The 114719-nt window shown below is 62.1% G+C and carries 107 protein-coding genes, 2 pseudogenes and 1 riboswitch (2 of these 110 cut by a window edge); of the genes and pseudogenes, 43 read left to right on the top strand and 66 right to left on the bottom strand.

Annotated features, from left to right (window positions below; genetic code table 11):
* Nucleotides 1-801 carry the 3' portion of a phosphatase PAP2 family protein gene (locus ABH924_RS05275; protein WP_404497476.1) on the top strand. It extends 117 nt beyond the left edge of the window, so 801 of the gene's 918 nt are visible here — the last part of the coding sequence; its start codon lies beyond the left edge, outside the window; the stop codon is at nt 799-801.
* A 30-nt stretch (nt 802-831) separates the two neighbouring features.
* Here ABH924_RS05275 and ABH924_RS05280 read toward each other — a convergent pair whose 3' ends face one another.
* Nucleotides 832-1035 carry a hypothetical protein gene (locus tag ABH924_RS05280; RefSeq protein ID WP_404497478.1) on the bottom strand — a complete coding sequence of 68 codons (204 nt, stop codon included), beginning with the start codon at nt 1033-1035 and terminating at the stop codon, nt 832-834.
* 213 nt (nt 1036-1248) lie between these two features.
* On the opposite strand from ABH924_RS05280, the gene ABH924_RS05285 reads away from it, so the two are divergent.
* Entirely contained in the window at nt 1249-1722 is a 474-nt protein-coding gene (locus ABH924_RS05285; protein WP_404497480.1) for a hypothetical protein, read from the top strand.
* Between the two features lie 155 nt (nt 1723-1877).
* Nucleotides 1878-2672, top strand: coding sequence for an alpha/beta fold hydrolase (locus ABH924_RS05290; protein ID WP_404497482.1), 795 nt, complete (start codon nt 1878-1880; stop codon nt 2670-2672).
* A 3-nt stretch (nt 2673-2675) separates the two neighbouring features.
* On the opposite strand, the gene ABH924_RS05295 is transcribed toward ABH924_RS05290, so the two are convergent.
* From ABH924_RS05295 to ABH924_RS05335, 9 genes are all read right to left on the bottom strand, one after another.
* Complete coding sequence (locus ABH924_RS05295; protein ID WP_404497484.1) at nt 2676-3989, bottom strand: acyltransferase family protein; 1314 nt, start codon at nt 3987-3989, stop codon at nt 2676-2678.
* An 85-nt stretch (nt 3990-4074) separates the two neighbouring features.
* Nucleotides 4075-5295, bottom strand: a complete 1221-nt coding sequence (locus tag ABH924_RS05300) for an MFS transporter (RefSeq protein WP_234748919.1) — start codon at nt 5293-5295, stop codon at nt 4075-4077.
* 106 nt (nt 5296-5401) lie between these two features.
* On the bottom strand, nt 5402-6355 hold the full coding sequence (locus tag ABH924_RS05305; RefSeq protein WP_404497486.1) for a hypothetical protein: 954 nt from the start codon (nt 6353-6355) through the stop codon (nt 5402-5404).
* A 159-nt stretch (nt 6356-6514) separates the two neighbouring features.
* Nucleotides 6515-7369 carry a hypothetical protein gene (locus ABH924_RS05310; protein ID WP_404497488.1) on the bottom strand — a complete coding sequence of 285 codons (855 nt, stop codon included), beginning with the start codon at nt 7367-7369 and terminating at the stop codon, nt 6515-6517.
* A gap of 370 nt (nt 7370-7739) precedes the next feature.
* On the bottom strand, nt 7740-9053 hold the full coding sequence (locus ABH924_RS05315; RefSeq protein WP_404497490.1) for a MinD/ParA family protein: 1314 nt from the start codon (nt 9051-9053) through the stop codon (nt 7740-7742).
* A 191-nt stretch (nt 9054-9244) separates the two neighbouring features.
* Nucleotides 9245-9667 (bottom strand): arsenate reductase ArsC, encoded by a 423-nt coding sequence (locus ABH924_RS05320; protein WP_404497492.1) that lies wholly within the window; start codon nt 9665-9667, stop codon nt 9245-9247.
* Entirely contained in the window at nt 9664-10377 is a 714-nt protein-coding gene (locus tag ABH924_RS05325) for an aquaporin (RefSeq protein WP_404497494.1), read from the bottom strand. Before ABH924_RS05325 ends, ABH924_RS05320 begins: the two co-directional genes overlap by 4 nt.
* Nucleotides 10374-10724: a helix-turn-helix transcriptional regulator gene (locus tag ABH924_RS05330; RefSeq protein WP_234749197.1), complete on the bottom strand. Its 351-nt coding sequence runs from the start codon at nt 10722-10724 to the stop codon at nt 10374-10376. Before ABH924_RS05330 ends, ABH924_RS05325 begins: the two co-directional genes overlap by 4 nt.
* 155 nt (nt 10725-10879) lie before the next feature.
* Nucleotides 10880-13225 (bottom strand): glycosyltransferase family 2 protein, encoded by a 2346-nt coding sequence (locus ABH924_RS05335; RefSeq protein ID WP_404497496.1) that lies wholly within the window; start codon nt 13223-13225, stop codon nt 10880-10882.
* A gap of 219 nt (nt 13226-13444) precedes the next feature.
* Between ABH924_RS05335 and ABH924_RS05340 the strand changes: the two genes are divergently transcribed.
* Nucleotides 13445-15001, top strand: a complete 1557-nt coding sequence (locus ABH924_RS05340; protein WP_404497498.1) for a chitinase — start codon at nt 13445-13447, stop codon at nt 14999-15001.
* 536 nt (nt 15002-15537) lie between these two features.
* On the opposite strand, the gene ABH924_RS05345 is transcribed toward ABH924_RS05340, so the two are convergent.
* The gene (locus tag ABH924_RS05345; protein ID WP_404497500.1) at nt 15538-15681 is read right to left on the bottom strand and encodes a hypothetical protein; all 144 of its coding nucleotides are present in this window, start codon (nt 15679-15681) and stop codon (nt 15538-15540) included.
* A gap of 125 nt (nt 15682-15806) precedes the next feature.
* On the opposite strand from ABH924_RS05345, the gene ABH924_RS05350 reads away from it, so the two are divergent.
* Genes ABH924_RS05350 through ABH924_RS05365 form a run of 4 tightly spaced genes read left to right on the top strand, consistent with a single transcriptional unit; the run spans nt 15807 to nt 18444 of the window.
* The gene (locus ABH924_RS05350; protein ID WP_404497502.1) at nt 15807-16256 is read left to right on the top strand and encodes an ArsR/SmtB family transcription factor; all 450 of its coding nucleotides are present in this window, start codon (nt 15807-15809) and stop codon (nt 16254-16256) included.
* On the top strand, nt 16253-17200 hold the full coding sequence (locus ABH924_RS05355) for a cation diffusion facilitator family transporter (RefSeq protein WP_404497504.1): 948 nt from the start codon (nt 16253-16255) through the stop codon (nt 17198-17200). Before ABH924_RS05350 ends, ABH924_RS05355 begins: the two co-directional genes overlap by 4 nt.
* The gene (locus ABH924_RS05360; RefSeq protein WP_404497506.1) at nt 17200-17814 is read left to right on the top strand and encodes a cation transporter; all 615 of its coding nucleotides are present in this window, start codon (nt 17200-17202) and stop codon (nt 17812-17814) included. The genes ABH924_RS05355 and ABH924_RS05360 overlap by 1 nt, the downstream gene beginning before the upstream one ends.
* Before the next feature lie 24 nt (nt 17815-17838).
* The gene (locus ABH924_RS05365) at nt 17839-18444 is read left to right on the top strand and encodes a cation transporter (RefSeq protein ID WP_404497508.1); all 606 of its coding nucleotides are present in this window, start codon (nt 17839-17841) and stop codon (nt 18442-18444) included.
* Here ABH924_RS05365 and ABH924_RS05370 read toward each other — a convergent pair.
* On the bottom strand, nt 18441-19256 hold the full coding sequence (locus ABH924_RS05370; RefSeq protein WP_404497510.1) for an MBL fold metallo-hydrolase: 816 nt from the start codon (nt 19254-19256) through the stop codon (nt 18441-18443). The two genes, ABH924_RS05365 and ABH924_RS05370, sit on opposite strands and share 4 nt — an antisense overlap.
* 204 nt (nt 19257-19460) lie before the next feature.
* Between ABH924_RS05370 and ABH924_RS05375 the strand changes: the two genes are divergently transcribed.
* From ABH924_RS05375 to ABH924_RS05390, 4 genes are all read left to right on the top strand, one after another.
* Nucleotides 19461-19835, top strand: coding sequence for an STAS/SEC14 domain-containing protein (locus tag ABH924_RS05375; RefSeq protein ID WP_404497673.1), 375 nt, complete (start codon nt 19461-19463; stop codon nt 19833-19835).
* Nucleotides 19836-19871: 36 nt separating this feature from the next.
* Nucleotides 19872-21410, top strand: a complete 1539-nt coding sequence (locus ABH924_RS05380; protein ID WP_404497512.1) for a putative bifunctional diguanylate cyclase/phosphodiesterase — start codon at nt 19872-19874, stop codon at nt 21408-21410.
* Nucleotides 21411-21419: 9 nt separating this feature from the next.
* Complete coding sequence (locus ABH924_RS05385) at nt 21420-22238, top strand: class I SAM-dependent methyltransferase (RefSeq protein WP_404497514.1); 819 nt, start codon at nt 21420-21422, stop codon at nt 22236-22238.
* 139 nt (nt 22239-22377) lie between these two features.
* The gene (locus ABH924_RS05390; RefSeq protein WP_404497516.1) at nt 22378-23475 is read left to right on the top strand and encodes an EAL domain-containing protein; all 1098 of its coding nucleotides are present in this window, start codon (nt 22378-22380) and stop codon (nt 23473-23475) included.
* 22 nt (nt 23476-23497) lie between these two features.
* On the opposite strand, the gene ABH924_RS05395 is transcribed toward ABH924_RS05390, so the two are convergent.
* Nucleotides 23498-24100, bottom strand: coding sequence for a TetR/AcrR family transcriptional regulator (locus ABH924_RS05395; protein ID WP_404497674.1), 603 nt, complete (start codon nt 24098-24100; stop codon nt 23498-23500).
* A gap of 244 nt (nt 24101-24344) precedes the next feature.
* Between ABH924_RS05395 and ABH924_RS05400 the strand changes: the two genes are divergently transcribed.
* The 5 genes from ABH924_RS05400 to ABH924_RS05420 all read left to right on the top strand — a co-directional run bounded on the left by ABH924_RS05400 (nt 24345) and on the right by ABH924_RS05420 (nt 28752).
* A complete protein-coding gene (locus tag ABH924_RS05400; RefSeq protein WP_404497518.1) occupies nt 24345-25850 on the top strand; it encodes an FAD-dependent oxidoreductase in 1506 nt (501 codons plus the stop codon).
* Between the two features lie 858 nt (nt 25851-26708).
* Nucleotides 26709-26879 (top strand): hypothetical protein, encoded by a 171-nt coding sequence (locus ABH924_RS05405; RefSeq protein ID WP_404497520.1) that lies wholly within the window; start codon nt 26709-26711, stop codon nt 26877-26879.
* A gap of 208 nt (nt 26880-27087) precedes the next feature.
* Nucleotides 27088-27330, top strand: a complete 243-nt coding sequence (locus ABH924_RS05410; protein WP_404497522.1) for a hypothetical protein — start codon at nt 27088-27090, stop codon at nt 27328-27330.
* A 418-nt stretch (nt 27331-27748) separates the two neighbouring features.
* Nucleotides 27749-28057 (top strand): hypothetical protein, encoded by a 309-nt coding sequence (locus tag ABH924_RS05415; RefSeq protein WP_404497524.1) that lies wholly within the window; start codon nt 27749-27751, stop codon nt 28055-28057.
* 89 nt (nt 28058-28146) lie between these two features.
* A complete protein-coding gene (locus tag ABH924_RS05420) occupies nt 28147-28752 on the top strand; it encodes a YdcF family protein (RefSeq protein ID WP_404497526.1) in 606 nt (201 codons plus the stop codon).
* 20 nt (nt 28753-28772) lie between these two features.
* On the opposite strand, the gene ABH924_RS05425 is transcribed toward ABH924_RS05420, so the two are convergent.
* From ABH924_RS05425 to ABH924_RS05435, 3 genes are read right to left on the bottom strand one after another with little or no spacing between them, the layout of a single operon-like run.
* Nucleotides 28773-30203, bottom strand: a complete 1431-nt coding sequence (locus ABH924_RS05425; RefSeq protein ID WP_404497528.1) for a dihydrolipoamide acetyltransferase family protein — start codon at nt 30201-30203, stop codon at nt 28773-28775.
* 2 nt (nt 30204-30205) lie between these two features.
* Entirely contained in the window at nt 30206-31333 is a 1128-nt protein-coding gene (locus tag ABH924_RS05430; RefSeq protein WP_404497530.1) for an alpha-ketoacid dehydrogenase subunit beta, read from the bottom strand.
* Nucleotides 31330-32562, bottom strand: a complete 1233-nt coding sequence (locus tag ABH924_RS05435) for a thiamine pyrophosphate-dependent dehydrogenase E1 component subunit alpha (RefSeq protein ID WP_404497532.1) — start codon at nt 32560-32562, stop codon at nt 31330-31332. The genes ABH924_RS05430 and ABH924_RS05435 overlap by 4 nt, the downstream gene beginning before the upstream one ends.
* 171 nt (nt 32563-32733) lie before the next feature.
* Between ABH924_RS05435 and ABH924_RS05440 the strand changes: the two genes are divergently transcribed.
* Nucleotides 32734-33198, top strand: a complete 465-nt coding sequence (locus ABH924_RS05440) for an Lrp/AsnC family transcriptional regulator (protein ID WP_234748882.1) — start codon at nt 32734-32736, stop codon at nt 33196-33198.
* A gap of 810 nt (nt 33199-34008) precedes the next feature.
* Nucleotides 34009-35508: a polysaccharide biosynthesis tyrosine autokinase gene (locus ABH924_RS05445; protein ID WP_404497675.1), complete on the top strand. Its 1500-nt coding sequence runs from the start codon at nt 34009-34011 to the stop codon at nt 35506-35508.
* Between the two features lie 346 nt (nt 35509-35854).
* Here the strand turns inward: ABH924_RS05445 and ABH924_RS05450 are convergent.
* Nucleotides 35855-36427, bottom strand: a pseudogene (locus ABH924_RS05450) (ATP-binding protein); the annotation flags it as partial.
* Nucleotides 36424-38098: pseudogene (istA, locus tag ABH924_RS05455) on the bottom strand (IS21 family transposase). The pseudogenes ABH924_RS05450 and istA, both read right to left, overlap by 4 nt.
* A gap of 177 nt (nt 38099-38275) precedes the next feature.
* Between istA and ABH924_RS05460 the strand changes: the two are divergent.
* Nucleotides 38276-38452 carry a hypothetical protein gene (locus ABH924_RS05460; RefSeq protein WP_404497534.1) on the top strand — a complete coding sequence of 59 codons (177 nt, stop codon included), beginning with the start codon at nt 38276-38278 and terminating at the stop codon, nt 38450-38452.
* Nucleotides 38453-38674: 222 nt separating this feature from the next.
* Here ABH924_RS05460 and wecB read toward each other — a convergent pair whose 3' ends face one another.
* The 6 genes from wecB to ABH924_RS05490 all read right to left on the bottom strand — a co-directional run bounded on the left by wecB (nt 38675) and on the right by ABH924_RS05490 (nt 45641).
* Entirely contained in the window at nt 38675-39817 is a 1143-nt protein-coding gene (gene wecB, locus ABH924_RS05465; protein ID WP_404497536.1) for a non-hydrolyzing UDP-N-acetylglucosamine 2-epimerase, read from the bottom strand.
* 63 nt (nt 39818-39880) lie between these two features.
* The gene (locus ABH924_RS05470) at nt 39881-40810 is read right to left on the bottom strand and encodes a glycosyltransferase family 2 protein (protein WP_404497538.1); all 930 of its coding nucleotides are present in this window, start codon (nt 40808-40810) and stop codon (nt 39881-39883) included.
* Nucleotides 40807-41499: a hypothetical protein gene (locus ABH924_RS05475; protein WP_404497539.1), complete on the bottom strand. Its 693-nt coding sequence runs from the start codon at nt 41497-41499 to the stop codon at nt 40807-40809. The genes ABH924_RS05470 and ABH924_RS05475 overlap by 4 nt, the downstream gene beginning before the upstream one ends.
* A 350-nt stretch (nt 41500-41849) precedes the next feature.
* Nucleotides 41850-43040, bottom strand: coding sequence for a glycosyltransferase family 4 protein (locus ABH924_RS05480; RefSeq protein ID WP_404497541.1), 1191 nt, complete (start codon nt 43038-43040; stop codon nt 41850-41852).
* A gap of 11 nt (nt 43041-43051) precedes the next feature.
* Nucleotides 43052-44395, bottom strand: coding sequence for a lipopolysaccharide biosynthesis protein (locus ABH924_RS05485; protein WP_404497543.1), 1344 nt, complete (start codon nt 44393-44395; stop codon nt 43052-43054).
* Entirely contained in the window at nt 44388-45641 is a 1254-nt protein-coding gene (locus tag ABH924_RS05490) for a hypothetical protein (protein WP_404497545.1), read from the bottom strand. The genes ABH924_RS05485 and ABH924_RS05490 overlap by 8 nt, the downstream gene beginning before the upstream one ends.
* Before the next feature lie 551 nt (nt 45642-46192).
* Here ABH924_RS05490 and ABH924_RS05495 point away from each other — a divergent pair.
* From ABH924_RS05495 to ABH924_RS05510, 4 genes are all read left to right on the top strand, one after another.
* Nucleotides 46193-47668 carry a sugar transferase gene (locus tag ABH924_RS05495; RefSeq protein ID WP_404497546.1) on the top strand — a complete coding sequence of 492 codons (1476 nt, stop codon included), beginning with the start codon at nt 46193-46195 and terminating at the stop codon, nt 47666-47668.
* Between the two features lie 190 nt (nt 47669-47858).
* On the top strand, nt 47859-49619 hold the full coding sequence (locus ABH924_RS05500) for a DUF4012 domain-containing protein (protein WP_404497548.1): 1761 nt from the start codon (nt 47859-47861) through the stop codon (nt 49617-49619).
* Between the two features lie 183 nt (nt 49620-49802).
* Nucleotides 49803-50411 (top strand): LPXTG cell wall anchor domain-containing protein, encoded by a 609-nt coding sequence (locus ABH924_RS05505; RefSeq protein ID WP_404497550.1) that lies wholly within the window; start codon nt 49803-49805, stop codon nt 50409-50411.
* 319 nt (nt 50412-50730) lie between these two features.
* Nucleotides 50731-51333 (top strand): low molecular weight phosphatase family protein, encoded by a 603-nt coding sequence (locus ABH924_RS05510; RefSeq protein WP_404497552.1) that lies wholly within the window; start codon nt 50731-50733, stop codon nt 51331-51333.
* On the opposite strand, the gene galU is transcribed toward ABH924_RS05510, so the two are convergent.
* Entirely contained in the window at nt 51330-52220 is an 891-nt protein-coding gene (gene galU, locus ABH924_RS05515; protein WP_404497554.1) for a UTP--glucose-1-phosphate uridylyltransferase GalU, read from the bottom strand. The two genes, ABH924_RS05510 and galU, sit on opposite strands and share 4 nt — an antisense overlap.
* A 902-nt stretch (nt 52221-53122) precedes the next feature.
* On the opposite strand from galU, the gene ABH924_RS05520 reads away from it, so the two are divergent.
* The 3 genes from ABH924_RS05520 to ABH924_RS05530 all read left to right on the top strand — a co-directional run bounded on the left by ABH924_RS05520 (nt 53123) and on the right by ABH924_RS05530 (nt 55773).
* On the top strand, nt 53123-53275 hold the full coding sequence (locus ABH924_RS05520; RefSeq protein WP_404497556.1) for a hypothetical protein: 153 nt from the start codon (nt 53123-53125) through the stop codon (nt 53273-53275).
* Nucleotides 53276-53597: 322 nt separating this feature from the next.
* A complete protein-coding gene (locus ABH924_RS05525; protein WP_404497557.1) occupies nt 53598-54527 on the top strand; it encodes a TadE/TadG family type IV pilus assembly protein in 930 nt (309 codons plus the stop codon).
* A 535-nt stretch (nt 54528-55062) separates the two neighbouring features.
* Complete coding sequence (locus tag ABH924_RS05530) at nt 55063-55773, top strand: hypothetical protein (protein WP_404497559.1); 711 nt, start codon at nt 55063-55065, stop codon at nt 55771-55773.
* 79 nt (nt 55774-55852) lie between these two features.
* Here ABH924_RS05530 and ABH924_RS05535 read toward each other — a convergent pair whose 3' ends face one another.
* The 5 genes from ABH924_RS05535 to ABH924_RS05555 all read right to left on the bottom strand — a co-directional run bounded on the left by ABH924_RS05535 (nt 55853) and on the right by ABH924_RS05555 (nt 62319).
* Nucleotides 55853-56344: a carboxymuconolactone decarboxylase family protein gene (locus ABH924_RS05535; RefSeq protein ID WP_404497561.1), complete on the bottom strand. Its 492-nt coding sequence runs from the start codon at nt 56342-56344 to the stop codon at nt 55853-55855.
* 61 nt (nt 56345-56405) lie between these two features.
* The gene (locus ABH924_RS05540; protein ID WP_404497563.1) at nt 56406-57818 is read right to left on the bottom strand and encodes an LCP family protein; all 1413 of its coding nucleotides are present in this window, start codon (nt 57816-57818) and stop codon (nt 56406-56408) included.
* 129 nt (nt 57819-57947) lie between these two features.
* Nucleotides 57948-59279 carry an LCP family protein gene (locus tag ABH924_RS05545; protein ID WP_404497565.1) on the bottom strand — a complete coding sequence of 444 codons (1332 nt, stop codon included), beginning with the start codon at nt 59277-59279 and terminating at the stop codon, nt 57948-57950.
* 15 nt (nt 59280-59294) lie between these two features.
* The gene (locus tag ABH924_RS05550) at nt 59295-60593 is read right to left on the bottom strand and encodes a magnesium transporter MgtE N-terminal domain-containing protein (protein ID WP_404497566.1); all 1299 of its coding nucleotides are present in this window, start codon (nt 60591-60593) and stop codon (nt 59295-59297) included.
* A gap of 64 nt (nt 60594-60657) precedes the next feature.
* Nucleotides 60658-62319, bottom strand: a complete 1662-nt coding sequence (locus ABH924_RS05555; protein WP_404497568.1) for an NRAMP family divalent metal transporter — start codon at nt 62317-62319, stop codon at nt 60658-60660.
* Between the two features lie 249 nt (nt 62320-62568).
* Nucleotides 62569-62740, bottom strand: a riboswitch (M-box (ykoK) riboswitch).
* A gap of 47 nt (nt 62741-62787) precedes the next feature.
* Between ABH924_RS05555 and ABH924_RS05560 the strand changes: the two genes are divergently transcribed.
* Together ABH924_RS05560 and ABH924_RS05565 are read left to right on the top strand one after the other, a co-directional pair.
* Nucleotides 62788-63153: an ArsR/SmtB family transcription factor gene (locus ABH924_RS05560; protein ID WP_404497570.1), complete on the top strand. Its 366-nt coding sequence runs from the start codon at nt 62788-62790 to the stop codon at nt 63151-63153.
* Nucleotides 63150-63614 (top strand): peptidase, encoded by a 465-nt coding sequence (locus tag ABH924_RS05565; protein ID WP_404497572.1) that lies wholly within the window; start codon nt 63150-63152, stop codon nt 63612-63614. Before ABH924_RS05560 ends, ABH924_RS05565 begins: the two co-directional genes overlap by 4 nt.
* A gap of 87 nt (nt 63615-63701) precedes the next feature.
* On the opposite strand, the gene ABH924_RS05570 is transcribed toward ABH924_RS05565, so the two are convergent.
* Genes ABH924_RS05570 through ABH924_RS05585 form a run of 4 tightly spaced genes read right to left on the bottom strand, consistent with a single transcriptional unit; the run spans nt 63702 to nt 65735 of the window.
* Complete coding sequence (locus ABH924_RS05570) at nt 63702-63911, bottom strand: hypothetical protein (RefSeq protein ID WP_404497574.1); 210 nt, start codon at nt 63909-63911, stop codon at nt 63702-63704.
* Nucleotides 63912-63916: 5 nt separating this feature from the next.
* A complete protein-coding gene (locus ABH924_RS05575; protein WP_404497575.1) occupies nt 63917-64099 on the bottom strand; it encodes a hypothetical protein in 183 nt (60 codons plus the stop codon).
* Entirely contained in the window at nt 64096-64905 is an 810-nt protein-coding gene (locus tag ABH924_RS05580) for an ABC transporter permease (RefSeq protein WP_404497577.1), read from the bottom strand. The genes ABH924_RS05575 and ABH924_RS05580 overlap by 4 nt, the downstream gene beginning before the upstream one ends.
* The gene (locus ABH924_RS05585) at nt 64902-65735 is read right to left on the bottom strand and encodes an ABC transporter ATP-binding protein (protein WP_404497579.1); all 834 of its coding nucleotides are present in this window, start codon (nt 65733-65735) and stop codon (nt 64902-64904) included. Before ABH924_RS05585 ends, ABH924_RS05580 begins: the two co-directional genes overlap by 4 nt.
* A gap of 217 nt (nt 65736-65952) precedes the next feature.
* Between ABH924_RS05585 and ABH924_RS05590 the strand changes: the two genes are divergently transcribed.
* Nucleotides 65953-66468, top strand: a complete 516-nt coding sequence (locus ABH924_RS05590) for a DUF2127 domain-containing protein (RefSeq protein WP_234748859.1) — start codon at nt 65953-65955, stop codon at nt 66466-66468.
* A gap of 112 nt (nt 66469-66580) precedes the next feature.
* A complete protein-coding gene (locus ABH924_RS05595) occupies nt 66581-68020 on the top strand; it encodes an HNH endonuclease (RefSeq protein ID WP_404497581.1) in 1440 nt (479 codons plus the stop codon).
* Between the two features lie 122 nt (nt 68021-68142).
* Here ABH924_RS05595 and ABH924_RS05600 read toward each other — a convergent pair whose 3' ends face one another.
* The 8 genes from ABH924_RS05600 to ABH924_RS05635 form a co-directional block, all read right to left on the bottom strand.
* On the bottom strand, nt 68143-68784 hold the full coding sequence (locus tag ABH924_RS05600; protein WP_404497583.1) for a cation diffusion facilitator family transporter: 642 nt from the start codon (nt 68782-68784) through the stop codon (nt 68143-68145).
* Between the two features lie 28 nt (nt 68785-68812).
* Nucleotides 68813-69592: an enoyl-CoA hydratase/isomerase family protein gene (locus tag ABH924_RS05605; RefSeq protein ID WP_404497585.1), complete on the bottom strand. Its 780-nt coding sequence runs from the start codon at nt 69590-69592 to the stop codon at nt 68813-68815.
* 11 nt (nt 69593-69603) lie between these two features.
* The gene (gene paaE / locus ABH924_RS05610) at nt 69604-70839 is read right to left on the bottom strand and encodes a 1,2-phenylacetyl-CoA epoxidase subunit PaaE (RefSeq protein WP_404497586.1); all 1236 of its coding nucleotides are present in this window, start codon (nt 70837-70839) and stop codon (nt 69604-69606) included.
* Between the two features lie 10 nt (nt 70840-70849).
* Nucleotides 70850-71389: a 1,2-phenylacetyl-CoA epoxidase subunit PaaD gene (gene paaD / locus ABH924_RS05615; protein ID WP_404497587.1), complete on the bottom strand. Its 540-nt coding sequence runs from the start codon at nt 71387-71389 to the stop codon at nt 70850-70852.
* Between the two features lie 11 nt (nt 71390-71400).
* Nucleotides 71401-72339 carry a 1,2-phenylacetyl-CoA epoxidase subunit PaaC gene (paaC, locus tag ABH924_RS05620; RefSeq protein WP_404497589.1) on the bottom strand — a complete coding sequence of 313 codons (939 nt, stop codon included), beginning with the start codon at nt 72337-72339 and terminating at the stop codon, nt 71401-71403.
* Nucleotides 72336-72644 carry a 1,2-phenylacetyl-CoA epoxidase subunit PaaB gene (paaB, locus tag ABH924_RS05625; protein ID WP_404497591.1) on the bottom strand — a complete coding sequence of 103 codons (309 nt, stop codon included), beginning with the start codon at nt 72642-72644 and terminating at the stop codon, nt 72336-72338. The genes paaC and paaB overlap by 4 nt, the downstream gene beginning before the upstream one ends.
* A complete protein-coding gene (paaA, locus tag ABH924_RS05630; protein ID WP_404497592.1) occupies nt 72641-73636 on the bottom strand; it encodes a 1,2-phenylacetyl-CoA epoxidase subunit PaaA in 996 nt (331 codons plus the stop codon). The genes paaB and paaA overlap by 4 nt, the downstream gene beginning before the upstream one ends.
* Nucleotides 73637-74054: 418 nt before the next feature.
* Nucleotides 74055-74447: a hypothetical protein gene (locus ABH924_RS05635; protein WP_234748847.1), complete on the bottom strand. Its 393-nt coding sequence runs from the start codon at nt 74445-74447 to the stop codon at nt 74055-74057.
* A 309-nt stretch (nt 74448-74756) separates the two neighbouring features.
* Between ABH924_RS05635 and ABH924_RS05640 the strand changes: the two genes are divergently transcribed.
* Both ABH924_RS05640 and ABH924_RS05645 read left to right on the top strand, forming a co-directional pair.
* Nucleotides 74757-74936, top strand: coding sequence for a hypothetical protein (locus tag ABH924_RS05640; RefSeq protein WP_404497594.1), 180 nt, complete (start codon nt 74757-74759; stop codon nt 74934-74936).
* 59 nt (nt 74937-74995) lie between these two features.
* Entirely contained in the window at nt 74996-75913 is a 918-nt protein-coding gene (locus ABH924_RS05645) for a hypothetical protein (RefSeq protein WP_404497595.1), read from the top strand.
* On the opposite strand, the gene ABH924_RS05650 is transcribed toward ABH924_RS05645, so the two are convergent.
* Nucleotides 75885-76136, bottom strand: a complete 252-nt coding sequence (locus tag ABH924_RS05650; protein ID WP_404497596.1) for a hypothetical protein — start codon at nt 76134-76136, stop codon at nt 75885-75887. The genes ABH924_RS05645 and ABH924_RS05650 overlap by 29 nt on opposite strands.
* Between ABH924_RS05650 and ABH924_RS05655 the strand changes: the two genes are divergently transcribed.
* Both ABH924_RS05655 and ABH924_RS05660 read left to right on the top strand, forming a co-directional pair.
* Complete coding sequence (locus ABH924_RS05655) at nt 76123-76491, top strand: hypothetical protein (protein ID WP_404497597.1); 369 nt, start codon at nt 76123-76125, stop codon at nt 76489-76491. The two genes, ABH924_RS05650 and ABH924_RS05655, sit on opposite strands and share 14 nt — an antisense overlap.
* A 445-nt stretch (nt 76492-76936) precedes the next feature.
* Complete coding sequence (locus ABH924_RS05660) at nt 76937-79870, top strand: hypothetical protein (RefSeq protein ID WP_404497598.1); 2934 nt, start codon at nt 76937-76939, stop codon at nt 79868-79870.
* A gap of 324 nt (nt 79871-80194) precedes the next feature.
* Here ABH924_RS05660 and ABH924_RS05665 read toward each other — a convergent pair whose 3' ends face one another.
* Nucleotides 80195-81739 carry a sensor histidine kinase gene (locus ABH924_RS05665; RefSeq protein WP_404497599.1) on the bottom strand — a complete coding sequence of 515 codons (1545 nt, stop codon included), beginning with the start codon at nt 81737-81739 and terminating at the stop codon, nt 80195-80197.
* 409 nt (nt 81740-82148) lie between these two features.
* Here ABH924_RS05665 and ABH924_RS05670 point away from each other — a divergent pair, with 409 nt between their 5' ends.
* Nucleotides 82149-82988: a response regulator transcription factor gene (locus ABH924_RS05670; RefSeq protein ID WP_404497600.1), complete on the top strand. Its 840-nt coding sequence runs from the start codon at nt 82149-82151 to the stop codon at nt 82986-82988.
* A gap of 10 nt (nt 82989-82998) precedes the next feature.
* Here ABH924_RS05670 and ABH924_RS05675 read toward each other — a convergent pair whose 3' ends face one another.
* The 13 genes from ABH924_RS05675 to ABH924_RS05735 all read right to left on the bottom strand — a co-directional run bounded on the left by ABH924_RS05675 (nt 82999) and on the right by ABH924_RS05735 (nt 95980).
* A complete protein-coding gene (locus tag ABH924_RS05675; RefSeq protein WP_404497601.1) occupies nt 82999-83454 on the bottom strand; it encodes an Hpt domain-containing protein in 456 nt (151 codons plus the stop codon).
* Between the two features lie 125 nt (nt 83455-83579).
* The gene (locus ABH924_RS05680; protein ID WP_404497602.1) at nt 83580-84464 is read right to left on the bottom strand and encodes a type II secretion system F family protein; all 885 of its coding nucleotides are present in this window, start codon (nt 84462-84464) and stop codon (nt 83580-83582) included.
* A gap of 8 nt (nt 84465-84472) precedes the next feature.
* Nucleotides 84473-85405, bottom strand: a complete 933-nt coding sequence (locus tag ABH924_RS05685; RefSeq protein WP_404497603.1) for a type II secretion system F family protein — start codon at nt 85403-85405, stop codon at nt 84473-84475.
* 7 nt (nt 85406-85412) lie between these two features.
* The gene (locus ABH924_RS05690) at nt 85413-86933 is read right to left on the bottom strand and encodes a CpaF family protein (RefSeq protein ID WP_404497604.1); all 1521 of its coding nucleotides are present in this window, start codon (nt 86931-86933) and stop codon (nt 85413-85415) included.
* Entirely contained in the window at nt 86934-88127 is a 1194-nt protein-coding gene (locus tag ABH924_RS05695) for a CpaE family protein (protein ID WP_404497605.1), read from the bottom strand.
* Entirely contained in the window at nt 88124-88894 is a 771-nt protein-coding gene (locus tag ABH924_RS05700) for a Flp pilus assembly protein CpaB (protein ID WP_404497606.1), read from the bottom strand. The genes ABH924_RS05695 and ABH924_RS05700 overlap by 4 nt, the downstream gene beginning before the upstream one ends.
* 33 nt (nt 88895-88927) lie before the next feature.
* Nucleotides 88928-89869, bottom strand: a complete 942-nt coding sequence (locus tag ABH924_RS05705; RefSeq protein WP_404497607.1) for a pilus assembly protein TadG — start codon at nt 89867-89869, stop codon at nt 88928-88930.
* Entirely contained in the window at nt 89857-90231 is a 375-nt protein-coding gene (locus ABH924_RS05710; RefSeq protein ID WP_404497608.1) for a TadE/TadG family type IV pilus assembly protein, read from the bottom strand. Before ABH924_RS05710 ends, ABH924_RS05705 begins: the two co-directional genes overlap by 13 nt.
* Before the next feature lie 125 nt (nt 90232-90356).
* Nucleotides 90357-90581, bottom strand: coding sequence for a Flp family type IVb pilin (locus ABH924_RS05715; RefSeq protein WP_404497609.1), 225 nt, complete (start codon nt 90579-90581; stop codon nt 90357-90359).
* Between the two features lie 52 nt (nt 90582-90633).
* Nucleotides 90634-90855: a Flp family type IVb pilin gene (locus ABH924_RS05720; RefSeq protein ID WP_404497610.1), complete on the bottom strand. Its 222-nt coding sequence runs from the start codon at nt 90853-90855 to the stop codon at nt 90634-90636.
* Nucleotides 90856-91237: 382 nt separating this feature from the next.
* Nucleotides 91238-94027 carry a PEP/pyruvate-binding domain-containing protein gene (locus ABH924_RS05725; RefSeq protein ID WP_404497611.1) on the bottom strand — a complete coding sequence of 930 codons (2790 nt, stop codon included), beginning with the start codon at nt 94025-94027 and terminating at the stop codon, nt 91238-91240.
* Nucleotides 94028-94126: 99 nt separating this feature from the next.
* Nucleotides 94127-94807: a PAS and ANTAR domain-containing protein gene (locus ABH924_RS05730; protein ID WP_404497612.1), complete on the bottom strand. Its 681-nt coding sequence runs from the start codon at nt 94805-94807 to the stop codon at nt 94127-94129.
* 210 nt (nt 94808-95017) lie between these two features.
* Entirely contained in the window at nt 95018-95980 is a 963-nt protein-coding gene (locus tag ABH924_RS05735; RefSeq protein ID WP_404497613.1) for a plastocyanin/azurin family copper-binding protein, read from the bottom strand.
* 417 nt (nt 95981-96397) lie between these two features.
* Here ABH924_RS05735 and ABH924_RS05740 point away from each other — a divergent pair, with 417 nt between their 5' ends.
* Together ABH924_RS05740 and ABH924_RS05745 are read left to right on the top strand one after the other, a co-directional pair.
* Nucleotides 96398-97453 carry an LCP family protein gene (locus ABH924_RS05740; RefSeq protein ID WP_404497614.1) on the top strand — a complete coding sequence of 352 codons (1056 nt, stop codon included), beginning with the start codon at nt 96398-96400 and terminating at the stop codon, nt 97451-97453.
* 160 nt (nt 97454-97613) lie between these two features.
* Nucleotides 97614-98234, top strand: coding sequence for a TasA family protein (locus tag ABH924_RS05745; protein WP_404497615.1), 621 nt, complete (start codon nt 97614-97616; stop codon nt 98232-98234).
* A gap of 98 nt (nt 98235-98332) precedes the next feature.
* Here the strand turns inward: ABH924_RS05745 and ABH924_RS05750 are convergent, their stop codons facing one another.
* Nucleotides 98333-98419, bottom strand: a complete 87-nt coding sequence (locus ABH924_RS05750; RefSeq protein WP_372460897.1) for a hypothetical protein — start codon at nt 98417-98419, stop codon at nt 98333-98335.
* Between the two features lie 27 nt (nt 98420-98446).
* Between ABH924_RS05750 and ABH924_RS05755 the strand changes: the two genes are divergently transcribed.
* The 4 genes from ABH924_RS05755 to ABH924_RS05770 all read left to right on the top strand — a co-directional run bounded on the left by ABH924_RS05755 (nt 98447) and on the right by ABH924_RS05770 (nt 103856).
* Complete coding sequence (locus tag ABH924_RS05755) at nt 98447-99346, top strand: signal peptidase I (protein ID WP_404497676.1); 900 nt, start codon at nt 98447-98449, stop codon at nt 99344-99346.
* 58 nt (nt 99347-99404) lie between these two features.
* A complete protein-coding gene (locus ABH924_RS05760) occupies nt 99405-99902 on the top strand; it encodes a hypothetical protein (protein ID WP_404497616.1) in 498 nt (165 codons plus the stop codon).
* A gap of 63 nt (nt 99903-99965) precedes the next feature.
* A complete protein-coding gene (locus ABH924_RS05765) occupies nt 99966-102161 on the top strand; it encodes a S9 family peptidase (RefSeq protein WP_404497617.1) in 2196 nt (731 codons plus the stop codon).
* A 54-nt stretch (nt 102162-102215) separates the two neighbouring features.
* Nucleotides 102216-103856: a sensor histidine kinase gene (locus ABH924_RS05770; RefSeq protein ID WP_404497618.1), complete on the top strand. Its 1641-nt coding sequence runs from the start codon at nt 102216-102218 to the stop codon at nt 103854-103856.
* Nucleotides 103857-104491: 635 nt separating this feature from the next.
* Here ABH924_RS05770 and ABH924_RS05775 read toward each other — a convergent pair.
* The 8 genes from ABH924_RS05775 to ABH924_RS05810 form a co-directional block, all read right to left on the bottom strand.
* Nucleotides 104492-104677, bottom strand: coding sequence for a hypothetical protein (locus ABH924_RS05775; RefSeq protein ID WP_404497619.1), 186 nt, complete (start codon nt 104675-104677; stop codon nt 104492-104494).
* Between the two features lie 83 nt (nt 104678-104760).
* Nucleotides 104761-105576, bottom strand: coding sequence for a response regulator transcription factor (locus tag ABH924_RS05780; protein WP_404497620.1), 816 nt, complete (start codon nt 105574-105576; stop codon nt 104761-104763).
* A gap of 155 nt (nt 105577-105731) precedes the next feature.
* Nucleotides 105732-106382 (bottom strand): TetR/AcrR family transcriptional regulator, encoded by a 651-nt coding sequence (locus ABH924_RS05785; RefSeq protein ID WP_404497621.1) that lies wholly within the window; start codon nt 106380-106382, stop codon nt 105732-105734.
* Between the two features lie 24 nt (nt 106383-106406).
* Nucleotides 106407-108434: a CocE/NonD family hydrolase gene (locus ABH924_RS05790; protein ID WP_404497622.1), complete on the bottom strand. Its 2028-nt coding sequence runs from the start codon at nt 108432-108434 to the stop codon at nt 106407-106409.
* A 39-nt stretch (nt 108435-108473) separates the two neighbouring features.
* Nucleotides 108474-110402 (bottom strand): ABC transporter ATP-binding protein, encoded by a 1929-nt coding sequence (locus tag ABH924_RS05795; RefSeq protein ID WP_404497623.1) that lies wholly within the window; start codon nt 110400-110402, stop codon nt 108474-108476.
* A complete protein-coding gene (locus tag ABH924_RS05800) occupies nt 110402-111307 on the bottom strand; it encodes an ABC transporter permease (RefSeq protein ID WP_234748820.1) in 906 nt (301 codons plus the stop codon). Before ABH924_RS05800 ends, ABH924_RS05795 begins: the two co-directional genes overlap by 1 nt.
* 30 nt (nt 111308-111337) lie before the next feature.
* Nucleotides 111338-112294 carry an ABC transporter permease gene (locus ABH924_RS05805; RefSeq protein ID WP_404497624.1) on the bottom strand — a complete coding sequence of 319 codons (957 nt, stop codon included), beginning with the start codon at nt 112292-112294 and terminating at the stop codon, nt 111338-111340.
* Nucleotides 112294-113871, bottom strand: a complete 1578-nt coding sequence (locus ABH924_RS05810; protein WP_404497625.1) for an ABC transporter substrate-binding protein — start codon at nt 113869-113871, stop codon at nt 112294-112296. Before ABH924_RS05810 ends, ABH924_RS05805 begins: the two co-directional genes overlap by 1 nt.
* Nucleotides 113872-114046: 175 nt before the next feature.
* Here ABH924_RS05810 and ABH924_RS05815 point away from each other — a divergent pair, with 175 nt between their 5' ends.
* On the top strand, nt 114047-114719 hold the 5' portion of the coding sequence (locus ABH924_RS05815) for a DMT family transporter (RefSeq protein WP_404497626.1). The gene runs 188 nt beyond the window's last position; 673 of the gene's 861 nt are visible here — the first part of the coding sequence; it begins with the start codon at nt 114047-114049; the stop codon falls past the right edge of the window.

Below are 114719 nucleotides of genomic sequence, written 5' to 3' on the forward strand. Positions count from 1 at the left end.
TTCATCGCCACCTACTATTTTTTCGTGCGCACCACGACGGGACAGTACATCGACGAATCCGCCCTGGTGGAAGCCGCGACGATCAACGGTCCCACCGAACGGGCGACCACCCAGTTCCTCGATTGGCTGCCGGTCATCTCGGTGGCGATCGCCGCCGTCGTCGTTCTTTTCGTCACGATAATGCGCCGCCGTTGGAAGTCAGCCGGGATCGCGGTGGTCGCTTGTGTCGCGGCAAACCTGGCCACTCAGCTCCTCAAGGACTGGTTTCCGAACAGGCCGTTCCGCGGCGTCCAGACCATTGAACTGAACTCGCTGCCCTCCGGTCACACCACGTTGGCGGCCTCAGCGGCGGCCGCGGTGTTCCTGGTGGTGTCGCCGCGCTGGCGGCCCCTGGCGGGGTTCCTCGGTGGCACTTTCGCGGTGGCGGCCGGGGTTTCCACGCTCATCAACCAGTGGCACCGGCCCGCCGACGTCGTCGCCGCGTTCCTCGTGGTGGGAGCGGTCATGCTGCCGGCTGGCTGGTTGGTACTGCGCACTGGGAAGCGCTGGAACGTCCAGGACGGCCGCGGTGACCACTGGGCGTCGTCGCGTTTGTGGCTTTCGCTGTCGACTCTGGCAGGCGTCGCCGCCGCGGCCGTTGCGGTGTACTCGCTGATTGGAATTGCGAGCGGTTTCGGGCAGGAAAGCACCACCAACTACTTCTGGGCCGGAGTCTCCTTGATTGTCATCACCGGTTATCTGGCAACGGTCGCTGCCACCTGGCTATTCGGCGTGAGTGCCCGACGGCGGCAGTCGCCTTAGTGCCGCGCGCAGCTTCCTGGACGGTCGGGTCTAGAGGCTCGGTCCGCTGAGCGCTTCTGCCCGATAGAGGTTTTCGATGATGATGTCGGCCTGCGTTGGGCCGATTTTGGGGTACATCGTGCGGAGTTCCTTCACGGCTGCCTCGTGTCCGCGGCTGACATGGATGACGCGTAGCCAGTTGATCTGCAGGCCGGAAAGGCGCACCGCGACCTTGGAAAATTGTTGATGCGCCAAACGCTCACGGTCGCTTGAACGAGTGCGAGCACAATGATCAATGGCGTGAGGGCATCAAGCCGCCGTGAATCAAGAAAGTACGTCGCGGTAAAGAAACCCGAAACCCACAGCGAGCCGGCACCGAAATTCTGCCATCTGAGCCAATCAAGGAAGTGTCCCGGGCGTAGTGGCGGGATATCCAAGAGCGCGGCCTTCTCCGCAGGCACTACTGAAATGGCAACCGATGCCAGCAGCAGGCCACCCATCCACAGGGACGGGTTGGCGGGATCGGAGAATCCGGGCGCCGACAGCAAGGGCGACGAAACCACGGCCAGGGGCAAGATCACGGGAATGGCATCTGCCGCCTGCGCCCGCACCAGGACCATCGGCTTGGACCAGAAGCGCCATGACAGGATGACGACTCCCCAGACCAGGGCAACGACGGCGAAGAAGAAGGAAAGTAGAACAATCCTGCCATTTTCCGGTCCAGCCGGCGCTGTGGCGGCCAGCCACATCCCGACACAGCCCTCAAGTACCAGGGTGCTGCCCGCCACGATGGATACAGGTTTCGCATTCCGGATTACCCGCATGAACTGTTCACTCCCCGCCGAGACAGCTCCCCCTGCGATCATCGAACGCCAATGCCTCCCAGGTGTCAACGATTCCGTCTCGGGATCGCCGGGTGGCTCAACATTCGACCACCTTTGAACAACTTTCCAGTCCGGAATCCCCCTACGTCCGCGGAATCCTAGGAGGCGGCCCGGCCAAAGGTGGTCGGCTCTGGAGGCCCGGCCCGCTTTCGGCGTGAATGCCCGACGGCGGCGCTCACCTTAGTGCCGCGCGGCGAGGCGTACCCTGATGCTATGGGCGCCGAAGTCCTGGATCTCAGGCTCACCACGGGCATACGGGTTCCGTGCCTCGTCCACGGCGATGCCGACGCGAAGCCGTTGTTGCTTTTGCACGCCTGGGGTGAATCCCGGCGCAGCTTTGACCGCCTTGTACCTCTGCTGACGGACTTCAGGGTCTACGCGCCCGACCTCCGCGGGCAGGGCGACGCGGAGAAACCGGAGCTCGGCTATTCGCTGGTAGAACAGGCCGGGGACGCCGCAGCCATCCTGGATGCGCTCGACGTGCCCAGGGCGTTCGTCCTTGGTTCCTCCAGCGGCGGCTATGTGGCCCAGCAGTTAGCCATCGGGCACCCTGATCGTGTCGCGGCGCTCGTGCTGGTGGGTTCTCCCCTGAGCCTTCGGGCTCGGCCCGCTTTCGCCAACGAAGTCGACCGCCTCCAGGATCCCATCGACGAGAACTGGGTACGGACTTCCCTGGCTTGGTTCCCACTGCTGCATGCGATTCCTGCTTGGTTTATCGAGGACCGGGTACGCGACGGAGTCAGGATGCCCGCGCACGCGTGGAAGCGCATCCTCGATGGTTTGCGTACGGCAACTCCGCCCACCGAGTCCGGAACCATTCTCGCGCCCACCCTGATCCTGTGGGGCGCACATGACTCCGTGCTGCCTCGAAGGCACCAGGAAGCCCTCGCAGCTCGAATACCCGGCGCCGTGTTGAAGGTTTATCCCGGAGTAGGGCACCTGGTCTTATGGGAGTGTCCGGACCAGGTGGCAGCGGACACGACCGCGTTCCTCAGTTCCCTCGGCTGACGTTCACTGATGGGCGCTGCCCCGGCTTGAGTGCCCGACGGCGGTACCCACCCTCGCGGCACCCGCCTTCGGCACCAATGCGCGCAGCCGGAGCCGGGCCGGTTCCTCGACGTACTTGAACAGCAGATGGGTGGCCAAGGCAATCCCGAGCAGGCATGCCGCAGCGAGCAGGTTCTCCGCCAGCGGTCCGGCGCCGTGCGGCCAGTCCCTGATAAGCCAGTAGAAGAGGTAGATGAAGAACATGTGCACCAAGTACAGGCTGTAGGAACTGTGCCCGCCATACTGCAGCCACCGCGCCGACAACGCCGAACGGAGCCAGCCGCGGGTCAGGCTAAGCAGGGCAATGAGCAGCGGGAAGGCAAGCACAGCCAGCCGTCCGGGGCCAGGTTTTCCGGCTGTGGCGAGGAAGACGACGACGGCGGTTCCGGTCAGCAGGGCGCCGGGACCGGCCAAGGCAGGGTTGAACTTCATACGGTCTGAGTTCCGTGCGGCGATGCAAGCGAAAGCGCCGGAAATGAAGCAGCATGCGATCCGCAGCAACCATTCGTACGGCTGATGCTCAACCGTCGCGATTGGCAGGTCCGGACCCCAGATGGCCGTCGGCAGGAGGACGAGCACGGAGGCCGCCAGTGCCGCCAGCGGATGCAGCTGGCGCAGCCGGAACAGGACCAGCGCCAGCAGGGGAAATGCCAAGTAGGCCAGCCACTCGGCGCTGACCGTCCAGCCAGGGCCGAACCAGCTGGCGCCGTCGGTACCCGGTTGGAACCAGAGATGCATCATCAGCAGCTGCTTGGCCAGACCCCACGGCGACAGGTCCGGAGCCTGGGTCTGGAGGGACCACTCCCGCACGGATTCCTGCGCGGTCCCGTACACGAACCAGAGTCCAACCACGCCTACCACCAACGCGAACGCGGGCCACATCCGGGCGAACCTGGCCCAGACAAAGTCTCCTGCAGCTCGCCAACGGAACCGTGGGCCCAACCGGTCCAGGTAGGTGTAGGTGATGATGAAGCCGCTGAGCACAAAGAACACGTCCACGCCCAGGTCGCCGTTGGCAATGAAGGGACGGAACAGCTCATAGACGGGCGCGAGGAAGGTGTGCTGCATGGCTTGAAGATGGAAGAACACCACCCACAGCGCGGCAACGAAACGCAGCGCGGTCAGTGTCGCGAGATCAGGCCGGGATTGCTTTGCTTCGCTCTTCGGCGGGCGATTCTCCGCCCCGGGACCAAGCGGCGGGCCGCTGTCCGTGAGGGGTTTCCCGGCGGTCGGATTCGCAGTGGGAGCACGATGCGGAGGCGCGATGACTGAGAACATCCAATTCACCATACCGGGGGCACCTGACCGGAGTCTGGGAGCGAATGACGGGCGCCCCGGCCGTCAGTGAGGCCTCGTCAGAGGCTCAGTAGTTCCTGCGGTGCTTGAGTTTCGGGAGTGCGACGGCGAACACCGCCGCGGCGGCCAGGCCCAGGAAGCCCGTGGCCCAGACGCCCGCCGCGAGCGATACGGCGGCGGTGAGGGCCGAGAGCAGCACGGGTCCGCCTGTGGCACCGGCGTCCGAGATGAACCTCCACAAACCGAGGAATTGCCCGCGGCCTTTGTCCGGGGAAAAGTCGGCTCCGAGGGTCATGATGAGTCCCGAACCGATGCCGTTGCCGAAGCCGATCAGGAGCGAGGCCAGCAGCAGCCCCACAAAATCCGCGGACGACGGCATGAGGAACAACGCCGCGCCCATGATGAGGGTGGACGGCACCGCGACCCACATGCGCCCCTTGCGGTCCATGAGCTTGCCGGCTGGATAGAACACCAGCATGTCGATCGCGCCGGACAAGCCGTAGATGAGTGACGCGTGTGTGGCGTCCAATCCCAAGTGGTCTGCCCACAAAGGGATGACCACTTGGCGTGAGGCCCGCAGCGCGCTGAGGAGCAGGATCCCGGTCCCGACCGTCAGGAACACGCCCGCGTGGGAAACCGCGACGCCGCGGAGGGTGGGCTCGGGACCCTTGCGTCCGCCGTCGACGTCGTCCGGCAACACAAGGTCCGGGATGGTGAGGGACAGCACCGCGGCGGCCGCCATACCCGCCACGCCAACCCAATACGCGCCGCTGATGCCGGCGAACTGCATCACGGCCGCGCCGACGAACGGACCAATGAACACGCCGATCCGGGTGACGCCGCCCAACGTCGAGAGTGCGCGCGCCCGGTAGATGACCGGGACGGCTTCCGTGAGGTACTTCTGGCGCGCGAGGTTGAAGACGCTGGTGGACATCCCGACCACGGTCATCGCCGCGGCGAGCAGCCAGATGCCGTTGTGCGCAAGGAGCGGCGCGAATCCGGCAGCCAACAGGGCCAATGCTCCGGCTGCGCCCGCGGCCACGATGGCCCATCGTTCGCCGAACTTGATGGTGATGAGCGAAGCGGGCAGGTTGAAGAACCAAGACCCCAGCCCGATCAGGGTGACCACGAGCGCGGAAACCGCCACGGAAGCACCAAGGTCGCGGGCGGACAATGCCACCACCGGAAGCACCGCGCCCTCGCCGATACAGAACAGCAAAGCGGGCCCAAAGGCGGGCAACGCAATACTGCGGAGATTGAAGGGCTGAAGGGTGCTGGTGGTGGTCATCCCTTTCATCCTAGGACGCCGCCTCCTTTGCGACGCGCCAAATACCTGCCGCACAGGGAATTCCGGCTGCGTTAGGCATTCAGCGCAGCGCCAGGCATTCCGCGCCTCATTGGGCTCCGCGCGGACGACGCCGGGGCACGCCTGCCGCTGCCAGCTTCCGTTCGAGCACGCCGGGAGCCATGAGTTCTGCCCACACCCAACGGACGACGCCGGACCCGGTGGCACGGATCCGGTCCTCACGCAGCTTCTCCTCGACGACGGCTTGAGCGGCAGTCCGTCCCTTGAGGTATTCCGGTTTCAGGTACTTATCGATGCCGTCGAACTCCCCGGCCACCCGCACACCCTTCCAATAGAAATCCGAATAGCCCACGAGGCCCGCTTCGTCGCGGAATTCACGTTGAAGAACCGGGGCCTCGAATCCGGCGACATGCATCAAGGCGCGGCTGTAGGATTCCCCCGCAGATCCGGACAGGGGATCTGCGAAATCGACTGCCGCTTGGATTCTCCGGATGGCCGCCGCCGTGTAAATTCCATCCGCTCCTGCCAGAAGCGTCTTTTTCGTGATGGCGGGCAATCCCCGTTTCCGGTCGGCTTTGAGCACGTGATCCAAGGGAGCGATGGATTCGACGAACGGGGTGAAGGCGGCCAGGTCCAGCACCGTGCGCACCCGGTCAGTCACCAGCAGTCCCTCGCAGCGATACACCTTGAGGCTAGCGGGGTCCGCGTAGTGGCGGGATATCCCGGCACGCGAGCGGCCGCCGTCGTTCTGGAGAGTCAGGGCCTGCACCGGATGATGCACGCCTATGGTGGGGATCCCCCACACAGACGCTGCCGAGTGCCTGGCGAATATGGTCCGTGCGCTAGAGGTTTCGGCCGCAGCGCTGACCCGGACACGGTATTGTTCCCACGGTTTCAGTGCGGCCCATGCGGCGCCGTCAACGTACACTCCTTGGCGGACGCGATGCAAGGCACCCGTTTTGGCGCTCCGGGCGAGTTCCTTGAGGGTCATTCCGAGAGAAAGGTGATCTCGGCTGAGGATCAGGCGGGGTAAGTGGGTCATGCATAAGAAGCTGCCATGTGGACTGCGGCACGTGGCAGCACCAATTTCCTCCATGTGGACAACTCCGGGGAAATAGTCCCGATGCGTCCCGTGCCGTCCGACACTGCATTATCCCTGCGACCACGGAATTCCCTCTGCGTCAGGAATTAAGCGCCGCGCCTACTTCAGGAAGCCCGCGTCGAACGAGTTCAAGTCCACGTTGATGCCGTTCAGGGTGTGTTCGAACTTCTGCTGGATCCCGACACGCATGGTGCCGGCCGAGTTCCAGCCGCCGTACTGCATAGGGGCCGGCGCCAGGTAGTTCGCGGTCCAGCTGGCGTAGTTGAGGGTGCTCGTGTCCGTATCCCAGAGGGGCACATCCGAGAATGCGGTGCTGTTGCCCATCAACCCTGGCCACATGCCGCTGCCGCTGTAGATCACGGGCCGCACGCCAAGGCTCCGCACGCCATCCACCATGGCCCGCGTCACCAGGGATCCACCGGGCTCGATGTCCAGGGCGAAGAACTGCAGTTGGGACATGTACGGGCCTGCGGCGTTGATCCCGTTCTCCCAGCACGAAGCGTCACGGGTGTAGACCGCGATCTTGAGGCCGGCGTCGAGCGCCATCTTCAATTGGGCTTGGGTCTGTTGCCATGGGGTGCACGTGCCCCAGACGGTGGAGTGCATGACGTAGAGACGGAAGCCCTCTGCGTAGGCCTGGCGGAACCAGTTGGGGTCGGTGATGGCCGCGGTGGTGTCGAGCACCTTCACGGAGCCGCTCGGGGCAGCTTGGGGCACGACGACGGCGGGCGCGGGTGCGGCGGCAGGCTGCGGAACGGCGGGCGGTGCGGGAGTCGGGGTAGCGGACGGTGCTGGCGTTGCGAGCGGGGCCACCTCAGCGACAGGTGCGGCGTTCGCGATTGGCGTGGGGCCGGCGTCGGGCGCTGTGTTGGCGGAGGGGCGAGCGCCAGTGGCACCCGTCAGTCCGAGGAGAAGCACGGCAGCGAACATCAAGGCAAGTTTTTTGGGAATCAAAAGGAGGCTCCTGGGTGCTGGCCTCGGGTTCAGAAACGGGCGCAGCAGGGTGTCATGAAGGCACGGAATTGGGTGCACCATGCCCGGGCCCAGTTCCCGGTCATGGCGAGGGCGCCCCGCAAAGCGAATGACGTCCAGGTGCAACTCTAGGGAAATCCCGGCGGAAGCGACAATTTGCAATCCGCGTAGTAGTCGAGTAATAACCCGCTCATGCCCGGGTAAAACCAAGTAATGAATAGAGTGTCGCCAGCGTCACTCTAAGCAATAACTAAGTAGCCCCACCCAACTAGCTCGCACTTAATGTCGTTTAGAGCGCTCTAAACGACATGTACTGCGAGTCAGTTGGGCGGGGCACCGAAAAGAAGAAGCGCTACACGTACCCGTCCACGATCGCGGCCGCGATCTCTTTGTACGCACGGCGGGTGTCGGGGCGCAGGACGTCAAGGGTGACCAGGTCGCCGTCGGCCACTCCCCTGTCGTGCGGCACGGCAATCAACTGGCGGCAGATCCCGGAGAGGTGATCCTCGATGGCATCCTTGTCCACGCGGGACGATACCTCGTCCTTGTCCGTGATGACCACGATCGCGTTGCGGGCGAGTTCCTCGTAGCCGTGGCTCGCAAGCCACTGAAGGGTGCTGCGGGCACGCTTGGCACCGCTCACGGCATAGCCGGCGGCGATGATGAGGTTGTCGGCCGATTGAAGGATGCCGCTCATCGCATTGTGCGTGACTCCGGTGCCGCAGTCGGTCAGCGCGATGGAGTAGTATCCCGAGATCAACTGGCGGATCCGCAGGTATTCCTGGGCGGTCAGTGAATCCGAAACTTCCGGGTCTTGTTCGCCGGCGATCAGGTGCAGTCGGCCTGCATGGTGCATGTACCGGGCCAGCGCCGTGAGCGAATCGACGTTGTCGACGTTCTTGAGCAGGTCCGTGATGGTGCGCGGCGTGGCCTTCTGGTAGATGCCCTCACCCAGGGCGCGCTCCACGAGGTCGCCGGAATCGGGGTTGGCGTCGATGGCGCAGGGCGGGTCGCCCCGGAATTCCGCCAAGGTGAGGCCCACGCCGACCGTGGTGGAGGTCTTGCCGATTCCACCCTTGAGGCTTAGGACGGCCGTGTTGTAGCTGCCTTGAAGCTGGCGGGAAATGCGCCGCGCCAGCTCGTCCTCTTCGCGCTGCTTGGCGCTGGGTCCGAGGTTCCAGGCACCGCCGGTCAGCCTGTAGAGCATGCCGCGGAAGCCACCGATGGGACGCGGCTTCTGTTCCCTCACGAAGGAACCCGGGGAGGAGATGAAGTCGGAGATCGGAGCGCTGGCGGCTGCGGCGCGTCCGGCTCGTACGGCAGCCGGGGGAACAGCGCCCGACGCCGGTGCTGCCGCCGTCGGAATCTCAAGGCGTGGTTCCTCACGGCTCGCGTCACCGATGGTCGAGTCTTCGCGGCCTGTTTCCGCAAGGTCCGCTACCGCCCCGGCGGACGCGTCGGCGGCGGCTGCCGCTTCAGCCCAGGATCTGCTTTGGAGCGGGGCAGGAGTGGATGCGGGCGCGTCGGAATCGTTCGGCGTAATGATCGGCATGGTTCCTGTCCAGGCGTCACCCTCTTCGCGGCGGCGATCGCGGCGTCGACGAAGCTCGGGCTGCCCTTCGTTAGATGCAGCGGCGCTGGCTTCGTTGTCCACAGAATCCGGCATGGTCTTGTCCCCTAGGACTCGCAGCGTTGTGCGCCGCGGCTCTCGTTTAGATTGCTTCAACCAGCAATTCTAGATGGCGACGGCCTCAAACCTGACATGTGGGCCGTGCCGGGCAGTTTGGCCAGCGGTTTTGGGCCTTCGTTTGGGCCCGGTTTTGTGGCTGGAGGCGACGGCAGGCGGCTGAGGTGGCGCTACCCGGCGGCGGGCGGGAGGGACTCGATCAGGCCTTCGATGCGGCTCTTGATCTCGTCCCGGATGGGGCGGACGGCGTCCAGGCCCTGGCCGGCCGGATCTTCGAGGACCCAGTCCTCGTAGCGCTTGCCAGGGAAGTACGGGCATTCGTCGCCGCAGCCCATAGTGATGACGACGTCGGATTCCTTCACGGCCTCGGTGGTGAGGATCTTGGGAATTTCGGCGGACATGTCGATTCCAAGTTCGGCCATGGCTTCGACGGCGGCCGGGTTGACCTTGTCTGCGGGCTCGGAACCCGCGGAGCGGACCTCGATCCGGCCCTCACCGAGGGTCGTGAGGAAGGCGGCAGCCATCTGGGAACGGCCGGCGTTGTGGACACACACGAAGAGAACGGAGGGTTTCTTGACGGTTTCAGTGCTCATAAGAGGACCTTTCGATCGGGTGCGGGAGCTGGCAAAGGCGCAGGCAGCGCGGGAACGCTCGGGTAGAGGGCTCGGATCAGGAAGAACCCGACAACACCGCCGAGCAACTGGGCGAGGATGAACGCCGGGGCCGACGCCGGGGCGATGCCGGCGAAGGTGTCCGTGATGGTCCGGGCCACGGTCACCGCGGGGTTCGCGAAGCTGGTGGAGCTGGTGAACCAGTAGGCTGCCGCGATGTACCCGCCGACGGCAAAGGCAACCCTGTCAGGCCGCCCGGAGCGGATGGTGCCGAAGATGACCAGGAGCAGCCCGATGGTAGCGATGACTTCGCCGAGCCACAGCCCTCCCCCGGCACGTTCATGCGTGGAGAGCGTCACGGCGTCGAGGCCGAACATCAGGTTGGCGAGCACGGTCCCGGCCAGGCCGCCGGCGAACTGGGCGGCGACCAGTGCCAGGGCCGTGGGCGTGTCCAGGATCCCCAGGGCGCGCTCCACCAAAGTGACAACGGGGTTGAAGGATGCCGAAACCGGTTGTAGTGCCAGGATCAATGCGACGAGCGCGGCCCCGGTGGCGATGCTGTTCTGCAGGAGCTGCAGCCCGACGTCGTTCGGGGACAGACGCGAGGCCATGACGCCGGACCCCACCACGGCCATGACCAGGAAGGCGGTGCCGGCGAACTCCGCCACGGCCCGCCGTGTCAGAACGCTCACTGGCCCTGTCCCCCGATCAAGGCCGCCAGGCCAGCCAGGGCATCGGTACGGGCACGGTAGTAGACCCAGACGCCGCGCTTTTCGCGTTCCAGGAGACCCGCTTCGTGCAGGACCTTCAGGTGGTGGCTGATGGTCGGCTGTGACAGCTCGAAGGCGTCGTTCAGATCGCATACGCAGGCTTCGCCGCCCTCATGGGACGCCACCAGGGACATCAGCCGCAACCGTACCGGATCGCCCAGCGCTTTCAGTAGCGGAACGATTCCTTCGGCTTCGGATTCCGACAAGGGCTCCCTGGACAGCGGCGAACAACACGCCACCGTTTGGACAGGCGTTAACTCCAATGACATAGACACACGTAAATATTTACACTTGTCGATGTTTAAGGCAAGGCCGGATCGTCGTCCGCCATCGGCCCGCATTTCCAGCCATGCGCGCGGGTACTTTCATTTCCGCACCGGACGCGCAGCAAGGAACCGCGGCGGATCTGTTCCACGCGCCGGCCCTACACCGATCCGGCCCGTTTCCGGCGGTCGTTCTTGCCGCGGAGGTCGCGGTTCAGGCGACGGTCCCCGTGGTAGAGCAGCGACTCCCAGTCGACCTGTTCGGGGGTTTTGGGAATGATGGCCGGCGGTAGCGCTTTCGGCTTCTTTGGCTCGACGTACAGCCAGTTCAACACACCCAGGTACATGTCCACTCCGGAGTTGGCCAGTCCGATGTAGGCCCGGATCGCGCCGGCGGCCATTATGGCGTTGAAGGCGGCGAATGCGGCGTTGCCCCAGTTTCCAAGTTCCCAGTTGCGCCAGACCGTCAACAAAGAGAACGCGACGATCAGGTACGGAGCGAGGACGAAGAGGGCCGGGGCTGCGGTACGGTCCTTGACCTTCGGGGTGCGGACGAACGGGATCTTGTCTCCCGTGAGCGCTTGCTGGAGGGACTTCAGGACGCCTGCCAGATTGACGGGAAGGAGAACGAGGTTGAAGCCGTAGATCCGGAAGATGTCGCTGAACCGGTGGCCGCAGTCGCGCAGGTCGCTGCCCATGGCCAGGAAGTAGGGCAGGGCGGCAAGGAAGACCAAGGGGCTGAGGAGACGGCTGTCGTAGGGGTATGCGAGGAGGAACAGCAGCCCGAAGCTGGCCCAGGTGATGGAGGCCATGTAGTTGACCCGAAGCAGGATCTCGCGGAAGACGACTGGCCTGGCTTGGCCCCGGCGGTTGCGGATCTGTTCCCAGAGTTTGGGCAGGATCAGCAGGCCGCCGTTGGCCCACCGCCGTCTCTGTACCACGAGCGATCCAAAGTCCGGCGGGGTGGCGCTGTAGCTGAGCCTCTCGGGATAGTTGGCCAGGGTCCAGCCGTGCTTGCCGAGGTCCACGCTGGACTCAGTGTCTTCGATGACGGTGCGGTCCTGGATGTAGGTTCTGACCTCGAAGCCGCCCATAGTTGAGATCTCGACGATGTCTTCCAGGGCGCGTTTGCGGATCACAGCGTTCGCCCCCACCCAGAACGTGGCGCCGTATTGGGTCATCCCTTGGTGCTGGATGTGCTGGATATCCGTGGTGGCACCGGCGATGCGTTCGATCCGGGTCGGGGCGCCTCGGAAGGAGGAATACGGGGTCTGGGTGACGGCTACCTGCTCATTGCCCGGGGATTCGAGGAGTTGAACCAGGCGGAGGCAGTAATCGCGCAGCAGCAGCGAATCCGCGTCCAGGGTCAGGACATAGGTGGTGTCGGGGATCGACAGCGTGTCGCCGTCGACCACCCCTGCCGGCCGCAAGACAGTCCCGTCCGCTGTTTGTTCGGGGTGCCAGGTACCGCCCATGAGCGAGAGGTAGGCGTTCAGGTTCATGGCTTTGTTGGCCTCGTGGGAGAGGCTGGCGAACCGCTTCCGCTCGAACGTGGACACCCGAGCGTTGAAGATCCAAGTAAGCCGCGCGTACAGCTCAGCGATGCGTTCCGGGCCGGGCGAGGCCTGCTGTGCGTTGGCGGCCGAAAGGGCCAGAATCACGAGGCGTAGTTCCCGGGCCAGGCCCATGAGGACCAGGTCGACGAAAAACTCATCCACGTGGTCCTCGACGCTCTCGGTCTCGGCCATTGCTTCGAGCCACTCCGCAGCGTATTCGTATTCGGCGATGAGCAGCTCCACTTCGGTGCCGGCGTTAGGCCCCGGATCCAGGCCGGGTTCTTGATCACGACGACGGCGGTACTTCGCGTAGGCGGCGTTGACCCTCGCCGCTGGTTCCTTGAGGGTTTCCGTGATCTGACCGGCGAGCGCGCGGGTGGCTTCCAGGCGCCGGAGCACGTCGGGGTCTTCCGGGAAGGGTGGGTCATCGAGAAGGAGCACTACGCTGAGGTCCGGGAATTCCTGCAGGACCGCGGACCACATGGTGCCGCGGACTACTTCCGGTTCTTCTGCGTAGGAAGGAACCAGCACCGTGATGCCCTCCGAGTAGTCGAAGAAATGCCGGTCCAGCTCCCCTCGGGGAACCCGTCGGTGGGCCCGAAAACGAGTCAGGGCGCCCTGACGGGCGGTGAGGTACATCAACGCCGAGAACGTCAGGAAGGACACCACCACCAAGTAGGAGAGGCTTTCGGCGCCGAAGCGGAATCCAGCGCCGGGGTTATCCACCAGCTGCTTGAGTACCGTCGTGACCACATAGCCGACCCAGGCGAGCACGGTGGTGAGGACGCCGATGCGGCCGAGGACTATTTTCCGCCGCGATGGTGCCGGATGGACGATCGAGAGCGGTTCAGAGCGTTTTTCTGCGCCCCACTGACGCTTTCGGGCTTTTGAAGACTGCCCGGCCGTCGTTCCCTCTTCATCGGGGCGAAGCAGCACGATCTGATCCGACATGAATCCCCATTCGCTGTCCGTGCGCCCCCAGCGGGCGCACGGCACAATGCGGGCGTAATGTGACGGCCCGCACTACAGTGCGCCCCTATGATAGGCGAACAACGCGGAGTTGGGACAAGACTCGTGGAAATGCTACGCCAAGCTGCGGCACTTCCCGGGGAGTGAGATCTTTCCCAGGCATCCGTGAAGTCCTATTCACAAAGTTCTAGGGGTATCTCTGTGTCGAAGCGCTTTCCCGGCCGCCGGCTGTCCGTCCCGCGTTTGGGCATCCTTTGCGTCATCGTGGTCGCAGCGGTCACGGCGGGCTACTTCGGCCTCCGCAACGTCCAGGACGTCAGTGCCGCAGCATCCATGCCTTCGGTGTTCTCAGGCTATGTGGACATCACGGCGACGCCGCGGTTCGCCTTCGAAGATCCGGCCGTGCCCAGCGCGAAAGCCGTGGTGCTGTCCTTCGTCGTCGCCGATCCGAAGAAGGACTGCGCCCCGTCCTGGGGTGCGGCGTACAGCCCTGACCAGGCAGCTACCGACCTCGATCTGGACAGGAGGATCGCCCGGCTCCGCCAGCTTGGAGGGGCAACAGCGGTTTCCTTCGGCGGGCTGAACAACAACGAACTCGCAGTTTCCTGCAAAGACACGAAGGCCCTGACTGACGCCTACCGGCAGATCGTGGATCGCTACGACGTCGCGACGGTAGATCTCGACGTCGAAGGCGTCGCCTTGGGCGACACGGCCGCTGCCGACCGACGGGCGGAAGCCATTGCAGCCCTTCAGAAGGAACGCAAAGCCAGCGGCAAGTCCCTCGCCGTCTGGCTGACCCTTGCGGCCGACCCGAACGGCCTCACGAGCCAAGGCCAAGGCATCGTGGCGCACACCCTCGCTGGTGGGGTCGAACTGGAGGGCGTGAACATCATGACGATGGATTTCGGCGCCAGTAAGCCTGCAGCTTGGAGCATGTCCCGGGCGTCAGAGTCAGCTGCGGATGCCGCCCACGGACAGCTTGCCGCCCTCTACCGCAACGCCGGAACTGACTTTGGCAGCGAAACCCTCTGGCGCAAGCTTGGCCTGACCGTCATGGTCGGCCAGAACGATATCGCCGGCGAAATATTCACCCTCGATGACGCCGCCACCATGAACAGCTTCGTCAAGGGCAAGGGCCTCGGCAGGTTGTCAATGTGGTCCATGAACAGGGATAGGACGTGCAGCCCTAACTACCCCGATTTGAGCAAGGTCTCGGACAGCTGCAGTGGGGTCGTCCAGGGTTCCCAACTGTTCTCCGCCACCCTTGCCAATGATGTGGCGCTGCCTACGCCGACAGTAGTTCCATCGCCGACAGCCACTGCCTCAAGCAGTGCAGCCGCCACCACCACCGATGACCCGGCAACGAGCCCCTATCCGATCTGGAATACTAACGCCGCCTACACCGCGGCGGACAGGGTGGTCTGGCACGGCAGCGTCTACGAGGCAAAATGGTGGACCCGCGCTGACGTCCCGGACAACCCGGTCCTGCAGGGCGGTGCCACCCCGTGGAAACTCGTGGGTCCGGTGCTACCCGGAGACAGGCCAAGTCCCAAAGCAACGGTTCCCGCGGGAACCTTCCCGGCATGGGCGCCGGAGACTATCTATCACATGGGCGACCGCATCCTCTTCGAAGGGTCCGCGTTCGAAGCCAAGTGGTGGACCCAAGGCGACAGCCCGGAAGCCGCAGTCCAAGGGGCCCCGGACTCCCCTTGGGCAAGGTTGACCCCGGCCCAAATCCAATCTGCGCCGGCCTCCTGAAGTTAAGCGCGAACTGGCAGGAGATGCCCGCAAAATCGTTTCCAGAGGGCATCTGCTGCCAGTTCGCGCGACGTCGATGAACCAGCGTGAGTGTTCGTGATGAGTTACCGGCGGTCCGGAGGATGGGGCGTCCGATGCGCGCTGAATACCGCCAAGAGGATTCCTCCCATTAAGGCAAAAAGCGAGCCGACGACGGAGAGGGAAACGACCGCGAATGGCCAGGTTGGGCCCTGTTCGGGATCGAGCCGCGAAGTGTTAAGGCCAAATACCGCCGAACCGATCCAGATATAGCCAACAACCAGAACGGCGATAGCTCCAAGCACTACGGCGACTATGAAGAGTAGTTTCTCCGCTTTGGACATGTTCGTGCCCCCAATTTTTGTGTTTGCTCCGAAGGAGTGCACACAAAAATATCAGCCCCGATGACATCCGAGTACCTCCAAATGGAGAAGATTGAGTCCACCATCGGCGAAACTTTGGTGCGCCACGTTCCGCGTGGCTCGGATCAGTCAAGGCCGCTAACGCAACCCAATCCCCTAGCGTCGTAGCGCTATGACGACGACGACCACGGTCGCCACGGCGAGGATGGCCAGCCCCACGTACGTAAGCATCTGCAGGCGCTGCTTCAGAATTTCCCGCTTCGATTCGCGAGCCGAGAGCCCAATCATCTTGTTCCCCATACGGGGAGCGTACGCCGCGATTGTTTCCCTCAGGCAACAAGAAGGAGTTCCCAGCTGGCAACCCCCGGCTAGAACCATGTCCCCTATACTGACATCTGAATACTTGTTCATATGTTGGAGGTCCTGTGGCTGCTCGAGAAGCCGTCGATGAATGCGGCGTGAAACTTGTCGACCCCGACAAGGTCGAACTCGTCCGCGCGGCTCTGCCCTCGGATCATGACATTGCCGAGTTGGCGGATGTGTTCTCGCTGCTGGGCGATCCGGGGCGTTTGCGGCTGTTGACGTCCTTGCTGGAAGGCGGGGAACTGTGCGTGTGCGACCTCGCCGCGACGACGGCGATGAGCGAGAGTGCGGTCAGCCATGCGTTGCGGCTGCTGCGCGCCCACCGGGTGGTTTCTGTTTCGAGGCGCGGCCGGATGGCTTACTACCGGCTGGATGATGCGCACGTGCGGATGCTGTTGGACCTGGGCTTGACCCACACCGGACATACGGTCGCCGTCCATCCCGAGCGCACGAGTCCCGCCAGCACGAGTCCGGCCCGCACCGCCCCCGCCAAGAAGGACAACGGCCAATGAACACCCACCACCACGACGCTGCAGGAAACACAACCAAACACCATGGCCACAGTCACGCGATAGCAGTGAACGCGGACCGGCGCTATCTGCTTGTGGCGTTGGCGCTGATCGTCGGGTTCATGATCGTCGAGGTGATTGTCGCCGTCGTTTCCGGCTCGCTGGCCCTGCTCTCGGACGCCGGGCACATGCTTACCGACGCCGGGGCGATCGCTGCCTCGCTGTGGGCGATCAACCTCGCGGCCCGTCCGGCGCGGGGAATCTGGACGTTCGGATTCAAACGCGCGGAAATCCTCTCCGCGGCCGCCAACGGAATCACGTTGCTGGTCATCAGCGCCCTCGTGGCTGTGGAGGCCGTCCACCGCCTCCTTGATCCGCCACCGGTCGACGGCGGCCCTGTCCTGGTCGTCGCGATCCTCGGGGTCATCGTGAACCTCGTGGCGGTGTGGGTGCTGGCCAAAGCCAACCGGTCCAGCCTGAACGTGGAAGGATCCTTCCAGCACATCCTGACCGACCTCTACGGATTCATTGCGACGGCGGTCGCCGGGCTCGTCGTCCTGACCACCGGTTTTACCCGTGCGGACGCGATTGCCTCCCTCATCGTGGTGGCCCTGATGCTGCACGCCGCGTGGGGGCTGCTGCGGGACTCCGGGAGGATCCTCCTGGAAGGCGCACCGGAAGGTGTTGACCTGGACCAGGTCAGGGAACACCTCCTCGAGACCGGGCACGTGCATGACGTCCACGACCTGCACGTCTGGACCGTCACCTCCGACCTTCCGGCCCTCTCCGCGCACGTCGTCCTGGACGAGAGCTGCTTCCACGACGGACACGCCCCGCTCATCCTTGACCAACTGCAAAACTGCCTGACCGGGCATTTCGACGTCGAACACTCCACCTTCCAGCTCGAACCCGCCGGCCACGCCGTCCACGAAACCGGAACCCACTGATGACCACTGCCCCGCCCCGGTCCTGGATCAAGGACGCCCGTACCGTCCGGCTGCTCTCCTGGTTCAGCCTGATCTGGATGGTCCTCGAGGGAGCCCTCGGCCTTGTTGCCGGCGGGACGGCGGGCTCCGTTTCCCTGATTGGCTGGGCGCTCAGCTCCGCCGTCGAGGGCCTGGCGAGCATCATTGTCATCTGGCGGTTCACCGGGTCCCGCACACTGTCGGAAACCGCCGAAGGGCGCGCGCAAAAGGCCGTCGCCGTTAGTTTCTGGCTCCTGGCCCCCTACATCGGAATCCAGTCGCTCATCGACCTGGCCACGGGACACCGGGCCGAGAACAGCGTCCTGGGCATCGTGCTCACGGCGGCGAGCCTGGTCATCATGCCTGTCATCGGTGTCGCCAAGCAGCGCCTCGGTGCCAGGCTGAACTCAGGAGCCACCGCCGGGGAAGGAACCCAGAATCTTCTCTGCGCCGCCACTGCTGCCGCCGTCCTGATCGGCCTGGCCGGCAATGCGCTCTTCGGCGCGTGGTGGCTTGACCCCGTCATCGGCCTCATCATCGCCGCGGTCGCCGTCAAGGAAGGCCGCGAAGCGTGGAAGGGTGAAGACTGCTGCTAGCGCACTCAAAGAAACGGATAACCCATGGCCAGCATTAGCAACAAAAGCAAAGACCACAGGCTCTTGTTGCGTCGCGGGCTGCGGCTGGAATACGCGACACTGGGCTGGAACGTAGTGGGCCTCGGCGTCCTGGCAGCCGCCGCCATTCAGGCCGGCTCCCCGGCCCTGGCCGGTTTCGGCCTGGATTCCCTGATCGAGATCTTCGCTTCGATCGTGGTGGTGTGGCAGCTCAAAGGTGCCCACAAGGAGCGCGAAGCCCCCGCGATGCGCCTGATAGGGACGGCCTTCGCCGTTCTTGGCGCTTACCTGCTCATCCAGGTGGCCGTTGTGTTTGCCACCGGCGTCCGCCCTGCCACCTCAGGTCCGGGCATCGTCTGGACGGCCCTGACCTTCGTAGTCATGCTCGCCCTCGCGTGGGGCAAGATCGGCACCGGGCACCGCTTGGGCAATCCCGTGCTCCGCGCCGAAGGAAAAGTGACCCTCGTCGATGCCTACCTGGCCGGCGCGGTCCTAGCAGGCCTTGTCCTTAATGCCCTTTTCGGCTGGTGGTGGGCCGATCCCCTGGCTGGAGTCGTGATCATCTACTACGCGGTCCGCGAGGCCCGTCAAGCCTTCAAACACACCCTTTAGTGGTGCGCTTGCGTCTCCTGGAGCCGCTTGATGAACCAGCGTGATTGCTCGGGTCCGTAGGGAAGCACCGGGATCGCTTTGGTAGCGTCCGACGGCGTGTCCCGGATCGACTGCCTAGCCTGCCGTACCGCTGTGGACATGGTGTCGGCCATGGTCTTCACGAATTGGTCGCTGCAGGGCTTGCCGTGGCCGGGGATGAGGAACTCGTAGCGGTGCCGCAGGGCGGAGATGTGCCGCAGGACGTCGGCCCAATCTTCCGGGTAGGAGTCCTCGAACGACGGGTGCGCGCCTTGTTCCACGAGGTCACCGGCGAAAAGGGTGCTGGGCGTGCCTACCAGGAGGTCGCCGTCGGTGTGGCCGCGGCCCAAGTAGAACAGGGTGGCTGTGAGGCCGCCGAGATCGACCAGGACGGGCTGGTCCTTGACGATCGCGTTGGGAATGACGAGTTCGACGTCGTCGCCCTTGCCCGCGGCCATCTCCGGCTCGGTGGCGGAGACGAAGCGGCGCTGGTGGTCGCCGTCGTCGTCGATTGTCGCCGCACAGTTGACGTGCCCCCAAAACTCGGTGACGCCGTCGTCGGCAAAAACGGCGTTGCCGAAGTAGTGGTCGTAGTGGGCGTGGGTGTTCACGACGACGAGCGGCAGCTGGGTTTTTTCGCGGACTGCGGCGAGGATTTGCCGGCCTTGCCGGGGGCCGCAACCGGTGTCGATCGCCATGGCTCGTTCCGTGCCTACAACGAGGCCCGTGTTGAGCAGGCACCCTTCGGTCTCCAACACGTAGTTGTTAGGGCCGACTTCGAGCCATGCTGACATTGTTTCTCCGTCTGATGCGTTCCGGCAGTGTTCAGGCCTCGATTCTACCCACGTGGAGCCGGAAGGATCGGGAGGAAAGGCGCAGTTGAGACCCGGGCCCTTCGAAATGCGTAGGAGAGGGCTTGAGGACCAATCCTCGGGAAGCTACGCTATCGGGGTTGGCGATTGCTACTTGTTAACTAGGGACAGCTTTAGGACGTGATCGTGGTACCGGATACTGCGGACGGTGGAAAGGCCAGTGTCGATTTGGGCGTCGACGGTCTTCTCCATCTGCGCTGGCTGCCCGGGGTCGACATTCAGGTTGAGGATGCCCGGGCGGCCATGGCGAAAGTCAACGAGCTATGCCAGCAGGAGCAGTATCCAATGCTTGTAGACATGGCCGCAGTCAATTCCGTTAGCCGAGAGGCCAGGGGTGTGTGGTCTATTCCCTGCGGCGCTTCGCGCATCGCCTTGTTAGGTACGTCGCCTGTAGACCGGGTCCTGGCGAACTTCTTCCTCGGAGTGCACGTCCCGCCTTGCCCGACTCGTTTTTTTACATCGCGCAGCGAGGCCTTGGACTGGCTTAATGCGGGTGTGTGAGCCCCGGATGTACTTGCTGTTGCCCGCAGGGATTAAGTGACCTCGAGGGAGAGCGTTGAGGACCCGCGCCTGCAGCTTTTGGTTGACGGCGTTGTCCGATTGGCTGCCGGCGATCTGGACGCACGCATTGAACCTTCGGAGCATCGGGATGACATTGATGCTGTCATCACGGGAGTCAACCTGCTCGCAGAGGAACTGGGCCACATTCATGCGGATCTGGAACAGCGGGTGGCCGCCCGCACGGCTATGTTGCGGCGAACACAGGTTGAGCTGGAACAGATGGCCAAGACGGATGCCCTAACGGGCCTTGCAAACAGGACGCTGCTTACCGAGCGGATCCAGGAAGCGATCCTGTCCAGCACGGACGGCGGAAAAGCCCCGGCTGTGTTGCTCCTGGACCTGGACTCATTCAAGGCCATCAATGACATCCTGGGCCATAGCGCCGGTGACGCCGTGCTGGTGGAAGTTGCCAAACGTCTCCGTTCCGCCGTCAGGGAACAGGATACTGTGGCGCGCCTGGGCGGGGATGAGTTTGCCATCCTCATAACCGCGGCCACGGAAGAGGAAATCCTTCGAATTGCGCACCGTGCGTCGGAGTATCTGCAGGACAGCATGTGTATCGGAATAGAAACGGTTTGGGCGATGGCGAGCATCGGCGTTTGCATCGGTAAGCCGGGGTACCGGGCAGAGGCGCTGATGCGCGATGCCGACATTGCCATGTACCGGGCAAAGGCGCGGGGCCGCAACAATGTCCAGCTCTTCCACCCGGATATGCTTGACGCCGTCCAGGAACGGTCGCGAATAACCGCCGAACTACGCACCGCCGTTGCCGGAAGGGAACTGGCGCTGCTGTATCAGCCGGTGGTCGAATTGGCTTCCGGCCGCGTTATCGGCATCGAAGCCCTCCTCCGATGGCATCACCCTGTCCGCGGAATCATCATGCCGGGCAGCTTCATTGGCATCGCAGAAGAAACCGGCCTGATCTTTGAGCTGGGAAGGTGGGTGCTGCATGAAGGTCTCGCCCAGATGAGGCGCTGGAGCCAAACCGACCCGGACCTGACAGACTTTTGTCTGCACATCAATCTTTCTGCCGCCGAACTCCTTCGAACCGACTTGCTGGAGGACATCAGGGACACCCTGGCCAGGTATGGCGTGGATCCGCGGCGTTTGATCTTGGAGATCACCGAGACCGTATTGATGTCCCGGGAAACCGGACAGGAACAGGTCCTCAGCAGGCTCCGGGAGCTCGGCGTGGGGTTGCAAATTGACGACTTCGGTACCGGCTATTCGTCCATCAGCTACCTTAGGTCGCTTCCGGCAGACACAGTGAAGGTCGATCAGTCCCTCATTAAGGACATTGAGTCGGACCCCCGGCAGCAAAAGTTCGTTTCAGCCATTCTCCAGCTGATTTTCGCTGCGGGGCTCAACGCGACCGTTGAAGGCATTGAAACCGCCGAGCAGGCGGCCCAGCTGGAAGCCATGGGTTGCCTCTACGGGCAAGGCTACTTTTACGGATATCCGGGACCAGCCGCGGAAGTACCGGATCAACTCCGCCGGCCCGCACGGCGTCTGTAGAGTTAGCCCATGTCGAAGCTTTGGGACCAGATGCTGCTTGTCCCCACAGTAGTACGCCTCGCTTCCCGTGCACCGAGAAATCCGGACACCGCGTGGGAAGGATATTGGCGCGGAATCCGCACTACTGGCCGTTCCGGAGACGTGCTGTGGGACTCCGACTCCCCGGCCGAGCGTGCGCAGTACTCCGACGCGATTGCGGCTCACTTTGATCCAGCTCTTCCGGTAGTTGACGTCGGGTGTGGCAACGGTACCCACACCCGCTGGCTTGCCGGCCTATTTCCACGAGTTCTCGGAATCGACGTGTCCAAGGGGGCGATCGAGATGGCGAGCAGGGAAGCCGCAGGGGTCCAAAATGCCGACTTCATGGTTCTGGATGCTGCGGGGGCAGGTGCTGGAGAGCTCCTGCTGAAGCGGCTGGGGCCCGCCAATGTCTTTGTCCGCGGAGTCTTCCACGTCCTGAAACCCGGCAAGCAGGCTGCCATGGCTGCCAACCTGCGAACCGTCGTCGGGAACAGAGGCCGGGTATTACTGGCCGAAACCAACTTCCGCGGAAATAGCCTCGGTTACCTGACCGAGCTCGGCGCCACCCGGCAAAGCATGCCCCTGCAGCTGCGGCGCGCCTTGGAGAACCTTCCCCGGCCCGGGCATTTCGGTGCCAGGGAACGGCACGGCGTATTTTCGGATTCGGACTGGCAGTTGATTGCGGACGGCCCGGTTAACATCGAAGTGGTCCCGATGAACGCCAGCGGCCTTCCGCAGTGGGTTCCCGGATATTACGCACTCCTGTCGGGCGCGGAAGATTCCGGAACAGAGCACGGACGGGTGTGACTGCACAAGTTGCGCACCGCGCGTTACATCCAAATGAAAATTTCATTTCAATCCGGGCCGACCGGTTTGTTCGGCTGTAGTATTCCCTTAGTTTGCAGGTCCCGGGCTCAGCCGGAGCTAAAGGCAAAGGAATAATTTCATGTCAACGCGGAAACCGTCTTTGACCAACGCCGAGATGCGGGCCAGTCCGGAGACTGTGGAGCCGCCCCTCGAGCAATTGCGTGGGCTGCGCCTCCAGGTCCTGGAAATCATCGATGAAGTCTTGTCGGACTCTTCGCAGGCAACGGATGCTGTGCGCGAACAACTTCGCCAGCACATTGCCGCCCACCCTGGGCGTCCGGAAGAGGCGCTGCTGGAGCACTTGTCTTCGCTCAGGTCGGAACAGCCAGCCCCGCAGGGTGAACCGAACGGCCCGGCCCCGCAGGGCGACCCGGACCTACAGCACCCAAGCAGCCAGCACCCAAGCAGCCCGCGGCTCGAGGCGGTCCTCAGGGACCGGATGCTGATGACCGCCTTCCAGCCCGTTTTCGACCTAGCCACGGCCACCGTCGTCGGCGCCGAGGCTTTGACCCGCTTCGTTAGCGATAGCGGGGACCCTGCCGATTATTGGTTCGCGGAAGCCGAGGACTCGGGGCTCCGAACGGACCTTGAATTCGCGGCGTTGGAGTCGGGGCTCGAGGCCGCGCTAAAGCTGCCGCCCCACCTTTTCGTGGCGTTGAAGCTTTCCCCCGAGGTCTGCCTGGATCCGCGCCTTCCTGTGCTTTTCGAGCAAACTGCGGTGGCGCCCGACCGGGTGATCCTTGAAATCTCCGGGACGTTCCCGCAGGAGCAGGCCGCCTCGCTCGACGCCGCAGTGGCTCCGCTGCGCAGCGCCGGCGTGCGCTTGTCCATCGAAAACACGGGTTCCTTCTTCGCCGGGGCCAGCCATATTCTTCGGCTCAAGCCGGAGATGATCAAGCTGGATCGGAATCTGACTGCAGCTCTCAACATGGACCCCCTCCGGCAGGAACTCGTCGAGGCGGAGGTCGGGTTCGCACGGGAGATCGGGGCGGCCTTGACCGCCCAACGCATCGAAACCAAGGACGAGCTCGCCACTCTTGCTGGCCTGGGAGTATCCCTCGGACAGGGGTATCACCTTGGGCGGCCCTCGGTCCAGCCCAGCGAATGGGCCAAGTGGCGCGGGCGTGCCCGGCATCTCGCCTCCCCGGGCGGTCGCGGCAGGACCACGCGGACCTGACAGACCCTGCGCTTCAGAAAACTCAGGCAGTTACTGGGCGTTCCGAGCCTCGATGGTGTTCTATCAGCCAAGCCGCCATCTGCTGGGCGCGTTTGGACGCCAGGACGTCTCCTTCTGTGGCCGAGATGATCGAGCCCTTCATCAGGATGTGCCAGGAGCGAGCGAACTCGTCGGTGTGCTCCAGCCCGGCTTCCTCTGCCAACTCCTGGATGTGTCCCCTGATCCTGGCGAGGTAGCCGATGCTGGCTTTCCCCAGCGGATGTTCACGCCCCATTTCGAGCAGGACGTTGATGAACGAGCACGCCTCAAAATCCTCCCGCTCGAACCAGTCCCCGAATACGTCAAAAATGGCGAGCAACTGCTCCTCGGCGGTGTCTGCCCGGCTCCGGGCGTCGGAGATGATCAAGTCCACGGTCCAGATCTGGTCGCGAAGCGCGAGGAAGGCAAGAACCAGGTCGTCCTTGGACGGAAAGTGGCGGTAGAAGGTGGCCTTCGCAACTCCTGAACGCTCGATGAGCTGATCGACCCCGACCGCGCGGATCCCGCGCCGGGAGAACAGTTCGTAGGCGGCGTCCAGGATTCGATCCACCGCGTCGTCACGGGTGGTCGTTTGTCCGGCTGGCATGGAGGACGAACCGGGTGCATCCGAGGCATCTGGGGTACTCATCGCGATAGCAATCCTACTCCCACACCCACAAGTCAGACCGGTCTGTCATGACCCTTCTTGCGTGAACTCGGCACAGGCAACCCGCGACGTCGGCGCTCCCCTATTGCTTCTACTGCGGCCTTCTGCTTCTCTGGCACTACCGGGCCGCCACCGCGCTAATTCCGGTGTGGACCGCGCCCGGCTGAAGGGACGTGGGACCGCTATGACTTCTTTGTGGCTAGACGCGCGCAAGGCTTCGGCAGCCGCGAGCCCCGATGAATTCACGCCCGGGAACAGCTACGACGTCGTCGTGGTCGGCGCCGGAATCACGGGCCTGGCTACGGCCCTCATGCTGGCACGGACCGGGAGCAACGTGCTGGTCCTCGAGGCCCGACATATCGGGGCGGTCAACACCGGAAACACCACGGCCAAGTTGAGCCTTTTGCAGGGCACCACGTTGTCCAGGCTACGGAACCAGTATTCGGTGAACGTGGTCCGTGCCTACGTTGACGCGAACCGGGCAGGACAGAGATGGCTGCTCGAGTACCTCGAGGGCCGGGGCGTGCCTTTCCAGTACCGGGACGCTTACACCTTCGCCACCACGCCCACCGGCGCGGAACACCTCGTCACCGAAGCCAATGTTTGTCGGGCTGCCGGGCTCAACGTCAAGTCCACCCGGGAGACGGGGCTGCCGTTCGACGTCGACGCCGCCTTGCGGCTTCCGAAGCAGGCCCAATTCAACCCCATGGACGTCTTGGATGCGCTGGCTGCGGATGTTCGGGCCGCCGGCGGCAGCATCGTTGAGGGCATCCGCGTCATGAATGTCCGCAACGGCGATCCCCTGACGGTGGTCACCAGGAAGGGCGAGGTCCGCGCCCGCTACGTGGTGCTCGCCACCGGGACACCCATCCTTAACCGCGGGCTTTACTTCGCGAAGCTGAGGCCGAATCGCTCGTACGCCGCTGCGCTGCGGCTGCCGGACGGCATGAGCCCGCCGCCGGGGATGTACCTTTCCGCGGAGCCGCCTACCCGCTCGCTGAGGGACTATCCACTGCCCGACGGCGGGGCGTTGCTTTTGGTGGGCGGGTTCGGGCACGCGGGTGGCCGGGCGCCGTCGACGCAAGTCCATGTGAATGAGCTGCTCGGCTGGGCCCAACAGCACTATCCGGGTGCCGAGGTCACGCACACGTGGGCTGCCCAGGACTACCAGGCCGGTAATCTCATGCCGTTCTTTGGCAGGTTTCCCCGGGGGCACGGGAAGATCTTCTTCGGCACCGGCTACAACAAGTGGGGCATGACAAATGGTGTTGCGGCGGCCCTGGATGTCACCGCCGATATCCGTGGTGAAAAGCTGGATTGGGCCCATACCATCCACCGCCGCGTTACGGGTCCCCGTGGTGCAGCGTCGACGATTTCGTTGAACGTAGAGACACAGCAGCAGAATTTCCGGGACAAGGCAGCCCTGAAGGAGAAGCCGGCCATCACGGAGGAAACCAACCCCGCCGAGGGCACGGGCGTCACGGGACTTTTCCACGGGAAGCCTGCGGCTATCTGCAAGGTTGATGGCGTGGTGTGCAGGGTGTCCGCAGAATGCGCGCACTTGGGTGGGATCCTGCACTGGAACGACGCCGAGAAGTCCTGGGACTGCCCTCTACACGGCTCGCGCTACACTGCCGCGGGAAAGCTGCTGGAGGGGCCGGCGACGCACAATTTGTTCAAGCTGCAGTAGGGGTTGGGTGTTCAGCTTGGGTTGAGGCGGTGTTGAAGGCCTTTGCCATGAGCCCGCCGATAATCGCTTTGACCTGCTGGGCGATCGAATCGTAGCCCGGCGGCCGATCGCCGAAGTATTGCTGGCGTCGATTGTCACCTGACCGTCAGGGCCGTCAATCTTGGCCAAGCCGACGGCGATCGAGTCTCCCGGAATGGCGACGACCACGACGTCGGCGCCGGTGGCATCACCGCCGTCCCGGCCAAGCGCAGTCACATCGTGGCTGCAGCCGTCCAGCGTCGCGCCAAGGCGCCGTCGACGTGACCTCGCCCAATCACGGTAATCCGCATGGATTCCACCTATTCATTTCGAGGCAAGTACCGACGAAGGACACCTCTCGGACGCTCCACGCCCGATTATTCGCTGGGGCTCACTGGCTCATGGCCACCGGATTCACCACTCGGATTTCGGTCAGCATCCTGACACTCTTTGCAGCGACCGACGAATTGATGCGGGCAATCGGGCCGGCCATCGCCCTCCCCACGGAGCAACGTAACTTTCATTCCGGCATCCTAGTCCCCCGCGCGGGGCGTCGGAAGGCTTCGCAGCCCGTGTCCCTCCGGGGAACTGCGAGTGACCGTCAAACGGACGCTAGAAAATCCCTTCTAACAAAGTCGATAATGTCGTAAAATTTCTTGCAAGCTGTGGGTCGCGGGGGCACCTATATGAATAGGAGTTTCCCTTGCTGCGTCTACATATTATTGCCTCAGCTACTGCGCGCCTTTCTTTCGGGATTGCGGCTGCTGATAGAAGGCAATCGTGAAATGGTACAGTTACGCGCATCCGCCGATGTTTGGAGCATCCTTGGCGCCCCTTTTTATGACCAATTGGGACCTGTGGCTTCAAATCCTCTTGCCATCTGTGGTCCTGGTTTCCTACGTGATCAATGAAGTAGTTCTTCACCGGAGGAAGAAGGCCGCACGCGCACGCGCAGCCGAGCTCGATCGCACCGACACGATGATGCACGCCTACCGGGAGCCGCCTTCCTAGTCCCTCGATCGACGACGCGCAATCATGGCGCGGTCCAATCTGGCTTTAAGCGATAGGACAGCCAATTTTGTACATCTGGTTTTAAGGGGATTGTCTCGCCTGAGGGTGGGGTGCTCCTACGCCCGTCGGGGCCAAATATGAATAGGAGCTTCAATTGCAAACACCACATATTTTTGTCCAAGTAAGAAACCGGCTACTCATTATTGGCGTGATGGTTTGCGCGGGCGGGGTTATCTTCGAAATGTTGGCCACGAACTTACTTTCGCTGCTTTTCTCTCTCCAAGGAGGGGCCGGCGCGGGTGTCGGCATGTGGCTCACAGGCTTCATCGTCTCAGTCGTACGCTTCGGGCTTGCCCCGCTCGGCGCATCACTCGTAGCTCTCGGCATCGCAGCACACATCCTCCGAAACCAGATCCCAGACCTTCTCAACAACCTTGGGAAGGGCGAGTAGGCGGCAGCGAACCCGGTCGCAATACCCGAACCCCGGCACCCCAACGGAAATTCAGCGACGATATCGTCCCGGCGTGGGGAACTTCAGAACGGGATATCTTGCCAGGGATGAACGACGCGAGCGTCGAAGAAGGATTCAGCGGCAGCTGTCCTACGTTGGATTAGGAGTGTTGGCTGCCGCCACGATTTTCGTTGTCACGATTGCGCTCCGCCACTGAAGCGATGCCACCGGCAGCCGGCGCCGCGAAGGGTACCGCCGGCGCACCGCCGTCGTAATCGATCCTGAGCCGTAACCAACAGGCGCCGCTGGTGAATCAAAGGGCGGGCCCGGGCAGGCAGGGAGCGCAGCATCGAGTATCCAGGACCTGCTGAGTACTTGGGGGCGCGTCCTGAAGCTGGCATGCGACATTGAGCCCGGAGTGTGTTCGTTGTGCGACGAGGACCCCGCCAGGGCCGAGGCAGTCATCGAAGTGCTCTCAGACGGATTCACCAACGCCATCCGCCACGGTGAACGAAGCCATGTCCGCGTGACAATGTCGGCCCAAGAGCCGCACCCGGCACGAGCGGCAACGGACGCCGGAGCCATCCACCTAAGCATCAGTTCTCCTGGCCGGCTCCGACGTCAGATCCGTCCCAGCCTCGGGATGACGACGCTTCAGACCCTGTCCAAGGACGTAACACTCAGCGAAGATGGCGACAACGCCGTCCTTCAGGTGAGCCTTCCATGAGCCCGCCGATGGGCCCCTGTGTCAGCAGATAGTAGTCTTGGATCCAGTGCAGCGCTGCCGCCCACATCCCGCACTGGTTAGAGGACGGTATGACCCTTCTCCGCGATCACGAAACTCAGGCCACACCGCCTACCCGAAAGAAGCGTCTGTTCCTTCGGTCGTTCGCTGTCATTGCAGCCTTGGCGATCTTCTGGGCCATTGCTGGCATCTTTCTGTACGTGGCCCCGCCCGCTGACGAGCCGCAACACGCGGATGTGCTGTTCGTGCTCGGGCCGCCTGACCAACGGATCGGCTACGCAGAACAGCTGATGCAGCAGGGGTATTCACCGACGGTGGCGGTGTCAAGCCCAATAGGCAAAGACGGAAAATTCGAAGCGAGCATATGTACCGCCCAGCGCCCTTACCGGATCATCTGCTTCAACCCCGACCCGTTCACCACACAGGGCGAAGCCCGGGCTCTGAAGAACCTTTCGGAGCAATATGGTTGGAAGAGCGCAAACGTCCTTACGGCCCAATTCCATGTGACCAGGGCCCGGGTGATCATCAGCCGCTGTTACGGAGGAGACTTGCACATGGTCGCCCAGCACAGGAGCTTGCCGCTGGTCTCCCTGAGCAGACCCACCTCCTCTTGGGCGTACCAGTACCTCTACCAAACCGCCGCTTTCGTCAAGGTTGCGATCCACCCGGACTGCTGAAAAGCCGGTTTAGCTCGCACTCACAAATCCGCCAGCACCGTCCCCGGGCTCTCGATCGCATCCGCAACGTACCTCAGGAACCCGGCAGCCGTTTCGCCGTCACAAACCCGGTGATCGAAAGCCAACGTCAGCTCGGTGACCTTGCGGACAGCCAGCTGGCCGTCCACCACCCAAGGCTTGTCGATGATGCGACCTACGCCAAGCATCGCTACCTCGGGGTAGTTGATGATCGCGGCGGAACCGTCCACGCCGAACACTCCGTAGTTGTTCAGAGTGAAGCTGCCGCTGGCCAACTCTGTCGGTGTTGCCTTGCCGTCACGCGCAACGGCGGTTAGCCGGCGGATTTCAGCATCGAGTTCGCGGGCGCTCAACAGGTGGGCGTTGCGGACAGAGGGAACCACGAGTCCGCGGTCCGTCTGTGCGGCGAAGCCGAGATTGATGCCGTCGAAAGCGATGATCTCTTGCATCTCACCGCCCGCTGCGTCCTCTGCTGTGACGATCCGGGTGTTCAGCTCGGGGAATTTTTTTAGCCCAGCTGTGACAAAACGAGCGATGAACGCGAGCAGGCCGGGAGCGCCGTGCGGATCGCGCTTTTTGAGTTCTCCACGCATCTCAAGGAGCGCGGTGGCGTCAACGTCCACCCAGACAGTTGCCTCTGGGATCTCGGAACGGCTGCGGGTCATGTTGGCCGCAACAGCCTTCCGTATCCCGCGAACCGGAGTGCGCGAAGCCACGGTCAAGCCGGTTCGGGCATCCTGGACTCCGCTGGAAGGCTGGACAACGGCGGGCACCTCAACGGGGGCGGTCTCGCGCGTGGCCCCTCCGATGGCGGCCTCAATGTCGCGACGCAGGATGAGCCCGCTCTCCCCCGAGCCAGGCACGGCATCCAACGAGACGCCATGGTCCCGGGCCATCTTCCGCACCAAGGGTGAAATTACGGCAGAGAGCTTCCCTGGAATCCGCGTACGGGACAAGGAGAGTTCGGCAAAGTCGGGCTCCGAGGTCACAGCAACGGCAGAACCAGCAGACACCTTCCGCGGCCGGGTGCGGCGAGCCTCGCCACCCCCGGAGGTGCCGTAGCCAATGAGCACGTTCCCGGATCCGGCCTTCTCCTCGGTCCGATAGGTCTCGGCAGCTGCGGCGACCGCAGCTGCCTCGGAGACCTCTTCTTCCACAGGCTCAGGCTCAGCAGCAAGCGAAGCACCAACTGGAGCCACCGAGATCAGCGGCTTCCCGACGTCAAGTGTCTGGCCGGCCTCGCCGTGGAGCACGGCGACGATGCCAGCGTAGGGCGAGGGCACCTCCACCATGGACTTGGCGGTTTCAACCTCGGCGATCGGCTGGTCCACGCGGATCTCGTCGCCGACGGCAACAAGCCAGTTGACGAGTTCAGCCTCGGTGAGGCCCTCGCCCAAGTCCGGAAGCAGGAACACCTGCATTTCTGCGCTCATGGTCAGTTCTCCCATTGAAGGTCGTCAACGGCATCGAGGATGCGGTCGACGCTTGGCAAGTAGTAGTGCTCCAGCTTCGGAGCCGGGTACGGGACGTCGAAGCCGGTCACGCGGCGGATCGGCGCAGCCAGGTAGTGGAAGCAGCGCTCCTGCACCCGGGCCACGATTTCGGAGGACACGGAGGCGAATCCGTGAGCCTCAGCGATAACAACCGCTCGGCCGGTCTTGCGCACGGAAGCGCAGACAGTTTCGTCATCGAACGGCACGATCGAGCGGACATCAATCACTTCAAGGCTTCGGCCCTCTTCAGCGGCCGCAGCCGCGGCGGCAAGCGCGGTCGGGACCGAGGGGCCGTAGGCGATGAGGGTTGCATCAGTGCCGGGACGCGCGACGGCGGCGCGCCCCTCGCTGTTGGATCCTGTCGCAGCGTTCGTGGCGTGTTCGGCGCGCAGGGCGCCCAGGTCCACCTGGTCCTTTGACCAATAGAGCTTCTTGGGTTCCATGAACATGACTGGATCGTCGGAATCGATGGCTTCACGGAGCATGCGGTAGCCGTCCGCTACGGTCGCCGGCGTGAAGACCTTCAGGCCGGCGGTGTGGGCGTAGTAGGACTCGGACGAGTCGCAGTGGTGCTCTACGCCGCCGATCCCGCCGGCATACGGGACACGGATGACCATGGGGAGTTTGACGGCGCCCTTGGTTCGGTTGTGCATCTTGGCGACGTGGCTGACGATCTGTTCGAAGGCCGGGTAGGCGAAGGCGTCGAACTGCATCTCAATCACGGGACGCATTCCGTTCATGGCCATACCCACGGCCATGCCCACGATGCCGGATTCAGCAAGCGGGGTATCGAAGCATCGTTGCTCTCCGAAGGTGGCCATGAGGCCATCGGTGATCCGGAAGACGCCACCCAAGCGGCCAACGTCTTCACCGAATACCAGAACGGAAGAATCGGCCTCCATGGCGTCCGCCATCGCGGTGTTGAGCGCCTTGGCCATGGTGATGGTCTGCGGACCGGAAGCTTCAGCGACTGCTGCTGCACTGGCTGCCGCACTGGCGGTGGCGGAGCTGACGTCACCGGTTGCGGCGTGCTCGGTGGCCTCAGAGGATGTCGTGACGGCGGGGCTCATTTGCCTGCCTCCTTCTGGCTGGATGCCTCACGGGCGAGTTCGTCGGCGAGCAGGGCGGACTGCTCCTTCAGTTGCGGAGTGGGTGTGGAGAAGACGTAACGGAAGAGATTCTGCGGATCTACCGGGACGTCCTCACCCAGGCCTTCGCGAAGCTGCGACGCAATGGCTTCGGCCTTTGCTGCGATCCGGGTGGAACCGTCGTTGTCGAGGAGTCCACGATCGGTGAGGTACGCCGTCATGCGGCTGATGGGGTCCTTGGCGGTCCACTCGGCCACTTCGCTGTCCTCGCGGTAGCGGGTGGCGTCGTCGGCGTTGGTGTGGGCCTGCATGCGGTACGTGTGGGCCTCGATCAGGAGCGGCCCCGAGCCTTCGCGGGCCAATTTGACGGCGCGGTCCAGCACTGCGAGCAACGCGACCAGGTCATTGCCGTCAACGCGCTCACCGGCCATGCCGTAGCCAACGGCCTTGTGCGCCAGCGACGGTGCCACGGACTGTTGGCTCAGAGGCACCGAAATCGCGTACTTGTTGTTCTGTACGAAGAAGATGACAGGCAGGTGGAAGACCGCTGCGAAGTTCAGGGCTTCGTGGAAGTCCCCTTCGCTGGTGGCACCGTCGCCGCACATTGCCAACACCACGGTGTCCTCGCCGCGCAGTTTGGCGGCATGGGCAACTCCGACGGCGTGCAGCAGCTGGGTGGTCAGCGGCGTGCACTGGATACCCACCTTGTGCTTGGTGGGGTCGTAGCCGCTGTGCCAGTCACCGCGGAAGATGGTCATGGTCTCCACCGGGTCGACTCCCCGGGACATAACCGCTACGGCGTCACGGTAGGTGGGGAACAGCCAGTCGCCTTCGCTGAGGCACAGAGCCGCGGCCACCTGGCACGCCTCCTGGCCGTGGCTGGACGGGTAAACAGCCATGCGGCCCTGCCGGACCAGGGCGGAGTTCTGGTCATTGACGCGGCGCCCGACGACGAGTTGTTCGTAAGCCGCCATGAGTTCGGCGTCGCCGGGGATCGGATATTCGTGGCCGGGCTCCGTGCCCTGCTCGGCTTCAGGCTTGAGCACGCCAGAGGGATCCACCATCTGGATCTGGTGGCGGGCGGGCAGCATGTAGTCCTCGACGCTGATGCCGAACTTGCGCCGCACTTCGGAAGCTTGGTCGTTTGCCTCTGTGTCGTCCGGCCGAGCGTCAGCCAGACCCTGGGCCTCATGGTCCGCGGAGATCGTCATTGGTCCGTCCTTCTGTATCCACTATTTGTCACCAGTATGTTCCCTCGAGAAGTTTCGTATCCAGCTCTGGCCAGAATCATGGAAAAGCTTGCTAGAAACCATTAGCCTGGAAGACAGATTGCAAATGTGAGCTGGATAACGGACCCACACTGTGGACGAATTGGAGATGCAATGGCCGAGGTCGAAGCGGATCAGGCAGAGGTTCCTCTTGACCAAGTGGACAGGGACATCATTGCCGAGCTGACGCGCGACGGAAGGATGTCTGTCACCCAGGTGGCAGAGAATGTCCACATCAGCCGGGCACACGCGTACTCAAGAATTTCCCGACTGACGGGCGAGGGAGTGCTCACCAAGTTCACTGCGCTGGTGGACCCCATCAAGGCCGGCTTGAAGTCATCCGCCTACGTCACGCTCAAGGTGCAACAGCATTCCTGGCGTGAGCTACGTGAAGAGCTTCGGCTCATTCCGGAGGTGCAGCATATTGCGCTGGTGGGCGGCGATTTCGACGTCATTCTGTTGGTCCGCGCCACCGACAACATTCACCTGCGGAGGGTCATTTTCGACCAGCTGCAGTCGATGCCGGGGGTGCAGGATACGCAGACGTTTCTGGTGTTTGAGGATCTGGATACGCGTTGAGGCTAGCGCGTGATGACTTCATGCCGGGACCAACTCATTTGAAGGCCAACAAAACCGCTCTCTCAACCTTCCCGGCTCTGCTGCGAGGTCAGAAAACCCAGGCTCCGCCGGCATAGATGTGACGCCCAGGCGCCCCACTAGAGTGATCGAAACCTACCCTCTCAACGCAAGGTAGACCACAGCACCTGTCGCGCACGCCAGGAGAATGAGCCCCATTGCTTTGAGGATCCTGCCAATCTCCTTTTTTCGGTAAGGATTAATATCGATATAGTCGGGCAATATGTTCTCCATCTCGACCAAACTGAGCTTGTCTTCTCCAACAAGTATCGGCAATACGTCAAGTCAAGTTAGAGAGCTGCCTAGATCGGAGTGCACAGGCTTACCTCTGCGTCGCTAGACACGACGGAAGTACGGGATCCCTCGGGACCGTGGTTCTCTAGGTTCAGGCCCTGCGCTCAACAGCCGCGGCAGGGAGCTAGCTTGGCAAGCCCCTGAGACTCAATCTTCCGCGGAAAAACAAACCTGGGAGGGTGCCACGCACAGGATTTCACTGATCCACCGAGCCTCCTACTCCAAGCGTCGCTTACATGTGCGAAATTGCGGCCCTTGCGGACCGTTAGCACAACAAGGGTGGTCTCACAACCCGTTCTGAGCAGGCCTCGAAAGAACCGTGCAGCCGAACGTGGATTTGCTGGCCAGGAACGCAGGTAGAATATCGCTAAACACACTTGAACTGCTATTCCGGATGCATGGCACTTGCCTGCAAATGGCGATCAACAGGGGGATCCCGGTTTGGACTTCAGCGATTACATGCGAGCGCTTCGCCGCAATTGGGTTTTGATTATCGCGGCGACCCTGAGCGGCCTCCTGGTCGGTGGTGGCATTGCGGCTCTCACTACACCAACCTATACGGCCGAGACACAACTTTTCGTGGCTATACAAAATTCGGGTTCAGTTCAAGAACTTCAGCAGGGCAACTCCTTCGGTCAAGCACGCGTGCAGTCTTACGTCAAAACCGTAGGCTCGCCAGCAGTCCTCCAGCCAGTCATCGACACACTTGGCTTGCCCGTGACCGCAGAAGAGTTAGCCGTCCAGGTCAAAGCGAGCACCGATCTGAACACCGTGCTTATCAACATCGCTGTATCCGACCAATCTCCGGCACAAGCTTCGGCGATAGCTCAAGCTGTCGCCGACAGCCTGATAAAGGTCGTTGACAAGTTGGAGCGACCAAAGACCGGTGGAACGTCGCCCGTCAGCCTGTCCATAATAAAGCCGGCTGCCGCACCGACGGCCCCGTCTGCGCCAAACAGTCGGCTGAGCTTGCTGCTGGGTCTCGTAATCGGGCTGGCGCTTGGGGTGTCCGGGGCAGTGCTGCGGACCAGGCTGGATAGCCGAATCCGTGGAGAAGCGGATCTCCGACTTGTCACCAACCATCCGCTACTTGGCGGAATTACCTTCGACCAAGACGCGTCGAAAAGCCCTCTTCTAACTCAGGTCGCCCCTCAAAGCCCCCGTGCAGAGTCGTTCCGCCAACTTCGGACAAATCTACAGTTTGCAAATGTATCCGGCAAAGCCAGGAGCGTGTTGGTGACTTCGTCCTTGCCGGGCGAAGGCAAGAGCACAACAGCCACAAATCTGGCCATCGCGCTGGCACAGGCTGGTCAAACAGTGTGTCTGGTCGACGCCGACCTTCGCCGTCCGATGGTCGACGATTATCTGGGCCTCGATCGCAACGCGGGTCTCACCACTGCACTTATTGGCTCCGCAGACATAAACGACCTGCTGCAACCTTGGGGTGAAGACCCGTTCTACGTCCTAACCTCGGGCCAGATTCCCCCCAACCCGAGTGAGTTACTCGGTTCCCAAGAAATGAAAAACCTCATTGAACGCCTTGAACAAGCTTTCGATACGGTCGTGATAGATGCTCCCCCGCTGCTCCCGGTCACCGACGCAGCCGTGCTCTCGCAGCATGTTGGTGGCGTGGTGGTCGTAGTGGGCACGCAGAAACTAAAGCGACAGGACTTGGAGAAGGCCATGAAGGCCCTCGAGCTCGTGGAGTCAAAAGTGCTGGGCGTCGTCCTCAACCGCCTACCTTCAAAGGGTCCTGATGCCTATTCCTACAGTTACTACGGCAAAGAAGACCTACCCAAGGCTGCCTCCACAAAAACTCGGGTGCGCGCTAAGAAGACAAAGCCGGCGAAGTCTTCTGCTGTAGTGGGCGGCAATCCAACGCCATTTGATGAAATAGCCTACGTGCCAGGTTCTCGGACGCCTACGGTTTTCTCCGGAAAAACAGTCGACAATTCGTAACCATTACTGTAGCGCCGTTGAAAGTAAACAGGTTCCTTCACAGACGAACCAGACTAGGACCGTTTAAGTCGCGATCGGCCCCTAGTGCGGACCACCAACGAGATCCCGTTGCTTCCCGCCTGAACGACAGACTGGTGATCTGCGCCGTCACAGGTCTGTCCGCAGAGCTTCGTGCGGTTTCCAGGGTCGCCGGAGCCTATTTGGGCATTAGTGGATGGATCTTGAACTTCTACCCGGTGCCAGTCCTGACCTGGCTGAGCGAGCACCGAATCCATCCAGTGGCGGACCTTGACCAAGCCCTCGCCTCCATTGCAGGTACTGCTTCAGGCACAGACTCTTAAGACAAGAGTTCATCGATACAGAGCAGGTCCACCCGGCCGTAGCGGGCGATGGTCTTGGCGAGGACTTTCTCGTCGGCGGCTTCGACGAGTTCGTTCACGAGCCGCGTGGCGGGTGTATTTGACCCTGTAGCCCTTCTCGGTCGCCGCGGTGCCGAGCCCGATGAGCACGTGGGATTTACCGGTCCCGGAATCGCCGATGAGGCAGAGAGGTGCTCCTTTGGGGATCCAGTCTCCGGTGGCGAGGGTGTGGACGGTGGCGGCGTTGATGTTCGGATTCGCGTCGAAATCGAAATCCCCGAGCCATTGTCACCCGGGAATCCTGCCGCTTTGACCCTGCAAATGGAAGAGCGCCGGTCCCGGTCATCGCACTCGGCCAGCCGCAGTTCGGCCAGCAACCCCAGGTAGGACAGTTGTTCCTTGCCGGCGACGGCGAGTGCTTCATCGAGCACCGCCCGGACGGTGGGCAGCCGGAGCCGGCGGCAGACCTGGTCCGCGGCAGCGACGGCGGCTTGTTCGGTCAGGCCGAGCCGCCGGCGCAGAGCCGGAGTGATGCTTGTTCCAGGGACGCTGGGGCTCATGAGATGTTCTCATTCGACGCGATTCCTGCGGGGTGTTCGGCGCGTTTGGCCAGCAGCTCGGCATGGGCGCTGACCGATGGCAGTGGCCGGGTGTCCGGTGGGAGCCCGGCGATGACCGCGGCCGGGTCCATGAGACGGCGCTGGGTAAGACCGACAACCCGTTGCACATTCCTTTCAACATGAGCACCGGGATCGCGGTCCGAACTGGACCCACCCCCAGGGATGGCGGAGATGTGTCTGCGGACTTCGACCGCGACGACGTCGGCGCTGACAGCGCCCACCCCCAAGGCAGCGGCGATCCCCGCCTGGATGTCGCCGGGGTCCATGGAGCGGTGGAGCAGGAGCACGTCGATCAGTTCACGGGTCCCGTCCACGTCGCCTTTGACCCGGCGGGACGCAGCCCAGAACGTCTCATGCGCGGTAGTGAACGCACCGGACTCCCGTGCCCGGGCCAGCGCGGTGGAACCGGGCAACGCGCCGGGTTTGGTCTTCAGTACCTCGAGGTAGTGGTCCAGCTGCACGGACTGTCCGTTCTTGGCAACGATCCGTTGATGCCTGGCGACCACGGTGCGGCCCTCGAACACCACGACCTCGGATGCCCGCAAGGACACCCGGGCCTTCCGACCGACGAACCGCGCCGGGACGGAATACTTCACGATCCGCACGGTGATCATCGAAGACCGGTCCACCCGCGGCGTCAGCACCAGACCCGGGTCGAAGACCTCCACGGGCAGCGGTGCCAGGAACGGCTGCGCGGCGCGAAGTCCTGGCCGATCGTGCGGATCCAGTCACTGATCCGCCGGCGGTTGTCTCGGGCTTCCCATTCCCGGATCCGGTCGTTGAGCTCATCCAGACATTCAGCGACAGGCATTGGGGAGAGACGGTTGCGGCGGAACCAGCCCACTTCGCCTTCCACGCGGCCCTTCTCGTGGGCTCCGGCGATGCCGGGCAGGCAGTAGAAGGCATCGAAGCCGTGGTGCGAGCGGAACAGCAGCCACCGGTTGTTCTCCTGGCGCTACCGACCCTGCCCGAAGACCACGGGGGTGACGGCACTGGTGAGGTTGTCACAGCGGATGTGCCTGACCGGCACGCCACCGACCTCGTTGAACGCCTCGATGTGGCCCTCCAGAAACGCCTCCTGGGCCTGCGTCCGACAGGTCGGTGGACGGCCTTGCCGGAGTGACAGTCGGAAGACGAACATATGGCATTTCGTCTTCACCCCGTTCAGGACCACCCAGACTTCACTGAAATCCACCTCCGCCTCCGCACGAGGCGCGCGCTCCTGCGGAACGAAGACCTCCACCCGGCGGCCGGCCTCGACATCGATCTGCGCCCGGCGGACCCGCACGTAGTCACGGACGGTTGAATGCGACAACTCGTGGGCCCCGTGTTCCTGCATGAGCCGGGCCAGAATCCTGCGGGCAGTGTGGCGCTGCTTCCTCGGCGCCGTCGTGTCATTCGGTCAGCATGGCATCAATCGCATACTTGAATGTATCCAGCCGGGGGCGGTGGCCTCTCGGGCGTTTTCCGCGCCCGGGGAACAGGATCCGACAATGCCTGCCGGACTGTGTCTCTGCCGATCTGGTACCGCTTTGCCAGCCCACGGATTGATACGCCCTCAACGCGGGCGTCTCTGCGGATCTTGGCAAACAGCTCCATGCGCACCCTCATCCGGACCTCCAATTGCCGCTTTCATCAGATGAAAGCAACATTGGGGGTGGTGCTGACTCAAACCGTCATAAGCAACCGGCGAGTCGTGGGTGGTCCTGGTTCAAGCCGTCACACGGGTCCCTGAATCAAACTGCCACATTCAACGAACTGTGAAGAGCCACGTCGGGGCCGTGGTGAATGCACCCGGGCGCCGATGACGCCACAGGACGGACAGCCGGCCTCCGCGGTGGCTTCGCCGCGGACCCATCGCTGTCCGAACGCGAGGACCTCGGTATCGGTGACGCGGTAGTCAGGCAGATTGACAAGGACCCGGGCAGCATCGGCGCGCGGGCAAGTAGGCTCGATCAAGGCTAATAGTTCCTGACTCGTGATGAATGCGTAGAGAACATCCATCACAGCAGGGCTATGAGCCCTTCAGCTTTCAAGACACGGAATCCGTTTCACCACGAACCACGGAGAGCCCGCAAACACGATCTCCGTGCCGCGGCCTCAAGATGCGCCACCGCGCTCATCCGCGAAGAGCCGTCAACACAAACATTGTTCGCGTTGACCCCTACACGCCTATCGTGATCGAGGCTACAGAAGGAACTCATCCATGCGTTCCCCGATGCCGAGAAGTGCCCCTATTGCGGCCACGGAACGCTCGGCAGCCCTGCCATCACCATATGGATTCACCGCATTAGCCATCGACAAATAAGACTCTTCGTTACGAAGCAGGTCGGTAACTTCTTTATAGATTCTGCTTTCATCCGTGCCAATCAACCGGACGGTTCCGGCCGCTACCGCCTCAGGACGCTCGGTATTGTCCCTCATCACCAGCACAGGCTTTCCAAAGCTAGGAGCTTCCTCTTGGACTCCACCGGAGTCTGTAAGGACAACATGAGCTAAGGACAGCATCCTCGTGAACTCGCCGTACGCAAGGGGCTCAGTGACAATGATGTTTGGCCTGTCCGACAGGTAAGGTAGAACCGCTTCACGAACAGCAGGATTCTTGTGGACCGGCAGAACGATAGTCACCCCAGGCTCGGCGTCGGCAATGCGCGCCAACGCTCGGCCGATTCCGTGCATGGTTTCCCCCTGGTTCTCTCTCCGGTGGGTGGTTACCAGCACGATCCTCCTTGCATTGGAAGACAGACTCTCCAATCGAGAATCAGAGAACTCAATAGTCTTCTTCGCCGTGGCGAAAAGTGCATCGATGACGGTGTTACCCGTAACTACAACGTCGCGATGATCAATGTTCTCCCTTAGAAGATTCGCTTTACTGACGCTTGTGGGAGCTAGGTGTAGACTGGCGACTTGCGAAGTTAACTTGCGATTGGCTTCCTCAGGAAATGGGGAGAACAGATCACCGCTCCTTAGTCCGGCTTCTACATGCACGACTGGTATACCGTGATAGAAGGCCGAGATAGCTCCCGCCGTCGAAGTTGTCGTATCTCCTTGAACAACAACTGCGTCCGGGCGAGTACGGGAGAAGAGCTGATCAAGGCCGTCAACGGTCCTGGTTAGAATGGAGTTCAGGCTTTGCCTTTGCTGAATGATGTCCAAATCTGCATCAGGGACTATATCAAACAGCACATTGACTTGATCCAGCATGTCTCTGTGCTGACCTGTTACCGTGACGAAGCAATCCATGTCTGGCGACATATTCAACGAATTAATAATCGGGGCCATCTTTATTGCTTCGGGCCTCGTGCCATAGATCGGCATAATGATTGGCATTGGGTCTCCTCGAGGCGCTCCCGCGCCGTGATTATCTAATCCTATAAATAGAACTGGCGGTGCTTAACGCCGAAACAATTGTCGCAACGCTGTGGTGATAGATGATCGAGTCGCCTTGGCAGAACCCGCAGTGAGAGGTGCTCTCCAACCAGAGATCACTCCGAGTATCACAGCGCGGAAACCCAAATGGTTGCCCTTCAGAAGGAATTGCACCGCCCAGCCAAAGCGCACCACGGTCCACCATAGGGCAGCCAGCGGCCAATATTTTCGACCAACTATAACTGCAGAGCGTGAAGAATGATGCAGCGATGTCAACGACTTCCGCGGTCCGCCGGTCGGAGAAATACTTGATCCCCTTGCGTGGAACACACCGTATTCCTTGGACACGCTCCAGCGACCACCCGAGTCATCAATACGCCTGCAGAAATCCAACTCTTCAGCATAAAGGAAAAAATCCTCGCTTAAGCCACCAATATCATCAAGCAAATCCACCCGAATAACGAAGCAGGCTCCGTAAAAGGTTGGCGAATAGCGCCGAATTCTCGACGCCGAAGAGATGTCCAAGACCCCACGTCCAAGCCAAAAATCCCATCCAGGCCACATTAAGTCAACGGGATAATTGTCCCCATCGACCTCCCTCATATACGGTGAAATCAAATCCAATGAACGCGAATCCATTTCTCGGAGCAATCCGGAGAGAGTATCCGGCCCAACTATAACGTCGGGATTGCAAATCAGGACGCGCTCCGCATTCAGGTCCCGAGCTAGTTCTATGCCGAAATTGTTTCCACCGGCAAACCCAAGGTTGGATGGAGGAATAGCATGTATCATCTTCGGCCCCAGAACCAGACCAGATGCATCGATACACGAACCGGCTACACCATGCGAATTATCAACAATTATGACCCGATCGACATCACCCAGATCCGCCAATCCCTGGCAACATTCCGCCAGCTCAGAACCGTTTTTGTATGCCACGACAATCGCGATCACGACATGACCCGCTTCATTAGCAGGGCCCGCTCTTCCCAAGAATTCTCTCTAATAAAATCCGAGATCAAGGTCTGATTCTGACCTTTTTCCTCCAACGCGTCTTCTACCCGGGATACCAGTTCAGCTGCGGTTTCATAACGGCGAACGTGTGATCCAAAGTGCAATAACTGCGGGTAATCTCGCACGATGACTGGTCGACCTGTTGACACATATTCATAGACCTTCACAGGGTCTACCGCCAGAATTAAGTCGTTTAGAACAAACGGCAACAGCAGGACCGCGCAGTTATGCATTACCTCAATGGCCTGTTCATGTGGAACCACGCCCATTTTATGCAGTCGCTCATGTTGAGGAACCTCTACGTCGCAGGGTCCCCACAAACGCACCGTTATGTTTGGGTTCGAATCCAGCAGGGCCAGCACGCTGTCGAAGTCAAACCAGGAGGAGATCGCCCCAACGTATCCCACAAGCCCGGGCTGCACGGAGAGCTCTCTGCCGAAGAATCTTTCAAAAGATGCCGGGTGTAATGCATTCGGCACAATCTTGGTGACTACAAGATTTTGCAAGCCCTTAATGTGTTCCGAAATAGCCAAACTTGAACAAAAAACGACGTCCACAATCTCAACTAGTTTGCGCTCGTCTTCCCGATCAAAGACTGTGGCATCGTTAAACAAACCGTTGAGATCCATGCAGTCATAGAAAACGCGAACTCCGGCACGGTGAAGAAAGCTGGCAAGATACCTGTGCCTCGAATGAGTTACAACGGCAATGTGAGGCCTCACGATAAAAAGGATTAAGCATGCGGAAATAGCAGAAGCGACTGCATCGAAAATCCGGAGTAGACGCCTCAAGCGTTGGGGCAGCAAAGGAACGCGGAGGACAGGCACCCTCAGCCTCTGGGAAGAGACAAGTAATCGTCGGCGAACAAATAATGAACAGACATAGGTCACCCGATCATCGTCATGACGAAGAGACTCTGCCATAAAATGGGGCCTCTGCTTAATCCACTGACTGTCAACGTGGGAGATGTATGCGATTCTCACGCCGAAACCTCCCCGTAGACCCTAAGCGTTCGTGCCCCGATCTCATCCCAGGAATAAGTTGAAACTACCTGCGTCCGCGAAACCGAGCCCATCTTCTGCCTTTCATCAGCAGTAAGCCGGCATATGTTGGCCACGGCTAGAGCGATCGCCTCCGCATCCGCGGACGGAACCAGATGTCCATTCACGCCCTCGTGAACGATTTCAGGGAGTCCGCCGACGTCAGTACTGACGATTGGCAAACATACGGCCATCGCTTCAAGAGCCGACAGACTCGTCGCCTCCATCAGTGATGGAATAATGCAAATGTCCGCTCCCTGCAACGCTTCTGCCATCTCACCCATCGACAGCGTATCTACTATTTCGAAGCTTGCCGCCGAAGCCTTGAGCGCTTCACGAATCTCACTAGAGTATTCGGGAAATTCCGTTTCGCCTGCGCCCGCGAAGATGACCGAACAATTTGAAGGCCAATGCTCCGACGACATAGCTTCAGCCGCAAACAAAACACCCTTGGTTGGTGCCCACCTTCTAGGCACTATGGCGATCAAGTCATTTTGACCCAATCCCCTCTTTGCTCTTAGCGAATTACGGTCCGTCGATGACAAAGGCGCAAACGCGTCAGTGTTAACGCCGTTCGGAATGTACTCGATTGGACAGGAAACAGTCATCGGGTCTGATAGCTCGCCAGAGGGGCCAATGCCCGCATCAAAAGTGCGGGTCAAATATCTTGTTAGAATCGGGCCGACCACTGGCAGCCGTCGCAAAATCAGAAACTCGCCGAGATGATTGGTCCAAATTTGCTTGATCGCAAACCCACGCAGCATTCGTGCGACAATGGCACTTGTAATGAAATCGTGGTGGTGTATTATATCAAACGCCGCCAGAAAATCAGGATCTTCGCGTAGCCTCCGCCCGGCTTTAATTGCCGTGGTAATTCTCCCAAGAAAATTGGAGGCGAATCGGACCAACGGAATATTGCTCAACTTATTCGAGATCCGTTGGTCTTTGGCCGAGGAATGGCCCAATACTGGAACGACAGGAACTTGAAAATCAAGTTCATGGATACTATGGCCTTGCGATGTTCGCGCAACAGTCACCTCGTGACCGGCAACGACAAGAGCGTGCGAAAGATTATGGACGTGCATTTCGACACCGCCGCGCGTTCGGTCGGCGTAATTATTCGTGATCATTAAGATTCTCATTATTTCACCCCAAAGAAAAATGCCAAAAGAACACCTGCATAGAGTATTTGTACCATTAACATGGCCGCTCCGAGAGCGCCAACAGTGTTCGTCCGAAAAATCTGACGAGCGAATACGTTTACAGCGAACATGCGACTAAACATCCCCGCAGTGACACACAAACCGGCAACAGGCCAGCTGTAGATCGGAAGGAGTATGTAAGCCATAATAAGAGTCGTGAGCGCCCCTACCATAGTTGCAATTGACACTCTACCAGCCTTATTGAAATACATAAGGACCGCAGATCGGCCATCAGCTAACGCTTGCATTGCAGCTGCCGGCAAGGCGAGGAGCACGGTCAGCACCACATGCTTGGCATCGTATCCCGGTGGCAGCCACACCCTCAAGCCGAGAAAAAGAAATAGAACTATTCCCGCCGACATGAACAAAAGGATCGTCTGAATCCGCGTTTGGTTACGTCTAAGAACTCCCGTTAATGCTGCCAGGCTAGGACTGGCCTGGGCACGAATCGACCAGTGCGCGTCAAGGGAGGCTGCGACTGTAAGTGTGCCTCCGATAATCAAGGCGGCGAAGGTGTAGTTTGCTACGGCCTCGTTATTCACCTTAAGAGAAACTAAAATCCTCATCATCATCAGCAGCGCGACGGCCAGCACAAGGTGAGGAACGAGAGTCGCTGATGCTCTGAGAACCGGAACAATTGCGCGAATCTCAGTACGGAGCGTCTTCTTCCTGAGCAAATAGTACTGCCATAAGACCGGGATGGTAATGACTCCAACATAGGCCAGGACGGCGATCTGCAGACGATGTGATATCGAAGACAGGAATCCAAGGGAGAACAGCCCAAATGTCTGAACCACAAAAGTGACAATAGAGTACGGGACAGGCTCATCTATCCCCCGCATTACCCCTGACGTGACAAGATAGGCTGCGTTCGCACATGACAAGGCGAGTGGAATCAGAAACAGCCAAGCATCTAAGAACAGTGACGAGAACGCAAGCATCCCGGATAGCCCATATAGAACGCCAGTCACCCAGAGCGCCGTCTTGGCTTCACTTCGGCGGTCGGACTCAGGCCCGGCTGATAGCCTGTTGGCCAGGTAGAGGTTTGTCCCGAGGCAAAGAGCCGGAGAGGCGATGCTTGAAATTGCCAATTGGAGCGATAATTCCCCGAGAAGTCTTTGATCGAGAATGTGCCCGAGCAGCGGCCACACAAACAGCGTAGTCAATATAATCGACGCCGGGCCGCTTTGAAAAAGAAGAAAACTTGTATGGGTGGGAAGTTTTGAGTTCAGACTTCTTCCAACGCCGGACGATCTGACTCTGACGACAGTCGCTTCATCCATGGCGAGAAGGACCGCTTTTCAAAACCACGTGATTCCTCGAATGTCTGAGGCTGGAGTCTTTCCGTAGCTTGTCTATCCATATGGGCAGCGCACACAGCCACAGTAAAACTGAGGTGAAGAGCAGGTTGATCACCAAGTAGGCGCCATTTCCATTCACCAAGAACATTCTAATTCCGATAATGAGAATAGCTGCCATGACTCCGGTGAACAGATTCGACATTCGGGCAGTCGCGGATATTGCCCATGTCCAGATCCATCCCAGTAAAATTAAGACCGTTACTACCAGTGGGATGGGGAGGCTGAAGATAAGGTAGACAGGGCCGCCGACCGTAACGGGAACAATGAACAAACCCAAGCCAAGTGGGGTTCCCGTCACAACCGATGACATCAGCATGTCAAAGGTATAATCATCGGGCTGTCCGAGACCCACGTATCTCGCCATCAGCTGCAGGAAATCATGCCAAAAGGCAGTTTCTCCCGAGGTGAAGGTCGGGTCGTTCCACAGTGCAAGATATCCCGATTCAATTGCCTGAGTCGTGCTGCGATCCAGCAGATACCCCAGGTCACTAGGACTGTTGAGGGATGTTGCGTACAGGGAACGAACTACTTCCACGTAAAGAAGGGCGGACACAAGTCCGGCAGCTAATAGCATGAGATGCTTGGGCCGGGGGCGGGCGACGCGTACAAGGTAAGCCAATGCTGCCAAAAACATGACCTCAAGAAGGCCGCCCTTAAATCCCAGTCCTATTTGAGTTATGGAGAACAGTATCCATATTGCGATTGTCGTTCGTCGTGTTTGCATGGTGACAGTTGCGAGACTAATCAAGGCAACGGCGGGTATTGCATAAAGAACCGCTCTGCTCGGGAAGCCTGCTAGCCCGCTGCTTCCCAGACTAAACCGTTGCGTCTCGACGCTGTCACTGAGTACCGGGATTCCAGCCAACGCGAAGTGCAAAACAGCGAGAACGGCCAATATCCAAAAGGTAGTCTTCAGAAATCTGTGCAGGTCAGGGTTCGTTGCTTGACGTGCGATCTCGCCGTCGTTGCTCGGCCTGCGTAAGACCATGCCGATAGCAACAAGCGCCGGGGCCATCAGAACGAGCCAGCCGTTGGGGACCACCCCATCCCGCTCCTGAAGAATGTAGAACCCGAATGTGGGCAAAGCTAATTGGGCGAGCAATAAAATTCCGGGAGATATTCGCCGGGCCCGCACCCAGACCATCAAGATCGCGATGACCGAATACACAGTCCTCCGGGCCTTCCTTCCAGGTAGTCCCGCCGACCCACCGGGGATGTCAAGGCGGTGTTGATCGTGTGTGCGGCTTCGCAATGTTTCAAAAATTTCCAGCCGGCTTCTTTGGTAGTCAGTTCCAGACTAATGACGTGAAGTCCAGCAGATCTACAGATAAAGTCAAAGATTACGCCCCCAAAAAGAATAGTAAACCTGGTTGAGCTTTCGCCACCCAAAATGTTTATATTCTGCCGAGGAATTAGACTCCCTCAAGGGCTGCTTCATCGCAACCGGTTGGCATGTGCTTCGCCTGTCGCAGTATACACAGCCGTCGGCTTCACCGTTTCATTTCGGTCGATAGGTAGCGCTCGGATCTTGAGTCCCGTCGTTCACGCTCAGTTGTCACGTGTAACACTGCGTAACACTTGAATCGAGGAAGTATCAAGGTAGTCCTGCCTGAGAAGACCGACGAGTTCTTGGATACTTATGGCGAAACGATCGTCGCAGGCGCCGGGCCGCGGGTTGCACTACTATGCTGGGCGAGCGCTAGTTGACCATGGTGCATAATGGCCCAGGAACAGCGTCATCAGGGGGGCAAGTCAGTGTCAGGGAATCGCTTTTGGCGAAGTAAGTACTCAAAGCGGCTATTTGCGTTCGATGCAGTCGCAATAGGTTGGGGCGTTGCCGGCGCCTACTTCGTCCGGTTTCGTTCTCCCGTTAGTCCGACCCCCACCGGAGATGACTTCGGCTATGCGGTGTTTTCTCTGTCCCTGGCGGGCTGCTGGTGGCTTATGTTGCACTTTTGGGGATCTAGAGAACCGATGATTCTTGGCTCAGGTGCAGAAGAATACAAACGGGTGATTGCTGCTTCGGCTTGGCTCTTCGGGTTCGTGGCAGTCGTCTCATACGCCCTTCGCATTGACACTGCCCGCGGCTTTGTCGGACTCGCCTTTCCAGCGGGAGTAATCGGCATTCTCGCCGCTCGTTGGCTCTTGCGGCAGCATCTGGCACTGGAACGTCGGCGCGGCGAGAGTGCGTCCCGAGTGTTGATAATTGGGGGTCCTCATGCTGTTGAGCACTTGGTGAAGTCACTCAGGAGGGCACCGTCCGCCGGGTACCTTCCTGTGGCTGCGCACCTTCCCGGAATTACGGAAGGGCTTCACGACCTATCAAGAGTTACCGTGCCAGTTACAGGCACTCAGAGTGACTTCCAGACGATACTGTCGGTAATTGAGGCAACAGGAGTCGATGTGGTCGCAGTAACAGCTGGCGTCGACATGCATCCCGCAGATCTCCGCAAACTCGGGTGGGAGCTGGCTGCCAGGGATATCGGGATGATTCTCGCCCCCGCTTTGACAGACGTTGCGGGTCCGCGTATTCATACGCAACCCGTGGCAGGACTTCCGCTTATTCACGTATCAACCCCCAAATTGACCGGAGGGAAGAAGGTTGCCAAGCGAGCCTTCGATATCGTGGGGGCCACAATGTTGGTCGCCCTCCTCGCTCCGCTCTTCCTAATTCTTGCTCTACTAGTGAAATTCACAAGTCCGGGTCCGATATTCTACGTGCAAGAGCGAATCGGCTTTCGCGGTACGACTTTCAAACTCCTGAAATTTCGTTCGATGCGGTTAGACGCCGATGCCGACCTTCGGGCGCTCCTTATGGCACAGGGATCAGCTCATACGCCTCTATTCAAGATCGAAAATGATCCTCGCATCACCCGAGTAGGGCATATTCTGCGAAGGTACTCACTTGACGAGCTTCCACAGCTTCTAAATGTGATTGGCGGCAGCATGAGCCTCGTGGGGCCTCGGCCGCAGCGTGAAGGCGAAGTCGCTCTTTACGATGAGGCAGCCCATCGGAGACTATATGTGAGTCCAGGGATGAGCGGTCTTTGGCAGGTGAGTGGCCGCTCAAACCTTACATGGGAAGAGAGCATCCGCTTCGATCTTTATTATGTTGAGAACTGGTCTCTCATGGGTGACCTTGTGATTCTCATCAAGACCTTCAAGGCAGTATTTGCAAGCACCGGCGCCATTTAGACGATGCTGGGTAGTCGAGTAATGGCCAGCAATTAATTCTGAAAATATGCGCGGATGCCACGATCCGAAAGAAACAATGGAAGCCACAAATACCCCAGCAGAGGGCCGGTCGCACCAAACTCGAACTAATTCGTCCACGAATCGAAAGCATCGTCGACGCATTACTACCGCGGTCTTGTTAGCCGCGCTCGTGACGGTACTCACTTTGTCGGCAACCGCATGGTTGGGCGCCAAAGGCTCCACAATAAAGAGAGAGCTTGAGGCATCCACCCAGTTGGTTCCGAAGCTCAAAGAGGACATCCTCCAAAACCGCCCGGCCGACGCATCCTCGGTTGTCGACGAACTACGTCGCCACACGGCCGCCGCTCGGGACGCTGCGTCGGATCCACTTTGGTCTCTAGCATCAGCGACTCCTTGGCTCGGCGCAAATTTCTCCGCCGCAACTGAAATCGCCCGCACGGCAGACGACGTTGCAGCTCTTGGCATCGCGCCCTTAGTGAAGGTTTACGACTCCGTGAACTGGGACAAGCTAATGCCAAGCGCGAGCGGCACGGATCTTGAACCGATTCGAAAAGCCGCCCCCGCCGTCGCGTCCGCAGCCCACGCTGTGCGCGTCTCGGCCGAGCGGCTGGACGGGATCGATGCGGGCAACCTGCTCCCGCAGATCGCGGGACCGCTGGCACAGGCCAGGCAACAACTTGGCTCCGTCGTAAATGAACTGGATACTGCAGCCGACGCCGCAGGCCTGGCCCCTGGGATGTTGGGCTCCGACAAACCACGGCACTACCTCCTCCTAGTCCAGAACAATGCCGAGGCCCGGGCCAGTGGCGGCATACCCGGCGCTCTGGCCGTGCTGACTGCGGACAAAGGAAAAATCAGCCTCGCATCCCAGACCAGCGCCCACGATCTGGGTGCGTTCACCCCACCGGTGGCTGTTGACGCGGAACAAGAGCGTATCTATAGCGACCGCCTGGGTACCTTCATGCAGGACGTCAATTTCACTCCAGACTTCCCCACCGCCGCCGCCACGGCGCTCAATATGTGGGAACAGAAGAAGGGCGAACGCCTAGACGGTGCCATCTCGATCGATCCCGTGGCACTCAGCTACATCCTTGACGCTACCGGACCAGTTAGTCTGCAAGACCCCCAATTGCTTGCCTTGACCTCCGGGAAGCTGCCGAATCAGCTCACCGGTGAAAATGTCGTCAAGACGCTGCTTTCCGACTCATACGCCGAGCTCAATAATCAGAAGCTGCAAGATATCTACTTTGGATCGGTGGCAAAGGAAATCTTCGGAGCCCTCTCCTCGGGAAAGGGCACAGCGAAAAGCCTTCTAGACGGCGTCGGGAAGGGTGTAGACGAACACAGGATTCTCCTCTGGTCCACAGGCTCCAACGAACAATCCGTCCTCAACAAATACCCGCTCAGCGGTTCAATCTCCGGCCCGAGCGTGCCGGCCGCGCAATTCGGCGCCTACTTCAACGACGGCACAGGCGCAAAAATGGACTACTACGTGAAGCGGACTGTCCAGTTGATTTCGCAGTGCGCAGTAGGAGGCTACGGAACGGTCAAGGTGCGTATTACCAGCGCCAATACCGCTCCGGCCGATGCGGCCACCTCCTTGCCGGCTTACGTCACCGGCGGCGGAGACTTCGGCGTCCCGCCGGGAACCGCCCAAAGTAACGTGATTGCCTATGGACCAGCCCAGGCTCAGATTGAATCGGCCACCCTGGATGGGAACAAAGTCCCCTTCGGCGCACAACAGCATGACAACAGGCCCGTCGGCACCCTCACCGTTCGTCTGGCGCCAGGCCAGAGCAGCACGGTGGAATTCACCTTTGGAAAGATCGTGCAGCAAAGCCAACCGGAGGTGGTAGTGACTCCAACAATTCAAACCCTGGACAAGGTAGTCCTTCCGACCGAGTCGGTAAACTGCGGAACCGGCGGATAGCCATCAGGTTAACGCTTTGTAACGAGTTTGGATTTACTTTGCGGTAAGCAGCCTTATGATGGTAGCTTCTCTCTGGGGTAGGTCTTAGATTTCAGTTCACGTGTTCGTGGTGGATGAAATCAGGTCATCACAATGAATTACGTATCGGATCTCAAACAGGTACCAAGGTCTCAGGGGGACAAATTGAAGAAATCACTTGCAGTGCTCGCGCTCGCGGGCACCATTGCTCTTGCCGCTTCCGCTCCAGCAATGGCAGTCAACTATCCGGCACCAGCTCAACAGGGCACCGTTTCCAATGCAACTGTCGGCGTTGGCGGAACCAGCACGTTCTCCGGCTCCGGATTCACGGCCGGCGAAACCGTCAACGTTACCGTCAACCAAACCACCACGGCTCAGGGCGCAGCAGCTCCCGGCGGCGGGTCGGTAGTCATGGGGGTTTCCGGCGCACTTCCGCTGGCACCGCTTACCATGACCGCCGTTGCCAACAGCGCCGGCGCATTTTCGGTCACCGTCCAGCTGAACTCCGCCGGCACTTACGTGCTGACAGCAGTCGGCGCAACTTCCGGCCACACGGTCACCGCAACCGTAGTTGCTTCCGCAGCAAGCAGTGCGGGTCTGGCAAACACGGGCGGGGCAGCACTGGCCAACACTGGTGCAGGCCTTGCCAACACCGGCGTGGACTCCAGCCTGATTCTGTGGGGCCTGGTCGGCGCTGGCGCACTCGTCGCCGGCACCGCCTCCGTAGTGGTTGTTCGCCGCCGCGCGAAGAACGAAACCGTAGTCGCAGCCTAAACGCCATAATCAAGGAGGGGTTGTTTCCGGTGATCCGGAAACAACCCCTCCTTGTTTGCGCGTACGGTAATTTATGAACATGGGGAGACATTGGCGACGACGCGAGAGGCTGAGCTTCAGAGTGGCATTGCCCGCGATTCCACGAATTCCGCCCATCCCGAGGCAGGCATGGCCGATCATTTTTTTGCTCCTTCTGGCCATGGTTTCCTTCGGAGTGGCTGCTTTCGCTTTGATGCGGCACTCGTGATTTTGACTCCCATGTTAACTTGTAAAACACAGGCGTCACGCGCGCCTGCCAGCGAGTGAAAGAGCTATACCTTTGGAATCGCCCCAACCCATTCGGATTCTGACCGTTTGCACCGGCAACATCTGCCGCTCCCCCGTAGCCGAACGATTGCTTCAGGCAGGCCTGGACCAGGTTCGGCCCGGCGGCTTCGAAGTCCGCAGTGCCGGCACCCGCGCCATGGTGGGCAGCCCCATCCAGCCGTTGTCAGCTGACATCATCCGTACATACGGCGGCACACCCGATGACTTTGCCGCGCGCCAGCTCACGTCGAAAATCCTAAGGGAATCGGACCTGGTACTCACCATGGCGTCCCACCATCGCGGGGAAGTTCTGCAGCTGGACGCCTCCCTGCTCAAACGGACGTTCACCATCCGCGAGTTCGCACGGATGGTGACCGCCCTTGAAGAACGAGGCGACGCCCCGCCGTCGGGCTCTGACTACACCCAGCTGTGGCGCGAACTGCCGGCACGGGCGTCGTCCGTCCGCCATCTCGTCCTCGCGGCAAAATCCTCGGACAACGACGTCGCTGATCCTTACAAACAGGGCGCCGAAGCGTACCTGCGGATGGAAGACGAGCTGGCCCCGGCCATCCTCAGGATTCTTCGCTACGCGCGGCTAAGTATGCAGCCGTCCTAACCGAGGAATTCCTTCATCCAGGATTTGAGATCTTCACCGAATTCGGCGCGCTCAGAGGCCATAGTGATGACGGCCTTCAAGTAGCTGAGCTTGTCCCCGGTATCGTAGCGACGTCCGCGGAAGACGACCCCGTAAACACCCGAGCCTTCGCCCTCGCCCTTTGCGAGGGTCTGGAGGGCGTCGGTCAGCTGGATCTCGCCCCCGCGCCCGGGCCCGGTGTCTTCGAGGACATCGAACACAGACGGGTGCAGGACATAGCGTCCAATGACAGCCAAGTTTGATGGCGCTTCCTCAACCGAAGGCTTTTCCACAAGGCTGTTGACCCGGACGTAGTCTTCCCCCGCGATCGACGTAATGTCGGCGCAACCATACGCGCTGATCTGCGACGGTTCCACCTCGATGAGAGCAATGACCGAGCCGCCGGTCTTCGCTTGAACCTCGATCATGGTTGACAGGAGCTCCTCGCTCTCGTCAATCAGGTCGTCCCCCAAAAGCACGGCAAACGGTTCGTCACCTACGTGCTGCCTGGCGCACAGCACGGCATGGCCCAAGCCCTTCGGTTCGCCCTGCCGTACATAGTGGATAGGCCCAAGTCCGGAGGTATGCTGCACGGCGTCCAGACGGGCTTCGTCGCCCTTCAGCTCCAAAGTGCGTTCGAGATCAGGCGCACGGTCGAAATGGTCTTCAAGAGCCCTCTTGTTGCGACCTGTGATCATCAGCAAGTCGCTGAGGCCCGCCTTCACGGCCTCCTCAACAACATATTGGATGGCTGGTTGATCCACTACCGGCAACATTTCCTTCGGCATCGCCTTAGTGGCAGGCAAGAAGCGCGTGCCCAATCCGGCTGCCGGAATAACTGCTTTACGAACTAATCTCCCCATAGACATAGGGCAAATCCTACGAATGGATTTTCAAAAACGCTAATCCCTGATGCAAGATTCCGACTCTCAGTCAGGCGATGGAGCTGTCGGATGAACTTGAAGTACTTCCCACCCGATAGTTGGGTCCAAGTCGTTGCGCCCTCAGGCTGTCCGGATTGCCTTGACCTCCAACGCTGTGGCTATGCGCCCGCAACCTCGAATACATGACCGCAGTCGTGCGAGCCTGGGGCAGGGAGTCAAATGTGCCACTGCGGCACATTTGCCGTAGGCCCCATCAGTGTTGCTTGATAGTTGATTGGCCCCGTCGGTATCCCCCATTCCGGCGGGGCACTTTTGGCCCCCATCGGCCAGGTGTTCCGGACGGCACCTGGTGGAGTCCAAAGATCTCTGACAACAACGATCCGCGAGAGTTTCAAATGCGCCGTTCCCGACCCTTGGCCCATCTCTTACTTAGCTAGGTGGCGCGTCTCGGTTGTCCTGCAAGGTTCCAGTGGGTGATGACGTGGCCCTTGGGACAGAACGGCCGGCCGGTGCGCCTGCGCTCCACCGTGGTGCCTGCAACTATCTCGACGTACCAGGTTTCTATCAGCCGTGTCCGGCACTTCGGGCATTTGTGCGCCGACTTTCGTTCCTCCATTGCTCCCCCACAAGCAGCGAATGATTCCCACCGAGCATACGTGACCGGTCGGTCGCGCAATGGAGTTTCTCCACGTGGTCTCCCGGCAGGCCATGAACCGTGCCCGCGAAGTGCACGGACGCCGCTGAATCCCGGCAACCGAACGAGAGCCGGGGAACCTCCCCGTTCCGAACGATGAAGCGGACACTCCCAGACGCATCAGCGCACATCTTCCTCGGTCTTTGAATGGATCTTAAACAGCTATTCCGGATAGGATCGGCGGGTTGTCCTCATGAAAGGCGCCGTATCCGTGGATTTCATCCGCTACACCATCGACCTCGCGATTTTCGGGGCCGCCACCCTTGTGCTGTTGATTTCCACCCATCTGCTCCTGCTGTGGAACGGGATCCGGAAGCACTCCCTCTCCCCGCACCCTGAGAAGTAACCGCGCCCATGCCCTACCTTGACATCAACCCGCATCGGCAAGGCCCGAAGTGGCCCGGGTACGCTGTGCTGGCGATCCTGGCCGTCCTTACGGTCCTTGTCGTCATCGCCGCTCTGGCCGGCCGGTAACCTCCCGTTTCGGCTCAAATGGTGCCGGCGCAACCCGCTGACTCCCAAGGATTGCTGGCCCTTCATGGCGTCAGGGCGATCGAAGCTTGAAAAGGAACGCCGGGCACCTGTTCTGGACCCTTCTCGACCCCTATGATTGCGGAAAGGTTTCCGCCGAACCGGCGGGCCCCAAAGGACACTGCCTGGGGGCGGGTTTGAAAGATACTGATGAACGCGGTGCCGCCGCTGTCCTGATCGCCCTGCTCATGGTGGTGCTGCTCGGTTTCGGAGCCATCGCCATTGACGCCGGCAACCTTTACGCCACGAAGGCGAAACTCCAAAACGGAGCCGATGCGGGGGCCTTCGCGATCGCCCAGGACTGCGCGACACGGGGAACGATCCTGTGCACCCCGGCCGCCGCGGGGAAGGCCCTGCAGCTGGCCAAGGCGAACGCCGACGGCGGCCTTGCCAACGCGGCTCTCCCGGCCTTCCCCGGCCCCGGCACCGTGGTGGTCGATGTCTCGGCCCAGGACGCCAACGGGAGCGGAGTCTCCCTGGGTCTGGCAAGGATATTCGGTCTCACCCGCGCGGATGTCAAGGCTGAGTCCATAGCCAAGTGGGGGTCCCCCTACGGCGGGACGGTCACCTTGCCGGTCACCTTTTCCGAGTGCCAGTTCGATCTGTCCGGAGTGATCCAGGTCCTGCCGATCCACGGAACCACGACGTGCGTCAGTTCCAGCCCGTCGGGTCACATCATCCCCGGAGGGTTCGGCTGGCTGCAGTCCGACACCGGAATGTGCGGGGTGACAGTTTCATTGGCCAGCCCTTTGGTTCCGTCCAAGCAGGGTGTCAGCGAACCCGGGCATTGTTCGGCCGTTTTTGATTCCCTGGAAAACCAGGTCATCATCCTGCCCGTCTTCGACGACGTCGACAGCACCACCGGCAACTACCACATCAAGGGCTTCGCCGCGTTCCAGCTCCTTGGCTTCAATTTCCCCGGGCACAGCTGGAACAACAACGGTTCCCCCAGCTGCAAGGGCAGCTGCAAAGGCCTGATCGGAAAATTCGTCCAGTTCACCAGCCTGAGCAACTTCACCCTCGGCGGTCCCGACCTCGGCGCCAAAATGGTTCGCCTCAGCGGCTGAGCAACGCTGCCCACACTGATCTTCTCCTCGTCACGCCAGCTGCCTACCTTCGCTCCCAGGCGAAGCACGCTTACTCACAGTGAGCAGTCTGCGCACCACTCAGTTTGCTCAGCTTTGGCACTCAATTAGTCAGATTTGGCACTCAATTCTGCGGAATCCACGCCCAAAGGTGGAAACGACTGCTTAGGATCAGCACAGGACCGGCGCCGATCCTAATTCAAAGAGGAACAGTGCAACTCATCGCGTCGTCGCAGATATTCCAGAATATTTGGATCCTACGGCAGGCAAAGCATCGATGGCCCACGGAGGGTCGTGTTCACGCGCCTTGGTCAATCCCCGAGTGAAAGTAGGGGTCAATTCATGGCAGCAAACAGAATCTTCATGTTACCGATGCTGGCGGCTCCTGCGTGCTTCGCATTCGCAGCCGTCGGAGGGAGCTACGCGGTAGTCGGCTGGATAGGCGGACTACTGATGATTGGGGCAGCCCTGTTCCTACGTACCCGTGAGTGGAAATCGGAAAGACAGGATAACTCAAATGAAGATCGTGCGTAGCTCTCAAGTTTTGCTGGGCGCAACCCACCGAGTCGCGTGGCAAGCCCTTGGCGCCATGAAAAACATCAAAAAGATTGCATTAATCCTGGCAGCCAGCGCAGGCTTGGTGTTCGTCGGGCTAGCCCCCGCCAGCGCCGCGGAGCCCACGGTCACAGCACCATCTATCTCAGAATCGCCAGTTGGAGCCGCCAGACCGGAACTGCGAGAACCGGCAGGAAAATACTATTCCTTCTGTATTAACTTGGGGGTATCCCACAACTGGACCAACAACCGCCCGAGCATCTGTCCCGGGTACCTTCATGTCTACATCGGAGGCAAGCAGGTTGCACACCTGAACATCGGCGCAAGCACTGCGAGCTTCACCTGGACCTGCGCTGCGGGTGTTGGCCTGAACATGGTCATCGTATTTGCCCCAGGTGGGGCGGTGGTTGGCTGGGCCTTGGCCGGTACGCTGTCGAGCATCGGGCTCACCCTCGCCAGTTGTGCCGGCTGGAAGTGTGCTTCCTTCCAAGAACTCACATCCGAAAGGTGGCCCTATGGCCAACAAGATTCCGAATCCTTGGATAAGCGCTTCGTTCTTTGCCTATGCAATCCTTTTCGCCTCTTGGCAACCCTTTGTCTGGTGGCGAGGAGTTGCATCAGTAATCGTATTGTGCCTCGGATGCTGGGGCCTTTACCTGTGGTGGCGCAGTAGGCGGAAGAATTCAAGCACCGAGCCTCCAAGAGGCTAAGAGGAATCGCCTGCTGCGATTCCATATCTTCGTGGGCTCGAATCAGATTGACACATTCAAGCTCCGGGCCTTGCGCACCGGGTGCTCGCTCAGGATGGACAAGCGGTTGAAGGCGTTGATGCCGATGCACGCCATGCACAGCACGCTGATCTGTTCCTCGGTGTAGACCTTCCGCGCGCGTGCGAACAGCTCGGGAGTGGGACGGGCTGTGCTCATGCGCGTGATCTGTTCGGCGAGCTCAATCGCGACCTGTTCGGCCTCGTTGAAGAGCCCCACCTCGCCATGCACGGACACCAGGGAAAGCCGCTGCTCAGTCTCTCCGTAGCCGATGGCTCGACGGTGATGCAGGTCCAGGCAGAAGGCGCAGCCGTTGATCTGCGAGGCCCGGTAGTTCAACAATTCCAGGGTCCGACGCGGGATCCCGGTCCTGTCCGCTTCCGCAGTGACCTGCTCCGCGTAGCCGGAGAGGGCCTGATAAAGTCCGGGCTGTTGCTTGTCCAGATAGCCTGCGAGCTTCGGGGTATTTTCACTCATCCGCAGAGCCTATCGGAGAGAACTTTCCAGACCCTGCAGACGGCTGAGCTATTTGACGCAGCTATTTCACGCAGGGAATCGCACCCCCTTGGAGGGCCCCGGTGGAATCCGCGTAGACGTTGCTTGCAGGTGCTGACGGGGTGGCTGGTGCTTGGGTTGCGGCTTCCGAGGCGGGTGGCGCTTCGGGTGCGGGTGCCGCAGGCGAGGCAGCCGCCGTCGTCGGGGTCGCCGTCGGGGTCGCCGTCGGGGTCGCCGTCGGGGTCGTTGCAGGAGCCGGTGGGACCGGTGTGAGGAGCTCCTTGACGGTGGCCTGCACCTGGTTGACGTTCACGGTGTTGATGGAGGCGCCATCCGGGGAGGTGCCGAAGCCTGTGATCGGCAGGGTGCTGAAGGAGATGTTGCCCCCGGTCAGGGACGTGGCTTGCTGGGCGAGCTGGATCAGGTTCAACTCCGAATCAACCACGATGTTCTTGCTCACGGCGTCCAGGACACCCTGCATTTTCCCGATATCGGTGAAGGTCCCGGCGTCTTTGAGCTGGTGGGACACGGAGGTAATGAAGGCCTGCTGCCGGCGTTCGCGGTCCAAGTCCGAGAAGAGGTACGTCGGGTCGGACGTGTCCCGGCGCTGGCGAACGAAGGCCATGGCCTGCTTGGCATCGATCTGCTGCATGCCCGCCTTGAAGTCGGCCCCGGAGAAGGTGTCCTGGGTTGCTCGGTTGACGCACACGGTGATGGGTGCGATCGCCTGGGCCGTCTGGTAGAACGCCGCCATGGTGACTTCGATGAAATGGTCGATGTGGACGCTGCCCAGGAACTTGGTCACGGTAGCTATTTCGGCTTTGCGTCCGGCGTCGCGGGCTGCCTGGTACGTCGTGTCGTCGTCGGGCTTTCCCGCGTTGATCAAGGAGGTCTTCTCTGCCGCGAAACCGTAGCCGTACGCTTCCTTGATTTTGGCTTTGAACGGGCCGCTTCCCGGTATGCCGTCAACCTGGACGTAGTCATCCCGGGGAATGGAGATCCCCGTGGCCTTGGAACCGTCTGCAGGGATATGGATGAGCATCAGGACGTTGGAGTTGTAACCGCCGATATTCTCATCCCCCGCGTGCAGCGCGTCATACATCTCCGGAGGAAGAGGCTTGCCCTTCTCGTCGACTCGTGTATCCAGGCCCATGACCAGGATGTTCGTGTCCTGGCTCAGCTTCGGCACCGCCTGGGGCATCGACTTCAGAGCGCCGAGGACATCAGAGCGGTGGACGTTGTTGTTGGCCGCAACCGCCGTCGCGCCCACATAGGTGACCGCGACGGCGGCGGCCAGGGCCACGGTTGCAGCGACCGCCGTGGCCGATATCAGGATGACGGACTTGCGCCGGGACTTGCGACGCATATGGCGGGGACCCGCGGAGGTTGCGGTCCCGCCGGGTGAAGCCTCCGCCTTCCGTCGTTTGCCGAGCTGGCGGTGGTGCCCATCATTCATGAAATTCTCCTGTCCCCGCCGCGGTTGGCGTGGTGGCTGGGTCCGCGGCGCGACCAGCGGGTAAGCAGATTGTAATCGGCCATCCGTGTAATGGCCTGGATGACGCGGGAAACCATCAGCCGCCAAGTCTTACTTGACGCAGGGGATGTTGCCGCCTTGGAGGGCTCCCGTGGAGTCGGCGTAAGTGCTGGTGCTGGGGGTCGGTGCCGGGTTGACGGGGGCCGAGTTGGCCGGTGCCTGGTTGGCGGGGGCCGGTGTTTCGGGTGCTGCCGGGGCCTGGGCTGGGGCGGTAGTGCTTGCGCCGGGCGCCGGCTGCGTTGCCGCTGCGGGGGTGAGAAGTTCCTTCACGGTGGCCTGGACCTGGTCGATGTCCACCGTGTTGATGGACGCGCCGTCCGGGGACGTGCCGAAACCGGTGATCGGCAGGGTGGTGAACGCAATGTTGCCCCCGGTAAGGGAGGTTGCCTGCTGGACCAGTTCGATGAGGTTCAAGTCGGAATCAACAACGATGTTCTTGCTCACGGCGTCGAGGACACCTTGCAACTTACCGATGTCGGTGAAGGTTCCGGCCTGCTTAAGCTGGTGGGACACCGAAGTGATGAAGGCCTGCTGGCGGCGTTCGCGGTCCAGGTCCGAGAACTGGTAGTTCGGGTCGGTCGTGTCGCGCCGCTGCCGCACGAAGGCCATGGCCTGTTTGGCATCGATCTGCTGCACGCCCGCCTTGAAGTCGGCCCCGGAGAAGGTGTCTTGGGTAGCCTTGTTGACGCACACGGTGATGGGCGCGATGGCCTGGGCCGTCTGGTAGAACGCGGCCATGGTGACTTCGATGAAATGGTCGATGTACACGCCGCCCAGGAACTGGGTGACGGTCGCGATCTCAGCCTTGCGTCCGGCGTCGCGCGCTGCCTGATAGGTGGTGTCGTCATCGGCTTTACCGGCGTTGATCAGCGAGCTCTTCGCGGCGTCGAATCCGTAGCCGTAGGCTTCCTTGATCTTGGCATTGAAGGGCCCGCTTCCGGGGATGCCACTGACCTGGACGTAGTCATCCCGGGGAATCGAGATCCCGGTTGCCTTGGATCCGTCGGCAGGGATGTGAATGAGCATCAGGACGTTGGAGTTGTAGCCACCGATGCTCTGGTCCCCGGCATGGAGTGCGTCGTACATTTCCGGAGGAAGAGGCTGCCCCTTCTCGTCGACCCGCGTATCCAATCCCATGACCAGGATGTTCGTGTCCTTGCTCAACTTCGGGACATCCTGGCCGTTCAGTGCGCCCGAACGGTGGAGGTTTGCGTTGAAATTGAGCGCGGTACCACCCACATACACGACGACACCGAGGACGAGTGCTGCCGCGGCCAGGGCGGCGATGAGGACAATCCTACGACGGCGGAACTTACGGTCCCGATCACGCTTCAGGAGTTGCTCATACAGCGAGGGCCGCTGCGTACCGTTGGTTTCAGTCATCGGGCTCTTCGTTTCTTAGTTACCGGTGCGTGTTTCGGACTCGACGTGGTTGCTGCCGGGAGCTGCGCGGTGGTGTTCGCGGCGGGCCCAGTCGCTCGGGATCGCCGCTTCGAGGGCGTCGTCCACGGTGATGACACCTAGAATACGGCGTTCGGCATCCAGCACGGGGAGGGTGAGCAGGTTGAAGTCGGCCATGGTGGTTGTGACTTCGATGATGTCATCGCCCGGCTGTGCGCTGACGGGCTCGGCGTCGGATACGTCGCTGAGCTGCTTGTCCTGGTCTGACTGCAAGGCCTGGACAAGGCCGATGACGCCTGCGAGTGTTCCGTCCGGGTGGAGGGAATAGATGGTTGTCAGTGCTTCCGGTTGTTGGGCGGTGGCAGTTCGGACGCTGTTGATCGCCTCCGCGACGGTGGCGGTTGAGGGCAGCGCCGTGTAGTCGGTTCCCATCAGCCCGCCGGCCGTTGCGTCATGGTAGCCAAGGAGCGCCATGACTTTGGCGTGCTGGGTTGGCGGCAAGAGGGCAAGGATCGCTTTGCGGCGTTCCTGAGGCAGGTCCATGACAGCATCTGCGGCGTCGTCGGCGCGCATGTGGGCCAACACGTCCGCGACGTCCTGGTCACTGCGGTCCTTCAAGATGCGCGACTGGCGGTCGTCGTCGAGCTCTTCAAAGACATCCGCTTCAAGCTCGGGATCGTTGTGAACCTGTGCCAGGAGTTCGTGCTGCTCTTTGTCGGAGGAGTCCTCAATCAGGTCGGCGATCTGGGCCGGCTTCATCTTGCGGAAGCGTGCCGAATCCGAGCGCACCTTGCTGGAGTCCTTGTGGCCGATGAGGGGCAGGAACTGGTTCCAGTCGCGGGTGGCGTGGGGTTTGTGGCTGCGCTCGGTCCGGAACCAGCGGGGCTTGTGGACGTCGAGCCCGGTGGCCTCCCAGGTGTCTCCGTTCTGGCTGAGTTCGATGTCGTAAGCCTTGACCATGATGGTGCGTTCTGTGTCGATGAGCCGGTGTCCGAGGACGTCTTCCTGGAGGAGGACTTCGCCTTCGCGCCGGCTGAAGGGGCGCAGGTCCAGCTTGGTGGTGCGCAGCCGGACGCCGTCAGCATCGATGCCCGCCACGTCCTCGACTGTCGTGAAGATCTGGGTGTTGCCCACACTGACGACCAGGCCGCTGAGTGTGGGGTAGGCCCCGTCGCGGAGACGGACAATCACGTCGGCAAGGACGCCGATCTGGTTGCCTTTGGAGTCGAGGACGGGCTGGCGCAGGAGTGTAGAAAGCATGAAGCGCGGTGCACTGGAGGTGTCTGTGGTGCTCATCGGTGGGAGCCTTTCGGGAGAAGGGGGCTTGACGGGCCTGCTGTGGAATCTACGCCCTGGGCGTTCAGCCGCCAATAGCCAGCTGGACCACACGGACGATGACCAGGATCATCGCGATCAGGAGGTAGGCGCGCAGGACCGTGAGCCCGGCCCTTCGCGCGGTGGAGAGTTTCGGTGCCGCTAGGAGAGTCAACGGGGGCATTCTCCATTCGCGGCGCTCGGCGTGGCTGACGGCTTCCCTGGCTGGGCCGGGCCGGACGGCGCGGTAGATCACGTAGGCGATGCAGCCGAACAGGCAGGCCCCGCCCCCGATGAAGATGATCGCGACAATGGTTCCCCCGGTCATGTCCGGGAACAGGACGCTGGAAGTCAGGACCAGGGACAGGATCACGAGGATGCCGATGATGAACGCGGTGAAAATGTTCAGGAATTTGCCGTTGACCCATGGCCCGAGCACTTGCTTGTCGTTGCACAGCAACAGCAGGAACACGGTGGCGGATGGCAGCAGAACGCCAGCAAGCACCTGGACTCCCACGGTCAGCAAACCCAGGGGCGCTCCCGGAATCAGAACAACAATGGCCGAAATCAGCAAGATGCCGGCGAAGACGGCGTAGAAACCCTTGGCATCGGAAAACTTGCGATGCAGGGAGTGCTTCAGACCAAGGACATCGCCGAGCGCATACGAGGTGGACAGACCCACGGCTGCGGCACCGATGATCGAAGCGTCAATCAGCGCGACGGCGAAGAGCACGCCAGCGGTCTTTCCAACGTACTTACCAAGGCCCTCAGCCACGCCTCCGGCGTCGGTGAAGTTTCCGAATTCGGGCTGGCTGGCGAACGTCGCGGCCGTGAATCCCATGATGGCCGCCGCGCCGACGATGACGATGGCGATACCGATCCAGAGATCAGCCTTTTCGTAGTTGATGAAACGCGGAGTGATGCGCTTGTCAATCAGGTAGGACTGCTGGAAGAACAACTGCCAGGGCGCAATGGTGGTGCCGACGATTCCGATGATGAGCAGCGTCACTGTTGACAGATCCGAACCAGCAGGAACACCGGGAACCACGAAGTCGTGGGCTACCTGGCCCAGGCCTGGGTGCACCATCACGATGATCGGAACCAGCAACAGGGATCCTGCCACGAGGATCATGCAGACACGTTCGAAACGCTTGAAGGATCCCGTGGAGGCTGCCCCGATGATGATGGCGGCCGCTACGAGGACGCCGATGACTTTCGGGATGCCCAGGTAGTCAAGGCCGAGGCTGATACCGATAAATTCCGTCACGATCGTCAAGGCGTTCAGGATGAACAAGTCGATCACGCTGAACGCGCCCCAGAACTTGCCGAACCGTTCCAGAATGAGGCGGGCGTGCCCGACGCCGGTGACGATACCGAGCCTGAGCACCATTTCCTGGTTGACATAGAGCACGGGAACCAACAGCAGGAGCGTCCACAGCAGGGACGTGCCGTAGTTCTGGCCGGCCTGCGTGTAGGTGCCGAACGCTCCGGCGTCGTTGTCTCCGACCATCACGATGAGGCCGGGACCGACGACGGCGAGGAGAGTCTTCAGTTTGGCCTTCCAACCGCTGCTGGAACCTTCCTGATCAACCTTGATGGTGCCGAAGGCGCCCTTGATGTCGCCGATGTGCGCGCTATCAAGGGATGCCGGTGCCTTGTGCGCCGCAGGCATTGTGGGCTGCGGACCCGTGGGGATGTTAGTGGTCATGGGGTGTCCTTCCCGGGACATGAAGACATCCACCTGTGGCATGCGGAGCGCACTGCACTCAGGCCAGAAGGGTGGAGTCGCGGGCGACTAGTGGGGGGAAAAAGCGCAGGCTTAACCCGCGTCAGAAGCTGGATTCAGTGCCGCGTCGAGGCGGCACCGTTGGATCGTTTATGATCATCACTCATTCGGTGACCACCTCCAATCGGCGCTTTGCACAGCCAGGGAGGAGGCCGGGCATCCCACCCGGCGGTTGCCCCTCCTCGTAAGACCTTTGGCACTTCGCGGCGTGAACCCGGCATTCCGGGAGCCAATCGGGGCCACCCCTTAATGCCGGGGCGGCCTGTCCTGACCCGGGGCGTCTCTCGACGTTGGGGGTCGCTGGCATGTTTCCGCGAAGGAGCCTCAGCTAACGAACGGCACCTTGCTCAATATATATACCCCATTGTATCCGTATGAAACAATATAAGCATGGATGCAGATAACGCTGTGTGCGGACGTGAGCCGGACAGCCAGTACGTCGAGCTAGCTGTCGAGGTGTTTGCGATGCTCGCCGACGCCACCCGGGTCCGGATCATTCTTGCGCTGCGCGACGGCGAGTTGCCCGTCAACCAGCTGGCGGAACTGGTCCATAAATCCCAGGCAGCGGTATCCCAACACCTTGCCCGAATGCGCCTCGGGCGCGTCGTGACCACAAGGCAAGAGGGGACCCGCGTGTTCTACCGCCTTGCGAACGAGCACGTCCGCCAACTCGTTACCGATGCGATCTTCCAGGCCGAGCACTCCCTTGACGGAACACCCCGTCACCACCACGCCGACGTGCTGGATGAAGTTTGAGTCAGCAGCGTGCCATGGTGAGCCTCACCGGCGTCACGGCCCGGATCCCCGGCCACGGCACCTTCACCGTCACCGCGGAAGCGGCGATGATGATCGAAGACTTCGGCGGGTCCCTGTACTGCTACCAGGGCCACGGTGGCTGCCGCAAACAAGGGCTCTACTTTTCCCGTACTGAGCCCAAAAAATACCTTCGTTGCCTCCTTGCGGAAGGGCCCGGCCCAGAGTCCATCATCCGGAACGACACACAGGAAATTGCCCTCAGCGTCAGCCGTGATCTCGCACCGAAGCTGGACGGCGCCGTATTGCACTTCGGCAACTACAACAAAATGGAACGGTTCATCTGGTTATCTATGCCGGCCGTCACGGGACACCCTTGCGTCTGCCGCAGATCCATCGGCGCCCCAGCCGGAAAACGTTCGCCCTGCCTCGATGACTCAGGCGTCGGGCTCAGGGACGTCTGAATTAGTCGGACGCTTTATAGGAGTTCTTCCCGCCAGCGCATCCGCTGTGTCTTTAAAACACATGCGCCTGCGGCCTTGCTTCTCCCTCTAGCGGCGCTTGAGCATCACCGCGACCGCGGTCCCGATGCTCACTGCAACGGCGAGGACCCCAGATCCGGTCACGGCCTGACCACGCCACCCCTCCCATGGTGCGGCAGTCGGCAGAAGCACCACCGCAGCGATCGCCGCCAGCCTCACGTATGCGAAGACGTGCACTGCGAGGGTGGCAAGCCAGATTAGGAAGCTGACAATGTGCACGCGGATCAGGATGTCGGGGGCAGGCCAACGAAGAAGTGCGCCACGATCAGGCTGCCCAGGGTCGGAACGGTGGCAATCTCGGCCACCGACAGCACCAGCACCACGGCCCCTATCAGCGCGGTCAGGCGCTCGTTGCCGACGACGCCGGAGGGCTCACCTCGCGGACGTCGCGTGTTCCCTTCTGTCACGCTTTGATGTCCTGGCGTGGGAACACTACGGCGCTTACTGCCGCAAAGCCGAGAGTCCACAGCAGGGCTGCTCCCAGGGCCGCCGGATAGCCTTGGGGAGGGGTCGGACCCACCAAGGGCACCGTCGCACCCACAATGGTGTTGAACACCCGGCCTGGGAACCATTGGGTGACCTGCGGCAAAACCACCGCGATGATGCCTTCGACCACCAGGATGTAGGCCAGGGCGATCCCGACGCCGGCCGCGACCGAACGGGTGAGCACGGCGATGACCATGCCCAGAGCGCTCACCCCGATGAGGCACAGCGCCTCATTACCCAAGAACGCCAAAAAGACCTGCAGCCCCTCCGGAGAGGTCCACGCAGCCGTCTGAATCCCCTGGCCTTGAGCAACGACAAGGATGAATGTGCCGCTGATGAGCAGGGTGAGCAGCATCGAGAGCAGCACAAAAAGCACCAGCGCCAGCATTTTGCCCGCCAACCACCGCAGGCGGCGCGGCTCACAAACCAACAGGTTGCGCAGCGTCCCTTGGGACCATTCCGCGGCGAGGTTGGCTGTCACCATCACCAGCGCGATGGCAATGATCAGGGAACGGGCCTGGCCAATGATCGAAACCAATCCCTGAGGTGTGGGGAACGCAGCAATCAGGCCGGTCATCTCACGGCCGGTGGCTCCAGATGCGATCTGGTGGAACGTCAGATAAGCGATAAAGGTGCTCACCACCAGCATCACCCCCGCAACCGCCAAAACACTCCAGCGGTGGAACTTGAGCAGTTCGCTGCCAAACCCACGGAGCACGGAAATCATGAGCGGTCTCCTTTCAGCAAAGCCAGGAACAGCTGCTCGAGGCTGGCTTCCCTTACTCGGATGGCCAGGTCCGCCGCGCCGGCTTCTCTGGCCTGCCGGTTCAAGGTCTCGGCAAAACCGGCAGAACAGGCGATGCGCAAGACGTGGTCCTCCCGTGTGGCCGCGTAGCCGGCCTCGCCCGCGATCCCGGCCACCAGATCCAGCTGGACCGCGTCCTGGGCTTCGACCACTACCTCGACGCGTTGGGCCAGCAGGTCCCGGGCCGGCCCGCAGAACAGGGCTTTCCCCTGATTGAGCATGATCAGCCAGTCAGTGAGCTGTTCCAACTCACCGAGTAAGTGGCTGCTGAGCAGGATGGTTTTCCCTTGGCCGGCCAAACGGCGCAGCATCTCGCGTATCTCGATGATGCCGAGGGGATCAAGGCCATTGGCTGGCTCGTCGAGAATGAGCAGCTCCGGATCGGGCAGCAGGGCCATCGCCACCCCAAGGCGCTGCTTCATACCTAGAGAATACGTTCCGACCCGATCACGCGCCCGATCGGAGAGTCCCACCACCTCCAGCAGTTCGTTCACGCGGGAACCGGGATGGCCTCCAAGGCGGGCGAGCACCTCCAGATTGGTCCGCCCGGAAAGGCCCGGATAGAACGCCGGCGCTTCGACCAGTGCCCCGACGCGCGGCAGGTAGCGCTCGAATTGGGTGAGAGAGTGGCCCAGAACCGTGGCGCTGCCCGCATCCGGTCGCACCAGCCCCAGGAGCAGGCGAATGGTGGTCGTCTTGCCTGCCCCATTGGGACCGATAAAACCTGCGATGGCTCCCGCAGGCACGCGCATGGTCAGGTCATCGACGGCGGTATGCCTGCCAAAGTGCTTGCTCAGGCCATGTGTTTCAATTGCGAAGACTCCTGCGGGATCAGAGGAGAGGGGCATGGTCTACATCCGTGCGATTCATGGAAATAGTTCCTTTCGGGGAATGGACGGTCCCGCGCAATGAGGTCCCGCAGTGTCCACATAAGAAAGAATGTATCTTGAGGTACCGAAGGGAAGTGCCATGAGAACGAAACCGGCTGGAACAACGCTGCTCGACCGGACATTTCGGGTGAGCCTCGTCCTGAAAGGCCTCGACGGTGTTCTAGAACTGATCGGCGGCGTGCTTCTTTTGGTGGTGACGCCCCAACAAATCGGAGATCTGGTCCGGTTCCTCACCCAGCACGAGCTCGCCCAGGATCCGCACGACTTCCTGGCGAACAGCTTGGTGCATCTGAGCTCCAACCTCTCAGGTTCGGCGACGCTGTTCGGCGCGATCTACCTACTCCTGCACGGCTTGGTGAAAATCGTCCTTGTCTGGGCCGTCCTGAAGGACAAGCTCTGGGCCTACCCGTGGATGATCGCGTTCCTGCTTGTCTTCATCCTTTACCAGGGCTACCGGATCGCCGTCGCCTTCTCCTGGGGCCTTGTCCTCCTGACAGCCTTCGACATCTTCATCGTCTGGATCACCGCCCGCGAATACCGGCTCCACCGGGCACGAAATCAACAGCCCTCCGCCACATCCCGGCCGGCCGACTGAGGCACCCGCTCGCCGTCGGACATTCCCGAAAAGTCCTACCGATTATCCTGCTTTTGCGCGGGAAGAGGTTCTCCGGCCTAATAATGTCGGGGGTCCCTGGGATGCTTTGGTTATGGACGGAAACCGAGGAACACAGCTGATCGGAGCAGGCGCGCCTTCCGGCGGCGCCGGTCCGGAGGCTGCCGTGCCGGGCGTCCAGGTGCCGTGCCTTCATGTGGAGGATCTGATCGGTGCCGTGAACTCACTCCGGCCAGGCGCCGACAGTGCTGAACTGATAAACCAGTTGCGTGCCCTGGAGGATCTGAAGTCCGCCGCCGCGGCTTTGCAGGCGAGGATCACGGTCGCGTTCGATGCCGCCCAACGCAGCGCCGAGAAAGAGCTGGGCGTCCCGGCCGAGGAGCAGGGACGCGGTGTCGGAGCCCAAATCGCGTTGGCCCGGCGGGAGTCCCCCGCCCGCGGATCCCGGCTCCACGGACTCGCCAAAGCCCTCGTCACCGAAATGCCGCACACCCTCACCGCCCTCGACACCGGACAGCTCAACGAATGGCGGGCAACCCTGCTGGTGAAGGAAACCGCCTGCCTGAGCGCCGAAGACCGCTGCGCGGTGGACGAGGAACTCGCCGCCGACACGGGAGTCTTCGACGGCGCCGGCGACAAGGCCATCATCGCCGCGGCCCGGACCGCGGCCTACCGGCGGGACCCCCGCTCCGTCACGCAGCGCGCCAGCCACGCCGCCACCGAACGGCACGTCAGCCTCCGCCCGGCACCGGACACCATGACCTACCTGACCGCCCTCCTCCCGGTCGCCCAAGGCGTGGCCGTGCACGCGGCCCTGTCCCGGCACGCCGACACCCTCCACTCCTCCGGAGAGACCCGGAGCCGGAGCCAGATCATGGCCGACACCCTCGTCGAACGCACCACCGGCACCCCCGCCGGGATCAGCGGGGTGGAAGTCCAGCTCGTCATGACCGACCGCACCCTTTTCCAAGGCGAGGCCGAACCGGCCCGCCTGCCCGGCTACGGGATCGTCCCCGCGGCCTGGGCCAGGACACTGCTCACCGGCGACCCTGAGGGCGGTCAAGAACTCAAGCTCTGGCTCCGGCGTCTCTTCACCGCCCCTGGGACCGGGGACCTTATCGCCGCCGATTCGAGGGCGCGGCTGTTCCCGGCAGGCATGCGGCGCTTCATCCAGGCCCGCGACGACACCTGCCGCACCCCCTACTGCGACGCACCGATCAGGCATTTCGACCACATCATCCCCTGGCACGACGAAGGACCCACCAGCCTGGCCAACGGGGCTGGCCTGTGCGAAGCCTGCAACCACACCAAAGAACTCACCGGCTGGGCAGCACGAACCCGGTCAGCAACAACACGCCACGTCGTTGAAATCCGCACCCCCACCGGACATACCTACCGATCCACAGCCCCGCCCCTACCATGCGCCCGCGAGCCAGAAATTGAACCCGCGCGTTCCAGGCGCCACCGGCGGCGACTACGCAACCAAGCCAAGGCGCTGAAATACGCCCATCTCACGGAACTCCAGGCCGCTTGAATCGTGAAAAAGCAAGAATCCTTCGGGGCCCACCCCGGATCTGGTCATCGACGGCGGTCTGTGGCTCTTGATCGGATTACGGGCCCGCTGATCCGAAGCAAGTCGCTCGGCACCCGGGACGCTCACGGCCGCGCGGCTTTGCGCCGATGCGCTCGCAGGGCCTGGAAGATTTCGATGAGCAAGCGGACCGCGTGATATCCCACCACAACGGCAATGATCGCCGCGACCACAGGATCAAGCCAATAAAGGCCTTTCGTCACGTAGATGACGGCACCGGCCAGTGCGACTCCGGCCGCAGCCGCGGCATCGCCGGCGGTATCAAGAAGGACGGCACGCATGTTCAGATCGCCCCTGGCTTTGTTGTCGCCGTCACCGCCGAGGATGAGGGCACCCGCGAACATCACGACCGCAGCAATCCCACTGACAATGAGCACCGGCAGTCCGTGAACCTCACTCGTACCGGTGAGGAGGCGTCCAGCCGCGCCCACCAGAATCGCGACGCTCAAGATGAGCAACCAGCCAGCATTGACCCCTGCGGCCCACGTGGTGGCCATCGGATATCCCTGCGGACGCTGAGGGGTCGGGGCCAGCTTGGACACCCGGACGGCCAACAAGGACACCCCGATGGCTGCAGCATCGGCCAGGTAGTCCGCGCCCTCAGCGAGCACGCCCAGCGAGTTCGCCGAGATTCCCACAACAAGCAACCCGGCCACCAGCGCCAGGTTCAAAATCAGGACGACGCTCAGCCGACGGGTACGAGTCACCCCTTCAGGGTATCGATCAGGGAGCCTGCTACCCCTTGAAGACCGGTGCCCGCTTCTCCTGGAACGCCCGGAAACCTTCCGCGTAGTCCTCGGTCTTGCAGAGCCGCGCCTGCTCGTCGTTCTCTTCGGACATGGCGGCCCACAAACCAAGGCGCTGATCGCGGATATGGGCCACGAGCTCCTTGCTTGCCGTGAACGCACCGGTCGCACCAGCCGCGACCCGCTCCACGATGATCCGCGTGGCCTCCAGCAGAGCATTATCAGGCATGACCCGGCTGAACATTCCCTGTGCCACGGCCTCGGCGCCGCTGATCAGGTCCGCGGTGTAGATGAGGTCCAAGGTCCGGTGCATGCCCAGTCGCTCCGTGAAGTACCAGTGCCCGCCCGAGTCCAAGGTGGCGCCCAGCTTGGCGAACGGTGACCCGAATTTGGCGTTCTCCGCCACGTACACCACGTCCGTGGCGAGCAACAGGCCGAGCCCGACGCCGAGGCACGCGCCGTGCGCTGCCGCGAACGTCGGGGCTGGGAAGGCTGCCATCTTCTTGAGCAGCGGCTCCACGAGCCCGTTCAAGTACGCCTTCGCGTCGTCGCTCTCCGGCGTCACGCCGGCAATGTCGCGTCCCGCGCAAAAGGCGCGGCCCTCTCCGCGCAGAAGCAGCGCCCGCACCATCCCGCGGGAGGCGGCGGCAGCGGCGTCGTCGTACGCTTTATCCAGTTCCGCAAGCGCTGCCTCATCAAGCGAGTTCAGCTTTTCCGGGGCATTGAGGACAATTTCGGCGATGCCGTTGGCGATGGAGAGCTCGATCATTCGTATATTCCTTAGACGTCGAAATCGACCGTGACGGATTCACTCGTGGGGTGGGACTGGCACGTCAGCACGTAGCCCTTGTCCAACTCATCCTGCTCCAAGGCGTAATTCTCGTCCATGCTGACCGTCCCCGAGACCAGTTTGGCGCGGCACGTGCCGCAGACGCCACCGGCGCACGCGAACGGAACGTCCGGGCGGACGCGCAAAGCAGCATTCAGAATTGATTCCCGCGCGTGGGTGGGGCTGGCGACATCGCCGGTCAAACCATCCAGCTTGAAGGTGATCTTGTACGTGTCCTTCGACTCGTCCTCCACAACGGGTCGGCCGGCGTTGCCCTCGGGGCGGTCCGGGCGGCCGGTGGTGAAGAGTTCAAAGCGGACGTGCTCGGGCTCAACGCCACGCGCAGCGAGGGTATCCCGGCACAGCTGGACCAGCTCGAACGGACCGCACAGGAACCATTCGTCCACGTCCTGCGCGTGGATGGCGGTGCCCAGCAGTTGCTGGAGCTTCTCGGCGTCGATGCGTCCCGTCATGAGGGGTGCGATGCGCTGCTCGCGCGACAACACGTGGTGGAGCGCCAGGCGCGAGGGGTACTTGTCCTTCAGGTCCGCCAGTTCCTCGAGGAACATGACGTCCATGGCGGCCTTGTTGGCGTAGATCAGGTCGAAGCGCGTTTCCGGGTTCGCGGCCAGCAGGGTGCGGGCGATCGCGATCACCGGGGTGATGCCCGAGCCGGCGGCAATGGCCACGAAGGAACCGGCGTCCGAGAGCTCGCTGGCCATCTCCTGCGGATTGTTCATGGAGTTCATGACGTTCTGCTGGACTGTCTTGCCGTCCTTGCCATGCTTGGAAATGAACGCGCCCATGGGGCTCATGACGTCCAGCGTGTCGCCGGCCTTGAGTTCCGCATTCGCCCATGTGGAGAAGATGCCGCCCAGGTCCTTCTTGATGGCCACGCGGATCTCGCTGCTGCCGTCGGCGAAGCTGCGCGGCTCTGCGCAGATGGAGTAGCTGCGGCGGACCTCGTGCGGCTCGCCGCTCTCATCAGGAAGCGTGGTCCGCAGGGCTACGTACTGGCCGGGAAGATAGTCGTACTGGCCGGCGAGCTCCGCCGGAACATCGAACGTCACCTCGATGGCGTCTTCAGTCAGGCGGCGGACTTCCGAAACACTGAGGGAATGAAAAGACGCACGACGGCGGCCGGTGGCCTGCGCTTGTTCGGCTGCGGTCTGGCGGACAACGGGCATGTCGGATTCCTTACAGGACTTTGAAGTAGTCGAACGGTTCCTTGCAGTCCTGGCAGACGAAGAGCGCCTTGCAGGACGTGGAACCAAAGCGGGTAAGTTCCTTGGTGTTCAGCGAAGAACACTGGGGGCATTTCACGGCAAGGCTCAGGCGGACTTTGCCGGCGTGGCCACCGGCGGCTGCCCTGCCACTTGGAGGTGCGATGCCGTATTCCTGCAGCTTTGCCTTGCCGTGCTCGGTCATCCAGTCGGTGGTCCAGGCCGGAGCCAGGATGAGCTCGACGTAGACGCTCGGGTATCCCTCTTTGTGGAACGCGGTCTTGAGGTCGTCGCGGATGGCGTCCATCGCGGGGCAGCCCGAGTACGTCGGCGTGATGGTGACCTGGACCGCGGGGACCAGCCCGCCGTCGTCGAACAGTGCCACGTTCCGGAGGATCCCCAGATCCTCAATGGTGAGAACGGGAATCTCCGGATCGCAGACCGTGGCAGCAATCCCCCAAGCCTTGTGCTCGGCGGTTTGCTTGGTCTGGGTTGGGGTCTCTTGAAGGAACATGTCCACCACGGTCACCAGCTTGCACCGGGATGTTCGCGGGCAAGCACCTGCATCTCTGCGAGCAGGTAACCCAAGTGCTCGGAATGCTTGCCCTGGCGGCCGCCACCCAAGGATTGCGGGATACGTTCGAGATTGAGTTCCTCATCGAGGCCGGCTTCGCTCAGGATCTCGCCCGTGAGCTGGTCGAAGTCCGCGCGGAGGCTGGAGGGCTGCACGCCTGCTCCGCTTTCCGCGAGGCGGGCCGTGAGCTCGTCATCTTCGAAGAGCTCTTCGACGTACGGCCAGACGAGCTTGAAAGCCTGGACGATACGACGGCGGGACTCTTCCGTGCCGCCGGCAAGCCTGAGGACCCATTGGGCGCTGTGGTCGCGGTGGTAGTCGACCTCTTTGAGTGCCTTCGCGGCGATGGCCGCGATGGTGGCATCCGTGGATCCGGTCAGCCGCTTGTAGAGTTCGAACTGGTAGTAGCTCACGATGAACTGCCGGGCGATGGTGACGGCGAAGTCACCGTTCGGCTGTTCGAAAAGGTGGGCGGAACGGAACTCGTGCTCCCGGCGGAAGTACGCCAGATCGTCCTCGGACTTGTCCCATGCCGCACCGGCGTAGGTGAGGAAGGAACGGGCGTGGCCGAGCTGGTCGAGCGCGATGTTGCCCAGGGCGACGTCTTCCTCAAGCTCGGGGGCGCGGGAAATCCAGTGACCCAGGCGCTGGGCCAGGATCAGGCCGTCGTCGCCGATGCGCAAAGCGTATTCCGCGACGTCGTTTGTGGGTTTGACTTGTCCCTTGCGGATCTCGAGGGCGATGTCCTCGGGACGCAGGGCGTTCCCGGGGGTGATGCGCGTGGCGCTTGCGGAACCGTCTCCTGAGGCACCTGCTCCCCTGACGCCGACGGAGATGTCGCCGTGGCCCTCGATGGCGAAGTCCGGGTTGCTTGTTTCTGGCGTGCTCACAGGTGCTTCACGCCTTCGCTCTTGGTGTAGTACGTCGCGTGGCGGTAGTCCTTGCCCTGCGGAGACTCGAAGAAGGAGCCCTTGGAATCCGGGTCGCTCGAGGAAATAGCATCGGCCGGAACCACCCAGATGGACACGCCTTCGTTGCGACGGGTGTACAGGTCACGGGCGTTGCGCAGCGCCATTGCCGCGTCAGGTGCGTGCAAGGATCCGGCGTGGACGTGGGACAGGCCGCGGCTGGAGCGGACGAAGACTTCCCAGAGGCTCCAGGGAGTCTCGTGGGGTTCGTTGGCTGGGGTGCTCATGCTGCGTATTCCTTCTCTGCTTGCTTGCGGGCGTACTCGGCGGCCGCTTCGCGGACCCAGGCGCCGTCGTCGTGCGCTTCACGGCGGCGCTCAAGCCGCTGCGCGTTGCAGGGACCCTTTCCGGCGAGAACGTTTTTGAACTCGTTCCAGTCCAGGGGGCCGTGCTCCCATTTCTTGGTTTCTTCGTTGAAACGGACGTCCTTGTCCGGGAGCGTGAGGCCCAGGACCTTGACCTGCTCCACCATCATGCCGACGAAGCGGCTGCGGAGCTCATCGTTGCTGAACCGCTTGATGTTCCAGGCCATGGACTGCTTGGAGTTGGGTGAATCGTCGTCCGGCGGGCCGAACATCATCAGCGCCGGCGCGTACCAGCGGTTGACGGCGTCTTGGGCCATCTGTTTCTGGGCAGGCGTGCCGTTGGACAGTTCGAGGAGGATCTCGAAACCCTGGCGCTGGTGGAACGACTCTTCCTTGCAGATGCGCACCATTGCGCGTCCATAGGGGCCGTAGGAAGCACGGCACAGGGGAACCTGGTTGCAGATCGCGGCACCGTCCACCAGCCAGCCGATTGCGCCCATATCCGCCCAGGAAATCGCGGGGTAGTTGAAGATGGACGAGTAGCGGGCCTTGCCGGCGATCAAGTCGCTGGTCATCTTGTCCCTGCTTTGGCCGAGGGTTTCCGCGGCCGAGTAGAGGTAAAGACCATGACCCGCCTCGTCCTGCACCTTCGCCATGAGGATGGCCTTGCGCTTGAGGCTCGGAGCCCTGGAGATCCAGTTGGCTTCCGGCTGCATGCCGATGATCTCCGAGTGCGCATGCTGCGAGATCTGGCGGAGCAGGGTCTTGCGGTAGGCCTCCGGCATCCAGTCGCGGGGTTCGATGCGCGAGTCCTCGGAGATGATGCGGTCAAAGTACGCCTGACCGGCCTGTTCCCGCTCAAGCTCTTCGGGGGACAGCTCAGCGGGCACAGACTGCAGATTCTGCGATGCCATGGTTGCTCCTAAATATTTACCGACCGTTCGTTCAGAATATGCGGAAGGCGCGAGATGCGTCAAGCGTCCGGGCTGGCGGGGGCGGCGTCGACGGGACGCTCGCTCACATATATGGCCAAAAGCCGAAACGCTCGCTCAGATATATGGCCAAAAGCCGGAACGCTCGCTCAGATCATCTGAGCGAGCGTCTGGCCGGGAGGGCTTGTTTGTGAGCGAGCGTCTGACGGGGGAACGGCACAAAGGCGAGACGACAGCGCAACGGGCCGGCCGCCGTCGGGCGCCAGGAGACCGTTCCGGCACATCTACCGGGACGCTCGCTCAGATATAAGGCCAAAAGCCGGAACGCTCGCTCAGATCATCTGAGCGAGCGTCGGCCGAAAACACCCCAAAGGTGAGCGAGCGTCGGGGGGATTGGCGCTCAGGCCGACGCCGACGCCGGGGTCAAGACGGGCGGTGGGGCCAGTTGCTTCCGCGCCCAGCGGGCCAGCTTCTTGCCTTTGCCCTTCCACCAGTTGTCCTCATCCTTGTCGTGGTGCCAGCGGAAGATGATCATCACCATCACGAGGACGCCCATGGCCACATCCATCCAAGACCATTGGATTGCCTTAGCCAGCACGCTGACGCCCATGACGAGAATCGACGGCACCGCCAGGGTCCTGAAGATGGTGCTGGCCACAAAGCGCCGATGCGAACGCGGCACGGACAGGGCACGAACCATATCGAAACACAGGCAAACCACCACCATTGCTTGGCCCAGGTCCATCAGGATCAGCCCGGGCAGCGACCCCGCGAACATGGAAGCGGATTCCATCCCGGCGCTCAACGGACTGCCTCCGTCGCTGTGGGACGCGGAAAGGACGCGACAGGATTGCAGGAAACACACATACGGATAACCCCCAGAGACCAGGAACTGCGCTTGAGACCAACTGGGTTCCATTCAACCTGTTGGTTCCAGGGCGGGTCACGAGTAGTGGGTACTCTACTTTGCCCGCCCGGCTACTTGCACGGCGAGCGGTTACCCGGTCCGGGGGCTGGCTTACAGGGGCGGCTCTGAATTAGTGAAATATCCTGTGAGTCTAGATGTGTCTGGTCTGGGACTGGCTGGCAGGGTTGGTGTCGGTTGCCACGCGCCGCCCTACGCGTGCTGGTGGCGGCGCAGGACCAGATGAAGGTCGAACGGACCGCGAACGTGAACGCCTTGATCGCGCAGCAAGACCCGACGCGAGATCCGCGCTGCCTCAAACGCTACCTCTACCGGACTCTGAACACCCTCCACGTCCTATCCACGACGCCCTTGTGATTGATTTCCTGGCGTTGACGGATGTACTCTGACGCCAGGAAATCCGACATCCTCGCCGGATGACCGTCGGAAAGGCCGACGCCATGGCAGGAACTCCCCTCCACGTCTCGTTACGCGAATCTGCATCCGGCCCATCGATGGCAAGTCGGGCCGCCCCGAAGGTTTTCGCCGCCTTGTCTGTGCTGGCCGTCCTGCTGTGCTTCCTCAGTACCGCTTCCCCGGTTGCTGCGGCCACGCCCTGCTGGGACATCAGCGGTACCTGGGCGACGGTCCAGGGCGGCTCCCGGACCCTGGCCTTCACCTTCCAACAGAGCGGCAACCAGGTGAGCGGCACCGCTGGCGACGCCAGCCTCAGCGGGAACTTCACCGGCAACGTTACCGGCGACCACGTCGACGTCATCGTGGTGTGGAACGCCAAGCGTGCTGACGGCTCCACCCTCGAAGGCGAGTATGAGGCCACCATCTCGGCCGGGACGCTGACCGGGACGACCCACGATGTCGCCGATCCGTCCAGCCACGCCACGTGGACCGCTACCGGCGGTCCGACCAAGGACTGCGCCGGAGCCACCGCGACGCCCACCAGCTCGCCCACGTCGACCACCCTGACCGCGGCCGAGGCAGAGCAGGCCATCCTCGAAGCCCTGAACGGCGGCACGGGAGTCACTATCGCGGATCTGTCCCGTGACGGCGGCTTAGCGATACATGACGACTTCCAAAAGCTCTTCCCGAAGACAATCGACCCCTACCTCGGCGACCTGGTCTTCAAGGCCGGGGTGCTGGCTTCGCAGGACGGCTCGGGCGGGGGCCCCACGTTCCCGGGCGTCCGGGCATGCATGCCCATCATCCTGCGCATGGCTTACAATGGGGTCACCGACCCGGATCCTGCCGCCCGAGCATCAGCGCTGTTGGCGGCCCGGCGCCTGACGGCCTTCCTCGTGCAGCGGGACTTCAATGTAACCAAGGGAGCGCCGTCGTGACGCCGCGCCGGGTCCTGGTCGCCTTCGCGGCAGCGTCCGTTGCGCTTGCCGCCTGCGTGGGGCCCGGCCCCAGCTCCCCGAGCTCTTCACAGGCGTCGCCGCCCTCTTCCCAGGTGACGCCGCCGCCACAGCCACCCCACAGCGCCGGGCTCACCCTGACCCCGCCGGCGGGGTGGGCGAACCGGGTACTGCCCACTCCCGGCGGGATCGTGCTTGCCGACACGGAAGCGGACCTGACTGCCCAGACCCCGGCCGGGCCGCGGCTGACCGCGGTGCCGAACACGGCGGCGCCCACGGCCGACACGCTGATCGCCAACCTCGACAAGGGCGCGCTGTTCGCCCCGACGGCCACCCAGCAGACCTTCGGCCAGTACGACCAGGTTCCAGTGCTGCGCTACACGACGTCGGCCACCCCCAACGAGGGCGAAACCGTCGAGATCGTGGCCATCACGGTCGCTCCCAACGAGGCCTATCTGATGACGCTGGAGGCGCCTTCGTCGGGCTGGAGCGCGGCGCAGGCGACGCTCGAGGGTGTTGTGGCGTCGGCCTCGATCAACGCGCAGCTCTTCCCGAAATGACCGCCTCAACCCCGGCTACGCGGAGGTTTTCCATGAGTCAACTCGCCGCCTTGACAGATATAGAAGAGTCGCCAATGGCCTAGCACTCCTAAAGCTGCCCCCCAGAGGAGATGTAGCGGGGCATATCCGCCCGATTTTCGGCGAGTACTACGGCGACCCCTAAATGATCACGCGCACGCTGGCAGGTTCCGGGGCGTCGAGATAAAATTGTGGCGCCATCACACATCGCGGTTTGTTCGCAGGTGCGGAATTGTACTGATGTACATGGTACGGCGGTCAGGAACAGGGCGGCACTCTGGCGGGCCGGTACGATCTAGCGCTGCTCTCAGCTGGAACGGGTCGTTCCATGAATGTCCGCCGCACTGCCCGCCAAGTCCATCTGGAAGGACCATCCCGGACCGGATCCGGGGAGGAGCTTGCCCGCAGTCTGCGGTTGCGGAGGCGTGTGGCTGCTTACCTCGGCGCAATGGCCGCGCTGGTCCTGCTTTACACGGGCGGTGTGCCGCAGGCGGTCGCTGCCCCGGATCCGAATGATCTATGCACGCTGATGCCGTCGGCTCTACCTCCGGCGCTCCCGGGGGCGCCCACCACCGTGCCTGCCCAGCCCGGCAACGCCTGTTCAAAGCGCATCTACCCCACCGATCCGGCACCCGCCGGAGGGTATTCGCAAGGTGGGGCAATCGTGGTGAGCGTCTTTGCCAGCGCCGACGAGGCCCGCGCCTACGCCACGGCACCGGGCGCCGACAGCTCGGATCCGGCGCGTCCCGAGACGACGTACGGCGAGGCCGGAGAGGAGTTCGGCGGCGGCTCAACAGGGGCGGTTCCGGCGTTGGTGTTCAGCATCGGCTGCTACGCCGTCTACACCAACGCCGGGTACGTGGTGAATCCCGACTCGAGCACCCGGACCCTGCCGACCGACACGATGTACCAGATCGCCGGCCAAACCGACACGATCCTCAGTGCGATCCCGCCCCCGCGCTGCCCGAACGCCGTCCCATCCACGACCCCGGTCCCGCCCGCACTCACCGCCGGGCTGGCATGCGACACCAACTCCCTGCAGGACGCCGGGCAGGTCCTCTGCACCGCGTCGGTCACCGACCAGGCCCCGGACGCGCAGATCGTCTATGACTGGTCGCTCGACGGTCAGCCCCAGTCCGGGGTCACCGGCGCCGAACTTTCGCTGGACAACGTCGCAGTCGGATCCCACCAAGTGAGTGTCGTCGCCCGGGACACGCAGAACAACATCAGTGCCTTGCCGCAGAGCGTGCCCTTCGCCCGGGATGCCGCAGGCGGACAGGCAGGAAACGTGGCACCATTGGTGGCGGGATCGGCACTGGCCATCGCCGGAGCCCTCGGGACCGTCATCCTTCTGCGCCACCGGGGCCGTATTAAGGCCGCCTCCGGCCCGTCACAGGCACGACCCACGGTTCGGCCAAGACCGCAGCCGGTACCGACCTGGCGCCCACAGGACCCTCCGCGGGTGGGTGTCACCGTGCGGGTGAGCCCCTCCGTCCGGACCCGCGGACTGTACAGCTACAACGACGTCCACATCTGGGCCGACGGTGTCGATCTGATGTTCGCAGAGTACGACATCACGGTCAGCCCCCCGGAGTGGCAGCTCGTCCGCGTGGACACCCCGCAACCCTTCAGGGCGCTCTCCGAACCCAGGCAGTGGGAGCAGATTGTCGTCGCTGAGAACTACGTGCCGAGCATGCGGTACTCCTTCGCGGACGGGCACACCTCCTTCCTCAACCCAATCCCGGTCGCACGGATCCAGCCGGCCCCGCCCCCGCACACCCAGGTCGTGATCACGGCCCAGTGGAGCGACCAGAGCCACGCGCTCACCGTCTGGGCGGTGCTCGACGTCGTACTGCGCAACACCAGGACGCGAGAGACCCGGGTGGTCCCGAATGTCACCAGTCCTGGCGTGCAGGTCCAGGCGATCGGCGCGGGCCCTCGGCTCGAACTGTGGGCCGACCCCGGCCCCCGCGGCCTCGCCGACGGAAGCACCCGCATCCGGGTGGATCCCGCACTGTTCCTTTTTGGCCAGGAAGCCCCCTACCCGGGCGGTCTGGAGATCCTGCAGATCCCGTACGCGGCGGACATCCCCGGCGGGGAGCCCCTGCGCCTGGACGACTACTTCGCACTGACCCAGGACCCGCGCGGGCTGGACATCGCCGGCCACCCCGTGGCGCGGCCCGCGGACGCGGCCAAACGGCGCCAGGGCGTGACCCTGAGGTGCCTATTCCACCTCCGGGACGACCCCGCCATGCAGAGACTGGGTGCGAGCCCGCAGGGCGGCTACCCGGTGACCTTCAACGTCCGGCCGACCGGTTACGGTTTCGGGCAGGAATCCACCAGTGGCGCCTTCGACTGGATGGCCGCCCAGCACTACCGGGCCTGCCGGGAGCACTTACCGCAGGTCCCGCCGGACCAGATCCAGCCCGCCGTCATCAGGCTGGACCCCTGCAGGATCATCATCGACCCGAACCCGTCCTCCTTGCCCCGCCCGAGCAGCTGCCCGGAGACGGAGAGACTGTTCACCAGCCACATCGTGGTCAGCCTGGAGAACAGTGCCACCGGCGAACTCGCCACCGGGGACCGGCTCGGCCCCGACACAACCCTGACGGGTGCGGAATGGTCTCTTGCCCTCCATTACGCCCCCGACACCGCGCCAGGTCCGGGGCCGTTCTCCGTCCAGCCCCTCAGTATCGATACCAGCGGCCGCCTGCTGTTTGCCGATGCCACAGGGAATCCGCAACCCTTCTACGCCTACGACCACCAGAAGCGTTGCTGGGACGACGACGCATGTCTGCTCGATCGGCAGAACTCCAAAGTTCTCCTGCAACTCATGGTCCAAGGGAACTCCCAAGCCGATGGCCAGATCCAGATCGGGAAGCAGCCCGAAGCCGCCGTCTTCTGCTGGGACCATCCGGTCTTCGTCAAAAACCATGCCAAGGACAAAAAGGCAGTTGATTGGCGCGACTCGGACCCGCCCGTCGGGCCCCGGACGATTGTCCACACCACGGAAACGAAGCTTTTGGCCGACATCCAGAACGGGTACACCCTGCCGCCTGACACAATCGTGAAGATCGCCCGCGATCATTGCGGCACGGTGCGCCCGGACGGCCGCATCGAACACTTCCTGCAAAGTATCCAAGGGGCCGGGTGGTCCGGGATGAAGGATCGGCAAGGCAAGCCGTACAACCGGGACCAGCTCCTGGAAATGAATCAGAAGGCGGAGCTCAAGCCGGTACCCATCGGCGACTTCCAGTTGCCGCGCGTGTATGTCGACACGCTGGCGGATTTCCTCAAAAGGCGCGCGGTGATGATCAACTACACCGGTCCTGCCCGCGAGTTGACGCTCTACCTCCCGTAGCACGGTTCGGGACGCGCACCGCACGCGCCTGACACGCCGGATCGCCACGTACTTCGATTGCACTGTGTTCGACGCCTGAAGCAGCCGGTCGAGCAGCCGCGACCGAGGGGTGGCCAGTCAACTATTTCCGGCCCCGGTTTCTGGCCCCACCGGCCGGAAGGTTCCCGCGCTCCGACAGCGAGTCGCGGATTGAAACTGTCACCCCGCACTTTCCCGCGTCCGACTGCAGCCAGCCAAACCCTCCAGGAATGATATGACCTGACGGGCTGGACTAACCCAAGTCGTGGTTCCTTGGATCGGCAGGACCTGGCTTACAGTGCCGGCCTAATACAGTGCCGGCGCGTCTGTCCGTGAAGGCTCCGAAGGCATCCCGTCGGGCAGCGCCACCGTAAATGTGCTTCCGCTGCCCGGCTTGCTGCTGCAAGTGATGCTGCCTCCATGGCGTTCCACGATGGACTTGGTGATGGACAGGCCGAGGCCAACGCCTGGAATCGCGGCCTGACGGGCAGCGTTTGTGCGGAAGAATCGGGTGAAAATCCTGGCCGACTCATCCATGGTCATGCCCATTCCCGTGTCCTGTACTTCAAGCTGGACCCAGCCGTCGTTCCGCTCCGCCCTTATCGTCACTAATCCGCCGCCAGGCGAATACTTGATGGCGTTGGAAACCAAATTGTCCAAGGCCTGCCCCAGCCTCAAGGGGTCGGCATTCGCCCACAGGGGCGCCTGTACGTCTGCAACAAGGCCCACATGGGCAGCGTCGGCCTGCGCCTGCGCAGAAACCAAGCTGTTTTCCACCAGGCCAGCCAAATCAGTGCGCCGCGGATTCACGCTATCCACGGTGACGGCTGACAAAAGGAGGTCTTCAACCAGGGCACGGAGCCGCTCGGCATTGCGCTCCGCGACTTCCAATCCTTTCCTCGTTGCTGGTTGGAGTTCTTGGGCGCCGCGGAGCACAAGATCGATGTTGCCCAAGATCGATGTCAGCGGCGAACCGAATTCGTGCGAAACGTTGGCAACCAACTCGTCCTTGGCCGCAAGGGCATCGACAATATCCGTGACGTCCCTGAAAACGATGACCGCACCGCCAAACCCATCATCGGAGTCGTTTTTCATGCCCCGCGCGGCGGTTGAGATGGCCCGTTGCTCGGTACCGGCGCCGAACCAAAGGAGGTAGTCGGAAAATGTTTCCCCCTGAACGGCCCTTCGAATAGGGCTCTTTTCAAGTGGAAGCGGGGTCCGCCGGTCCTGGCCGAAAACCGGCCGGTCTTGTTCCGCGGGCCTCGGTGAGCCTTCCGCCGGCAGTCCCATCCGTAGGAATGCCTTTTGTTGGTTGTTGATCAGGAGAGTCTCGCCCTTCGAATCGACGGCGACAATTCCGACGTCGATCGTGTCCAGGATTGTCTTGAGCAGGGTCTCCCGCTCCCGGCTAGCGGCCAACAATTGCCGCAGAACCTGATCCCGCTGTTTTACCCGCCGTTGCTGGAGACGGGCATTGGAGCCAGCCAAACGAATGGAGACGGCCATTGCGAACATCATGAGGGGCAAAAGCAACACCGAAGAAATGTCTGATGGGGTGGGACGGGGCAAGTGCGTAACCACTTGCGGAAACGCAATGAGGAAAGGACCCACAAAGCTGAGAATCAGGCTTGTCTTGGAAAGCATGCCTGAGGCAGACAACCAGATCACGGGAAAGATAGCCAATGTGATGAGGCCTGGTATCGCGTTGAAGGCGCCGTTTCGCGTGAACCAGAGCGCAACAAAATCCAAAATAGGGATTGCCAGGCCTGCGTCCGGCGCCAATCGTTCCCAAGGAACCAGCAAGCAGCTCAGGAACAGGATGCCGTGGAGGAGGACTCCAGTGACGAACAACCAATTTTGGATTAAGCCTGGCCAAAGAGTAGGGGCCGCGATCGCCAGGCCGGCGATGATGAGCGTTAGTGGTAATTCACAGACTGCCAGGCGGGCGCGAGGTGTGAGTTTTCTGAAGAAACGGGCGGCCGCGCGGAAAAAAGGCTGCTCACTCAAAGTCAAGACCCTTCGTTGGAGATTCGCGAACCAATTGCTGCTCCACGCGATTCCCGAAGGAACCGCACGGAGCCGACTATTCCCCCAAGGAACCACAATACGACGGCCCGAACGATCCAACTGGAAGTTTGGGGCAGCGCTTAATTCACATATTAGATGCCAGATGGCTTCAATGCTTGTATCGTGAGTATTTGGGTGGCATATACTGCATTGCGCTGGGCTATGCGGCCATGTCCACCCTCAAGGATGTCCAATGAGCGAGCCTGGGGTAGCTGTAGTCATTGAGGATGACGAAGATGTACGAAATCTGGTTGACGCCATCCTCAAAGAAGCTGGATTTGTGGTGCACTCTGCCGCCACCGGACGTGAAGGCGTAGAAGTCGTACGGGATCACCACGCCTCCGTGGTGACGCTCGACGTCGGGCTTCCCGATATGGACGGCCACGAGGTCCTGCGGCGAATTCGGCAGTTCAGCGACGCATATGTCGTGATGCTGACGGCCAGGCGCGACGAGCCGGACACATTGACGGCTTTCCTCACCGGCGCAGACGACTACGTCAAGAAGCCGTTCTTGCCGCGTGAATTGAGGGCCCGGGTCACCGCCATGATGCGGCGGCCTCGGGCGGAAGGCGGGCTTGCGTTGCCGGAGGCGGACCGCGGGGGTGGTTCGGGCGGTGCGGGCGGCGGTGCTTACGCCGGTCCCGACGGCGGCGCGGCCGACGGCGGTGCTCACGGGGCCGGTACGGCCGGGGCCGAGCAAGCGGTGATTAGGCACAATGGCTTGGCCCTGAACTTCAAATCACGCACGGTGACGCTTCAAGGTTCAGCCCTGACGTTGACGAGAAGCGAATTCGATCTGCTCTTCGACTTGCTTCGGGCGAAAGGCGAGGTGCGGACGCGCGCCGACCTCGTGAGGGCTGCGCGCGGTGACTACTACGACGACGATGCGTACATCAGCGACGCCGACGAACGGGCTGTTGAGACCCACATCGGGAACCTCCGCCGAAAGCTCCGCGAAGATCCACAATCGCCGCGCTTTCTACAGACCGTCCGAGGAGTCGGGTATCGGCTCACGCCGAAAACGTCGGACTAAGCGGCGGAGGTCAATCGTTCCGGAGGACGTAGCTGTCCTTTAGTTCCTGGACCGTTAGGTGCCCGCATTCTGCAACTTCCTTGAGGAGGGGCCGGGCCTCACCCAATTCACTTTTTCGAATGCGTTCCTCCAGTTGTGCTGCAAGTACCGCGAGACGAACACCGCCAACCATAATGGAAGAAGTTCTGAGGCTCAGGACCGCACTCAGGGCGGCGGCCACGTCACCGCCCTCGACGGCGGTCGCCAGGATTTCGTATCGCCTCCCCCAGAGTTTCGCGAAGTCGCCGGCAAACGTGCGTGCGATCAGCGGATTGTCCACTTGATCTTCCAGGAGTTGGAATTCTGCCAGATCCAGTATGGGAAGTTCGGTAAGAGGGACGGCGGGCAGCCTGTTGGCGTCGTCTGCAAAGCCCGCATGGCCGGGGTCTGCATCCTCGTTGACCTCGCTGGAACCTGAACTGAACATAGCCCAATGCTACTTTCTGAATTCCGGAAAAACCGAACTTAGGCTTATCTTAAGGAAATCTTAGGTCTTTCTTGATTTGACTCTTTTCATCCCCAGCGCCCAATTCGGAGAATGTGATATTGCGCTTAGCCGCCACTGAAGGTGGTTATGGTGTTGATGACGGCCGGGCCCAGGATCGCAATGAACAGCACCGGGAAGATGAAGAACAGAAGAGGGAACAGAATCATCACTGGAAGCTTCATCGCCTTCTCTTCCGCGCGTTGACGGCGCTTCACCCTCATGACCTTGGCTTGGACCCTCAAGACGCGGCTGATGGCAATGCCGTAAGTGTCCGCCTGGATCACGGCCTGTACGAAGCTTCGGAGTTCAGGAACGTTAGTGCGTTCGGCTAGTGCCAGATAGGATTCGCGGCGGCTCCGTCCAACCTGCATGTCCTGCAGCGTCCGCACCAACTCCTCAGCCAACGGCCCCTTCCCATTTTCTCCCGCGCGGGCCATTGCTCCTTCAAAACCGAGGCCGGCCTCGACCGATATCAACATTTGGTCCATGGTATTTGCGAGTTCCAATTGCATTGCTTTTTGACGCTCCTGTCCTTTGCTGTAAAGCATCAGATCTGGGATGAAGTAACCAAGCAACATAACAAATATCCCCACGAGCTTGATGATCCCGCTCGAGCTGTTGGTACTGATGAATAGACCCAAAAGTGCGCCGCACAATCCGAGTGTGGGCTTGGCTGCGAGGACGCGTCCCAAAGGGAGCGACGGCGGACGGCCGGCCAACGCGAGCAACCTATCCAGCTTCTGGACGTAGCTTCCTGGGGTCAGGCGGTAGCCTATGAGTTCGAGTACGCCGCCCCGAGCCTGCGGACCCCCCTCAGCAACGTTTTCACCCCGCGTCAAAAGTTCCCGGACTGCGCGTTGGGCTTTGCGGTCAACGGACAGGAATGACCACGCGAGGTAGGCAATAGGCAGGGGCACCAGCACCAAAGACAGAAGGAGCAGGAGGTTCATTGTTCACCTCAAAATTTCAAGTCGATGATCTTGCGCATCCAGAGACCACCAATGGTCATGAGGATGGCTGACCCCGCTATCATTCCCCAACCAAGCGGATGGGTGAACATCGCGTCCATGTAGCCGGGATTGGCAACCATGAGCATGATGACGATGCCAAAGGGAAGTGCCATCAGGATGTATCCCGAAAACTTACCCTCCGCTGCCAAAGATTTGATGTGTCCCTTGATCTCGCTGCGTTCGCGTATGGTCTCGTTGACCTGGTCCAGCACCTCCGCAAGGTTTCCGCCCACCTCGCGGTTGATTTGGATGGCTTGCGCTATCCATACGAAGTCCTCGCTCCGCATTCGCTCCGCTGCATCGCTGAGCGAGGCTTGGAGATCGCGACCTAGACTTGTCTCTGTGATGATCCGGCGCATTTCCTCGGCCGTGGGGCTGGCCGATTCGGTGGCCGCGGCGTCGATGGCACGAAGTATGCTGTGCCCGGCCCTCAGGCCACCGGACAGCAGTTGGAGTGTGTCACCGAGCTGCGCATCGAACTTCCCGCGCCTTTTGCCGGCCAGGGAGCCGAGGAGGAGTCGTGCCACGAAGGGTGCCGGGATGAAGAATAAGACGGCCACCAATGGGCCGCCGACGACGAGCCCGATCAAGGCACCAACTAAGGCCCCGGAAATCACTAGAATGAAGAAGTCTGCTTGGCTCATTCTCAGCCCGGCATTCTCCAGTTCTTCGCGGTTGAAGAGCCTGATGTGGCGCCTCGTTAGGAACCCGTGAAGTACATCGGCGGCAGAACCAGCAAAGCGCGTCAGCTGGGAGCCCGAGCCTATTCGGTAAGGCCGTCTCCGATCCAACGGAACTTCGGCCGTTTTCGGCAAGATCACGGCCACCCCGAAAAGCAGGATGGCTGAAAGCATCAAGGCCATTCCGGTCAAGAGCATCATGGCTTGCTCACGTCCTTGCAGTCGTTGCCAAGGGAGCGGCAAATACTCCGGGAGAAACACGAATGCCCAGGTCATCGAAGCGGTCGATGAACCGCGGACGAATACCCGTTGGCACGGGCCGTCCAAGAAACATCCCGTGGGCGTCAACACCAGCAGAGTAGTCGAAGACAAAAGCGTCCTGGAGGGTGACAATGTCGCCTTCCATGCCTTGCACCTCGGTCACATGCGTGATGCGGCGCGTTCCGTCCCTCAACCGGGAGATCTGGATGATGAGATTCACGGCGGACGCAATTTGCTCGCGGATTGCGCGCAGTGGCAGGTCCATGCCCGCCATGAGCACCAGGGTTTCAAGGCGCGCCACTGCGTCGCGAGGGGAATTTGAGTGGACCGTGGAGAGGGAACCGTCGTGACCGGTATTCATCGCCTGCAGCATGTCGAGAGACTCTCCGCCGCGGACCTCGCCGACGACGATCCGATCGGGCCGCATCCGAAGGGAGTTCCGTAGCAACTCCCTGATGGTCACCTCACCCTTGCCCTCGGTGTTCGGCGGCCTGCTCTCGAGCCTGACCACATGTTGCTGTTGGATCTGCAGTTCTACGGCGTCCTCGATCGTGACGATGCGGTTGTCTTCCGGAATGAAGGAGGAAAGAACATTCAACAACGTGGTCTTGCCGGTTCCGGTACCTCCGGAAACAATGATGTTCAGCTTCGCTTTGACGCAAGCATTGAGGAGTTCGGCCATCTCGGGCGTGAGGGTGCCGAAATCGATCAGATTCCTGATGGTCAACGGTATTTTGCTGAATTTTCGGATTGTCAGCGACGAGCCGCCCACCGCGAGCGGAGGGATCACGGCATTGACGCGCGAGCCGTCTTCAAGGCGCGCGTCGACGAGCGGAGATGACTCGTCGATCCTGCGCCCCACCTTCGAAACGATGCGTTCAATGACCCTCCTGAGATGGTCCTCGGAGCTGAATCCGGAGTCCGTCAGGGTCAGCTTGCCTTTTCGTTCGACGTAAATCTGGTCCATCCTGTTGACCATGATTTCAGTAACTTCCGGATCGTCCAGCAATCGTTGGAGCGGCCCATAGCCGAGGACGTCATCCGCCACGTCCGCGACGAGCCTGCTGCGCTCGTCCGCAGACAGTGGGACTTGCTCGGCGTCGATGATCCGGGTGAGCTCTTCCCGAGCAGTTGACCGCAACTCCTGTTCGCTGACGCTCGAGTCGTTGAACCTCGCCCCGAGCCGCTCGAACAATGCGGTGGCGGCGCGCCGCTTGAGCGCAGCGAAGGCGTCCACCGGTTGCTGGGCTCGAGGCTTCGGCGAGTCCGGGAGGTCGGACAGCTTCACTGAAGTGTGGGGTTTTACGGCACCGCCAGGCCTCCCGGCCGGATTTAGCCTGACTTGCTGAGTGGACTCAGCGAATGTCGGTTTAGGCGTAGACAGCGTGCTCGGGCCAAGTTCTGCCCCCGGGCCGACGGACCCTTCGAGGCTGTCCTCGGCGGCATGCAGGCGTTCAGACAGCTTCATCTAGACCACTACCCTTCTGTGCAGTTTGCGCTGCGCCGTGGCACGCCACGTTGGATTGAAACGCTCGACAAGTTGCTTGAGTCCTTTGACGGCCGGATCCTTCACCGCGTCCTGGAGCACGGGAATGCCGCGGTTGGTGGAAAAAGCTACGGCCTTCGATCGAGGGATACTCACATCAACCGGAGCACCGACGGTCGATTCGACGTCCTGAACCGACAGCCCCGACTTGGAATCAGCCATGTTGAGCACCACGTGCCGGGTTTCCGGCAAGAGATTCAGCCTGCGGAGAATGTCCAGGCCGGAACGGAGGCCTCGGACGCTTGGAACGTCCATGCCAGTCACCCAGACAGCGTCCGAGCATTGTTCGAGGGCAGCGAGCCCGATCTCGGGTAGCCCAGGCGCAGTGTCCACCACCACGTACTGGAACTCTTGCGCCAGCTGTTCGAGGAGCCGACCCACCTGTTGCGGCGAGATCTCGTCCGCTTCGACGGGGTCCTTCGGCGCGCACAAGGCATAGATGCTTGCCGGGTGGACAGTCAGAAAGGCTTTGAGCACCAGGGAATCCTGACTGGCCGAAGGAGTAACGGCGTCGGTGACAGTGTGCTCCGGATTGAGGTAGAGCCCGGAGGCGACGTCACCGAATTGCAGGTCCAGGTCCACGATCACAACGCTCATCGGCGCGATCTTGCCCAGCCCCACGGCGATATTCGTGGCGATGGTCGTTTTGCCCACGCCACCCTTGGGCGAAAAGACGCCGATCACCAAGCCTTTCGGGGAGCCCGCTTGCTTGGGTTCCATGGTGCGCTGACGGCTGGCGAAAGACTGACATGCGCGCTCAAGCATCACCCGTATCTGGGCCAGGTCCGCTGCCGGGCTCATGATGTCGCGAATGCCGGACCGCATGGCCTGGAGCACGAATGCGGGATCCAGTTCACTGACAAGGATCACGCTCAGCTCCGGCAGCTGCACATCGAAAACCGTGGCCAGGCGAAGGGCGTCCTCAACGGGCACATCAGGTCCCAGAATCAGCACTTCGAGTTGTTCCTGATTGAGCGCGCCGAACAGTTCGGCTGGGTCAGCCGGCAAAATGCTCGTGAAGAAGGTCTGCACGCTTCCGGGCAGGCCGCCCGCAACAGCTTGGCGCAACCGCTGGTCAAAATCGGTGTTGGGAGTTATCAGGACAAAGCGGCTCATTTGTAGACCCCGCTCTGCTGCATGACGGTGGGGCCACTGTCTTTGGCATCCAACGGCTCTTTGCTGAGCCAGATCTTTTCGAACTCGGCGGCGAAGACAATCTTGGATGCGTCCACGTCGCTCACGGCAACGGTCAGTAGGAGGGAGCCGGTGGGAAGTGCGCTGTCCTTGGATCCTGCGGCACCGGAACTGGGATTCGGCGTCGCTTGTGCACTCGCTGCCGATTGGGGGGCGCGTTGGACCATAGTCACAAGAACCTTGTGAATCGCCAGTTCGGTAGTTGGCTTGTCCGGCTTCGCGTCGATTCCGCCGCTGGACATGGAGATGAATATCCCAATGTGGTCACCTGGAACCAGCAGTCCCCCGACTACCCGCTGGGGTTCCAGTTGAAATGAGACCTCCTGAAGCCCTGTCGGCACCTTGACGTCCCCAGGAGACTTGAGCGCATCCGGGGCCACCAAACGTTCGGCCACCAACGTCTCGCCTGGGACGAGGTCGACGGCGGCGACCTTGCCCGCTGAGTCCCCCAGCGTATGCAGCGCCGACTTTGGGACGGCCGATTCCGGCAGCTGCTGGGTATCGAGAGAATCCTTCATGGCGTCAACAGAGGTGCCGGCCGGGATGGCCGTCTTGACCACCAACACCTCAACAGGCGCCAGGTTCTGGACTGCCCGTTGATCCGCGCCTTGCGCATAGGAGAATACGAGAATCACCCCGACGACGGCCAGCAGTGCCGCTGCCGAGCCGGCCAACAAGCGTGACTTCACTTACTACTCCTGTGCTCAAAGAATGGATGAAAACTAGTTGGTGAGGCGGACAATGGTTGCCCCGTAGGCGTCTACGGGCCCCAGCGAGTAGCCGTCCGCGAGCGAGACGTACTTGACGAAACTCCCGATGATTCCGCGGCAGCCTCCGGTGCAGGAAAGCGTTGAAGACACATAAGGACTTGTGTTACGGAAACTGTCCGGAAGGCTGTTGTTGCCGCCGCTGAACTTCCATCCCGTCACTTTGAATGCGGCGAAGGACACAAGATGGTAGATAGCTCCGGCTCCTGTACCTGTTGCAACGTCGAAGACAGGGAGCAGAACGATCACATCCCTGCCAGCGGTGAGCGTGTCGCCCCACTTTTGAAGAGTGGTTGAACAGTTACCCAGACTGTTCCCCGAGGCACTGCCGGCTTCGCTGGCGGCGAGGTTGATCGTGCTGCCACACAATCCGGGATCCTGGGCGAGCCAGCCGAACCCTCCAGGTACGGTGGCTCCCGACGGGCCGTAATTGCAGCTGGGGTTGGCGCCGGAGCCATGGTCCTGAAGTAGCTGGAGGGCCCCGCCGATATATCCCTGCACTTGACAGATGGAATATGTGAGAGGAAAAGGGGTCGTGCCGGCGACGGCGCTCCCCCACTGGACGGTCGAGGTGGTAATGACGTCGGCTGTGTTGGATCCAAGGACGCGGGCGAAGAAGAGCGAGACGGCGTTCGGCGCGCCGCCCGCCTGCTGGGCTCCGGCGGTCACTGTTACCTTCCGGTTTGTCAGGTCCAGGCTGACCGATTTGACGTTGTTCAGGCCGTCGATGGCGTTCTTGTTTGCGATGCTGGTTGCGATTGGAGACGTCGATGAGCAGTAGAGCATTCCCGCATCCACGGCGAGTGCGGCAAACTCGAGCAACACCGCCAGCAAGAGAGCGACAAGAACGGCGATCGCACCGCGCTCGCCGTCGTCACGGACCATCAGCCGCCACATACCATGACCCCTACTCCTTGCATGGGGAAAGGCCCCGCGATTCCCGTGAGCGTGCTGAGCGTGTACTTGATGGTCACGGACATCTGGGCGCCGGAAGTGCAGCTGGCGGGACTGAAGGTGAAGTTCGCATCCGCCAGTTGTGGATTTAGCGACACGGCGGCGTTCTTCGCTGCGGTCTTGGCAGCCGTTTGGTCATTCGAAATCGCCATGACGCGGACTCCTTCGCGGGCTGCATTTGAAAGCGACACCTGCACGTTGTAGACCCTGCCGAATTCCATGATTCCCAAGAGCAGCATGATCAGGACCGGTGCCAGGATGGCGAACTCGACTGCCACGGCACCGCGCTCTGATGCCCTCGGCATACTGTTGCCCTTCCAGAGAACGGATAGTTCGAATCAAGCAGAGTGGCGGCCGCCTGAATGCCGCCGCCACTCGGGAATTGCTTGGTGTGCCGGTATTGCCTCCCGGGCACTGTGCGGCGCGACTCCTAAGGGCACGTACCGGTACCGGCGGTCGTTCCTGCGACGTACGTCTTGCCGGCCACGGAACACTGGACATTGGTGAACGTGTCCTTGATCGTCCCGCCCAGCAGCGTGACGGCGACAATGATAACGACAGCGATGAGGGAAACCATGATGCCGTATTCGACGGCGGTAGCGCCGGTTTCGTCATGCCGTGCGTGAGAAACGGACTTTAGAAAAGCGGACAGCATCTGGGCTCCTTGCTGACAGGGGCAAACGATCTGGCAGGACGCGAACTTACTACTAGCATTTGCCAGTGCCGGCGGTCGTTCCTGCGACGTACGTTTTGCCGGCCACGGAACACTGGACGTTGGTGAACGTGTCCTTGATCGTCCCGCCCAGCAGCGTGACGGCGACAATGATGACGACAGCGATGAGAGAAACCATGATGCCGTATTCGACGGCGGTGGCGCCCTTTTCGTCACGGCGGATTCGCGATGCGGTGTTGGAGAAGAAAGCAAACATGTGAAACTCCTGAGCGAGTTGGGGGATGTGGGCTGGTCCAGCACCAACCCACAAGCAACTTAGCAAGGCCAAATACCCCGTGGAGCAGTCCTTGGGACAACCTGTGTCAAGACTCGCGATCCTGCGCATTTCTTGGGTTAAACCTAGGGAAACCCTGCGATCTTGGCGCGCGACCAAAGGTGGGAAAACAGCGCAACCGGATTGCCGCCGTCGGGCCCTAAAAGACCAGCCCCGGGTACATCACCCCGGGACGCTCGCTCACATATAAGGCCAAAAACGGAAACGCTCGCTCAGATATATCGCCAAAACCGCGGACGCTCGCTCAGATCAAGTGAGCGAGCGTCCGGCCAAACACCCACATAAGTGAGCGTCGGAGGGGGGGCTAGGCGGGTGGGTGCTCGACGGTCACGGTGCCGGCGTCGCCGTCGACGGTGATTTGTTGGCCGCTCGTGAGCCGCTGGGTGGCGACTCCGGTGCCGAGTACCGCGGGGATGCCGTACTCCCGGGCCACGATCGAACTGTGGCTCAACGGGCCGCCGACGTCGGTGACCACGGCGGAGGCCATGGCAAACAGCGAGGTCCACGCGGGAGTGGTGATACGGGCAACCAGAACCTCTCCGGGCACCATCTGGCCGAAATCCTGCGGCCCGCCCAGGATTCGCGCAGGAGCACTGACCCGGCCCGCACTGGCCCCGACCCCTTTGATGACGTCGCCCGGCTGGTCCTGCGAGCGTGCCGGCATCATCGATTCGAAAGTGCGCTTCATCCAACGGGTCTCCGGCAGCAGTTGCGGAGCGGCCGCCTTGGCCTGGCCCCGCCAAAGCATCTTGCGCTCCTCGACGACGTCGGCGCGGACGGGGCGCGCCGCCCCCGTAATTGCCACCGCCACCGGTGCGGGCGGTTCCGCCGTGCCCGGCGGTTGCGGCGCGGCGAGGCCGAACTCGACGGCGCTTTGCAGCTCCTGCTGGCGCAGCCAGAACACGTCGGCGGGACCGGTGATGACGCCGGAGTACACTAGCCGTTGTCCGACTTCGAGCAGCATCCGCCGGATCAGCGGCCAGGCGAGCCCGACGTCGGCCAGGGCATCTTCGCGGATCGGTGCGGACTTCTGCGCCCACCGGAGCAGACGGATGAATGGGACTCTGCGACTCCGCCCGAGCCGGGTCTGTCCGAGCCGGGAGAGCATCCGCTCGGTTTGGTCCTCCCGCCGGGCGGCCGAGAGCCGCTGGCGCTCATGCGGGTCGTTGCCTTGTCCCCGCAGGTAGAACTTCACCGTGTCGAGCAGCGCCGAAGGATCGTCCGCCGGCACCGGGCTGGCGAAGTCCAAGTTGTAGACCGCATGGCCGAACCGATCGAGATGGGCCTGGAAGCGTGGATGCCACTGCTGCCAGAGTGCCGGGTCGATGCCGGCGGGAGGGAGCCAGCTGCGCTGCGACTCGGCCAGTGCCGGCGTCGGTTGATTGAGGATCGCCGGGGCCAGTCCCTCAACTTCCCGGGCCCAGGCCGCGAGGTCGTACAACGATTTCTCCGCGCGGATGGGTTCACTGTCGTAGCCAAGGAGGAATGTCTCGGCAGGGGGATCTCCCGCGCGGCGGATAAGTTTGTCGTAATACGCCCGGAAGGAGATTTCGCTCGTGGCAGCGATCGGAATGACTGACTCCACGGCCGTGTAGTACACGGTTCCGGCGTCCAGCAACGTCCGGACACCCTCAAGCAGCTCCTCTCCCGAACGCTCCCCCATCGACTTTGCCGACCAGTCCTTGAGCACCTGCTTGTAGCGGGGATGGGAGAATTCCCGCCAACCATCCATGCCCATGTGCGCCTTGCCGCGAGCCAGGGCGACCATGGCCGCCGGCGCCTTGCCCATCACCCGCCACATTGCCGCGGTGCGGTAGTAATAGTAGGCGTACCCGTTGATAGTGGGCAGTCCGACGTCGCCATCCCTGACGACGTCACTCCCGACGGCCTCGTTCATCAGGGTCTTGAGCGAACGGGTGACCGAGCCGTCAATGAGGTCGGCGAACAGCGGGGAGAGCGGGTCCGGCAGTTGTTCCACGATGCTCGCCCGGAAATAGAGCCCCTTCGGGTAGGGCAACGGCCAGGTGTCCGGTGTGTCAGCTACGGGTTCCGGCAGTGCCGTGATGGGCCGGGATTGCAGCATGAAGAAATTGCCGTCGGCCCGAGCCCATTCGATGTCCTGCGGAGTTCCGAAGTAGTCCGAAATCCGTGATCCATAGCGGGCAAGCGCGGCGGCCGCTCCGTCGTCGAGCACGGCCCGCTTCCGAAGCGCCGCCGGGACCGGCTGTTCCGTCGTCCCTCCTTGCTCCTCGGCCTCGTGGTCCGCAGTTTCGCCCTCCGCAACGCGGTCAGCGTACACAGTCATGACTTCCTTGTCGGCCGTCCGGCGCGAGAGCACGCGGCCGGTTCCCGCTTCGACCACAAGGTCATCCGTGGTGACTGTTCCACTGACCACGGACTCCCCCAGTCCCCACGCGGCACTGATGACGATCTGGTCGCGGCGACCGTTGGCCGGATTGGCGGTAAACATGACCCCGGCCGCCTCGGCCTCGACCATCCGCTGGACCGCTACCGCGAGGCGTACATCGCCCGGTGCGATGCCTTCCCGGTCCCGGTAGGCCATGGCGCGCGCCGTCCATAAGGAAGACCAGCAATCAATAACTGCTGCATCCAACGCTTCCGCCCCGCGGACGTTGAGGTAGGTTTCCTGTTGCCCCGCGAAGCTGGCCGAGGCGAGGTCCTCGGCCGTAGCGGACGAGCGCACCGCTACGGGCACGCCGTCGTCGCGGTCGACGTCGTCCCGCGCGTCGACGTCGTCGGCGCGGTCGTCGTCGGCGCGGAGGCCTTCATAAGCGGCGGCGAGCTCGTAGGCGATGGCCGCAGGCATGGTGCCGCCGGTGAAAAGGGCCCGGATTGCGGCCGAGGCGTCCTCGTAGTCCTGCGGCGTCGCCTCCGAGTGCAAGGCCGCCAGTTCCTGGATGCGCGCCTGAATCCCGTTGGCCTCCACGAAGGCCTCATAAGCCCCGGTGGTCAGCACGAACCCCGGAGGGACCGGCAGCCCGGCCCGGACGAGGTTGCCCAGCCCGACGCCCTTGCCGCCGGCCACGGCGACATCGCCTGTTTGCACATCGGCGAAGTTGTAGATGTAGGTCATGACCGTCGCTCCTTGTCGCGGAGACGCCCTCATCGAGCCTGACTCACAACATACTGCCACGCCGTCGGGCGGGAGGCGATGGCTGGGCCGGGCGGCTTCTTACTGGCGGTCCAACGCGCGTTTTACCGCCGCCTGGTCGCAAGCCTGAAGAACGCGAATGAACTCGTCCATTGCTTCCGGCCCCTCATCGGTGTCAGCGACGCGAACAAGGTGTGAGGCAAGGACGGCGACCTTGACGTTCGTCATGCTGCTACAACTCACGAGCAGTTTGAAGGCGGCGTCGGAGTTAAGGAGCAACCGCCCCATCAGGATGCCGCGAGCCTGATTGATGACTCCCCGCGTAGCATTGGCGCCCGCGACGGCGTCGCGCGCCGCCTGCTCGGTTTCCCGCCGCAGCGTGGACGTCATGTCGATCGTGGTCCCCTCGAGCGCGACGGTCCCCGATGGGCCCAGTTTCGCATTCCCCGCGGTCAGCACCCGACGGACATGTCCCTGCGCGTCAATGATCCGGTGGTAGATGCAGAAGTGTCCGCCGTCGCGGAATACTTGAGCCAGGATCTCCATGGCCCTCGGCCTGTCATCGGGGTGCTTGTGCGACATCAGCAACTCGAGCGTGGGCACTACTTCCCCTCGCTGGTAGCCGTGGAGATTAAAGAGCCCGTCGGACCATTCCGCTTTCCCTGTGAGCGGGTCGAAGAGGAAAGTTCCGGCCAGAAAGCCGGGGGCGCCCAGTGCACTCGAGTACGTATGGGGGCTGTCCAACATGGCGCAAAGACTCATTTCCTAAGCGTGCTTATTAATTCAGGGTAAGCGTACAGAATACAGCGCGCCCGACGACGGCCTACACCGTCGGCGCTTCGGCTCGCCCGCGCGCCGGGGCTTGTTTCCCAGCCGGGCGTTTGTAGCGCCGGTCTCGGAAACAAGCCCCGGGTATGCAGGAAACAACCGCCGGTACGGGAAACAAGCCCCGGCGTGCATTCAAATCAGAGCTTAGTCCTTCACCACCACCTTGCCAGCCATTCCAAAGTAGTCGTGAAGTGCGCAGATGTAGTCGTAGACACCTGCCTTGTTGAAGGTCACCGTGAATGTCACGCCTGGCGGCAGAATGCCCGAATTGAGCTGCCCGCCCGTGTAATTCGTCGGATCGCCCAGCGGCGGGAGCGGGTTGGCGGGCTCGGCACCGAAGGTCACGGTGTGCGGCTCGCCCATGCCGTTGTTCACGAAGCTCACTTTCTCACCAACGTGGATGACCACTTTGGGTTCGATGAACCGCATGACCATGGCGACGCCGTCGTCGGTTCCGGAAATCACGGTGTGGTTGTCCGCCTGAGCGCGGGCGTCCCTCCATTGCTGGTAGCCGTCACGGACGATGGCCCGTTCAGCCCGCTCTACCCGGTTGTTGTACTGCTCCTGGCTGTACGGGTAGTCCGTACCTTTGGCCCGCACGTGGACTGTGCCTTTCTGGGCCGCACCGTGCACCAGGCAGTAGTACGTGAAATCGCCGGTATCCGGGAACTTCAAGGTGTAAGAGCTGACTTCCGCAAACCCACTGTTCGAGACGTTCGACATCACGCCGGAGTTGAAATAGGAGTGCCCGTCGTAGGAAGTGCCGCCCTGCGCGGATATATAGAGGGGGCTGAAAGGATCAAAGGGTTGCGTGGATTCGATGGTTTGCCCCGCGGCCAGGAACGTGACCGTATGGATTTCGGCCGCGTTGGCCTCCCAGGTGACCTTGTCACCGGCATTGATGAAAATGCTCTTCGGCAGGAAGGACATCCCCTGGATGGCCTGGTCCGACGATTCGGAGCCGACCTGGACAGTCCACGTCCTTGCGGATTTGCCACTGTCCGCTGCCGCTGTGCCGCTGAGCGCCACCGGCAACACCAGGGCAAGGAGCAAAATCATGAGCGCTCGAAGGCGCGGCAATAGAAGGGGTTTTGGATGAGCAGTCATAAGACTCATTCCTTAGGAAAATCTTTGCTGACCGGCTGTTATTAGCCTGGAAATCTAGAGGCGCCGGAGACCATGGCGTCGTTTGACGGTGACTCGGTTTCCTTGAACTTCCCTATGAACTTCAGCTCGCAGTTGCTGCCCGTCCCCCGCATACGGTGCGGCGCCACGACGTTGGGGCCATGCAGACCTCCCTTGCTCGCAGGGATAACGTCCGGCTCCGTGGGCTAAGAGCCCCCCATTACGGAACCGAAAGGACACGGCAAAGCCGGCCCATGTGAAGGCGAGAGATTTATCTCTCATCGTGCTACCAAGACGTTATTTTGTCGAGACACCGGAACTACACGCGGGCGATTTTTGTGGCCGAAATGAGGCCTTCCCTGATGCGTTTTTAACCCACCTGGGTGATACGTTCCGGACATGGACGGACGACGACGACTGTGGCTTGCGGCGGGGCTGGCAATTCTGTTGGCCCTCGGGGTGGTTCTGGCCGCGGTCATCGCCGGATCCAGCAGGACCTCGTCCGGACCGTCGCCCTCAAGCGCCTCCTCGCGCACAACGGCAAGCAGCACGCCGTCGGCGACTCAAACCCATGCGCCCCCTGCAGCGGCGCCGGCCCCTTTGCCGGCCCCGCCGACAATCCCGGAGCTTCCGGCGGCGCCCATGAATATCCTGGTGATCGGCAGCGACAGCCGTGCGAATGCCAAGGAGCAAAACAACCAGACCGTCACAACAGGCCAGCCCTCGGATCAACGCTCCGATTGCCTGATGCTGATCCACGTTCCAGCGGACCGGCAAAAGGTCTATGGTATTTCGATCATGCGCGACAACTGGGTGGACATCCCGGGATATGGCGCATCCAAAATCAACGCCAGCCTCGAGGTGGGAGGCATCCCCCTGGTGGTCCGGACCGTCGAGACGCTCTTGGGCACGCACATAGACCACACCGTGATGCTGGACTTCAACGGCTTCAAGACCCTGACAGATGGCCTCGGCGGGATCGACGTCAATGTCACGCTGCCGTTCACCGCCACATTTGAGACCCATCATCAATTCGTGGCCGGCATCAACCACTTGGACGGACAGGCTGCTCTGGAGTTTGTCCGCGAGCGCTACGCCTTCCCCGACGGCGACTACCAGCGCGTCCGCGACCAGCAGACATTCCTCCGCGCTCTCTTGGTCAAGCTTTCCGGGGGCGTCCAGAATCCTGCCAGCGTGTTGGGACTCGTCCAATTCGCGACCAACTACCTCACTGTGGACGACGGCTATGACCCGATGTCCGTCGCCATCCTGGCCTACGGACTCCGCACCGTGGATCCCAAAGCTTCCGTCTTCTTCACCCTGCCCACCGCGGGCACGGGTACTTCCCCGGACGGACAATCCATCGTGCTGCCGGACTACGCGGGAATCGGAGATGTGGCCGCGGCACTGCGGGACGACACGCTCCCGCAGTATGTAGCAGCCCACGGTTACTGAGCCGGCTGCTCAACACTCGCAAAAATCTTGATTGAATATTTAACTAATCTTCGAGAAAAGCTTGCGGGATCCTTGCGGCTTCCTAAGATTCCTGCCGGAAAGTAGAGGTCATCGGACAGCAAAGTCCCGGTCTCACGGGCTTCAAGAAACGGAAATTATCATGGGTCTCAACCTGAAAACCACCACCGGCAAAGTCATTGCTTCCCTGGCCCTGGTCGGCACAGCTGCCGGCGTGGCAGGACTCGGAACCTATGGTGCCTTCACCTCCAGCACTTCCGCCAGCAACACCGTCGCCTCCGGCATCGTCAACATCGCCCTGGGCGCATCCGGCACCGCGAACCGGCTCAGCGTCGCAGCTTCCGGTTTGGTCCCCGGCGACACCGTGCAGCGCGTGGCCACGCTGAGCAACGCAACTGGAAACCAGTCGCTGTCTGCGATCACCCTGACCACCGCGGCCGCCCCGACCTCCTTGCTGGACACCAACACCACTATGGGCCTGCAGGTAGCCGTCGATGACTGCTCCGTTGCATGGACCGAGGCCGGCACCGCCCCCGCGTACACCTACACCTGCGGCGGCACCACGACTTCGGTGCTGGCTTCCCGCCCCGTCATCGGGGCCAACGTGGCCCTGGCGAACCTGACCTCGGTCACGGCCGGACACACCGATAACCTGCGGGTCACGCTGACCCTGCCGTCCACAGCCGACAACACCCTCCAGAACCAGAGCAGCACCATCGCGTTCAACTTCACGGGCACCCAGCGCACCGCCACCAACCAGTAACCCTGCCCCCACCCCCAGCCAGCCCTCCGCCGTCGAGCCCCCCTGAAAAACGACGGCGGAGGGCCTCCCCCAGGAACGGAGACCCAGCCATGACCGCATCACCGGTCCGCCAACGGCGGGTCTCCCCGACAGCCGTAACGACGGCGACGCCCGGCTCCGAAAAGCCCGGAACCGATAAGACTCAGGGTGCTGGGTCAAGGATTGCCCCGGCCATGGTCAGCGTCATCACGACGACGGTCATGGTCGCCGCGGTCGCTGCGTTCCTGTTCCTCGCCGTCGGACCCCGCGTCCTGGGCTACCAGACCAGCACCATGCTCACCGGCTCGATGTCGCCGCTGATCAACCCGGGAGACGTGGTTGTCACCGTTCCCGTGGCGGTCCGGGACCTGAAGGTCGGGGACATCATCACCTACCACATTCCGGTGGAGGACCAGCGGGTGGAGACCCACCGGATCATCGACCTGGCAGTGAACAACCAAGGCACTGCCACCGTCCGAACCAAGGGCGACGCCAACAACGGCGCCGACCCCTGGACAGCAACCCTGGCAGCAGGCCAGGTTGACCGCCAGGTGTTCACCGTTCCCTACCTCGGCAACGCGATCCGCGCCCTGCGCGATCCCGTTGTCTTGAAAGTCCTGATGTACGGCGCTCCGGCCGCCCTGGTGGTCATGGTTCTCGTCTCCATCTGGCGGAAAAAGCCCGAAGACGACGACGCCGTGGACGCCGGCACCGCTGGGGATGCAGGCGCTGGGCGGGCCCTGCCGGCCTTTGACCGCCGCCCCCTCAAGCGCCTGGCCAGGGAGATGAAAAGCAAGGAAGCCGCCGAGAAGTTCGCCGCCGCCTACGCCAGGCTGCTGCCCCATCGGGTGGACAAGATCAGCCACGCACTGAGCACCGGCAACAGTGACCTCGCGATGGATGCTGTGCTCAGCCTGAAAACCAGCTCCTCGATGGTGGGGGCGCTCCGGATGGAACAGCACTGCGTCCGCCTCGAACACGCGTTGGTCACGACCGATCACACCGCGGCGATTGAAGCCGGGGAACTCGTCCGCCAGCACCAACCGCAGTTGGAAAAAGCCTTGGGCGGTCACACCACCCGGCGCGCTGCATGAAATCCCCTTCAAAGAACCGAACCGGTCGCCCTGCCCTTACCGCACGAAAGCGGTAAGAATGGAATGGACCACCGGGCCTGACAGAAAGCCGCTGACCTTGCGTAGAAGCCGGAGCACCGCCGACGTCGCGAAGACGCCTGCGCTTGGGCGCATCGCCGCGGTCCTGGCAGCGGCTGCGGTACTGGTCTTCGCTCCCGGTATCGCGCAGGCTGCGTTCACCCACTCCGCGAGCGGTTCAACCAGCCTATCAACGCTGACGCTGACGACGCCGACCGCTTCGCAGGTCACCTCCACCTGCAACAACAACACGCTCGTCATTACCCTCAAGACGCCCGTGCCGGGCGCCAACTACCATCAGCTGATCGTCAAGGACAACACTTCACGGGTTGTATACACGGGCGATCTCAACGCTGCAAACAACTGGAAATACACGCTGAATAACACCTACAACGGGCAAAACGGAAACTTCACCTTCGAGATCCGCGGCCAATACCATGTGCCCTCAACCAGCAATATCTGGACGGGTTCACCCTACACAAAGACCATCGGCTGCTGACGGAGCGGCCGCCCTGAGCGAAATCGGTGGTCGCTTGGCAGTGGCCGTCTATAGAGTTAGCCCATGAGCCAGCCTGCCACGCCCCCAGTTCCCCCCGTCGCCAAAAAGGTGCCCGCCACCCGAGAGCACCACGGCGATGTCTTTGTGGACAACTACGAATGGCTGCGGGACAAGGAATCCTCCGAGGTCGTCGAGCACTTGAAGGCTGAAAACGCCTACCAGGAAGCCGTCACCGCACACCAGGAACCGCTGCGCGAGGCCATCTTCCAGGAAATCAAGGGACGCACCCAGGAGACCGACCTCTCGGTCCCCAGCCGCAAGGACGACTGGTGGTACTACACCCGCTCCGTTGAGGGCAAGGAGTACGGCATTCATTGCCGTTTCCGGGCCGCAAACTCCGGCGATCCCGTGGCGGACTGGACGCCCCCGGCAGTGGAACCCGGCGTCGAACTCCAAGGCGAAGAAGTCCTGCTGGACGGCAATGCCGAGGCGGAAGGCAAGCCGTTCTTCTCCGTTGGCGGCAGTGCCGTGACGTTGGACGGCAACCTCTATGCCTACGCGGTGGACAATTCCGGCGAGGAACGGTTCACGCTCCGCATCAAGGACCTCCGGACGGGTGAATTGCTGCCCGACGTCATCGAGAACATCTTCTACGGCGTGGCCTTCTCCCCCGACGGCACCCGGATCTTCTACACCGTGGTGGACGATTCGTGGCGCCCGTACCAGGTGAAGTCGCACGTCCTGGGAACCCCAGTGAGCGAGGACGAGGTCGTCTACCAAGAGGACGACGTGGCCATGTGGCTCGGGTTCGAGCTCTCCTCCGACCGGAGGTACCTCGTGCTGAGCATCGGCTGTTCGGAGTTCAGCGAGACGCGCTTGCTGCGCTTTGACGGCTACGACGCCGGCCTGTCCACCGTGATTTCCCGCGACGAACGCATCCTCTACGAGGCCGAGCCGTTCCTGCTTGATGGTGTTGAGACCATCCTCCTGACCCATAACAAGGATGCCATCAACTCGATGGTGTCTATCGCGGACCCGGCCGAGTTCGCCAAGCCGCTGGCTGAGCAGCACTGGCGCACCGTCGTCGAGCATTCCGACGCCGTTCGCGTCAACGGGGCCGGCGTCACCTCGACGCATCTGGTGGTGGCGGTACGGCAGGACACGATCGAACGCGTGCAGGTGCTGCCCCTCGCCGGTCTGGGAACCTCGACGCAGGGCGCCGCCGTTGAGCCTGCCTTCGACGAGGAGCTGTACACGGCAGGGGTGGCAGGTTCGGACTACGAAGCCCCGGTGATCCGCATCGGATACACGTCTTTCTTCACGCCGTCGCGGGTCTATGACTTCGTGCTGCCCACCGCCGCGCTGCCGAACGGCGAACTGTTGCTGCGGAAGGAAAGCCCTGTGCTGGGCGGCTACACGGCATCCGACTACGTGGCCGCCCGGGAATGGGCGACGGCGGCGGACGGCACGCGCGTGCCGCTGTCCGTGCTCCGGCACGCCTCCGTTTCGCAGGACTCAAGCGCTGCGGGCCTGGTCTACGGCTATGGCTCGTACGAGGTCAGCATGGATCCCGGCTTCGGAGTGGCCCGGCTGTCCCTCCTCGACCGCGGAATCGTCATGGTGATCGCCCACATCCGCGGCGGCGGCGAGCTCGGCCGGCGCTGGTACGACGACGGCAAGAAGCTCAACAAGAAAAACACCTTCACGGACTTCATCGCCGCAACGGACTGGCTTTCACAGTCCGGCTGGGTGGCGCCGGAGCGGATCGCCGCCATGGGTGGCTCCGCGGGCGGCCTGCTCATGGGTGCTGTGGCCAACCTTGCACCGGAAAAGTACGCGGCGATCGTGGCAGCCGTGCCATTCGTGGACGCGCTCAACACCATCCTCGACCCGGAACTGCCGCTCTCCGCGCTCGAGTGGGAAGAATGGGGCAACCCCATCACCGATCCCGAGGTGTACGAGTACATGAAGTCCTACACTCCGTACGAGAACATCCGCGCCGTTTCGTACCCGCGCATCGCCGCAGTGACCTCTTTCAACGACACCCGCGTGTTCTACGTGGAGCCAGCGAAGTGGGTCCAGGTGCTGCGTTCCGAGACCACCGGCACGGCGCCCATCGTGATGAAGATCGAGATGGACGGTGGACACGGCGGGGCCTCAGGACGATACGTGCAGTGGCGCGAGCGCGCTTGGGACTATGCCTTCGTCGCGGACTCGCTCGGCGCCGTCGAACTACTGCCCGGGGCGGGGCTCAAGTAGCGTTCTCGATAGTAAGCTCTCCCATGGGGGCCGAACCGAAACAGTAGGAGCGTCGTGGAGAGTTCTGTGACCAACGCGTCGTCGCCAAACCGTGCCTTGGTGGCCGACCCCGACCCGGTGCGTCACGCAGAGACGGTTGCGGCGCTCGCCGCGGCAGGTTTCCTGGTTCGTTCAGCGCACGACGCCGGTTCGCTCGCGGCCGCGCTGGAAAGCGAACCGAGCGACGTGCTGGTGGTCGACAACGACCTCCGCGAGTTCCTTCCCCGGAATGTCGGCCCTGTTCTGCTCATGCTGAATCCCGAGGAAGAACTGGATGTTGCTGCCCTGGAAGCCTGGGCCATCGCGGATTTTGCCTACAGGGCCCAGCCGCCCGCATTTCGGGCATACAGGGCACTGGTACTGGTAGCCCGTGCCGCCGAACGGACGCGCCGCCGTTCGGAAGCCGAGTCGCTGCGGGAGAGCCTGCGGAAGGTGTCTGCGGCGATCCGATCAACCATCGATCCAGGCCGGATTGCCCGGCATCTGGTGGACGGAATCGGCGAGGCCCTGGGCGCGGAACACGTCTGGTTCACCACGTTCCCGGACACACGCGTGGCCCAGGTGAGCGCCGAATGGAACGCTCCTGGACTGGTACCGGGAGTCCTGCCAAGCGAACTCACCGACGACATCGCCACGTTCGAACTGGCGGAGCGATTGTGGGCAGAAGCGGAGGTGCAACCGCTGCCGAAACGGGCTCCCGCGGGGCGCCCCGGTGGTGCGGGTGCGCTGGGTGGTGCGGGTGCGCCGTCGGCCTCTGTTGTGGTGCCGGTGGGCGAGGGAGATCTCGTTCTCGGGGTCATCTGGATCGCCCGCCCGGACACGGCGCAGGAATGGACCCGGGCCGAAATAGGCCTGATTCAGCACGTCTCGGGGAACTTGGCGTATGGCCTGATGCAGAGCCACCTGATCGGCGCGCAACAGCAGGTCATGTACAAGCTCCAGGAACTCGACCAGGCCAAGACCGACTTCCTCACTACCGTGAACCACGAACTTCGAACTCCCCTGACGTCCATCACTGCCTATCTGGACATGATCCGCTCTGGCGCCGGTGGACCCCTTCCCGCGGGTGTCGGGCGGATGGTCGACGTCATTTCACGAAATGCCGAGCGGCTCCGACGGCTGATCGAAGACATGCTCACCGTCTCGCACCGGGACACTTCCGGCGACCTCCAATTGAGCCGTGTGAATGTGGGCACCCTGCTCAGGCTTGTCGTCTCGACGTTGCAGCCGCTCGCCGACTCCCGCTCACTGTCCCTTACCGTGATGCATGCGCCAGGAACCATGACTGTCCAGGCCGACGAGGCCAAGCTGGAACAGGTCTTCGCCAACATCATCAGTAACGCGATCAAGTTCACGCCCGACGGCGGCCATGTTGCCGTCAGCAGCGGGATCGCTTCGGACCCAGGCACGGTTCCCAGCGTGGTGGTCCGCGTGGAGGACACCGGCGTCGGGATCCCCGAAACGGAAATCGACCAGGTATTCACCCGATTCTTCCGCGCCTCAAATGCCTCCACTGCGGCCATCCCCGGGAGCGGGCTTGGCCTGGCGATAGCCCACGACATTGTGGAACGCCATTCCGGCCGGCTCGATGTCGAGTCCGCCCTCGGCGTGGGAACCACGGTTTCAGTCCGGCTCCCGCTGGATACGGAGAGCTAAAGGGGCCGGCCGTCGACGGCGGCTTGTACCGTCTTCCCCTTCTTTGAATTCGGAAAGCGCTTACGACACGGCGAGTCGCGCCATTTCGTGGCTCAGCGGCGGCAAACAAGGTCAGGAAGAGCAGGTCCCGGCGTCGCACACCCCAACTGCTCCGGATCCCGACGGCGGCCCTTGCGTTGCACGCCGGCCGTCGCCGGGGGCTTGTACCGTCTTCCCCTTCTTTGAATTCGGAAAGCGCTTGCGACACGGCGAGTCGCATCATCCCGGGGCTCAGCAGCGGCAAACATGGGGAAAACGGTACCGGGAGCCAAGGGGCGCCGCGGCACTCAACTGCGCTGGCGCCGTCGTGACCTTCTTTAAATCGGGAAAGCGCTTGCGACACGGCGAGTCGCCCAATTCCGGGGCTCAGCAGCGGCAAACATGGGGAAAACGGTACCGAGAGCCAAGGGGGCATCGCGGCCCAAAAAGAACACCGCCCCTTGGCGGTAGCCCGGGGCGGTGTTTGGAATTGCTGTCGTCTACCCAAGTAGTCCCCACCGCCACCCTAGCCTCGCAAGCTCGGCCAGGGAACCCTGGCGGTGTGGGCCCCGGCAGTAAATGCCGTTATGAGGCGTCTAAACGGCATCTAGTGCGAGTCAGTTGGGCCACCAACCGATCTGCGCGTAGTTGACCGGGTCAGTCACAACAGGGACGGTTTTGACCGTCGTTACTGTGGTGCTGGTGGTGTCGTGCGTGGTCTTCGGTGCGGCATTGGCAGGAGTAACAAATCCGCCAATAGCGAGCAGGCCCGTCATGAGCAGTGTTGCGGCGAATTTTTTCATGCAGTGCTCCTTTGAGCCGTGAAAATCCGAAGTTGACATTCCCAGCGTAAAGAACCTTATTAAAGGTTCCCTTAAGATTGCCTTCAGTTTTCCGAAGTCTTTGCGGCTAGGCGGTAACCCACGCCACGCACAGTTTCCACCCAACGCGGCGACTGCGCCGAATCGCCGAGCTTCCTACGAAGATTGGCTATGTGTACCTGGATGGCGCGCTCTTCGGATTCGCTGACGTAGCCTCCGGTTTCGTACTCCTTGGCATGGAGCCAGCGGGCAAGCCCAGTGGTGCTTCGGACAACGCGTCCGGCCTCCATGAGGGCCTGAAGAAGGTCGAACTCGGTGCGGGTCAATTGCACCTCTTCGGTACCCACCCGGGTTGTCCGCGTGGCCACGTCCAGGAAAAGGCCGTTGTGTTCCAGCCCCGACGGTTCGCCCGCCGGAAGCACGGGCGTGGGTGCGGTTGGTGCGTTCAGCGCCGGGGCCGGCGGCAGCTCCGCCGTCGTGCTCCCTCCCGAACCGCTCAAAAGCTTGCTGCCGCGTGGCCGGCGAAGGAGCGTCTCAACCCGGGCCAGGAGCTCGCGGGGGCGGAAGGGCTTGGTGACGAAGTCGTCGGCGCCGACGGCCAGCCCTTGTAATGTGTCCACTTCACGCGCGCGGGCGGTGAGCATGATGATGTAGGCGTCACTGAACTCGCGGACGCGGCGGGTGACCTCGATCCCATCAATATCGGGCAGGCCAAGGTCCAATGTGATCACGTCCGGGTTGTGAAGGCGGACCGCATCCACGCCATCGACGCCGTTCCCGGCCGCGTAAACCTCCAGGCCCGACGCCTCGAGGACGGCATGGACCACCTCACGGATGTCATCGTCATCCTCGATTACTACCGCCACGCCCGATGCGCCCACGTCAAGATCCCCATCTCTCTTTTGCTCAGCCCACCTTAACACCAGCGGTACCCGCTATTCTCGCGCATGTCAGCGTAAGTCCCGCTTTACTCCTGCGTGGGCGGCCCTGCGGAGGTCGCGGCGGGCGTCGCCGCGGGCCTATTTCCGGGCGACATTCAGCTGATCTGGAGCTCGCGCCTCACGAACGCTATAAGTAGGCTCCGCGAAGTTTCCACGGGCAGGGATGAACCCCGCGCATAGCATTGGACGGCCAGCCCATCCACCATAGCGGCCGTTTCGATGGCGAAGCTTTGGGGATCGTCGCAGACGAAGGACCCCTCGCTGACGCCACGCTCGGTAATCTCGCGCAGGGCGCTGCGCCAGCCGTCGTAGTGTTCGCTCATCCAGCGTCCGTAAGCTTCGTCCCTGGCCGCAGCGGACCAGAAGTCGAACCAGATCAGCCAGTGCCGGCGGGAGTTCGCGTCGGAGCCGAACATTCCCTCCAGGAAATACAGCAGTTGCCTTGTGGGGTCGCCGGACCCTCTGGCACTCTCCTGGAGCGGAACGTAGAAGTCCGCGGTTTCTGCCTTGACTACTTCCATCAGGACTTCGTCGAGACTCTTGAAATGGTAGGTGATGGTCCCGGGTGAGACTCCGCAGGCTTTTGAAATGTCGCGGATTAGGACATTGAACAACCCCTTGTCCGCGATCAGGTCCCGTGCGGCGTCGACCACCAGCTGACGCCGCACTTCAGTGGGATGCCGCTGCCGTTCGCCGACAGTCTTGGCGCGGGGCCGCTCTTCGTGGTCCCTAGCTGTAGTTGTCATGTGGCTCGTCCTCGTTTCCCCTGGTCAGGCCGATGTCCGACTGATGCGCTTCTCAAAAGTCTTTTCAAAGAATAGTTGCTCGTCCTTGAACGTCTTGACTTCGTTGTGCAGTACATAATGGTCCTTGCTGGCAGTGACCGTAGCGTGGGTCTCGATCCTAACTCCCCAGTCCTCGCGCTGCAGTGAGACGTTCCACATGGACTCAGCCCGCGCCGTCAGGGGATCGTTTCCCGATATCGAATACCGTTCTAGGGCTTCTTCACCAAAGCTCAGGCCGTCTGGGTAGATCCGGTTGCCGCCGTAGTTCGGGTCCACAGTCAAGGTCCAGGACTCCGATTGCGGCTCGTACCTGACCTCACGTTCGGGGCGGGCGGCCAGCACAGCTCCAGGCCGGATGTCCAAGCCCGGGGCTTGCTCCGCCTCCTCGAAGGCGACATCGCGCTTACCGATGGCGGCAGGATCGAGGTCATCGAGTGTCAGTACACTCTGCCCGGCGTCAACGGTCACGAACCCTTCTTCGCCATGCGGCCAGATCCAGGGCCAGTACGTCGTGGCCAGGGCGAGCCGGAGCCTGTGCCCGGCCGGAACCTGCCACGACATGGAAGTGAACTCGATCTCGGCCTCCACGAATTGACCCGGAATTAGCTCTTCTGCCTTGTCCATCCCATTGCGTCTTGCCAGGTTGATGGCCCCGCGGGTGATCAGGGTGGACGACCCGTCCGGCCCAACGTCGCAGAGCCGGGCAATCACGTTGGCCCGGGGCGTGCTGCTGTTGACCCGCAGCCTCAGCCGGGCATAGCCGAACAGGTTGATGTCATCCTCGAGGACCGGCGTCTCGAATGCCACCGAGCGCCCATCCTCGGCGCGCTGGTCCGGCGGCAGATCGGACAGATTCCCGAAGGGGAACCACCGGGCGGCGTCCACGCCGTTGTGTTGCGGAGTGTCGACGACGGCCATCCCGGCGGCGTCGGTTGCCAAGCTGCGCAAATCTGAGGCTAGGTTGAAGCGCCGCTGCCCGACGTCGGCGGACGGCCATCCGTCCAGTCCCACCCATGTGCCCGCTCGCTCGGGATAGTGGGTGGCCGGCCGTACGGAGTCCTGGTGATAGGCGCGCAGCGAGGGTTCAGCCATGACATCCGTTTCGATGCCTTTGAGCCAGTAGTCCCACCAACGCAGGGTCTCCTGCAAGAAGCCAATGGTGGGACCGGGCGTCCGGCTGATGTCCGGATACTGATGTGACCATGGGCCGATCAGCCCTTGCACGGGGGCGTCAAGATGCTCCAACAATCGAAAAACAGTGTTGCGGTAGGGATCAGCCCAGCCCCCGACGGCCAAGACGGCCGCGGTGATCTTAGAGTAATCCTCGCAGACCGAACCGTGGCGCCAGTAGTCGTCGCGTTCCTGGTGGTCCATCCAGATTTCGGAGAAAGGCTGGAGGGCTTCCAAGCGTTCCTTCCACATGGTTTCCCAGGCGTCGCCAACCCGCCAGGGCGCGGGCGGACGGCATTGGAACGCAAGCATGGTTCCAGCCCAGGAAGTCATGTCGATGCCGAGCATCGCGCCACCAAAGTAGTGCACGTCATCGGCATAGCGATCATCCGTGGAGCAGACAGTGACGATAGCCTTAAGCGCCTCCGGCTGCTCCGCGGCGATCTGCAAGGCATTGAACCCGCCCCAGGAAATTCCGAACATTCCCACTTTGCCGGTACACCAGGGCTGGGCGGCCAGCCACTCGATGACCTCAACTCCGTCTGCTTGTTCCTGCGGGTGGTACTCGTCAAGCATGACGCCTTCGGAATCTCCGCAGCCGCGGATGTCCACACGGACCGAGGCGTAGCCATGGCCCGCATACCAGGGGTGGCGCTGCGCGTCACGCGGCGCAGTCCAGTCCCCGCGCCGGTAGGGCAGATACTCCAACAGTGCGGGCACCGGCCGTGAAGCCGAGTCTTCGGGAAGCCAGATTGTGGCTGCAAGCTTGACGCCGTCGCTCATCGGAATGAGCACGTGCTCCATGACGGTGACGGAATGGGGGAAGTCCGTGCGGATCTTCACGGGTATTTCCTTTCTGGGGAGCGGGTTTCGAGCGCAGCGTTAGAGGGCAGGGATGCTCGGATGGAGTTCCGCCACGTCCGCGTGGCACTTGATGTGGTGCGTTTCCGAAACTTGGATGGTGGGCGGGACCACCGTGCGGCACACGTCGCGGGCAATCGGACACCGGCTGGCAAAGGGGCACCCCAGTTCAGGCGGGGCGTCAGGGATTTCGTCCCTCACTGCTTGCGCTTTGGCCTTATGGTCATCGCCGAGTTCGATCACCGAGTCCAGCAGGAGCCGGGTGTATGGATGGGACGTGTCAGAGAAGATCTCCTCCACAGTGCCGTCCTCGACGATGCGTCCGAGGTACAGGACCACCACACGGTCCGCTACTGACCGGACGACGGCGAGGTCATGGGTGATGAAAAGGAAGCCGATGTCCTTGTCCCGGCTCAGGGTGTCCATCAGGCGCAGGATGGAAGATTGCACCGAGACGTCAAGCGCTGATACAACTTCGTCCGCTAGCACAAGGGACGGGCCGGCGGCGATGGCCCGGGCGATGCCAACTCGCTGGCGTTGACCACCCGAGAGCTGGCCGGGCAATCGCTGCACGAAGCTGGCCGGGAGTTCCACCTCTTCCAGTGCTCTCTCCACGGTGGCTCCTTTGACGCCGAAGAGCTTCAAGGGCCGCGCGATTGCCGTCCGGACCGAGTGCCTCGGATTCAGCGAAGTATCGGCGTTTTGGAAGATCAACTGCACGGCTTGGCGGAGACTCTTGGGGCGGCTGGACACGGTCCGGGCCAGATTGCCGCTACCCCTCAGGTGGTTTGCAGACTCGTCACCGGACCCGCTGAGGGACATCTGTCCCCCTTCGCTCTTCTGCAAGCCCGCAATAGCGTTGGCGATGGTGGACTTTCCGGAACCGGATTCGCCCACGAGCGCCACAATCTCGCCGGCGTTAACCTCAAAGCTGACATCCTGCACCGTGGGACCCGTGCCGGGAACTGGCTTCTTGCGGTAGTCGATTGTCAGTTCCCGGACGCTCAGCACGGGCTTGGGCTCCCGGGGCGGAGTCCGGATATACAACTCCACGGCGCCTTCCCGCACGGTCCCGGCGTCGATGATTGCCTGGTCCATTCCAGGAGGGATGCCGGGGGTGTCGATGCGCGGCACGCTGTCGATGAGGCCGCGCGTGTATGCATGGTGCGGCTGTGCAAGGACGCTTCGAGTCAAGCCGGATTCCACAACCGCACCTTTGCGGAGCAGGGCGATGTCCGTGCACATCTTGTCAATGACGCCCAAGTCATGGCTGACCATCACCATGGACATGCCCAGCGTCTGCTGCAGCTCCGTGAGAAGGTCAAGGATGGCGGCCTGCGTGACCACGTCCAGCCCGGTAGTCGGTTCGTCAAGGACCAGAAGGGACGGATTGGCGGCGAGCGCCATGGCAATCCCGATGCGCTGTTGTTGCCCGCCGGAAAACTGGTGCGGGTACCTGTCCAGTGCTGGTCCCGGGTTGGGAAGCCTGACCAATCGGAGCAATTCCTCGGCCCGGGCGCGCTGGGCGGCCTTGTTTCCCTTGAGGTGGTGGAGGACTTCGGCGATCTGCTCTCCGATCTTCATGGTGGGAGTCAGCGCGTTTCCGGCATTCTGCGGGACCATCGCAACCTCAGCCATGCGAAGGCGGCGCAGCTCCCGCGGGGCGAGTGCGAAGACGTCCTGGCCCGCCACGTGCACGGACCCGTTGGACACGAAGGACGTGCTCCGCAGGGAGCCCAGCAGGGCACTGGCCAGCGTGGATTTCCCGGAACCCGACTCCCCCACCAGGCCTAGGACGTGGCCGCGCCGCAACTGCAGGGTCACGTCTTTGAGGACGTCCACCTGGCGGTTTCCCGAGAGGTAGGAAACGCTGAGGTTCTGGATCCGGACAATGTCCGTTCTGTTCAGCACGGTTGCTTCATATGTGGTGTCGGCTGCATCTATTGTCACTAGCCCAGCACCTCCTTCATTCGGTCAATGCCGAAGCTCTTCGCAAGCCCATCGGCCGCAAGGTTGAGTCCGACAATCAAGGTCGCCAGCGCCGCGATGGGCGACAACGTGGCCATTGGCACAACAGCCATCAGGTTCCGGTTCTCGGCCACCATGAGGCCCCAGTCCGGCGTCGGTGGGCTTGCTCCGAAGCCCAGGAAGGACAGCGAGCTGATAAGCAGCACCACCCAGGAGGCCCGCATGGCGAATTCCACCAGGATGATGTCCAGGACATTGGGGAAGACTTCCCGGAAGAGGATGGAGAACATCCCCTCGCCCCTAGCCTTCGCTGCGGTGATGAAGTCCTTGGGCATCACGTCCATTGCTGCGGCCCGGACAATACGGGTCACCCCGCCCGTGTAAACCACCACAACGGCCAAAATGATCACCCAAGGACCGGTACCGAAGATGGTCACAACCACCAACATGGACAGGATTGCCGGTACCGCCAGAACCGAATCCAACACCCTGGTGATGATGTCGTCCACAATGCCGCCACGGTACGCTGCGATGCCCGCGATGACGGATCCCAGCAAAACCGTGAGCCCAGTGGCTGTGAAACTGATAGCCAATGCGTACTGGCCGCCAAATAGGGTTCGCGTCAAGGTATCCCGGCCGAGAGCATCGGTGCCTAGCAAGTGAGCCGCCGAGCTCTCTTGCAGTGCGCTCATGGCATCCGTGGCGATCGGATCATAGGAAGTCAGCACCGGGGCGAGGACGGCCACCACGATATTCACTATCACCAGGGCAAACCCGAAAGTGGCCGCCCGGGACTTCAGAATGGACCGGACCGCCCGTCCAAGGCTGCTCGAGCCCTTGGGGGCCGGGACCTTGGGTGCCCGGGCCGTCGTCGTCATTGCGCTCATTTGCTGCTCCGTGTCATTTGCTGCACCGTGTCATTTGCTGCTCCTCGGGTATCGCAGCCGTGGATTCAGCAGGAAAGCTGCAAAGTCCGCCAGCAGGTTGCACACCACATATGTCAACGCGCTCATCACCGTGATCAGCAAGATGGTGGGAAGGTCACGCGTCTGGACAGATCTGATCATCAGGGTGCCGATTCCCGGATAGTTGAAAATGCTTTCCACAACCACCACACCGCCGATCAGCCAAGCTATGTTCATTGCGATCACGTTCAAGGTGGGCAACATGGCGCTGGGCAGCAGGTGCTTGAAGACCACCCGGGAAGTCGAGTTGCCCTTCAGGATGGCCGTGCGGACAAACTCGCTGTCCATCACATCGATCACCGAGGTGCGCATCATCCGGATGATGTAGGCCGCAAGAACGCAGATCAGCGCCCCGGCAGGTAGCCAGACAGAGGGTAGAAGATCCGCGAGGGAGGCATTCTGCCCCGCGATCACCACTGCCGGGAAAATCGGGATGTAGATGGAGAAAAGGAGCACCAGCACGGTGGCGACCACAAACTCCGGAACGCTCATTCCCACGAGCGCCAGCGTGGAAATCGAGATGTCCGGCCACCGGTCGCGGGTCAGGCCGGCAACGAGGCCGAGCACAAGGGATAGCAGGATGCCGATCACGATGGTAATGCCGGCCAGAAGGGAGGTGTTCACCAAGGCGGAGCCCACTTCCCCCGCGACGCTACCGCCGCCGACGAGGGAGTTGCCGAAGTCGCCGTGCAAGGCCTTGCCTAGCCAAGTGAAGAAACGCGAGACGGGCGACTCATCCAGCCCGAGTTGTTGCCGCAGGGTGGCCACGGCCGACGGCGTGGCGTTCTGGCCCAGCAGCTGGGTGGCCGCGTCTCCAGGCAGCGACTGGATGGCGCTGAAAACCAGTACCGTGGCCAGCAGCACCGTGAAGACGGACCAGCCCAACCGCTTGGCGAAAAACGTGACCATTATGCACGGAGCCCTATGTTGATGTAGTCGAATTCGAAGCCGTGCTCGCTGTAGTTGACTACCTTCTTGCTCAGGCCAGTAATCCGGTCGGAGAAGAACGGAGTCAGGGAGCCGCCGTCGTCGATCAGGATCTTCTGCGCGTCCTGGTAGAGCGTCTTCCGCTTGGCCGCGTCCACGGTGGCGCGGGCGGCGTCCAGTGTCTGGTCGAACGTGGCATTCGAGTATGCCGTCTCGTTGTAGGAGGACCCGGTACGGAAGATCTGGTTCAGCAACTGGTCGATAGGGCGGCCCGTGTACCAGTAGGTGGTCATCAAAGGCTTCTTCATCCAGACGTCGGTGAAGTAGGAATCTGCAGGAGAGTTGGTCACCGCCAGGTTGATGTTGGCGGCCTTCATTGAACTCTGCAGGGCCAACGCGAGCGGCGACAGCACCGGATCATAGCTGGAGGTGTAGATGGGCACATCGAAGTGGTCAAAGCCCTTTGCCTTCAGCAGGGCCTTCGACTTATCCGGGTCGTAGCCCAGGCCATAGTCGAGGTAGTAGGCCTCGGAGGGCGGCACGGGGTTGTTGTGCGCGACGGTTCCGTTGCCCTGCACCGCCAGTTTGAACACGTCGTCAGGGTTGTAGGCATGGGCGAAAGCGCGGCGGATATCCGGGTCTTTGAATTCCGGGCTGGTGTTGAGCATGGGTACCGGATACCACTGGGCGTTCTTCACGCTGGAGACCGTTGCTACCGAAGAGGCCGAAACCGTCTTGGCAGTGGCGAAGTCGAGGTTGGTCTGGGCCACGAGGTCCACCTGCCCCGCCAGCAAGGCGTTCACCCGAGCCTGGGTGTCGGCGATGGAGGAGAACTCAATCCCGTCCAATGCGGGTTTGTCCCCGAAGTAGTTGGGATTGCGCACTATGGAACCGGGCCCTGCTGCCGTGAAACTCTTGAGCTTGAACGGACCAGTGCCGATGCCGCTCGCACCGATGGTAGCCGCGGAACCGGCCGGGATGATGTAGCAGTTGTACCCGGTCAGCAAGCTGGCGAATTCGGCGTTCGGAGACTTCAGGGCAAACACCACGGTTGTAGCATCCGGGGCCTTGATGGAGTTGCCATCGACAAAGGGGGAAAGCACCCCGGCCTGCGGAGACTTGGTGGCCGGATCCAGGATGTGCTGGATCGAGAAAATGACGTCCTGGGCAGTGAACGGCTTCCCGTCGTGCCAAGTCACACCCTTGCGCAGTACAAAAGTCCAGCTCATCGCATCTGCGGACAGTGTCCAAGACTCGGCCAGGTCCGGAAGGATCTCACCCTTGGCCGAAAGCTTGACCAGGCGGTTGTAAAGGGCACCCAGATATTCATAGGCGGACAAAGAACTGGCAGGGTCCAACGTTTCGGCCTTCGACGCCGGCGGCCGGGCGATGCGCAACGTCCCGCCCTGGCGGGCAGCCCCGGTCGCGGCACCCGTGGTCGACGACGACGGGCTGACCCCGCAGGCTGCGAGGACCGCGGGGGCCAGCAACAGGGCTGAACCGGCGAGAAGGGTGCGCCGGGACAGCCACCCTGTTGGTGCTTCGATCCGTGAATCCATGGTGCCGAATCCTTATCTTTATTTCTTCCGCGAACGATCTAATTCCTGTACTGTACGAATAAATCGTCTGAGAGAGCAATAGTTCTCCGAATAATTTAACCGCCCTGAAACAAAGGGCCATTTCACCGGGAAGGCCCCAATTGTGACCGGATGGTACCGAAGACCAGATGTGCTGATGGTGCTGTCTTCCGCGCCCACATACGTGGCTACCCGCGAGGCACTGAAAGTGGTGGACCCGCAGGACCTGACGCCCCTGCGCTACTTGGGTGCCGCCGTCGTGCTCGGCTTGGTCTTGCTGGTCCGGCGGCAGAGACTTACGCTGCGGGGTCGTGACATTCCGAGGATGCTGGTTGCGGGAGTACTGGGGTATGCAGGCTTCGGCCTACTCTTGAACCTGGGGCAGACGACCGTTCCGGCCGGAACAACAAGTCTCCTGCTTAACATCTCGCCCGTTTTCGCGTTCGTCCTCGGCCATCTCATGCTGCGGGAGAGAACGTCCAGCCTGGGCTACTGGGGGATGCTGCTTGCGGTGGCAGGGGTCGTAGTCATTACGCTTGGCGATTCCGTGGCCGTCGGCTTCAACGGCGACGCGCTGTACATCGTGGCAGCTGCCCTTCTCCTATCGGCATTCCTGATTGTCCAACAACCCTTGCTGGCACGCGTCCCCCCGCTCGAAGTGGTCTTCTGGGGATCCCTCATCGGCGGAGTCGCCACGCTGCCGACCGCCCGATTCGCAGTGGCACCGGCGGAGTTCACGTGGACCGTGTGGCTGGCGTTGGCCGTGCTCGTGGTGGTCTGCACGGTGGTGGCCTACGGGTTCTGGAACGTCTCGCTGTCGCGGACAAGCG

The sequence above is a fragment of the Arthrobacter sp. GAS37 genome, assembly GCF_044908325.1.
In the GTDB taxonomy this organism is placed as follows: Bacteria; Actinomycetota; Actinomycetes; order Actinomycetales; family Micrococcaceae; genus Arthrobacter; species Arthrobacter ramosus.

What these genes read in the sequence shown, in the direction of transcription:
- wecB (WP_404497536.1), bottom strand. Translation starts at nt 39,817, where the DNA reads ATGCCAATCATTATGCCGATCTATGGCACGAGGCCCGAAGCAATAAAG.
- ABH924_RS05475 (WP_404497539.1), bottom strand. Translation starts at nt 41,499, where the DNA reads ATGGATCTCAACGGTTTGTTTAACGATGCCACAGTCTTTGATCGGGAA.
- ABH924_RS05330 (WP_234749197.1), bottom strand. Translation starts at nt 10,724, where the DNA reads ATGTCATTGGAGTTAACGCCTGTCCAAACGGTGGCGTGTTGTTCGCCG.
- ABH924_RS05810 (WP_404497625.1), bottom strand. Translation starts at nt 113,871, where the DNA reads ATGGATTCACGGATCGAAGCACCAACAGGGTGGCTGTCCCGGCGCACC.
- ABH924_RS05370 (WP_404497510.1), bottom strand. Translation starts at nt 19,256, where the DNA reads ATGTCAGCATGGCTCGAAGTCGGCCCTAACAACTACGTGTTGGAGACC.
- paaB (WP_404497591.1), bottom strand. Translation starts at nt 72,644, where the DNA reads ATGAGCACCCCAGCCAACGAACCCCACGAGACTCCCTGGAGCCTCTGG.
- ABH924_RS05740 (WP_404497614.1), top strand. Translation starts at nt 96,398, where the DNA reads ATGGACGGACGACGACGACTGTGGCTTGCGGCGGGGCTGGCAATTCTG.
- ABH924_RS05545 (WP_404497565.1), bottom strand. Translation starts at nt 59,279, where the DNA reads ATGACTGAAACCAACGGTACGCAGCGGCCCTCGCTGTATGAGCAACTC.
- ABH924_RS05485 (WP_404497543.1), bottom strand. Translation starts at nt 44,395, where the DNA reads ATGGATGAAGCGACTGTCGTCAGAGTCAGATCGTCCGGCGTTGGAAGA.
- ABH924_RS05460 (WP_404497534.1), top strand. Translation starts at nt 38,276, where the DNA reads ATGCACCCGGGCGCCGATGACGCCACAGGACGGACAGCCGGCCTCCGC.
- ABH924_RS05690 (WP_404497604.1), bottom strand. Translation starts at nt 86,933, where the DNA reads ATGAAGCTGTCTGAACGCCTGCATGCCGCCGAGGACAGCCTCGAAGGG.
- ABH924_RS05295 (WP_404497484.1), bottom strand. Translation starts at nt 3,989, where the DNA reads ATGTTCTCAGTCATCGCGCCTCCGCATCGTGCTCCCACTGCGAATCCG.
- ABH924_RS05425 (WP_404497528.1), bottom strand. Translation starts at nt 30,203, where the DNA reads ATGAGCGCAGAAATGCAGGTGTTCCTGCTTCCGGACTTGGGCGAGGGC.
- ABH924_RS05765 (WP_404497617.1), top strand. Translation starts at nt 99,966, where the DNA reads ATGAGCCAGCCTGCCACGCCCCCAGTTCCCCCCGTCGCCAAAAAGGTG.
- ABH924_RS05800 (WP_234748820.1), bottom strand. Translation starts at nt 111,307, where the DNA reads ATGAGCGCAATGACGACGACGGCCCGGGCACCCAAGGTCCCGGCCCCC.
- ABH924_RS05550 (WP_404497566.1), bottom strand. Translation starts at nt 60,593, where the DNA reads ATGAGCACCACAGACACCTCCAGTGCACCGCGCTTCATGCTTTCTACA.
- ABH924_RS05695 (WP_404497605.1), bottom strand. Translation starts at nt 88,127, where the DNA reads ATGAGCCGCTTTGTCCTGATAACTCCCAACACCGATTTTGACCAGCGG.
- ABH924_RS05725 (WP_404497611.1), bottom strand. Translation starts at nt 94,027, where the DNA reads ATGACCTACATCTACAACTTCGCCGATGTGCAAACAGGCGATGTCGCC.
- paaE (WP_404497586.1), bottom strand. Translation starts at nt 70,839, where the DNA reads ATGCCCGTTGTCCGCCAGACCGCAGCCGAACAAGCGCAGGCCACCGGC.
- ABH924_RS05555 (WP_404497568.1), bottom strand. Translation starts at nt 62,319, where the DNA reads ATGACCACTAACATCCCCACGGGTCCGCAGCCCACAATGCCTGCGGCG.
- ABH924_RS05675 (WP_404497601.1), bottom strand. Translation starts at nt 83,454, where the DNA reads ATGTTCAGTTCAGGTTCCAGCGAGGTCAACGAGGATGCAGACCCCGGC.
- ABH924_RS05735 (WP_404497613.1), bottom strand. Translation starts at nt 95,980, where the DNA reads ATGACTGCTCATCCAAAACCCCTTCTATTGCCGCGCCTTCGAGCGCTC.
- ABH924_RS05705 (WP_404497607.1), bottom strand. Translation starts at nt 89,869, where the DNA reads ATGTGGCGGCTGATGGTCCGTGACGACGGCGAGCGCGGTGCGATCGCC.
- ABH924_RS05530 (WP_404497559.1), top strand. Translation starts at nt 55,063, where the DNA reads ATGAAGATCGTGCGTAGCTCTCAAGTTTTGCTGGGCGCAACCCACCGA.
- ABH924_RS05595 (WP_404497581.1), top strand. Translation starts at nt 66,581, where the DNA reads ATGGACGGAAACCGAGGAACACAGCTGATCGGAGCAGGCGCGCCTTCC.
- ABH924_RS05365 (WP_404497508.1), top strand. Translation starts at nt 17,839, where the DNA reads ATGGCCAGCATTAGCAACAAAAGCAAAGACCACAGGCTCTTGTTGCGT.
- ABH924_RS05685 (WP_404497603.1), bottom strand. Translation starts at nt 85,405, where the DNA reads ATGATGCTCTTGACCGGAATGGCCTTGATGCTTTCAGCCATCCTGCTT.
- ABH924_RS05560 (WP_404497570.1), top strand. Translation starts at nt 62,788, where the DNA reads ATGGATGCAGATAACGCTGTGTGCGGACGTGAGCCGGACAGCCAGTAC.
- ABH924_RS05535 (WP_404497561.1), bottom strand. Translation starts at nt 56,344, where the DNA reads ATGAGTGAAAATACCCCGAAGCTCGCAGGCTATCTGGACAAGCAACAG.
- ABH924_RS05320 (WP_404497492.1), bottom strand. Translation starts at nt 9,667, where the DNA reads ATGAGCACTGAAACCGTCAAGAAACCCTCCGTTCTCTTCGTGTGTGTC.
- ABH924_RS05480 (WP_404497541.1), bottom strand. Translation starts at nt 43,040, where the DNA reads ATGATCACGAATAATTACGCCGACCGAACGCGCGGCGGTGTCGAAATG.
- ABH924_RS05745 (WP_404497615.1), top strand. Translation starts at nt 97,614, where the DNA reads ATGGGTCTCAACCTGAAAACCACCACCGGCAAAGTCATTGCTTCCCTG.
- paaA (WP_404497592.1), bottom strand. Translation starts at nt 73,636, where the DNA reads ATGGCATCGCAGAATCTGCAGTCTGTGCCCGCTGAGCTGTCCCCCGAA.
- ABH924_RS05670 (WP_404497600.1), top strand. Translation starts at nt 82,149, where the DNA reads ATGAGCGAGCCTGGGGTAGCTGTAGTCATTGAGGATGACGAAGATGTA.
- ABH924_RS05445 (WP_404497675.1), top strand. Translation starts at nt 34,009, where the DNA reads ATGCGAGCGCTTCGCCGCAATTGGGTTTTGATTATCGCGGCGACCCTG.
- ABH924_RS05420 (WP_404497526.1), top strand. Translation starts at nt 28,147, where the DNA reads ATGACCCTTCTCCGCGATCACGAAACTCAGGCCACACCGCCTACCCGA.
- ABH924_RS05605 (WP_404497585.1), bottom strand. Translation starts at nt 69,592, where the DNA reads ATGATCGAGCTCTCCATCGCCAACGGCATCGCCGAAATTGTCCTCAAT.
- ABH924_RS05435 (WP_404497532.1), bottom strand. Translation starts at nt 32,562, where the DNA reads ATGACGATCTCCGCGGACCATGAGGCCCAGGGTCTGGCTGACGCTCGG.
- ABH924_RS05645 (WP_404497595.1), top strand. Translation starts at nt 74,996, where the DNA reads ATGACCGTCGGAAAGGCCGACGCCATGGCAGGAACTCCCCTCCACGTC.
- paaD (WP_404497587.1), bottom strand. Translation starts at nt 71,389, where the DNA reads ATGTTCCTTCAAGAGACCCCAACCCAGACCAAGCAAACCGCCGAGCAC.
- ABH924_RS05715 (WP_404497609.1), bottom strand. Translation starts at nt 90,581, where the DNA reads ATGCTGTCCGCTTTTCTAAAGTCCGTTTCTCACGCACGGCATGACGAA.
- ABH924_RS05585 (WP_404497579.1), bottom strand. Translation starts at nt 65,735, where the DNA reads ATGCGCGTGCCTGCGGGAGCCATCGCAGGTTTTATCGGTCCCAATGGG.
- ABH924_RS05755 (WP_404497676.1), top strand. Translation starts at nt 98,447, where the DNA reads ATGGTCAGCGTCATCACGACGACGGTCATGGTCGCCGCGGTCGCTGCG.
- ABH924_RS05300 (WP_234748919.1), bottom strand. Translation starts at nt 5,295, where the DNA reads ATGACCACCACCAGCACCCTTCAGCCCTTCAATCTCCGCAGTATTGCG.
- ABH924_RS05305 (WP_404497486.1), bottom strand. Translation starts at nt 6,355, where the DNA reads ATGACCCACTTACCCCGCCTGATCCTCAGCCGAGATCACCTTTCTCTC.
- ABH924_RS05360 (WP_404497506.1), top strand. Translation starts at nt 17,200, where the DNA reads ATGACCACTGCCCCGCCCCGGTCCTGGATCAAGGACGCCCGTACCGTC.
- ABH924_RS05355 (WP_404497504.1), top strand. Translation starts at nt 16,253, where the DNA reads ATGAACACCCACCACCACGACGCTGCAGGAAACACAACCAAACACCAT.
- ABH924_RS05710 (WP_404497608.1), bottom strand. Translation starts at nt 90,231, where the DNA reads ATGCCGAGGGCATCAGAGCGCGGTGCCGTGGCAGTCGAGTTCGCCATC.
- ABH924_RS05400 (WP_404497518.1), top strand. Translation starts at nt 24,345, where the DNA reads ATGACTTCTTTGTGGCTAGACGCGCGCAAGGCTTCGGCAGCCGCGAGC.
- ABH924_RS05775 (WP_404497619.1), bottom strand. Translation starts at nt 104,677, where the DNA reads ATGAAAAAATTCGCCGCAACACTGCTCATGACGGGCCTGCTCGCTATT.
- ABH924_RS05345 (WP_404497500.1), bottom strand. Translation starts at nt 15,681, where the DNA reads ATGGGGAACAAGATGATTGGGCTCTCGGCTCGCGAATCGAAGCGGGAA.
- ABH924_RS05395 (WP_404497674.1), bottom strand. Translation starts at nt 24,100, where the DNA reads ATGCCAGCCGGACAAACGACCACCCGTGACGACGCGGTGGATCGAATC.
- ABH924_RS05760 (WP_404497616.1), top strand. Translation starts at nt 99,405, where the DNA reads ATGGAATGGACCACCGGGCCTGACAGAAAGCCGCTGACCTTGCGTAGA.
- ABH924_RS05540 (WP_404497563.1), bottom strand. Translation starts at nt 57,818, where the DNA reads ATGAATGATGGGCACCACCGCCAGCTCGGCAAACGACGGAAGGCGGAG.
- ABH924_RS05335 (WP_404497496.1), bottom strand. Translation starts at nt 13,225, where the DNA reads ATGTCGGATCAGATCGTGCTGCTTCGCCCCGATGAAGAGGGAACGACG.
- ABH924_RS05390 (WP_404497516.1), top strand. Translation starts at nt 22,378, where the DNA reads ATGTCAACGCGGAAACCGTCTTTGACCAACGCCGAGATGCGGGCCAGT.
- ABH924_RS05520 (WP_404497556.1), top strand. Translation starts at nt 53,123, where the DNA reads ATGAAAGGCGCCGTATCCGTGGATTTCATCCGCTACACCATCGACCTC.
- ABH924_RS05680 (WP_404497602.1), bottom strand. Translation starts at nt 84,464, where the DNA reads ATGAACCTCCTGCTCCTTCTGTCTTTGGTGCTGGTGCCCCTGCCTATT.
- ABH924_RS05440 (WP_234748882.1), top strand. Translation starts at nt 32,734, where the DNA reads ATGGCCGAGGTCGAAGCGGATCAGGCAGAGGTTCCTCTTGACCAAGTG.
- galU (WP_404497554.1), bottom strand. Translation starts at nt 52,220, where the DNA reads ATGTCTATGGGGAGATTAGTTCGTAAAGCAGTTATTCCGGCAGCCGGA.
- ABH924_RS05720 (WP_404497610.1), bottom strand. Translation starts at nt 90,855, where the DNA reads ATGTTTGCTTTCTTCTCCAACACCGCATCGCGAATCCGCCGTGACGAA.
- ABH924_RS05785 (WP_404497621.1), bottom strand. Translation starts at nt 106,382, where the DNA reads ATGACAACTACAGCTAGGGACCACGAAGAGCGGCCCCGCGCCAAGACT.
- ABH924_RS05285 (WP_404497480.1), top strand. Translation starts at nt 1,249, where the DNA reads ATGGCAACCGATGCCAGCAGCAGGCCACCCATCCACAGGGACGGGTTG.
- ABH924_RS05430 (WP_404497530.1), bottom strand. Translation starts at nt 31,333, where the DNA reads ATGAGCCCCGCCGTCACGACATCCTCTGAGGCCACCGAGCACGCCGCA.
- ABH924_RS05635 (WP_234748847.1), bottom strand. Translation starts at nt 74,447, where the DNA reads ATGGAATCCGCTTCCATGTTCGCGGGGTCGCTGCCCGGGCTGATCCTG.
- ABH924_RS05405 (WP_404497520.1), top strand. Translation starts at nt 26,709, where the DNA reads ATGACCAATTGGGACCTGTGGCTTCAAATCCTCTTGCCATCTGTGGTC.
- ABH924_RS05290 (WP_404497482.1), top strand. Translation starts at nt 1,878, where the DNA reads ATGGGCGCCGAAGTCCTGGATCTCAGGCTCACCACGGGCATACGGGTT.
- ABH924_RS05385 (WP_404497514.1), top strand. Translation starts at nt 21,420, where the DNA reads ATGTCGAAGCTTTGGGACCAGATGCTGCTTGTCCCCACAGTAGTACGC.
- ABH924_RS05730 (WP_404497612.1), bottom strand. Translation starts at nt 94,807, where the DNA reads ATGAGTCTTTGCGCCATGTTGGACAGCCCCCATACGTACTCGAGTGCA.
- ABH924_RS05495 (WP_404497546.1), top strand. Translation starts at nt 46,193, where the DNA reads ATGGCCCAGGAACAGCGTCATCAGGGGGGCAAGTCAGTGTCAGGGAAT.
- ABH924_RS05580 (WP_404497577.1), bottom strand. Translation starts at nt 64,905, where the DNA reads ATGATTTCCGTGCTCCGTGGGTTTGGCAGCGAACTGCTCAAGTTCCAC.
- ABH924_RS05590 (WP_234748859.1), top strand. Translation starts at nt 65,953, where the DNA reads ATGAGAACGAAACCGGCTGGAACAACGCTGCTCGACCGGACATTTCGG.
- ABH924_RS05315 (WP_404497490.1), bottom strand. Translation starts at nt 9,053, where the DNA reads ATGCCGGATTCTGTGGACAACGAAGCCAGCGCCGCTGCATCTAACGAA.
- ABH924_RS05805 (WP_404497624.1), bottom strand. Translation starts at nt 112,294, where the DNA reads ATGGTCACGTTTTTCGCCAAGCGGTTGGGCTGGTCCGTCTTCACGGTG.